The sequence below is a fragment of the Actinomadura sp. NAK00032 genome (assembly GCF_013364275.1).
In the GTDB taxonomy this organism is placed as follows: Bacteria; Actinomycetota; Actinomycetes; order Streptosporangiales; family Streptosporangiaceae; genus Spirillospora.
The window spans coordinates 3,668,965-3,784,307 of the sequence record NZ_CP054932.1 but is presented as its reverse complement, the minus strand read 5'-3'; the positions used below and the strand labels follow the sequence as shown (position 1 = coordinate 3,784,307).

The following is a 115,343-nucleotide window of genomic DNA, read 5'->3' as shown; positions in this document are numbered from 1 at the left end:
CGCCACGACCTGTGACGGCCCGTCCGAGCCGGCCGCCGGCGCCCCGGCACGGCCACCCGAGGATCGAGCGCCGAGCGTGCGAGCCCCGGCCGTGCCCGGCTCCCGGCCGCCCCGCCCTCCGCCCCGTCGCACCCATGGCGGCGGCCCGGACACAACGATCGGCGAGACTACTGAGCGGGCCGGACGGGTCGATCGGACGATCCCGGCGGACGGGTGCGAGAAAAGATCTGTGTCGGTGGCATAGCCGTGGGGCCTTCGCGGGTCTGAGGGGGTGACACCACAGAGGAGGCCCGTTGAACCGAGAGGCCCGCGAGAGCTTCGCCGCGTTCGTGGCGGCACGGTCCGGCAGCCTCATCCGGACGGCGTACGTGCTGGCCGGGGACCAGCACGCCGCTGAGGACCTGCTGCAGAACGCGCTGGCCAAGACGGCCGCGCGATGGGGCCGCGTGCGCGACAACCCGGAGGGCTACGTCCGCCGCGCCATGTACAACGAGCAGGTCAACCGGTGGCGCCGGCGGCGCCGCGAGTCGGTCGTCGCGGAGCCGCCGGAGCTGCCGTCCGCGAGCCCGGACGTCGACCTGCGGCTGGCGCTGGAACGCGCGCTGCTGGCGCTGCCGCCGCGCAAGCGGGCCGTGCTCGTCCTGCGCTACTACGAGGACCTGCCCGAACGCGAGGTCGCCGCGATCATGGGCTGCTCGGTCGGCACCGTCCGCAGCCAGACCCACCGCGCCGTCGCCCGGCTCCGGGAACTCGCTCCCGACCTGGCCGCCCATCTCACCCCCACCGGGAGCCGACCATGACCGACCAGATGCTCAAGGACGCCCTCACCGCGCTCGCCGACCGCGCCGAGCCCGCCGACGACCTCACCGACCGCCTCACCGACCGCGCCCTCCGCACCGCCGCCCGCCGCCGGATGAGGACGGCCGCCGGTGCGGCGGCGCTCGCCCTGGCGGCCGTCGTCCCCGTCGCCGTCATCGCGGGTGGCGACCGGCCCGAGTCCCGCGTCCTCGGCCCCACGGGAGGGCCGTCGCGGATCGCGGACGCGCTGCCGGACGACACCCCCGAGGAGCGGGCGATCACCCGCGCCTGCCTGCGCGGCGGACGGGTGTCGGACTTCCGGGTGCTGACGCGGCAGCGGGTGCCGGGCGGGCAGCTCGTGGAGATCGGCGGCGCCCGCGGCTACGTCCTCTGCGTGACCGGCGGGGGCGACAACACCGAACCGCCGCAGGTGCACGCCTGGCCCGGCGGGACGGACGGCGGCCTCTTCGGCTTCGACGCGCCGCTCCGCGTGGACGGCATCCGGCAGGTGCAGGCCATGAAGTGGGACGAACTGCACGCCGTGGTCGTCGGCCGCGCCAAGCCCGGCGTGACCCGCGTCGACGTGGCGTGGGACGGCGGGCGTACCGCGCGGGTCGCCGTCCACGACGGCTTCTTCATCGCCCAGACCCCGACCCGGATGATGCCGGACGACGAGGCGACCGGCCCGATGTCGGAGGGCGCGATGAGCTCGCCCACGATCCGCGTCGCGACCGTGACCGGCTACGACGGCGCGGGCAAGGCCGTCCACACGTGGCGGCCGCAGGTCCCGACGGAAGAGGCCGGCTTCGTCCCCGAGGACTGCACCGACGGCCTGACCAGCCCGCGCCCCACGCTCTGCGACTGACCGCTGGGAGGCGGCGATGCCGATCCGGCACAGGGCAGCCGAAATCACCCTCCGCTGGCACGCCGGGCTGCTGGCCGGGCGGGCGCTGACGGCCGCCGTCTACGGAGAGCACCGCCGGAGCCGCGCCCTGACCGCCCTAGCCGTCAGCCGCGGGCCCGCCGCGGTGGAACGCCTCGTCACCGTCTGGTGCAGGACGATCCTGGACGAGCACCCGCCGGGCACCGGCGTCCGCCCCGACATCGAACGGGCGCCGGCTCCGGCGCGCTGGACCGCGCGGGTGCTCGCCGCCGTCGCGGCCCGCGATCGGATCACGCTCTCCGCCCTCGTCGGCGCCGTCCCCGCCGACGAACTCGAACCCCGTCTGACGGCCCTGCTGCACCTGGCCGTCGACGCGGTCGTCGAACGCGACGAGGAGATCTGCCTCTGACGCCACCGCAGCCACCGGACGTACCGTCCCGCTGCGATGCTCGCGCTTGGCTCCCAGCCAGCCAAGATCATGACCGGCTTGGGGCCCTGGTCGCCGAGAGCCCTGAGCACAGAGCGGTGTCCGCGGCGGCTAGCCGGGGGTGTCGAGGTCTCGGACGGTCTGGGCGAAAGCCTGGAGGAGCGGGGCTCTGTTGGCGGTGCGCCAGACGAGCGCCCATCGGCAGCGCGGGGCGTCGCGGACGGGGACGTAGACCAGGTTGGGCCAGGGGTAGAAGCGGGCGGCCTCGGCCACGGTCGCGGCGACGGCCTGACCCGAACTCACCGCCGTCAGCAGGTCGTGCCAGCTCGCGATCCGCGGCCCGCGTCGGATGGGACGGCCGGCCGGGGTGTGGGAGGGGTGGAAGACCTCCTCGACGTAGGCCGGGACCGCGGACTTGGGCGAGATGAAGGTGCAGTCGCCGAAGTCCTCCAGGCGAATGGATTCGCGCCCGGCGAAGGGGTGGGTGTCGGCGACCATGAGCACGGGCGCGGACGTGTGCGTGACCGGGCCGACGGTGAGGTCGGGTTCGCGGATCGGCAGCCAGAGCAGTCCGAGGTCGATCTCGCCGGAGCGGAGCAGGGAGAGGGGATCCATCGGGTTGATGTCCCGGTGGCGGATCCGGACGGCCGGGTAACGGGTCCGGAACAGCTCCACCGCCTCCTGGATCATCCAGGCCTGCGGCCCCATGGCGCCCAGGGTCAGCGTCCCCGAGGTGCCGCGGGCGGCGGCGGACACCGCCTCGATCCCGTCCATGATCTGGCGGTAGCCGGCGCTGAGCTCCCGGTACAGGTGCTCTCCGGCGGGAGTGATGCGCACCCTGCGGCTGGTGCGGTCGAACAGCGGGGCGCCGATGCGGCGCTCCTGCTTCTTGATCGCCTGGCTGACGCGGGCCTGGGAGACGTGCAGCCGCTCGGCGGTGCGGCCGAAGTGCAGTTCCTCGGCCAGGGCCAGGAAGATCTCTATGTCGCGCAGCTCCACTCGCGCCTCGTTCCGATCCATAACAGCGGGGTTATCGATCAGTTTACGAAGTCCACGTTGATCAGGAACGGCCCCCTGACGGAGGGTGGAACCACTGCGACGCCGACCGATCTGCGAAGGACTCTCGTTGTCTCCCGACCCGACCACCGTCCACCCGCTGCCGGCCCACGACCGGGTGGTGTTCCTCAAACCGCTGGTCAGCTCGCCGGCGATCGTCGTGGGCGAGTACACGTACTACGACGATCCCGACCACGCGCCCGACTTCGAGCACCGCAACGTGCTCTACGCCTACGGACCCGAGCGGCTGATCATCGGCAGGTACTGCGCGATCGCGTCCGGGACCAGGTTCCTGATGGCCGGCGCCGAGCACCCGACGATGGGCGTGTCCACGTTCCCGTTCACCATGTTCGGCGGCCGGTGGGCCGAGCGGACCCTGGACGTCGTCACCGCCATGCCCAGCCGGGGCGACACCGTCGTCGGGAACGACGTGTGGTTCGGCTACCAGTCCGTCGTCATGCCCGGCGTGCGTATCGGCGACGGGGCCATCATCGCGGCCGGTGCGGTCGTCACGGCGGACGTACCGCCCTACACGATCGTGGGCGGCAATCCGGCGCGGGAGATCCGGCGCCGCTTCGATGGCGCCGACGTGGACCGGCTGCACCGTGCCGCCTGGTGGGACTGGCCCGCCGGCCTGGTCACCGAGCACGCCCGCACCATCATGGCCGGGACCCCGGCCGACATCGAGGGCATCGCCGTCCAGCACCGTCTCGGGGAGAGCCGTTGATCATCGAGGAGCACGTCGTAGCCGGTCGCGGCGGCGGCCCGTACGCGGTCACCACGGGCGCGGACGGCGCGTTGTGGTTCACGCTCGTCCACGGCGGCGGTATCGGCCGGCTCGTCCCCGGGGAGGAGCCCACCATCCACCGGCTCGATCCGGCGTGCGGGCCGACGATCATCACGACCGGGCCGGACGGGGCGCTGTGGTTCACCGAATACCGGGCGCACCGGATCGGCCGGATCGCCCCCGACGGCACGGTCTCGGAGTTCGCGCTGCCCGCCCCGGACTGCGGCCCGTACGGCATCGCCGCCGGGCCGGACGGGGCCTTGTGGTTCACCCAGACCGCCGCCGACCGGATCGGCCGGATCACCACCGAGGGCCGGGTCAGCGAGTTCCCGCTCCCCGCCACCGGCGCGTTCCCCTCCGCGATCACCGCCGGCGCGGACGGCGGCATGTGGTTCACCCTGAACCAGGCCAACGCGATCGGGCGGATCGGCATGGACGGAGCGATCGCCGTCCACCCCCTGCCGACCGAGGCCGCCGCGCCGGTGGGCATCGCGGCCGGACACGACGGCTGCCTGTGGTTCGTCGAGATCGCCGCCGGGCAGATCGGCCGGATGACCACCGGCGGGCGGGTGACCGAGTTCGCGCTGCCCGACCGGACCGCCCGGCCGCACGCCATCACACCCGGCCCCAACGGCGAGCAGTGGTTCACCGAGTGGGGCGGCAACCGCGTCGGCTCCATCACCGGCGACGGCGTGATCCAGGTGCACGACCTGCCCACCCCCGGCTCGGAACCCCACGGCATCACCCTCGGCCCGGACGGCGCCCTGTGGGCGGCGCTGGAAACCGGCGCCCTCGCCCGCATCACCCCCTGAGCGGTTCCCGCCCCTGAATCGCCGGATCTCACGAAAGGACCCCATGACACCGCAGCCGACCTTCGACGCGGGCGCAGAATTCGACCGGCAGGTCCACACCCTGGTCGAGCACGATTATCCGGCGATGGCCGGCATGACCCCGGAGCAGTTCCACGCCTTGGCCGCGCCCTTGCGGACGGCCGCCGTGAACGGCGGGAGCCTCGGTCACGAGCCCGATGCCGGCCGGCTTTCCTTCCTGCTGGTGGTGCAGCGCCAGGTCGTCCCGATCGAGCAGATGATGCCGCGCACCACCCTGCGCGGAAAGACCAAGCCGGGCTTCGTCGACCATTCCTTCGAACCCGGGTCCCTCGAACGCTTCGTCGCCATCAAGGAGGCCGACCTCCCCGACCGGCCGGTCTACCTGCTGTTCGGCGTCGAACGCGGTGAGGAGTTCTGCGGCGTCGTCCCCAACGACGCCATGGAGACCATCGGCGCCCGGGGGCGGACGCTGCTCACCATCGAGGAGGGCATAGCCATGACCACCCAGTTCCCGGAGGTCCTGGTCAAGAACAACTGCTACTCCCTGGGCGGCTCACGCTGCGGCGACCGCCGCGTCCCGGCGATATGGATCAGCAAGAACGCCCCCAAACTCGGCTGGTGCTGGGAAGGCAACCCCCACACCTGGCTCGGCATGGCCTCCGCCGCCCACCGCGCCGGCGATGGAGGGTGATGGGAGATGGGGGTGCGCGGCCGGGAGCCGCGAGACTCGGTTCTGGCGACGGTCGTCAGTCGCTTTCCGTTGCCTGGAGTTCTTGGGCGGGTGCGGCGTGGATCGGCGGCGGGGGGTCGGCGGGAGGTGAGTCCGGGTCTGCGGCGGCTTCGTCGACTACCTTGGCTATCCATTCCAGGAGTGGCATTCTTGCCGCCTCGGCCGCCTGCGTCCATAAATCTCGGCGGCCGGCGTCGAGGTTCACGACGACCTTGGTCGGGGGTTTTCTGCGCAGTTCTCCCGACAGTTCGCGTACGCGCCTGAGTTCCGCGCGGAGGCGGCGCGTCGACCATTTCTCCTTTTCCGCGCGCGCGAGCCACCTGTCCTGTTCGACGCTCGGGAGCGCGGCGGTCTCCGCGTGGTGCTGCAGGCTCAGCGCGTCCCGCCGGCGCCAGGCCGGGAAGCGGCGCGCCACCCAGGCGTAGTTGCGCAGCGTCTGGTAGTCGAGGGCCGTCTCCGCCAGGACGACGCGGTAGCGGTCCGGGAAGCGGTTCTCGCCGTATACGAGCCAGTCGCCGAGCCACCAGGCGGACGAGTCGGTGATCATTTTGAGGTTGCGGCCGATGTGCAGCCAGGATTCGAAGGTCACCCCGGACGGGATGTACAGTTCGGCCCGCCTGGCCTGGACGCCGGCGTCGGCTCCGAGGCCCGCTTGGACCGACCACCGCCCCTTGCCGCGGGGTGCCGCCGACGGGGCTCGGCGCGGCATGGGCGCCCCGCCCCCCGGATGCGTCCGGCCACCGGACGGCAGATCGTTCTGCGCCGCGTTCGCCATGGTCCCCTCCTCGCGGGGATCGCTTGTCGAAGATGCACCGGAACGGGCGCCGGGGCGCGTCGCCCCGGCGGGATGCGAACCCGCGTTTTCGCGCGTTTGAGGTCGGCGACCCCGCCGCCATATCGGCGGGCCGGGCCGGCAAGATGCGTTACAACTGGGCCTACAAATGCGGTTTCGTCCGGCGCCGGTGCGCAGTGCGGAAAACCTGACGCGCGATCGTCACCCCGGGGCGCCGCCGCCGTCCGCATTTGTCCCTCGATCGATGCACCTGATCATCATGCAATAGCAAACGCCGCATATACCATTGATTATTTCATGTGTTCCGCGTGAAAGATTCATGCCCGCGGGCGGCCTGCCGGGAGGGGGCCGCGGGCACCGATTGTCACACAGCGCCAGCGATTCGTCACGCCCGCCGAACGTCTAGCAACCTAGGTTGACAACCGCCGGATAAGCAACCTAGGTTGCTCGCATGACGGGAACCAAGGTGCCCGCCTCGCCGGACCCGGATGAGCGCCAGGACCCGGGCGAGCAGCTCGCGGCCGTGGTCGCCATGCGCAGGCTGGCCGACCGGATCGAGGACGCGGCGGTCGAGCGGGCCATGCGGGCCGGGTGGAGCTGGTCCGAGGTGGCCGAGGCGCTCGGCGTGACGCGCCAGGCCGTGCACAAGAAGCACGCCAAGCGGCTGATCGCCGCGGGTGTGCGGCTGCGAAGGAGAACGTGATGCCGCAGATCTTCGGCATGTACATGCACACGGTCATGGAGCGCGCGGCGGCCGAGGCGCAGGCGATGGGCTCGAAGGGCATCGAGGCGGAGCACCTGCTCCTCGCCGTCGCCCGCGAGCCGGAGGACACCGTCCGCGAACTGCTGGACTCGGCCGGGCTCGACTACCAGACGATCACGGACGCGCTGCAGCGCGAGTTCGAGGAGGGCCTCGGCGCGGCCGGGATCTCGGTCACCGACCGGGACGTGCTGCGGCCGCGCAAGTCGATCCGCAGGCCCTCCGACGCGAGCGAGTCCGCCAAGCTCGTGCTGGAGCGCGGGATGGCGGCGGTCGACGACAAGAAGGACCTGCGTCCAGCGCACATCCTGCTCGGGCTGCTGGAGCTCAAGGCCGGCACGGTGCCGCGCGCGCTCGCCCTCGCCGGAGTGGACCGGGACGAGCTCAGGGCGCGCACCCGGGCCGCCCTTCCCAAGGCCGACCGGTAGGCCGCCGACCCCCACCTGAAAGGGGAGCCGATGAGACCGAACGGGGACATCGTCCTCCGGGCCGATGGGCTGCGCATGCGCTACGGCACCACCGACGTGCTCGAAGGCGTCACCTTCGAGGCCCGCCGGGGCGAGGTGCTGGCCATGCTCGGGCCCAACGGGGCCGGCAAGACGACCACGATCGAGATCCTCGAAGGGTTCCGGCGGCGCTCCGCCGGCCGCGTCGAGGTGCTGGGCGCCGACCCCGCGCACGGCGACGAGGACTGGCGCGCCCGCGTCGGCATCGTCCTGCAGTCCTGGCGCGACCACGGCAGATGGCGGGTACGCGAGCTGCTGGCCCACCTCGGGACGTACTACGCCGGCCATTCCACCCCCGAGGTGCGGCGGCCGTGGAACGCCGCCGAGCTGATCGGCGTGGTCGGGCTGGGCGCGCACGCCGACAAGCAGGTGCGGATGCTGTCCGGCGGGCAGCGCCGGCGGCTGGACGTGGCGATCGGCATGGTCGGCCGCCCGGAGCTGCTGTTCCTGGACGAGCCGACCGCCGGGTTCGACCCGCAGGCCCGCCGCGAGTTCCACGAGCTGATCGCCGAGCTGTCCGCGGAGGGCGCGACCACCATCATGCTCACCACGCACGACCTGGCCGAGGCGGAGAAGCTGGCGGACCGGATCGTGATCCTCGACCGCGGCCGCATCATCGCCGACGGCACCGCCGACGAGCTGGCCGAGCAGATCGTCGGCGAGGACGAGGTGCACTGGACCCTGGACGGCCAGCGCTACGTGCGCTCCACGAAGGACTCGACCCGGTTCGTCCACGACCTGTTCAAGAAGCACGGCGACGACATCTCCGGCCTGGCGGTCCGGCCGTCGTCGCTGGAGGACACCTATCTGGCCCTGGTGCACCGGGCCGAGTCCGGCGAGGAGATCCGGGCCGCCGGCGACGAGGCGGACGCGAAGGAGCCGGTCCGATGAGCGCGAACGGCACGGCGATCAGATCGGGGTTCGCCCGCGGGATGATCGAGCTGCGGCAGGCCTTCCAGGGGGCCGAGCTGATCAACCAGCTGCTCTGGCCGGTGCTGACGCTGGTGGCGATCTTCTTCTACCGGCACCGCGAGTTCCGGGACACCGGGGTCGAGCTGGGTTCGCTCGTGCTGCCGAGCGTCCTCGGCATGTTTGTCGCGCTCGGCCTGATCGTGGTCATGCAGTACCTGACCGTGGAGCGGGAGGACGGCACGCTGCTGCGGGCCCGGGCCACCCCGCACGGCATCCGCGCCTACTTCATCGGCAAGCTGTTCATGACCTCCGGATGCGTGGTGGCCTACCTGCTGATCCTGCTGGTGCCCGGCGCGTTCATGGTGTCGGGGCTGCGGCTCGGCTCCGCCGGCGCCTGGCTCACGCTGCTCTGGGTCCTGCTGCTCGGGCTGGTGGCGACCCAGTCGATCGGCGCGGCGCTCGGCGCGCTGGTGCCGAGCCCGCGCGCCGCCGGGGCGGTCACGCTCCCGGTGCTGGCGGTGGTCTCGATCTCCGGGGTCTTCTACCCGATCACCGCGCTGCCCGGGTGGCTGCAGGGGATCGCGCAGGTGTTCCCGGTCTACTGGCTCGGCCTCGGCATGCGGTCGGCACTGCTGCCGGACGCGATGGCGCGGGTCGAGCTGGACCAGTCGTGGCGGCACCTGGAGACGGCGGGGGTGCTCGGCGCGTGGGCGGTGGCCGGCCTGCTGGTCGCCCCGCTGGTGCTGAGCCGGATGGCCCGGCGCGAATCGGGAGCGCGCGTCGCCGAGTACCGCGAAAAGGCGCTGCAACGGGTCGGATAACGAGCGATCCGATCGGCTAACCGAATATTCGACAACCGTTCGCCGCCGGGCTTCCACCCGGCGACTGAGCGGCGTTTTCCTCTTTTCCGGCCGAGACCGGAAAATGTTGAGCCACGCTATCAATTCCGGCAAGAGTTCCCGGTGTCCGCTTTCGGTCACATCATGGCTCGGCACAAGTCGCCCATGATACGAAATGAACGATAAAGCAGGCCGCAAAGCCACGCTTTATCAAGTTACCGTGCGTGCCATTACGGGGGACGAAATGGTGATGGGGACGAGAGTGGTCCGGCCGGCACCGGTGCAGTCGCCTCGCGACCGGCCCGACTGAGGGGCCGGCGGCCGTGCCCGCACGCCGGCGGGGCCGCCCGCGAGCGGGGCCGCCCCCAGCCCGCCCACGAGTACCGCCCGCGCCGGACGACGGTTCCGGCCGCACTCCGCCGAGCAGGGTCCCGGCGGTCCCGCGCGTCACGGGACCGTTCCGGCGGGCCTGCGCCGGCAGCCCGTTCCGAGCCCTCCATCCCGGGTGCCCAGCGCGGCACCGGTCGCACCCAAAGGTATGCAATGCGGGCGTTGAAGGTACTCCTCGCCGAGGACCAGGACATGATCCGCGGGGCACTGGCCGCCCTGCTGGAGACCGAGCACGACATGCGCGTCGTGGCCAGCGTGGACCGCGGCGACCTCGTCGTCCCGGCGGCGCGGGAGTGCCTTCCGGACGTGGCGGTCATCGATCTCGACATCGCCGGCGTCGACGGGCTCACCGTGGCGACGCGGCTGCAGGACACCCTGCCGTCGTGCCGCACGGTGATCCTCACCGGGATCGCCAGGCCCGGGGTGATCCGCCGCGCGCTCTCGGTGCGGGTGGCGGGCTTCCTGCTCAAGACGACGCCGCCGGAGCGGCTGCCCGAGACCGTCCGGGAGGTGGCCTCCGGCCGCCGGATCATCGACCCGCAGCTCGCGCTGAGCGCCTGGGACGTCGGGGACAACCCGCTGTCCGAACGCGAGGGGCAGGTGCTCAAGCACGTCGCGCAGGGCGCCGAGCCCAGCGAGATCGCCGCCGCCCTGCAGCTGTCCGTCGGCACCATACGCAATTATCTGACTTCGGTCGTGGTCAAACTGAACGCGCGGAACAAGGTGGACGCCGTGCGCATCGCCACCGAGGCGGGCTGGATTCCCTGAATTCTTTTCCCGCTGCCGGGCCGCGGCGCAAGCGGGCTGACCGTATGTGGACGCCGCGGTTCCCGGCCGACCGGATCACGGCATTTCATGGACGTGATCAAGCCGACCCGGAATCGGAGCCAGCCATGGCCGCCATCTCCAACGGAATCTATGCGATCAGCAGGAGCATTGATTCCGCCGACCAATTCCTCATGCTGCCCACCGGGGACGCCGCCCCGGGCCGCGGCGCCCTGCTCCGGCCGGAGACCGGGCGTCCCGGGGAGTCCCGGTGGGAGGTGCGGGCCTTCTCCCGCAGGAGCGTCGTGATCTGCAATGTGGAGCACGGGATATTCCTGGGGTTCCCGCCGGGCGACCCGGAGGCCGGCGCGCTCGTCGGCGGCTGGCCGAAGCCCCGGGAGTGGCGGCTCGAACCGGCGGGGGCGCCGTCGGAGTTCCTGATCGTCGCCTCCGGCCGCCGCTCCGGGGACCTGGCCCTCGGCCTCGACCCCGGCTCGGCCGACCCGCTCCGCACCGCGCTGACCCCGATGGCGCCGGACGAGGGGGCCGCGCCGTGGCGGTTCACCCGCGCCAGGTGAAGGACCCGCGGCTGTCCCGTCGACGGGACACCGCCGGGCACCGGCCGGCGGCTCCACCGCAGCCGCGGCCCCGCGTCCCCGAGCCGGAGAGGAGCGCCACGTGTACGTGCCGTCCGTCTATCGCGAGCCCGACGCGTCGTGGACGGTCGAGCTCGTCCGCCGCAATCCGCTCTGCCAGCTGGTGAGCGGCGGACCGGAGGCGGAGCCGCCGAACGTGACCCACGTGCCGGTCATCCTGGACCCGCGCCTGCCCGCCCCGCCGGACGACCTGGTCGGCGGCGTGCTGTGGGGCCACATGAACCGGGCGAACCCGCACTGGGCCGCGCTCCGCTCCGGTACCCCCGTCGTCGCGACGTTCACCGGCCCGCACGGCTACGTCTCGCCCACCGTGTACGGGACGACGCCCGCCGCGCCGACCTGGGACTTCACCGCCGTCCACGTGCGCGGGACGCTGCGCCGCGCGGAGTCCGCGGACGAGACGCTGGCGACCGTGCGGGCGACCGTGCGAGCCTTCGAGGGCGAGTTCGGGACGGGCTGGTCCATGGCGGACTCGGAGGGCTACTTCCGCCGCATCCTGCCGGGCGTCGGCGCGTTCCGGATCGCCGTCACCCGGGTGGACGGCATGTTCAAGCTCAGCCAGGAGCAGGAGCCGCACGTCCGCGAGCGGGTGCGCAGGGCGTTCGCCCGCGGCGCGCGCCCGGGCCACCGCGATGTCGCGGACCTCATGGGCCGGCTCGCGGAGGCGCCCGCCGCATCGGCGCCGGCGGCCGCACGGGACGAGCCCCCGGAGCCCGGTCCCCCGCCGACCGGTCCCCCGCCGACCGGTCCCCCGCGGCCCGGGACCGGCGCGCGAACCCGCACCTACCAGCCCCGCACGTACTAGGGAGGAAGGCGATGTCGGAACCGGCAACGGGATCGGCGGCCCCGCCACCCCTCGTCTGCCTCCCGTTCGCCGGGAGCGGCGCCGGGTTCTACCGGGCGTGGAGGAGCCGGCCGAGCCACGGCCTCACCGTGCTCCCGGTGCAGCTCCCCGGGCGCGAGGAGCTGTTCACCGAGGAGCCGTTCACCGACGTGGCGGAGGCCGCCGCCCGGCTCGCGGACGAGGTCGCGGCGCTCACCAAGGACGTCCCCAGGTTCGGTCTGTTCGGGCACAGCCTCGGCGCGGTGCTGTCCTACGAGATCGCGCGCGAGCTGGCGGGACGCGGCCATCCGGGGCTCGCGCACCTGTACGTCAGCGGCTCCCCCGGGCCGAACACCGGACGCGACGACCGGGCCACCGGCCTGTCCGACGACGAGTTCCTCGCCCGCGTCCAGCAGTTCGCCGGCTACCGGCACGCCGCGTTCGACGATCCGGCCCTGCGGGAGCTGCTGCTCCCCTCGCTGCGCGCGGACGTGGCGATGCACGAGAACTACAAGCCGTCCTCGGACGAGCCCATCGGCGTCCCCGTGACGTCGCTGCGCGGCGCGGACGACGCGCTCGTCACCGCGGAGCACGCGCGGCAGTGGCGGACGGTCACCAGCGCGGACTTCGCCTACCGCGAGCTGCCCGGCGGCCACATGTACCTGGCCGACGACCCGGGCGCGCTGCTGCGGGCCCTCGCGGGCGCATGAGCGGGGACGGGGCCTCGGCGCTCGCGGGCAGGACCGTGATCCTCACCGGGGCGGCGCGCGGGATCGGCCGGGAGTGCGCGGTCAGGTTCGCCCGGGAGGGGGCCGACCTTGCGCTGCTCGACATCGCCGCCGACCTGCCCGGCGTCGGCTACCCGCTCGGCAGCCGCGAGCAGCTCGACCACACCGCCGAGCTGTGCGAGCGCGAGGGCGCGGCGGTCCTGAGCGCGGCCGTCGACGTGCGCGACCCGGCGGCGGTGGGGGCGGCGGTGGACACGGCCCTCGACCGGTTCGGCACCGTGGACGTGCTGGTCAACAACGCGGGCATCGCGGCTCCCTCCGGAGCGCCGGTGCACGAGATCGCCGAGCCGGACTGGGCGCTCATGCTGGACGTCGACCTGTCCGGGGCGTGGCGGATGACCAAGGCGGTCGCGCCGGTCATGGTGGCCCGCCGGTCCGGGAGCATCGTCAACGTCGCCTCGACGGCCGGGCTGGTCGGGTACCGGGACTTCGCCGCGTACGTGACCGCCAAGCACGGCCTGGTCGGGCTGACCCGGGCGGCGGCGCTGGACTACGCGCCGCACCGGGTGCGGGTCAACGCGCTCTGCCCGGGCTCGGTGCGCGACGACCCGCTGGTCGAGGGCCGGATGCTGGCCGAGATCGCGCGGTCGCTGCGGCTGCCGGACGACGGGTACGAGGAGCTGTTCCTGCGCGACCAGCCGATGAACGCGCTGGTCGAGCCCGCCGACGTCGCCGCCGCCGCGCTGTGGCTGGCGGGCGACGACGCGGTCCGCGTCACGGGCGCGGTGCTCACCGTCGACGCCGGGTTCACCGTCCGATGAGCGCGGACACGAGGGGGCCGGACATGACGACATCCGCCCGGACGCCATGGCCGCGGCCCGCGCGGCGCGTCCTGGCCGAGCGGGGCCGTGCCTGCCACGCGCTGGCGGTGCCGGTGCCGGGGACGCTGCGCGCACACGACGTCCGGGAACGGCTGGACGAGGCGTCGCGGCGATGGCCCGGGCTCGGGCGGGTGCGGCTCTGGGAGACCGGCGTCCCGGGCCCGAGGGGCGGCGCGTCCGCGCTCGCCCGGACGCACCGGGAGGCGCTGCGTCCCCTCCACGGCGAGCCGTTCGCGCTGCGCGCCGTCCTGCTGCGCCACTCGGACGCGACCGGGACTCTCGTCCTGGTGGCGCGGCGGGACCGCGTCCCGCACCGCGCCCTGGACCGGCTCGCCGATCTGCTGCTCGGTGTCACCGACACGCTCACGCCCGTCCCGGCGGCGCCCGTGTCCGAGGCTTCGCAGCCCGCGCGCCCTGATTGGGGGCTGGGAGACCCCGCGCGTGAGGGCGTGGTGGGCGCCGTGCCGGTCGCACTGCCGCGCCCGGTGCCGCGGCGGGCGCTGCTCGGAGCCGCGGCGCTCGCCCTGGCCCGGTACTCCGGCGCGCACGCGGTCGCGTTCGCCCTGGTGGGGACGGCGGACGAGACCGGACTCGTGCGCGTGGACGACATCGACGAGGAGCACAGCGCGGCCGGCTACCTCTCGCGGATCGAGGTGGTGCCGGGCGCGGACGCGGCCGTGAGCCTCGGCGTCGTCCTGTCGCCGCCGGCCGGGGCCGGCGGCCGCGTGCGGTTCCCGTTCCAGTCGCCGCCGTTCCCCCTCACCCTCCACGTCGCCGAAGGCGAGGAGGGCGAAGCGTCGCTGTGGTTCGACGAGGGCGCGGTGGCGCGGCCGGTCGCCGCGGACTTCGGCGCGTCCGTCGCACGGCTGGCGGAGCGGCTCGCCGCCGGAACCGCCGGGCCGCTCGCGGCGATCCCGGTGCTCGGCCCGGACGAGACCGAGCGGGTGCTGCGCGCGGGCGGGGCCGGCACGCCGCCGCCCGAGCCCGTGGACGACCGGATCGACCGCCGCTTCGACGACGTGGCGCGCCGCTCCCCCGACGCCGTCGCGGTCGTGGACGGCGCGGGCGAGCTGACCTACCGGCGGCTCGGCGAGCGCGCGACCGAGGTGGCGGCCGGGCTGCGCGCCCTCGGCGCGGGCCGCGGCGACCGCGTCGGCGTCTGCCTGGACCGGGACGCCGCCCAGGTCGTCGCACTGCTCGGCGTCCTCAAGGCGGGCTGCGCGTACGTCCCGATGGACCTGCGCAACCCGCCGGACCGGCTGCGCTGGATCGCCGAGGACGCGGGGACCTCGCTGGTCATCGCCGACCCGGGGGGCTTCCCGGAGACCGCGGGCGTGCGGACGGTGCCCTTGGACGGCCTGGAGGCCGCCGCCTCGGAGGCTGCCGCCTCAGAGCCCGCCCCGTCCGCCGCACCGGACGATCCGGCGTACGTCATCTACACCTCCGGGTCGACGGGCCGCCCGAAGGGCGTGGTGGTCCCGCACCGGAACGTCCTCGCCCTGCTCGCCGCCACCGCCCCCGGCTTCGGCCTGGGCGCGGACGACGTGTGGACGCTCTTCCACTCCAGCGCGTTCGACTTCTCGGTCTGGGAGATGTGGGGGTGCCTGCTGACCGGCGGGAGGCTGGTGGTCGTCCCGTACTGGACGGCCCGCGACGGCGACGCGTTCCGCGAACTGCTCGCCGCCCGGCGCGTGACGGTGCTCAGCCAGACGCCCTCCGCGTTCGCCCAGCTGGTGCGCGCCGACGCCCGCGCCGGGGACGACCTGGACGTCCGGCTACTGGTGTTCGGCGGCGAGCCGCTGGACGTGCGGCTGCTCGCGCCGTGGTTTCGGCGGTACTCCCCCGCGCGCTGCCGTGCGGTGAACATGTTCGGCATCACCGAGACGACCGTGCACGTCACCGCGCAGACGGTCGGGCCGGCCGAGGTGGCGGCCGGGTCGCGGTCCGTCGGCCGGGCGCTGCCGGGCTGGTCGGTGTCGGTGCGGGACGCGCGCGGCCGGGTGCTGCCGCCGGGCGCGGCGGGCGAGATCTGGGTCGGCGGCGCGGGCGTCGCGGCCGGCTACCTCGGCAGGCCGGAGCTGACGGCCGGGCGGTTCGTCCGGGACGCGGCGACCGGCGCGCGGCTGTACCGCAGCGGCGACCGGGGCCGGCTCCGCCCGGACGGCCGCCTCGACCACCTGGGCCGGCTGGACGGGCAGCTCAAGATCCGCGGCCACCGGGTGGAGCCGGACGAGATCCGGTCCGTGCTCGCCGCCGATCCCGAGGTGAGCGCGGCCGTCGTCGTACTGCGCCGGCTCGGCGCCGGCGCCGGCGACACCGGCGCAGGCGACGCGTCCGGTGAACGGCTCGACGGCTACGTGGTGCTCACCGGGGACGACCCGGCCCGCCGCGCGGCGGCCGCGCGCCGGATCCTCGCCGGCGCGCGGCGCGTCCTGCCCGACTACATGGCGCCGGACACGCTCACCGCGATCCCCGAGATCCCGCTCACCGCCAACGGCAAGCCCGACCTCGGCCGGCTGCCCGAACCCGCCGCGCTCGCCCCGGAGCGGGCCGGCCCGCCACCGGGCCCGGAGCCGGGCGGCATCGCCGCCGACGTGCTCGGCATCTGGAGCCGCTGCCTGCGCGCGGACGTCACCCCGCAGGACAACTTCTTCGAACTCGGCGGCAATTCCCTCCTCGTTCTCCGGGTGCTCTCCGAGATGGCCGAAAAAGGACTGCCCAGAATCACCGCCCGGGACTTCTACACGCACTCCGGCGCCGACCGTTTCATCGGGCTCGTGGAAGCGCTGGCGGCGGCCCCGCACTTGACACCGGAAACATCCGGCCGAACCATCGAAGTCCGCTGAACCGGCAGAAATCCACTCGGAAGGAAGGGCGCGGCGATGCGCGTCGAGGAATGGGCGGTGCACCCGAAGCACATTTGGCTTCACGGGCGGCGCCCGGAGCAGCTCGTGGACTACGACGAGAGCCTCCAGATGTGGAACGTCTACGGTTATCCGGAGGCCGTGGACATTCTCACCCGGCCGAAGACCTATTCCAATGACGCGGGCCGGCTCGACCCGGTGGAACTGCCGCCCGACATCTGCGCGGGCGACTTCTCCCAGCTGGACCCGCCGGAGCACCGCAAGGTGCGCGGGCTGGTCGACTTCGCGTTCACGCCGAACCTCGTCGCCGGGCTGGAGGGCCGGGTGGACGCGCTCGTCCACGAACTGCTGGACGAGCTGTGCGGCCGGGACGCCTTCGACCTCGTCGCCGACTTCGCCACGCCGCTGCCGCTGACCGTGATCTGCGAGCTGCTCGGCGTGCCGCGCGAGGACCGCGCGATCATCCACGACTGGTCCCGCCGGATGGTGGACGACACCGACGACTTCGAGCCCCCGGAGGTCATCGCCGAGCAGACGCACGAGCTGCAGCGCGCGTTCGACATGCTGCGCGAGATGCGCGAGTACTGGGAGGGGCTCGCCGCCGAGCGGCGCCGCAGCCCGCGCGACGACCTGCTCAGCCATCTCGTCCAGGTGGAGCACGAAGGCGACCGGTTGAGCGACCTCGAGGTGTTCAACATCGCCAACCGGCTGGTGGTCAACGGCCACCACACCACGTCGATGCTGATCGGCAACACGATGCTGATCCTGGACGCGTTCCCCGAGCAGCGCGAGCGGGTCCGCGCGGACCGCTCGCTGGTCCCGCCGATGATCGAGGAGTCGCTGCGCTTCCTGTCCCCGATCTCGACGGTCGGCAAGGTCACCAACGAGGACGTGGTCGTCGCCGGGACGGCGATCCCGAAGGACCAGCTCGTGATGGTGTGGACGGGCGCGGCGAACCGGGACGAGCGCGCGTTCGACCGGCCGCACGAGTTCGACCTCACCCGGGCCCCGAACCCGCACCTCGGGTTCGGCCGCGGCATCCACTTCTGCGTCGGCCGCCGGCTCGCCCGGCTGGAGGCCAGGTCGGCGGTGAACATCCTGCTGGACCGGCTGCCCGGGCTGCGCGCCGACCCGGCTAACCCGCCCTCGTTCTTCCAGATCGCCGACGCCGGCGGGCTGGACGGCTTCCCGGTCCTCGTCAAGTGAGCGCGCCCGGCCCCCGGCGGGACGCCCAGGCGGAAGGAGCACGACCGATGACGAGCGTCGTCGAGCGGTGGAACATCCACCCCGAGCACCGCTGGCTGTACGGCGAGCGGCCCGCGTCCCCGGTCGAGTTCGACGAAGCGCAGGGACTGTGGAACGTGTACGGCCACGCCGAGTGCCGGGAGGCGCTCGGCGACCACCGGACGTTCTCGTCCCACACCGCCCGGCTGCTGCCGGTCGGCGTCGAGGAGTCGCTCCTGGAGGGCGACCTGTCGCAGCTGGACCCGCCGAAGCACCTGAAGTACCGCAGGCTGCTGACGCCGGCGTTCTCGCCGAAGCTGATCGGCGCGATGGAGCCGCGGATCGCCGCGATCACCGCCGGGCTGCTGGACGCGGTGGACGGCAAGCCCGAGATCGAGATGGTCGCCGACCTGGCCTACCCGCTGCCGGTGATCGTCATCGCGGAGCTGCTCGGCGTCCCGGCGAGCGACCGCGAGCTGTTCCGGGAGTGGGCCGACAACGTGATCGAGAGCTTCAGCGGGTTCTCCTCCCTGGACGAGGAGCACGGCGCGGAGGACATCGCGGCGGGCACCGAGCGGCTGCAGCCGCTGCTGGCCTACCTGTCCGAGCATCTCGCCGAGCGCCGCCGCCGTCCGCGCGAGGACCTGCTCACCCATCTCGCCACCGCCGAGGTGGACGGCGAGCGGCTGACCGGGAACGAGGCGGTCAACATCGCCAACATCATGCTGATCACGGGGCACATCACCACGTCGATGGTGCTCGGCAACACGGTGCTGTGCCTGGACCACCATCCCGAGCAGGCGGCCCGGGTGCGGGCCGACCAGTCGCTCGTGCCGGGGGCGATCGAGGAGGCGCTGCGGCTGCTGTCGCCCGCCACGGTGCTGACCCGGGCGACCAACGTGGACGCCGACCTCAACGGGCACCGCGTCCCCAAGGACCAGCTCGCCTTCCTGTGGCTGGGCGCCGCCAACCGGGACCCGCGCGCGTTCCCCGACCCGGACCGGTTCGACCCGGGACGGGACCCGAACCCGCACTTCGGGTTCGGCTGGGGCATCCACTTCTGCATCGGCGCGGGCCTGGCGCGGCTGGAGGGCAGGATCGCGCTGAACGCCCTGCTCGACCGGTTCCCGGAGCTGCGCACCGACCCGGACGACCCGCCCGCCTTCTTCGGGACGCCCGACATGATCGGCGTCAACCGGCTGCCCCTGCACACCGCCTGACGAGGGACCCTCCATGGACACGGCGACGGAACAGGCACTCCCGCGGATGCTCGCCGGATACCTCCCGGCGCGGATCCTGCACGCGGCGGCCGAGCTGGGCGTCGCGGACGCGATCGGCGACGGACCGGCGGACGCCGCCGAGGTCGCCAGGCGCACCGGCACCGACCCGGACGCGCTCCGGCGGCTGCTGCGCGCCCTGGCGGGGCTGGGCCTGACCGAGCAGCTCGACGCCGACCGGTTCGCCCTCACCGCGCTCGGCCGGGGCCTGCGGTCCGGCGCGGACGGCTCGTTCCGCGACGACGTGCTGCTGTCGGTCACGGCGGAGCTGTGGCAGGCGTGGGGCGCGCTCGGCCGGGTGATCCGGACGGGCGAGCCGTGGCGGGACGCCGGCACCGGGCTGACCGCCCGCGAGTCGGCGCTGCGCGACCCGGTGCTGGCGCCGAAGTACCGGGCGGCGCAGGCCCGGGCGACGGCGGAGTTCGCCGCCGGGCTCGTCCGGGTCTGCGACTTCACCCGGTTCGCCACCATCGCCGACCTCGGCGGCGACGACGGCGCGCTGCTGGCCGCGGTGCTCACGGCCGCGCCCGGCGCGCGCGGGCTGCTGGCCGACCTCCCGGTCGCGCTCGACGGCGCGCGGGCGGCCCTGGAGTCGGCCGGTGTCGCCGACCGCTGCGAGGTCGTCGCGGCCGACCGCGCGGAGTCGGTCCCGCCCGGCGCGGACGCCTACCTGCTCAACCACCTGGTCCGCGACCTCGCCGACGGCGCGGCCGTCGCGCTGCTCGGACGCTGCCGCGCGGCGATGGGGCCGGGCGCCCGGCTGCTGGTGCTGGAGACGGTGCTGCCGGCCGTCCTCGGCCCCGCGGACTCCGTCACCTACGGGCTCACCGACCTCAACAACCTCGTCTACACCGGCGGCCGGGAGCGCACCGCCGCGGAGTACCGGGGGCTGCTGGAGGCGGCGGGATTCGCGCACGTCTCAACGGCCGTGGTGCCCGCCGCCGAGGGGCTGCCCGACTACAACGCCATCGAGGCCGAGCCCGCCCGCTGACCCGGGCGGAGGGAGGGCGCATGGAGTACCTCATCCTGGGTCCCGTCGAGGTGCGGGACGGCGACACCGCGGCGCCGCTGGACGGCGCGAAGCCGCGCACCGTGCTCGCGGCCCTGCTGCTCGCGGGCGGCAGGCTGCTGTCGGACTCGGAGCTGAGCGCGCTGCTGTGGGGCGCGCGGCCGCCCGCCACGATGAACGCGCAGATCTACAACCACGTGTCCCGGCTGCGCAAGACGGTGGGGCCCGCGGTCAGCATCGTCCGCCGGTCGCCGGGCTACCAGATGCGGATCGGCGACGCCCGGTTCGACCTGCGCGAGTTCGAGCGGCTGGCGGCGAGCGGCCAGACGGCGCTGCGGGCCGGCCGGTACGCCGAGGCGGGCGAGCTGATCCGGCAGGCGCTCGCGCTGTGGCGCGGGCCGGCGCTCGCCGACGTCTCCGAGCACCTGGCCGCCGCCGAGGGCCCGCGCCTGGAGGAGGCGCGGATCGCGGCGCTGGAGAGCCTGGTCGAGGCGGACCTCGCGCTCGGCCGGCACGCTCAGGTGCTGCCCGAGCTGACCCGCCTCGTCGCGCGCCACCCGCTGCGCGAGCGCTTCCAGGCGCAGCTCATGACCACCCTGTACCGGTGCGACCGGCAGGCCGAGGCGCTCGCGGTGTTCGAGCGCAGCCGGCGGATGCTCGCCGAGGAGCTCGGCATCGAACCCGGGCGGCTGCTGCGCGAGGTGCAGCGCGCCGTGCTCACCGGAGACCCGGCGCTGCTCATGACGGCCTGAACCGCGCACCGGTCAGGCGCCTGGCCGGGCTCGGGGCCAGGAACCGTACCTGCGCAGGCCGTACAGCAGCGGCCCGCGGTCGTCGTACCCGGTCACCGCGTACACCTCGCCGAACACGACGACGTGGTCGCCCGCGGGCACCGGGGAGCGGACCGCGCAGTCGGCGACGGCGTGCGCGGCGGCCGGCAGGTGCGGCCCGGCGGCGCCGGCCCGCCACGCGACCCGGTCGAACCGGTCCGGGGCACCGGAGGCGAACAGCTCCGCGGTGCGCCGCGCGTCCGCGTGCAGCAGGTTCACCGCGAACGCGCCCCGCACCAGGACGGCCGCGAGCGTCGGGCTCCCCTCGCGCAGGCAGGCGAGCAGGGTCGGCGGGGCGAGCGACACGCTGCACAGCGACGAGCAGGTCATCCCGCGCGCCCGGCCGTCCGGGCCGAGCGCGGTCACCACCGCGACGCCGGTCGGGAAGCCGCGCATCATCGCGCGGAAATCCTCGTCCACCACCCGCCCGCCGCGCGGGACGCGGGTGCCGGCGTCGATCGAGTCGGTCATGCGCCAAGCCTTTCCGAGGAAGCTATCGGGCGGCTATTCAGAGGCCATGCGAATTCCATTTCCGACCGCGGCGGCGATCATGGAAAACATATAGCCGGACATGACACGGTGACGGCACGGAGCATCCGGGCCCCTTTTCCTCCACGGACCGAGAGAGAGTGCGATGGACGACAACCGAATTCGCAGGATCGTCGTGCTGGGCGGCGGCACCGCCGGCTGGATGGCGGGCTCCTATCTCGCCAAGGCGCTCGGCCCGAGAACGGACGTCACCGTCCTGGAGGCGCCCGCCGTCCCGAAGATCGGGGTGGGCGAGGCCACCATCCCCAATCTGCACAAGGTGTTCTTCGACTTCCTCGGCATCGCCGAGGAGGAGTGGATGCGCGAGTGCAACGCGAGCTTCAAGATGGGCGTCCGGTTCGTCAACTGGCGGACGCCCGGCGGCGCCGAGCCCGCGGCGCGCACCCGGCCGGACGGCCGCCCGGACCGCTTCGACCACCTGTTCGGCATCCTGCCGAACCACGAGAACCTCCCGCTGTCGCACTACTGGACCTACCTGCGGCTGACCGGCGCCACCGACGAGCCGTTCGACCACGCGTGCTACGCCCAGCCGCCCGTCATCGACCGCAAGCTCGCACCGCGGTTCCGCGACGGGAGCAGATGGGCGAGCTACGCGTGGCACTTCGACGCGAACCTCGTCGCGGACTTCCTGCGCCGCTTCGCCACCCGCAAGCAGGGCGTGACGCACATCGAGGACACGTTCACCCACGCCGACATCGACCACCGCGGCTTCGTCACCGCGATCCACACCGAGACCGGCCGCACCCTTGAGGCCGACCTGTTCGTGGACTGCTCCGGCTTCCGCAGCCTGCTGATGAACCAGGTGATGCGCGAGCCCTTCCTCGACATGAGCGACCACCTGCTCAACGACAGCGCGGTCGCCACCTCGATCCCGCACGACGACGAGGCGGACGGCGTCGAGCCGTACACCTCCTCGATCGCGATGTCGTCCGGCTGGACGTGGAAGATCCCGCTGCTCGGCCGGTTCGGCACGGGCTATGTGTACTCCAGCCGGTTCCAGACCCGCGACGAGGCCACCGAGGAGTTCTGCCGGATGTGGGGGCTCGACCCGGAGACCCAGCCGCTGAACCAGATCCGGTTCCGGGTCGGGCGCAACCGGCGGGCGTGGGTGCGCAACTGCGTCGGCATCGGGCTGTCCTCGTGCTTCCTGGAGCCGCTGGAGTCCACCGGCATCTACTTCATCTACGCCGCGCTGTACCAGCTGGTGAAGCACTTCCCGGACAAGCGGTTCGAGCCCGTCCTGATCGACCGGTTCAACCGCGAGATAGAGCAGATGTTCGACGACACCCGGGACTTCATCCAGGCGCACTTCGGCTTCGCGCCGCGCGACGACACCCCGTTCTGGCGGGCGTGCAAGGAGCTGGAGCTCGCGCCCCGGTTCCAGGAGAAGGTCGCCATGTACAAGGCGGGGCTCGCGGTGGAGATGCCGGTGACCGACGAGTCGACCTACTACGGCAACTTCGAGGCCGAGTTCCGCAACTTCTGGAGCAACGCCAACTACTACTGCGTGTTCGCCGGGCTCGGGCTCCTGCCCGACCATCCGCTGCCCGCGCTGGCCATGCGGCCGGAGACCGTCGACTCGTCGCGGGCCATCTTCGCCGACGTCAAGCGCCGGCAGGCCGAGCTGATCGGCGGCCTGCCGTCCACCTACGAGTACCTGCGCCTGCTCCACCACGGCGAATAGGCCGCACGGCATGACCGCGGCCGAGACGGCCGGACGCGCCGGGCACCTGCTCGCGGTGCTCGGCGCGGTGCTCCTCATCGCCATGGCGGGCCGGCTCGCGGCCCGCGCGGCGCGGCAGCCGGAGGTGATCGGCGAGCTGACCGCCGGGCTGCTCGCCGGTCCCGCCGCGCTGCGGCTGCTCGGCCCGCACGACTTCGCCCGGCTGGTGCCCGCGCACGTGCTGGCCGACCTCAAGCTGACCGCCGAGGTCGGGCTGGTGCTGTTCCTCGCCGGCCTGACGCACGAGCTGCGCGTCGGGGGACCCCGCCCGGACCGCCGCGCGGTCGGCTGGGTCGTGCTCGGCGGGCTGCTGCCCGCGCAGGCGGCCGGCGTGCTGCTGGCCGTGTGGGTGCTGGCGGACGCGGACCCGCCGGTGCGCGGGACCGCGCCGGCGAGCGCGCTCGTGCTGATGCTCGCGGTGACGCTGTCGGTCACCGCGGTGCCGGTGCTCGCCCGCGTCCTCACCGACCGGGGCATGGCCGGCACCGAGGCCGGGCGGCTGTCGCTCACCGCCGCGATCGTCATCGACGCGGTGTCCTGGCCGCTGCTCGCGGTGGCGATCGGGCTCGGGCACGGGTCGCCGGACCGGTTCCTGCGGGCCATGGCCGCGCTGTGCTGCGGCGCCGCGGCGGCCGTGCTGCTCCGCCTGGTGCTGCGCACCCGCGGCCCGGAGGCGCTGTGCCGCCGCGCGCCCTGGCTCGCCGCCGCGCTGATCAGCGCGGTGGCCGCGGCCCTCGCGTTCGCGATGGAGCGGCTCGGCATGACCGCGATCGTCGGCGCGGCCCTCGCCGGGCTGGCCGTCCCCGCGACCGGGCGGTGGGGCGCGGCGCTCGGCACCGTCACCGCGATCGGCCGGGTGCTGGTCCCGGTGTTCTTCGTGGTGAGCGGGCTCGGCGTCCTGACGCGGGGATTCGGCGCGGTCTCCCCCGCCCTGGTCCTGTCGGCCGTGCTGCTCGGTGTCGCGGGCAAGACGCTGGGCGGCTACCTCGGGGCCCGGCTCGGCGCCCGCACGCGCTGGGACGCCCTCCGGGTCGGCGCTCTGCTGAACACCCGCGGGCTGACCGAGCTGATCGTGCTGCAGGCCGGCTACGCCGCCGGGATCCTGACCACGCCGCTGTTCGTCGCCCTGGTGGTCATGGCACTCGTGACGACCGCCATGACCGGGCCGTCGCTGGCGCTGGCCGACCGCGCCGAGATGCGCCGCCGCCCGGCGGCCGGGCCCCGTCCCGCCCGCTCCCGGGCGGCGCCCTGACCGCCGGCGCCGGCCGTCAGCCGGACGTGCGGACGGGCAGGGACGTGACGCCCGTCGTGTCCGGGGCGAGCATGAAGGCGGGCGGCTTGTCCGGGTCGGTGCGCAGCACCGGGAACCGGTCGAAGAGCCGGTTCAGCGCGATCCGGCCCTCCATCCGCGCCAGCGCGGCGCCCAGGCAGAAGTGGACGCCCCGGCCGAAGCCGAGCTGCGGGTTCGGCGAGCGGGCGGGGTCGAACGCCATCGGATCGGGGAACACCCGCGCGTCCCGGTTCGCCGCGCCGAACCACACCAGCACCATCTTCCCCGGGCCGAGCCGCCTGCCGCCGAGCTCCGTCTCGGCGGCGGTGGCCCGGTAGGTCGCGGCGACCGGGCTGAGGTAGCGCAGCGACTCCTCGACCAGCCCGGGCACGAGCGACCGGTCGGCGCGCACCCGCGCCATCTGGTCGGGGAAGTGGTCCAGGCACAGCACCGTGTTGCCGATCAGCATCGTGGTCGACAGGTAGCCGGCGATGAGCAGCATCTTGGCGAAGTTGACGATGTGGTTGTCGGTGAGGCGCCGCCCGTTCAGCTCCGCCCCGATCAGCCCGCCGAGCAGGTCGTCGCGCGGCGCGCGGCGGCACTCGGCGGTGTGCTCGCGCAGGTAGTCCAGCATCAGCCGCATGTGGTCCATGGCCGCGCCGAAGGTGGCCTCCTGGTCCTCGGCGCTGTCGGCGAGCGACAGGTCGCCCATCTCCTCCACCATGCCGGTCATCCACCGCTCGAACAGGTGCCGGTCGGCGGCCGGGATGCCGAGCAGCTCGGTGACGACGGTCACCGGCAGCGGGTAGGCGAGCGCGCTCATCAGGTCGAACCCGTCCTCGTCCGCGACCGTGTCGAGCAGCTCGCGGGCGAGGGCGTCGATCCGCGGCTCCAGGTCGGCCACGACCTTCGGCGTGAAGGCGCGCGCGGCGAGCCGGCGCAGCGCCCCGTGGTCCGGCGGGTCGGTCTGGAGCAGGTCGCCCTCGGTGTAGGACTCCCCGGCGCCCATCGGCACCAGCTTGATCGTCTCGGACGAGAACGCGGCCGGGTTCGCCAGCGCCTCGAGCACCTCCGCGTGCCCGTGGACGTGCCAGGCGTCCATCTCCTCGTCGAACCGCACCGGCTCCTCGATCGGGCGCCCGTACAGCCAGAACTGGTCCGGGTGGATGCCCCACCGCTCCGCGAGCGAGGTCATCGGGCCGGCTCCCCCTCGGCGGCCCCGGAGGCGGCCCCGGAGGCGGCGCTGTCGGCCGCCATGGCCTCGCGCAGGCTGCGCGGGCGCATGTCGGTCCAGTGCTCCTCGACGTACCGCAGGCAGGAGGCGCGGTCGCCGCCCCCGAACACGGTGCGCCAGCCCTGCGGCACCGGCGCGAAGGTCGGCCACAGCGAATGCTGGTCCTCGTCGTTCACCAGGACGTAGAACTCGCCGTCCTCGGCGTCGAACGGATTGGTGCTCATGCGCGGACTCCGTTTCCTCTCTCGGCGGCCAGCCCGGCCACGATCGACCGGGTGATCTCGCCGCTGCGGGTGGCCAGGTTCGACAGCAGCGACGACGACAGCCCGTGGGTGTGCTCGGTCCCGCCCTGCAGGTAGATCCCGCAGCGCAGGCCGGGAGCGGTGGCGATGCGCCAGTCGCGGCCCACCCGGATCCGGCCGTCGGCCTCGTGCAGGCAGTGCGCGTCCAGCTCCCCCAGGACGTCGGCGGGGTCCATCGGGTCGTATCCGGTCGCGCAGACCAGCACGTCCACGTCGAGGTCGCGGGAGTCCTCGCGGGCGGTGGAGTACACCGTGACGCGGGTGTCGTTCACCACCGACTTCACGCCCGCGACCCGCGACAGCGGGAGGAAGTTCAGCCGTCCCGTCCCGGCGAGCCCGTCGTCGTAGGCGCGCCGGTACAGGTCGCGGATGACCTCGTCGTCCACCACCGAGTAGTTGGTGTTCTTGTGGTACTCCCAGAACGCGTCCTGCGCCCGCCGGGACCCGTGGTAGTAGTCGTCGATCGCCTCCGGGTCGAAGACCTGGTTCGCGAACGGCGTGCTGTCGGCGATCGAGTACCCGTAGGACGGGACGATCGCGTGGATCACCGCGTCCGGGAGGGTGTCGTACAGGAACCGGACGATCTCCGCCGCGCTCTGCCCCGCGCCCGCCACCGCGACGCGGCGCAGCCGGGCCGGGTCGCGGTCCCGGAACCGGCCGAGGAACTGCGAGCTGTGCCACACCGACTCGTCCGGCTCCACCCCGGCGGGCATCCGGGGCACCAGGCCGGTGGAGACGACCAGGTTGCGGGCCGCGACCGCGCGGACGCCGCCCGGCGCGCCCGGGTCGCGGACGTCCGCCAGCAGCCGGTCGGCCGGGCCGCGCGTCCCGGGCGGGATCCGCACGGCCGTCACCTCCGCGCCGTAGTGGACGCGCGGGCGCAGCTTCGCCTCCGCCCATTCGAGGTAGTCGTGGAACTCGCGGCGGGTCGGGAAGAAGTCCCCGTTGTTGACGAACCGCGGCAGCCGCCCGGACTCGTGGAGGTAGGACACGAACCCGTACGGGGAGGCCGGGTTGCGGAAGGTGACCAGGTCCTTCAGGAAGGAGACCTGCATCTTCGCCGACGGCACCAGCATGCCCCGGTGCCAGCCGAGCGACGCCTGCCGCTCGAAGAACGCGGCCGTGACCGGCTCGGGGCACTCGTCCAGCGCGATCGCCAGCGACAGGTTCGCGGGGCCGAACCCGACGCCGACGACGTCGTAGGTCCCCGTTGCCGGTTCGTCCACCGCTCGGTGTCCCTTCGTGTGGGCCATGGCCGTCACGCCCCGCCGAGGCGGCGGCCGAGGATCCGGCAGATCTCCGCGGCGGGGCCGGGCAGGTAGAGCTCCTCGTGCGCGCCGTCCACCGCGTGCTCCTCGACGGCCCCGGCGATGTGCGGCCGCCACCGGTCGGCGGTCGCGGCCTCCGTTCCGCCCGCGGTGATCAGGAGCGCGTCGCCGTGGAAGACCGGCGAGGCGAACCCGGTCATCAGCCGCCCGTGGTTGACGATCACTTCCGTGGCGTGCGCGACGAAGCCGTCCGCCGCGCCGGGATCGGCCAGCGCGACCAGGTGCTCGGCGAAGTGGTCGCGGACGGCGTCCGCGGTGGGCGGGCCCAGCGCGACCAGCTCGCCGGCCGGGGCGCTGTCCAGCAGCGCGAGCAGCGCCACCTCGTGGCCGCGGCCGCGCAGCTCCGCCGCCACCGCGTGCGCGAGGGTGCCGCCGACCGAGAGCCCGAGCAGATGGAACGGCCCCTCGGGCTGGACGGCGAGGATCTCGCCGGCGTAGTCGGCCACCATCTCCCGGATGGAGCCGGGCAGCCGGTCCGAGCCGTCCATGCCCTTCGCCTGGATCCCGTAGACCGGGCGGTTCTCGGGGAGGCGCCGGGCGAACCCCAGGTAGGGCCAGCACAGCCCGCCGCCGGGATGGATCCACCACAGCGGCTCGCGGTCGCCGCCCGCGCGCAGCGGCAGGACGGGCCCGAACGGGTCGGCGGCGTCCGGGGGCTCCGCGCCGCTCTCCAGGGCGGCGGCCAGGTCGCCGACCGTCGGGGCGCGCAGCACCGTCCGGACGGGCACGTCCAGGCCGAGCACGACCCGGACGCGGCCGGCGAACCGGGCGGCCAGCAGGGAGTGCCCGCCGAGGGCGTGGAACCCGTCGTCCAGGCCGACCCGCTCCACGCCGAGGGTCTCGGCGAGCAGGCCGCACAGGATGCGCTCGCGCGGAGTCCGCGGCTCGCGGCCCGGCGCGGCCGGCGCGCGGCCGGGCTCCGGCAGCGCGCTCCGGTCGGGCTTGGCGTTCGGGGTCAGCGGGATCTCGTCCAGGACGGCGAGCGCCGACGGGACCATGTACTCCGGCAGCCGTTCGCGCAGGTGCGCGCGCAGCACGGCGGTGAGGTCGTCGCCGCCGCCCGCCGGGGTCGGCACGACGTACCCGGCGAGCCGCCGGTCGCCGCCGTGCTCGCGCACGGCCGCGACGGCCCGCTCCACCCGGGGGTGCTCCAGCAGCGCGGTCTCCACTTCGCCCGGCTCGATCCGCAGGCCGCGGATCTTGACCTGGTCGTCGGCCCGGCCGCGGAACACCAGGTCGCCGTCCGGCCCGCGCAGGACGAGGTCGCCGGTGCGGTACATCCGCTCGCCGGGCCGGCCGAACGGGCAGGCCGGGAAGCGGTCCGCGGTGAGGCCGGGCCGCCCGGCGTAGCCGCGCGCCACGCCGGGACCGGCCACGTACAGCTCGCCGACGACGCCGTCCGGGACGGGGCGCAGCGCGCCGTCCAGCACGAACACCCGGGTCCCGGGGATCGGCCGGCCGATCGGCGGGACGCCCTCGCCGCCGGTGAGCGGCGCGCTCATCACGGTCGCCGCCGTCGTCTCGGTCTGCCCGTAGATGTTGACCATGCGGCGGCCGGGGGCCCAGGCGGCGACGAGCTCCGGCGGGATCGGCTCGCCGCCGGTCGCGAGCGACTCCACCGCCGCCATCGATCCGGGCGGCATCAGCCCGAGCACGCCGAGCGGGAACATCATGTGGGTGACCCGGTTCGCCGCGATGGTGGCGGCGAGCGCCGGGCCCGCGGTGAGGTCCGCCTCGTCCGCGACGACGAGCGTCGCCCCGGACAGCAGGGTCGTGAGGATCTCGCACAGCGACACGTCGAACGTCGGCCGCACGAGCTGGAGCATCCGGCTCGCCGGGGTGACGGCGAGCCGCTCGGCGTGCGCGGCGACGAGCGAGGCGACGCCGCGGTGCGACACCGCGACGCCCTTCGGCCGCCCCGTCGACCCGGAGGTGTAGAAGAGGTACGCCAGGCCGTCCGGACGGCTCGGGACCGCCGCGGCGATGCCGGGCCGCTCGGTGAACGGCTCGTCCACGCGCAGCGCCGGGACGGGCGCCGCCGCCAGCGCCCCGGCCGTGTCCGCGTCGACGACCGCGAGCCGCGCGCCGGAGTCCGCCAGCAGGTAGGCGATCCGGCCGGCCGGGTCGGCGGCGTCGACCGGCAGGTAGGCGCCGCCCGCCCGGGCGATCGCCAGCAGCGCGGCGACCAGGTCGGGCGAGCGGCGCAGCGCGACCGCGACCACCGACTCGGGCCGGACGCCGCGCCGGACCAGCTCTCCGGCGAGCCGGTCGACGCGGGCGTCCAGGTCCTTGTAGGTCAGCTCGGCGGAGCCGGCGGCGACGGCCACGGCGTCCGGTGTCGCCGAGACCTGCGCGGCGAACAGCTCCGCGATGGTCGCGGCGGGCGCCGGCTCCGGCTCCAGCTCCGGCTCCGCCGCCGGCACCGGTCGCGGCGCGTCGATCGAACCGGCGGGAGCGTCCGGGTCGGCCGCGATCGCGCGCAGCACGCGCGCCAGCCGGCCGGCGATGGCGGCGGCGGTGCCGCGGTCGAAGGCCGCCTCCAGATACTCGACGACGACCCGCAGCTCGGGGCCGGCGGCCGCGGCCACGCCCAGCGGGTAGTGGGTGCCGTTCGGCGAGGAGACGCCGGTGACGGCGAGGCCGCCCTCCTCCGCTTCCGCCTCGTCCAGCGGGAACGACTCGAACACCGCGACGGTGTCGAACAGGGCCGGCAGCCCGGTCGCCCGCTGGATGTCGGCCAGCGCGTGGTGATGGTGGTCGAGCAGGGCGTTCTGCCGCTCCTGCACGCCGGTCAGCACCGAGCGGAGCGTGTCCCACGGCGTGAACCCGACCCGCACCGGCAGCGTGTTGATGAACAGCCCGACCGCCGACTCGACGCCCGGCACGGCGGGCGGGCGGCCCGACACCGTCGTGCCGAACACGACGTCCTGGCGCCCGGTCAGCCCGGCCAGCGCGATGCCCCACGCGGCGTGCACCAGCGTGCTCGGCGTGACGCCCAGCTCCGCCGCCGTCCGGGGCAGGTCGCGGGCGAGGCCGTCCGGCAGCGGGACCTCGATCCGGTGGGCGGCGCCGAGATCGGCGTCGGCGGGCAGGTCCGGCGCGAGCAGCGTCGGCTCCTCGACGCCCGCCAGCCCGTCCGCCCAGGAGCGGGCGGACGCCGCCGGGTCGCGGCGGGCGAGCCAGGCGAGGAAGTCGCGGTACGCGGGCGCCGGCGGCAGCGCGCAGGGCCCCGACCGGTAGAGGGCCAGCAGCTCGCGGGTGAGCAGCGGCACCGACCAGCCGTCGAACAGGACGTGGTGGGACGTGAGCACCAGCACCGCCGATTCGGGGCCGGTGAGCACCGACGACATCCGCAGCAGCGGCGGGGTCGCGGGATCGAAGTGCGCGTCCCGGTCCGCGGCCAGGAACGCGCGGAGCGCCGCGTCGCGGTCGGGTCCGGGCAGGTCGCGGAGGTCGAGTTCGCGCCACGGCAGCTCGACGCCGTCCACCACGAGCTGGACCGGGTCGCCGGCCGCGCGGCCGGGGAACGCGGTGCGCAGGTTCGGGTGCCGGTCGAGCAGTGCCTGGCCCGCCGCGCGGAGCCGGGCCTGGTCCACCCGCCCGGACAGCTCGTACACGAGCTGCACGTGGTACGGGTCGTGGCCGGTCCCGGCCTGCTCCGACTGGTAGAGCAGGCCGGCCTGCAGCGGCGTCAGCGGCCAGACGTCGGCGAGCCCCGGGTGGCGCTTCTCCCAGCCGTCGATCTCGTCCTGCCGCACCGCCACCAGCGGCAGGTCCGGCGGGGTGAGGCCGCCCGCGCCGGGCCGGGCGGCGTGCCGGGCCAGCTCCGCGAGGGCGGCGCGCCACGCGGCGGCCAGCTCCGCCGCCTCGGCGCCGGACAGCACTCCGGACGGGAAGCCGAACCGGGCGCGCAGCCGCGGGCCGTCCGCGGACTCGGTGACGAAGGCGTTCACCTCCAGCGCGGCGGCCACCGGCAGGTCCGGGTCGAACCGGACGGTCAGCTCGTCCGCGCCCGGCGCCCGCGTCCAGCCGAGGCCGCGCAGCGCCTCCGGCATGTCCGCCGCGCCGAACCGGCCCAGGTAGTTGAAGGTGATCTGGCCGGACGGCAGCGCCGCCAGCTCCGCGCCCGCCGCCTCGTCCAGGTGCCGGAGCAGGCCGTAGCCGATGCCCTTGTCCGGGAGCGCGCGGCGCCGGGTCTTGACGGATATCAGGACGCTCGCGACGGCCGCGTCGCCGGCGGCGTCGCCGGCCGCACGCAGCGCCGCCTCGGGCAGGTCCACCCTGACCGGGTACAGGCTGGTGAACCAGCCGACGGTCCGGGACAGGTCCGCGCCGGGCAGCACGGACTCCTCGCGGCCGTGGCCCTCCAGCCGCAGCAGCACCGACGGCTCGGCGACGCCGCGCGCCCGCCGCCACCGGCCGACCGCCAGCGCGAGCCCGGCGATCAGGGCGTCGTCGGCGCCGCAGCGGAAGGCGGCCGGGAGCGCGCCGAGCAGCACGCCGGTCGGCTCCGCGGGCAGCTCCACCTCCAGCGTCTCGACCGTGGACTGGACGTCCACGCGCGGGTCCGGCGCCCGCGCCCCGAGCAGCGGGTCGGGGCCGGCCGCGATCGCCCGCCACAGCGGCAGCTCCGCGGCGCGCTCGCGGGCGGCGCCGGGGAGGGCGCGGGCCCAGCGCCGGAACGACGTCCCGGCGGCGGGCAGGTCCGGCGCGCGGCCGTCGCGGACTCGTTCCCAGGCCGCCGCGAGGTCGGGCAGCAGGATCCGCCAGGACACGCCGTCCACCACCAGGTGGTGCAGGGCGATGATCAGCAGCCCGGGATCGAGCCAGACGAACCGCGCCATCACCCCGGCGGACGGGTCGAGCAGCCCGACCGCGGCGTCCAGCTCGGCCTGCGGGTCGGCCTGGTCGCGGGCGACGCGGACGAGCAGCGCGCGGACGTCCACCGCGCCCGGCGGCTCGACGCGCAGGCCGCCGTCCGCGAGCCGGGAGCGCAGCATGCCGTGCCGGTCCACGACCGCGCCGAGCGTCGCGGCGAGGCCGTCCTCGTCGATGCCGTCCGGCAGGTCCAGCATGGTCGCCATCGCGAACCGGCCGGCGCGCGCGTGCGCCGGCAGGAACCGGGCGATCGGCGGGAGCGGCAGCGCGCCGACGCCGTCCTCGTCCGGCGCCGGCCCCGCCGGGGCGGTGGCGGCGCGCTCGCCGGCCCTGGCGGCGAGCGCGGCGACCGTGCGCAGCTCGAACATCTCGCGCGGGGTGATCTCGACGCCCGCGGCCTTGGCCCGCGACACCACCTGGATCGAGCGGATGCTGTCCCCGCCCACCAGGAAGTAGTCGTCGTCGACGCCGACCCGGTCCAGCCCGAGGACGTCCGCGATCACTCCGGCGAGCGTCTCCTCGGCCGGTGTGCGCGGGGCCAGGTAGGCCGTCCTCGCCGCGGCCCCGCTGCCGGGCCGCCCGGCCGCCCGCTCCGGCGCCCCCAGCACGCCGAGCCTGGCGTGCGGGTCGGACACGGCGCGACGCAGCGTCCGGACGAACCGGTCCGCGAGGTCCTCGGCCGTGGCCCGGTCGAACAGGTCGGTCCGGTACTCGACGTTGCCGACCACGCCGCGGCCCGGGACGTCGGCCATGATCAGCGACAGGTCGAGCTTCGCGGTGCCGGTCGGGACGGTGTCCAGCCGCGCCCGCAGCCCGCTCGGCCACAAGTCGCCGTCGCCGACGTTCTGCCAGGCGAACATGACCTGGAACAGCGGGTGGTAGGCGGTGGAGCGCTCGGGGTTCAGCAGCTCCACCAGCCGCTCGAACGGGGCGTCCTGGTTGTCGTAGGCCGCGAGGGCGCGGCGGCGCACCTCGTCCAGCACCTCGGCGAAGGTCGGGTTCGCGGGGATCCGGACGCGCAGCACCCACGTGTTGACGAAGAACCCGACGAGGTCGGTCAGCGCCTCCTCGGTGCGCCCGGCGATCGGCGACCCGATCGTGATGTCGTCGCCGCAGCCCAGCTCGCGCAGCAGCACCGTGAACGCGGCCTGCATCACCATCGACGTCGTCGCGCCGCGCGCCCCGGCGAGCCGCTCGACGGCGGCCATCAGCTCGGCCGCGAGCGTGAACTCGACCAGGTCGCCGCCGTGCCCGGCCGCCTTCGGGCGCGGGCGGTCGGTGGGCAGCGCGAGCGGCTGCGGCACGCCCGCCAGCTCCTCCCGCCAGTAGCCGGCCTGGGCGGCGAGCGCCGCGGCCGGATCGTGCTCGTCGCCGAGCAGCTCGCGCTGCCAGAGGGTGTAGTCGGCGTACTGCACCGCGAGCTCCGGCCAGTCCGGGGCCTCGCGCCGCCGCCGGGCGGCGTAGGCGGTGCTGAAGTCGCGCATCAGCGGGCCGACCGACTCGCCGTCCCCGGCGATGTGGTGGATCAGCAGGAGCAGCACGTGCTCCTGCGCGCCGGTCCGGAACAGCCTCGCCCACACCGGCGGCTCGGCGGCGAGGTCGAGCAGGTGCACCGCCGCCTCCGCCACCGCTGCGTCCAGGCCGGACGGCTCCACGTCCACGAGCGGGACGTCGAGCCGCACCTCGCCCGCGGGCAGGATCCGCTGGTACGGGACGGCGTTCTCGTCCTCCCCGACCAGCGTGCGCAGGCTCTCGTGCCGCGCCACCACGTCGTGCAGCGCGGCGCGCAGCGCCGGCACGTCCAGCGCGCCGGACAGCCGCAGCACCAGCGGCACGTTGTAGGTCGCGGACGGCCCGTCGAACCGGTGCGCGAACCAGAGGCGGTGCTGGGCGGCCGACAGCGGGACCCGCTCGGGACGCGGCTCGGCGCGCCGCAGCGGCGGCCGCTCCGACGGCCCGGTGGGCAGCCGCCGCACCAGCTCGGCGACCGTCGGCGCGTCGAAGACCACGCGGATCGGCACGTCCACGCCGAGCGCGGTGCGGATCCGGCCGACCAGCCGGGTGGCGAGCAGCGAGTGGCCGCCGAGCGCGGCGAAGTCGTCGTCGATGCCGACGCGCTCCACGCCGAGCACGTCGGCGAACAGCCGGCAGAGCAGCTCCTCGCGCGGTGTGCGCGGGCCGCGTCCGGTGCCCGCGTCCGGCTCGGGCGCGGGCAGCGCGGCCCGGTCGAGCTTGCCGCTGGCGGTCAGCGGCAGCCGGTCCACCGGCACGAACGCGGACGGGACCATGAAGCCGGGCAGCCGGGCGGCCGCGTGCTCGCGCAGGTCGTCCGCGAGGCTCCTGGCGTTGAACCAGCGCTGCCCGTCCGGGACGGCTTCGAGCGCCGGTTCGCCCGCGGCCTCCGGGCGGACGGCGTGGACGGAGTACATGCCCGTCCCGGCCAGGTCGTCCGACGCGGTCACGCCGGTGCGGAAGCCGTGGCCGCGCAGCATCGCGACCACGACCTCGAGCCGGCCGTCGATGTCGTGGACCTCGGCGACGACCTGCCTGATGATCGGCCAGTGCTCGGCGTCGACGCCGCGCAGCACGTCCAGTTCGCTCTTCTCCGCGTCCACCTTCAGCAGGTCGATCACGGGCAGCGCGTGCTCGCGGATCAGCTCGGACAGGGTGCGCAGCTCGACCTCGACGCGCTCGCCGCGCAGCCGCTCGGTGAGCAGCTCGGCGCGCGCGGCGCCGTCGAGCCCGGCCAGCTCCGGGTCGTTGCCGATGACCTGTTCCAGCATGTGGCGCTCCTCGCGTTCGTCGGCGAAGCGCCCGGACAGGATCGACAGGTCCGGGTAGTAGGTGAACTCGGCCCGGCCGGGCTCGGCGGCGAGGCCGCACGCGGTGACGGCGGCGTCGATGCCGTGCAGCTCGGCGTTCAGCGCGAACATCCGGGCCAGCTCGGGGATCGGCTCGACGGCGAGGATCCGGCAGTCCGGCCGCCGCTCGGCGACGAACAGCGAGAACATCCCGACGTGGCCGCCGACGTCCACCACGCGGGCGCCCGCGGGCAGGGTCACGCCCGCCCGCAGGTACTCGTTCCGGACGAAGATCTCGTCGTAGAGGAACGTGGTGTTCGACCGGTTGCGCGCGCACACGAGCCTGCCGTCCGGGAGTTCGTGCAGCTCGCGGCCGTCCAGGCGGCCCTCGCGGCGCATCCGGGCGAGGGTCGCCACCGCCCGCGCGGCGCCGTCCTCGGGGACGACGTAGGCGACCAGGCGCGGACCGCCCGCGGCGTCGCGGGCGACGACCGCGGACCGGGCGGCGCCCGGATGGTCCGCGAGCACGCCCTCGATCTCGCCGGGCTCCACCCGCTGGCCGCGGATCTTGAGCTGCTGGTCGTCGCGGCCGAGGTACTCCAGTTCGCCGCGGTGGTCCCAGCGGACCACGTCCCCGGTGCGGTACATCCGGTCGCCGGGCGCGCCGAACGGGTCGGCCGTGAACCGCTCGGCGGTCGGCCCGGGCCGGTGGACGTAGCCGCGCGCGAGCTGGGGCCCGGCGAGGTACAGCTCGCCCGCGACGCCCGGCGGGACGGGCGCGAGCCGGTCGTCCAGCACGTAGGTCCGGGTGTTCCACACGGGCCCGCCGATGGTGACCGGACCGTCCGCGCCGGGCGGGCAGTGCGCGGCGGTGACGTCCACGGCGGCCTCGGTCGGGCCGTAGAGGTTGTTCAGCCGGGCGCGCAGGACCCGGTGGTACCGGTCGCGCAGGTGCGGTGCCAGGGCCTCGCCGCTGCACACCACCTCGCGCAGGGTCGTGCAGCCGCGCGCCGCCGGGTCCTGGAGGAAGTCCTGCAGCATGGACGGCACGAAGTGGGCCATCGTCACGCCGGCCCGCTGGATCGCCGAGGCCAGGTAGGCGGGGTCGCGGTGGCCGTCGGGGCGGGCGACCACCAGCGTCGCGCCGGACACCAGCGGCAGGAACAGCTCCCAGACCGAGACGTCGAAGCCGAGCGGCGTCTTCTGCAGGATCCGGTCGGCGGCGGTGACGGCGTAGTGGTCGCGCATCCACAGCAGCCGGTTCACGATCGCCGAGTGCGGGACGGCCACGCCTTTGGGGCGGCCGGTCGAGCCGGAGGTGTAGATCACGTACGCCGGGTTCGCGGGCGACGGCGGGACGACCGTCCCGGGGTCGCCGGGGTCGCCGGGGCCGCCGGGCTCGTCGACGGCGATGCGGGCGGCGCCGTCCGGCACGGGCGCGCCCTCGGCGGCGACGGTGACCAGCGGGCGGGCGTCCTCGTACAGGAACGCGATCCGGCCGGCCGGGTGCTCCGGATCGACCGGCAGGTACGCCGCGCCCGCCTTGAGGACGGCGAGCAGCGCCACGACCGTCTCCGCCGAGCGCGGCACCATCACCGCGACCACGGATTCCGGCCCCGCGCCGCGCGCCGCCAGCCGCGCGGCGAGCCGGTCGGCGCGGGCGTCGAGGTCGGCGTAGCTCAGCTCGGCGCCCTCGAACAGCACGGCGGCCGCGTCCGGCGTGCGGGCGGCCTGCCCGGCGACCAGCGCGGCGAGCGTCGTGGCCGGGACGGGCCGCGCGGTGTCGTTCCACCGCTCGACCACCAGCTCCCGCTCGGCCGGGTCGAGCACGTCGATCCGGCCGAGCGGCAGGTCCGGGTCCTCGGCGAACTGCTGCAGGACGCGGCGGAACCGGTCCGCGATCCCGGTCACGGCCTCCGGCTGGAACACGTGCCGCTGGTACTGCAGGACGATCTTCAGCTGCGGGTCGGCGTCCGCGACCACCGCGAGCGGGTAGTGCGAGCCGCCGTACGGGGTGAGGCCGGTGACGGCCAGCTCGGTGCCCGCGTTGGCCTCGCTCAGCCCGACGTGGTCGATCGGGTACGACTCGAACACCACGAACGTGTCGAACAGCCGCGGCAGCCCGGTGGCGTGCTGGATGTCGCCGAGCGAGCGGTGCTGGTGGTCCAGCAGCGCGGCCTGGTCGTCCTGCACGCGGGTGAGCAGTGCGGCGAAGGTCTCGGCGGGCGCGCAGCGGACCCGGACGGGCAGGGTGTTGATGAACAGGCCCACCATGCCGTCCACGTCCGGGATCGCGGGCGGGCGGCCCGAGACGGTCGCGCCGAACGTGACGTCCCGGCGCCCGGTCAGGCGGCCGAGCAGCACCGCCCAGGAGCCCTGGACGAGCGTGTTCAGCGTGACGCCGAGCTCGGCGGTGCGCCGCGACAGGGCGCGGACCAGGTCCGGCGGCAGCGGCACGTCCACCTGCCCGACGTCGGCGGCGTTGACGGCGGACGCGGCGGGCGCGAGCAGGGTCGGCTCGTCGACGCCGTCGAGGGCGTCCGCCCAGGCCCGCGCGGCGGCCGCGCCGTCCTGCCGGTCGCGCCACTCCAGGAACTCGCGGTAGCCGCGGACGCGGGGCAGCGCCGAGGCGTCGCCCCCGGTGCCGTAGAGCCGCAGCAGGTCGCGCAGCAGCAGCGGCACCGACCAGCCGTCGAACAGCACGTGGTGGGCGGTGAAGACCAGCTCGGCGCGGCCGGGCCCGAGGGTCGCGAGCGACAGCCGCAGCAGCGGCGGGGCGGCGAGGGCGAAGTAGGCGGCCCGGTCCTGCTCCAGGAAGCGGGCCAGCTCCGCGTCCGGGTCCGCGGCGCCGGTGAGGTCCAGGTGCCGCCAGGGCAGCTCGACGCGCCGCGGCACGACCTGCACGTGGTCGCCCTCGCCGGTCGGGACGAACGCGGCGCGCAGGTTCGGATGCCGGTCGAGCAGCGCCTGGCCGGCCGCGCGCAGCCGGTCCGGGTCGGCCGCCCCGGACAGGTGCAGGACGAGCTGGACGTGGTACGGGTCGAAGTCGTCCCCGGCGAGCATCGCGTGGAACAGCAGCCCGGACTGGAGCGGGGTGAGCGGCCAGATGTCGGTGAGGCCGCCGTAGCGCCGCTCCCACTCCTCGATCTGGTCCTGCGTGGTGCCCGCCAGCGGCACGTCCGAGGGCGTCAGGCCGCCCGCGCCCGGCCCGGCGGCGTGCCGGGCGATGCCTTCGAGCGCGGCACGCCACAGGTCCGCCAGCTCGCGCACGTCGGCCTCGTCGAGCACCCCCTCCGGGAAGCTGAACCGCGCGGCCAGCCGCGGGCCCTCGGCGGTGTCGGTGACCAGGCAGTTGACGTCCAGCGACGACAGCGCGGGCAGGTCGGGGTCGGGCGCGGCGATCAGCTCGTCGGCGCCCGGGGCGCGGGTGAAGCCGAGGCCGCGCAGGTGCTCGGGGGTGTCGGAGGCGGCGAAGCGCCCCACGTAGTTGAAGGCGATCTGGCCGCTCGGCAGGTCCGCCAGCTCGGCCGCGGTCTCCGCGTTGAGGTACCGCAGCATGCCGTAGCCGATGCCCTTGTCGGGGATGCGGAGCAGCTGCTCCTTGACGGCCTTCACGGCGCGGCCCGCCGCGGCGCCGCCGGCGAAGGCGTCGTCGAGGTCGGCCCCGGCGGTGTCCAGGCGGACCGGGTACATGCTGGTGAACCAGCCGACCGTGCGGGACAGGTCCGCGCCGGGCACGGCGTCCTCCTCGCGGCCGTGGCCCTCCAGCCGGACCAGCAGCGACGGCTCGTCCACCCCGCGGGCCCGCCGCATCCGCGCGACCGCCAGCGCGAGCGCGGCCAGCAGGCCGTCGGCCGCGCCGCCGTGGAACGCCTCGGGCACGGCGGTCAGCACCGCCTCGGTGACCGGCGCGGGCACCCGCACCCAGTGGTGCCGGACGGTGGACGCGACGTCCACCGCCGGGTCGCGGCGGCGCTTCCCGAGCAGCGGGTCCGGGCCGTCCGCGATCGAGCGCCACAGCGGCATCTCGGCGGCGCGCCCGGCCGCCTCCGCGGCGAGCGCGTGCGCCCACCGCCGCAGCGACGTGCCGGTCTCCGGCAGTTCCGGGGTGCGGCCGTCGCGGACCTGCTCCCACGCCGACGCCAGGTCCGGGAGCAGGATGCGCCAGGACACGCCGTCCACGACCAGGTGGTGCAGGACGATCAGCAGCCGCCCGGGGCCGTCGGCGCGGTCGAACCAGACGAACTGCGCCATCGTCCCGGCGGCCGGGTCGAGCCGCCCGGTGGCGGCGTCCAGCTCGGCGGGGGCGGTCTCGTCCCAGTCGTCCTTCCACGGGACGCGGCGCAGCAGCGCCCCGGCGGGCACCGAGCCGGGCGGGGCGACGCGCAGGCCCTCGGGCACGAGCGTGGACCGCAGCGCGTCGTGCCGGTCCAGGACGGCGGCCAGCACGGCGAGCAGCCCGGGCTGGTCGATGCCGTCCGGCAGGTCCACGACCGCCGACATGGAGAACCGGTCGACGCCGCCGCCCAGCTCCATCAGGAAGCGGCCGATCGGCAGCAGCGGCGTGAGGCCGACGCCGCCGCCGGCCAGCTCGGCCAGGGCGCGCTCCTCCCCCGTCCCGGCGGCCGCGAGCTCGGCCAGCCGGGCGACGGTGCGGCCCTGGAACACCTGACGCGGGGTCAGCTCGATCCCGTGCGCCCGCGCCCGCGTCACGACCTGGATCGACCGGATGCTGTCGCCGCCGCGGGAGAAGAAGTCGTCGTCCACGCCGACCCGGTCCAGGCCCAGCACCTCGGCGTACACCCCGGCGAGGACCTCCTCCCCGGGCGTGCGCGGGGCGCGGTACGCGCCGCCGGTGAACGCGGGGGCGGGCAGCGCCGCCCGGTCCAGCTTGCCGGTCGGGGTGAGCGGCAGCCGGTCCAGCACGACGAACACGGACGGGACCATGAACTCCGGGAGCCGCTCGGTGACGAAGCCGCGCAGCTCGGCGGCCGACACCCCGGCGGTCAGGTCGACGTTGTCGTGCCGCCCGCCGCCCGCGCCGCCGGGCCGCCCGGCCGGGACGACGTAGCCGACCAGGTGCCGGCCGGCCGGCAGGTCGTGCGTCGCCACCACGGCCTGCGCGACGCCGGGGTGCGCGGTCAGCACGGCCTCGACCTCGCCCGCCTCGATCCGGAACCCGCGGACCTTGAGCTGCGCGTCGTCGCGTCCGGCGTACTCCAGCCGGCCGCCGGCGGTCCACCGCGCGAGGTCGCCGGTGCGGTACATGCGCTGCCCGGGCGGCCCGAACGGGTCGGCGACGAACCGCTCGGCGGTCATCGCGGCGCGGCCGTGGTAGCCGCGGCCGACCTCGCCGCCGACGTACAGCTCGCCGACGACGCCCGGCGGGACGGGCGCGAGCCCCGGCCCGAGCACGTGGGCGCGCATGTTGGCGAGCGGCGTCCCGATCGGCGTGCCCGCCGCCGCGTCCTCCGGGAGCGGGCCGTCGACGACGTGGGCGGTGGCGTAGAAGCTCTCGCTCTGCCCGTAGGCGTTGACGACCCGGACGCCCGGGAACGCCTCGCGGACACGGCGCACCAGCCACGCGGGCAGCGCCTCGCCCGCGAAGACCAGCCCGTCCATCGCGGTGCGCGGGTCGAGCCGGTCGACCAGCCCGGCGAACACCGACGGCACGGTGCTGACCACGCCGCCCCGCCAGCCGTCCCGCTCGCCCAGTTCGAGCACGTCGCGGACGACCTCGACGGTGCCGCCCGCGGCGAGCGTCGTGACGATCTCGAACACCGACACGTCGAAGCCGACCGAGGTCCCGGCGAGCATCCGCGTGCCCGGCCGGAGCCCGACCGTCTCGGCGAGACTGGTCACGCCGTTCACCACGCCCCGGTGCGTGATCGCGACGCCCTTCGGGACGCCGGTGGAGCCGGAGGTGTAGAGCACGTAGGCGACGTTGTGCGGCCGCGGCGGGACGGGCGCGTCCCCCGGCTCGCCGGCCGCCGGGCCTTCGAGGTCGAGATCGTCCAGGTGCAGCGTGGGCACGCCGGCGTGCGGCAGGGTGCCGGCGGTCTCCCGGTCGGTCAGCAGGAACAGGGGCCGCGCCTCGGTGAGCATGTGCTCCAGCCGCGTGCTCGGGTAGCGCGGATCGATGGGCACGTAGCCGGCGCCGGACTTCAGGATCGCCAGCAGCGCGACCACCAGGTCGGCGGACCTCGGCAGGGCGAGGCCGACGAGCGTCTCCGGGCGGGCGCCCCGCCGGGCCAGCTCCCGCGCCAGCCGGTCCGCGCGCTCGCCGACCTGCCGGTAGGTCAGCTCCCGGCCCGCCGAGACGACGGCCACGGCGTCCGGCGTCGCGGCGGCCCGCCGCTCGAACAGGCCGGGGACGGTCGCCTCGGGCGCCGGCGCGGTGGTGTCGTTCCAGCGGGCCAGCAGGTCGCGCTCGTCGGCGGCGAGCACGTCCACCGCGCCGGCCGGCGCGGTGGGGTCGGCGGTGATCCGGCGTAGCACCCGCACCAGCCGCTCCCCCATCCGCTCGGCGGTGCCGCGGTCGAACAGGTCGGTCGCGTACTCCAGGCGGCAGCGCAGGCCGCGGCCGTCCGGGTCGGCGGTGAAGTTGAACTCCAGGTCGAACTTCGCGGTGCCGGTCCCCACGGCCTCCAGCGTCGCGGTCGCGGCGGGGACGTCGAGTGCGACGCGGGAGTCAGTCTGCCAGCTGAACATCACCTGGAACAGCGGGTGGTGGGCGGTGGAGCGCTCGGGGTTCACCGCCTCGACGACCCGCTCGAACGGCGCGTCCTGGTTGTCGTAGGCGCCGAGGGCCCGCTCGCGGACCCGGTCCAGCAGCACCTCCAGCGGCGTGTCGCCGGACAGGCCGACCCGCAGCACCCAGGTGTTGACGAAGAACCCGACCAGGTCGGCCAGCTCCTCCTCGGTGCGGCCCGCGACGGTCGCGCCGATCGTGACGTCCTCGCCCGCGCCCAGGTGGGAGAGCAGCACGGCGAGCGCGGCCTGCGCCACCATGGCCGTGCTCATGCCCCGGGCCCTGGCCAGTTCCTCGACGGCGGCGGCGAGGCCGGCGTCGATCTCGACGTGCACGACGTCGCCCCGGTGGCTCGCCCGCGCGGGACGCGGCCGGTCGGCCGGCAGCCGCAGCCGCTCGGGGGCCCCGGCGAGCTCGTCCTTCCAGTAGCGGAGCTGGGTGGCGAGCCGGCTGTCCGGGTCGTCCTCGTCGCCGAGCATTTCGCGCTGCCACAGCGTGTAGTCGCGGTACTGGACGGGCAGCTCGGGCCAGTCCGGGGCGCGGCCGCCGTGCCGGGCGGTGTAGGCGGCCGCGAGGTCGCGGGCCAGCGGCACGGCGGACTCCCCGTCCACGGCCACGTGGTGGATCACCAGGACGAGCACGTGCTCCCCCGGCCCGGTCCGCAGCACGCGGGCGTGCACCGGGACGTCGGCGGACAGGTCGAACCGGTGCGCCGCGGCCTCGGCCACCGCCGCGTCCACGGCGGCGGCGCCCGTCTCCACCACCGCGACGGGCAGGTCGAGCGCGTCCGGCGGGACGACCCGCTGCTCCGGCGAGCCGGCCGCGTCCTCGGCGAACACCGTGCGCAGGCTCTCGTGCCGGACGACGACGTCGCGCAGCGCGGCGCGCAGGGCGTCGACGTCGAGGTCGCCGCGGAACCGCACCAGGAAGGGCACGTTGTAGACCGCCGACGGGCCGTCCAGCCGGTCGATGAACCACAGCCGGCGCTGGGCGAAGGAGATGGGGGTCACTGCGTCTGCGCTCCTCGCTGACTCGTTTCGCGCGCGCCGGGGCGGCGGCGGCCCGCGACGGTGTCCGCCACGATGTCCGCCACGCCCGCCACGGTCGGGTTCTCGTAGAGCTCCTGCGTCGTCAGGCGGACCGCGAGCCGCTCGTCCAGCAGCGCGAGCAGCCGGGTGGCGCGCAGGGAGTTGCCGCCGAGCTCGAAGAAGGAGTCGTCGCGGCCGACGGCCGGGCGGTCGAGCGCGGCCGACCAGAGCGCGGCGATCCGGCGCTCCAGGTCGGTGCCGGGCGGCGCGGACACCCGCCGCGCGCGGCCTGGCGCGGCGTCGAGCAGCAGCACGGCCGCGTCGACGCGGCCGTCGGCGTCCCTCGGCACCCGAGGCACCGCGACCACCCGGACCGGCACCGGGCATGCGGCGGCGTGCGGCGCCACGGCCGCGCGCACCTCGTCCGCCGCCGCCTCGCCCGTGTAGGCGACCAGCAGCTCGCCGGCGCGCACCGCGTCCGGGGCCAGCTCCTCGACGATCCCGGGGTTGGCCAGGTCGAGGCCGAGCAGCAGGTAGTGGTGCGGCGCGGCGAGGGCCGCCAGGAACAGCCGCAGGCCCTCGTCCGGGCCGAGCGGGCGGAAGCCCCGCCGCCGCGCCGGCTCCGCCGGCCGGCCGCGGTTCACCCCGGCGCCGGTCCACATGCTCCACGCCAGGCACCGCACGCGGCGGCCCCTCGCGTGGTGCCAGTGGTCGGCGAACCCGGCGAGGAACCCGCTGGCCGCCGCGTACGCGCCGAACGAGTGCCCGCCGAACTCGCCGTTGACCGAGCCGAACAGGACCAGCGCCGCGTCCGGCCGCCGGTCGAGCAGCCGCGCCACGGCGAGCGTCCCCGCGACCTTCGCGCGGAACTGCGCGGTGAACGTGCCAGCGGTCTCGTTGGCGAGCGTGTGCCGGTCGAGCCGGTCCCACTGCCCGGTCGGGTCGGCGGCGGCGAGGTGCAGGACACCGTCGAGCGGGGCGCCCCAGTCCGCCTCGGCCGCGGCCACGGCGGACTCCAGGGCCGCCGCGTCGGCGACGTCGAGCCGCCGGTACCGGACGTCGCCGAGCGCGCGCAGCCCGGCGAGCCGTCCGGCCTTCTCGCGGTCGGCGTCCGCGCCGCCGACCGGCGAGCGGCCGGCGAGCAGCAGCCGGACGCCGTACGCCGCCACCAGGTGGCCCGCCAGGTCGTGCGCGATCCCGCCGAGCCCGCCGGTGACCAGGTAGCGCCCGCCCGGCACGACCGGCGGCTCCCCCGGGCCGGGCTCCTCGGGGACGGGGCTCAGCCGCGGCGCCCACCGGCGCCCGGCGCGCGCGGCGACCACCGCGCCGTCCCGGTCCCGGCCGGTCCGCTCGGCGCGCAGCGCGTCCGGCCACCGGTCCGGGTCGGCCGGCAGGTCGAGCTGCCGGACGCGCAGCGCGGGCACCTCCGCGGCGGCGGTGCGGACGAGCGCGGGGAGCGCGCAGACACCGAGGTCCACGGCGTCTCCGTCGCGGGCGTGCACCGCGCCGCGGGTCAGCACCAGCACCGGCGGGCGGCCGGACTCACCGCCCGCGAGCGCGCCGATCAGCGCGGTGAGTTCGGCGGCGGCCGCCGCCAGCCGCTCCTCGACGCCGCCTTCCAGGGAGAGCGGCAGCGCGAACACGATCGAGCCGGGCGGTCCGTGCTCGGCCGTCACCGCCTCCAGCAGGCGCCGCACCTGCGCGCGGTCGTCCGCGCGGACGCGGTACCGCCCGGGGCCGTCCGCTGCGAACGCGTCGCCCCGGTGCACGGCGAGCAGCGGCCCGTCGACGCGCAGCCGCCGGAGGTCGTCCGCGGCGGCGAAGACCAGCCGGGCGCCGGATCCGGCGTCCGGCGCGTCCGCGTCCGCGTCCGCCGGCAGGAGTGTCCACTGCCGCCGGACGAGCCCGCTGCCCGCCGGTTCCCCGGCGGTGCCGATCACCCGGTCCGCGAACGCGCCGGCGCGCAGCCGGTCGGCGAGCGCGGACCGCTGGATCTTGCCGCTGCCGGTCTTCGGGAACTCCGCCGCCGTGACCGGCACGAGCAGGTCGGGGGCGAGCCCGGCCTCGCGGCCGAGCACCGCCCGCACGTCGGCGGCGATCCGGGCGAGGTCGGCCGCGGCCCACCGCTCCGGCACGAAGAAGACCGCCAGCCGGTCCGAGCCGGCGCCCGGCTCGCGCAGCCCGGCGGCGGCGACGAAGGTGACCCGCACCCCGTCCACCCGCGCGACGACGCTCTCGATCTCGTGCGCGAGGTGGTTGACGCCGCGCACGATGATCTGGTCCTTCCTGCGCCCGGCGATGACGACCTCGCCGTCCCGGACGAACGCCAGGTCGCCGGTGCGGTACCAGCCGTCCGCGGCGTACGAGTCCCGGTCGGCCTCGGCGTTCGCGTGGTAGCCGGCCATCATCGTGTCGCCGGTGATGCGCAGCTCCCCGACGCGCCCTTCGGGCAGCACGCCGCCGTCGTCGTCCACCACCCGCAGCCGGACGCCGGGGATCGGCGCGCCCACGGTGGACAGCACGGTCCCGTGCTCGCCGCCCGGGTCCAGGTAGCGGATGTCCCCGCCGAGGGTGGCGGGGTCGACCGCGACGGTGCCCGCCGCCCGGTCGTCCCGGCTCTGCCGCGTGTAGGTGACGCCGGAGCAGGTCTCCGACATCCCCCAGCAGGGGACCATCGCGTCCGGCCGCAGCCCGTGCGGGGCGAGCAGCTCCAGGAAGCGGTGGCTGGTCGCGGCGACCACCGGCTCGCCCGCGTTGACCATCTCCCGGACGCACGACAGGTCGAGGGAGCGGCCGCGCAGCTCCCCGGCCAGCTCGTTGACCATCGCGTACGCGAAGTTCGGCGCCCAGGTGTTCGTCACCCGGTGGGCGTCCATCCACTCCAGCCAGAGCAGCGGGTCGGCGAGGAAGTGCTCGGTGCGGGCGTTGACGTGGCGGCAGCGGGCGAAGACGTCCCGCACGTTGTACATGGCGACCGTGACGTGGTCGAACGGCATCCAGATCAGGCTCACGTCGTCCTCGGTCAGGCCGCAGTGCGCGGCGACGGCGAGGGACCGCGCCGCGACGCTCGCGTTGGTGTGCCGCACGCACTTCGGCACCCCGGTGCTGCCCGACGTGAGCAGGTTCAGGACGGGGTCGTCCGGCGCCGCGGGGAACCAGTCGCGGTCGGGCGGGTGCGCGAGGAGGTCGTCGGCGGTGAGGATGCGCACGTCCGGCTCGTCCCACAGCTCGCGGACGTCCGCGAGGGCGCCGGCGGTCGCGGTGTCGGTGACGAGGACGGGCCGTCCGAGCAGCTTCCACGCGTTGCGCAGCTTGCGGTTCGGCTCGTTCGGCCGCTGGTAGGTCGGGGCGACGGCGACCGGTGTGGGCAGGAACCCGCCGAGCACGCAGCCCCAGAAGGCGGTGATGTAGGCGCGGTTGTCGGCGAACGCGAACAGCGCCGCGTCGCCCGGACGCAGGCCCGCCGCGCGCAGGCCGGCGAGGACGCGCTCCGCCTCGCGCAGCAGCTCGGGATAGGACTGCCAGTCGTCCTCGCGGCCCTGCCGGATGTAGACCGTGCCCTTGCCGGGGGCGAGGCGCGCCGCCTCCCGCAGCGCCTCCTGGAGGGTGCGGGGCGCGCCGTCCGGGACGGCCGGCGGGCCGCCGTCCAGGTCGGCGGGCGGCCGGTCGGGGACGGGGGCCGCGGCCCGGGCGGGCGGCGCGGGTGGCGCCGGCGCGGCCGGCGCGGCCGGTCGGACGCCCCGGCGGACGACGGCGGCCGCGTCGGCGACGCCGGGGACCGCGCGGGCCGCCGCGGCGATGCCGTCCAGCGCCGCCGGGCCGATCGGTTCGGGTGCGGTCATGGCGTCCTCCCGTCGCTGCCGAGGGCCGGCGTGGCCTCGCCGAGGAACGCGACCAGCTCTTCGGCCGCGTCGAGGAAGTAGAAGTGGCCGCCCGCGTGGAACCGGGTGGCGAACGCCCCGGTCGTGCGGTCCCGCCAGGCGGCGAGGGTGTGCCGGGGCGCGCGCGGGTCGGACGTCCCGGCGAGCACGGTGATCGGGCAGTCCAGCGGCGCGCCCGCGGTCAGGGTGTGCCGTTCCCACAGGGCGAAGTCGGCGCGCAGCAGCGGCAGCAGCTCGTCCATCACGGCCGGGTCGGCGGCGATCTCCGGCTCCACCCCGCCGAGCCGGACGATCTCCGCGCGGAACGCGTCCTCCGGCAGGTCGTGGATCGGCGGCACGCCGCCGGTGCCGGGCGCGGGCTGGGCGGACAGGAACAGGTGGCCGGGCCCGGGCAGGCCGCGGTCGCGCAGCGCCAGCGCCAGCTCGTAGGCGAGCGCCGCGCCGCAGGAGTGCCCGAAGAACGCGTGCGGGCCGGCGAGCACCGGCCGCAGCGCGTGGACGAGCACGTTGACCAGCGGCGCGACTTCGGTGAACGGCGCTTCGGCGATGCGGTTCTGGCGGCCCGGGAGCTGCACCGCGACCAGGTCGACGCCGGGCGGCAGCAGCGCCGCCCATCCGGAGTAGGAGGCGGCCCCGCCGCCCGCGTGCGGGAAGCAGACCAGGCGCCGGGTGTGCCCCGGCCGCCGCGCCCGCCACACGTACGGGCTCTCCGGCAGCAGTTCGCCGAGCCCGGTGGTCATCGGGCACCGTCCCGCGCGCCGCCGCCCGTCCTCCGGCGGAGCCGGGGCGGCCCGGCGCCCGCCGCCGCGACCTCGGCCCAGCGGGCGGACAGCTCGGCGACCGTCGGGTACTGGAAGACCGACCGGATCGACACCTGCGCGCCCAGCTCGGCCCGGATCCGGCCGAGCAGGCGGGTCGCGCGCAGCGAGTTGCCGCCGCAGGCGAAGAAGTCGTCGTCGATGCCGATCCGGTCGCGTTCGAGGACGTCGGCGAACAGCCGGGCCAGCGCCTTCTCCCGGTCGTCGCGCGGCTCGCGGCGGGCGGCGGCGCCGATCTGCGGCAGCCGGCCGCGGTCCAGGCGTCCGCGCGCGGTCAGCGGCAGCTCGTCCAGTTCGGCCAGCGCGGCCGGGACGAGCCGGGCGGGCAGCCGCGCGGCGACGAGGTCGCGGAGCGCGCCGGTGCGGAGCGCGTGGCCGGGCTCCGCGACGACGTATCCGGCGAGGCCGCCCTCCCCCGCGACGACGGCCGCGCGCGCCACCTCCGGGCGCGACAGCAGGACGGTCTCGACCGCCCGCTCCGTCGTCCGCGCGTCCGCGCCGCCGAGGTGCTCCCAGGCGTCGTCACCGAGGCGCCGGACGCTCGTCCCGGTGCGGAACATGCGCGCGCCCGGCGGGCCGAACGGATCGGCGACGAACAGCTGGGCGGTGAGCGACGGGCGGCCGAGGAAGCCGCGCCCGACGTCCCCGGACGCGTACACCTCCCCCGCCGCGCCGGTCCCGGTCCGGGTGAGGGCCGGGCCGAGCACGCGCGCCGAGGCGGGCACGGCCGGCGCCGCGCGCGGGACGCCGTCGCGCACCTCGACGGTCCGGCCCGCACAGAGCGCGAGCAGGAGCTCCCGGGCCTCGGTGTCCGGGCCCACCGCGAGCGGGCCGTCCGGTGGCGACTGCGGGACTGCGGCGGCCAGGGCGCCGTGCGTGAGCGCCAGCGCGCGCGGCCGGGCCGCCTCGTCCGGCCGGTAGCTCAGGTGGGCCAGGTTCTCCGGACGCGGACGCGGACGCGGACCGGCCGCCGCGCCCCGCCCTGGGCCCGGTTCGCCCATCCGGATCTCGGGCAGGTCGGTGAACGGCGAGGCGTCCCCATCGGTGACGATCGCGGCCGGCGCGGCGTCGGCGCGGACGGCGTCGGTCCATCCGGGCGGGTCGGCGGGGTCGAGCGGCAGCGCGCAGCCGCCCGCCCGCAGGACGCCGAGCAGCGCCGCGACCCGCTCGGCGGCGCCGGAGCACCACACCGCGACCACGGACTCCGGCTCCACTCCGTGCGCGCGGCAGGCGTCCGCGACCTCGTCCGCGCGCGCGTCCAGCTCGCGCAGGGTGGTCCGGACCCCGTCCGCGACGAGCACGGCGCCGGACCCGGCGGCCCGCCGCGCGGCGAGTTCCGGCAGCGGGGCGGCTCCGGCCGTCTCCGGCTCGGTCTCCGCCGCCATGTCGAGCGCGGCGACCCGGGCCGCCGGATCGGCGGCGAAGGCGCGCAGGACCCGGGCGAGGCCCGCCGCGAGGCGGGCCGCGGTCGCGCGGTCGACCATCCCGTGCCGGTGCTGGATCCGGAGCCGGAGCCGGTCGTCCAGGTCGGCGAAGACCGTGAGCGGGTAGTGCGAGACGCCGACCGGCCGGTAACCGGTGACGGCGAGGCCCGCCGCCGCGCCCGCCGCCGCGATCCCGGCGCCGTCGGACGGGAAGGACTGGAACGCGACGAGCGTGTCGAACAGGACCCGCGCCCCGGCCGCGTCGTGCACGTCGGACAGCGCGGCGTGCTCGTGCTCGACCAGCTCCGTCCGCTCCGCGCGCAGCCCGGCGACGACGTCCGCGAGCGTCCGCCAGGGCGCGCACCGCACCCGCACCGGCACGGTGTTGAGGAACAGCCCGACCATGGCCTCCACGCCGGCCAGCGCGGGCGGGCGGCCCGCCACCGCGGCGCCGAACACCACGTCGGTCCGGCCGGTGTGCCCGGCGAGCACGATCGCCCAGGCCGCCTGCACCAGGTGGTTGACGGTGGCGCCGAGCCCGCCGGCGCGGCGGACGAGCGCCGCCGCCTCGGCGTCGGTCAGCGGTACGGCCAGCTCACCGAACCCGGGCGGCTCCTGCGCGGCGGCCCCGTCCGCGACGAGCGTGGGCTCGGCGCCGTCGAGCGCGTCGGCGTGGGCCCGCGCCGACGCCGCCAGGTCCTGCCGGTGCAGCCAGGCCAGGAAGTCCCGGAACGGGCGCCGCTCCGGAAGCGGGGAGTCCCCGCCGTAGAGCCTCAGCAGGTCGCGCACGAGAAGCGGCTCGGACCAGCCGTCGAACAGGGCGTGGTGCGCGCTGATCACCAGCTCGGTCCGCGTCTCGCCGATCCGGGCGAGGGTCATCCGCAGCAGCGGCGGGCGCGCCGGGTCGAACGGCGCGGACCGGTCGCCGGCCAGGAACCGGTCGAACGCCGCGCCGTCGGGCAGCCGGATCTCGCGCCACGGCAGGACGGCCCCGTCGACCACCAGCTGCACCCGGTCGCCGGCGGCGGTCGGCGCGAACGCGACCCGCAGCGCGGCGGTCCGGTCGAGCAGGGCCTGCCCGGCGGCGCGCAGCCGCGCCACGTCCACCGCGCCGCCGAGGCCGACCAGGAGCTGGACCTGGTAGGCGTCCGCCGTCCCGGGACCGGCCGCGAGCATCGTGTGGTGCAGCATCCCGGACTGCAGCGGGGTCAGCGGCCACACGTCGGCCAGCCCCGGATACCGCGCCGCCCAGGCGTCCAGCTCGTCCTGCGCCACCGTCGCCAGCGGGACGTCGGACGGCGTCAGCCCGCCCGCGCCGGGCTCGCCCGCGTGCGCGGCCACCGCTTCCAGCGCGGCGCACCACGAGCCGGCCAGCGCGCGCAGCTCCGCCGGAGGCAGCACCCCGCGCGGCGCGGCGAACGTCGCGGTCAGCCGGGGGCCGTCCGGGCCGTCGGTGACGGTCGCGTTGACGTCCAGCTCGCAGGGTGCGGCCATCGCCGGGTTGTGGCCGGCGTCGAGGGTGGCGAGCTCCTCCAGTTCGGCCAGGTCGCCGGTCAGCGTCCAGCCGAGGCCGCGCAGGTCCTCCGGCATGTCGGCGGCGCCGAACCGGCCCAGGTAGTTGAAGCCGATCTGGCCGAGCGGATGGGGGCGCAGCGCCGCGGCGGTCTCCTCGTTCAGGTAGCGCAGCAGCCCGTACCCGACGCCCTTGCCGGGGACGGCGCGCAGCTGCTCCTTGACGGCCCGGACGGCCGCGCCCGCCGCCGGGCCGCCCGCGAACGCCTCGTCCACGTCGATCCCGGCGAGGTCGAGCCGCACCGGGAAGACGGTGGTGAACCAGCCGGCCGTGCGGGACAGGTCCGCGCCCGGGACGGCGTCCTCCTCCCGCCCGTGCCCCTCCAGCCGCAGCAGCGTCGACGGCTCGGCCTCGCCCCGGGCCCGCCGCCGGCGCGCGACGGCGAGCGCGAGGCAGGCGAGCAGCCCGTCGTTGACGCCGCCGCGGAAGACCGCGGGCACCGTGGTCAGCAGCGCCTCGGTGACGCGGGGCGGCAGCGACACCCGCACGTTCTCCACGGTGCCCATCACGTCCACGGCCGGGTCGAGGCGGCGCCGGCCGAGCAGCGGGTCGGGGCCGTCCACCACGGAGCGCCACCAGGGCAGCTCGGCGACCCGTTCCGGGGAGGCCGCCGCCTCGGCCATCGCGTGCGCCCAGCGCCGCGCGGACGTCCCGGCGGGCGGCAGCGCGGGGGCCAGGCCCGCCCTGATCCGCCGCCACGCGGACGCCAGGTCGGGGATCACGATCCGCCACGTCACGCCGTCCACGGCGAGGTGGTGCAGGGTGATCAGCAGGCGGCCGGGCCCGGCCGGCGGGTCGAACCAGACGAACTGCGACACCACGCCCGCCTCGGGGCTCATCCGGCCGGCCGCGGCCTCCAGTTCGGCGACGAGCGCGCGGTGCCAGGCGCCGTCGTCCCAGGCGGCCCCGAACGGGACCCGGCGGACCATCCCGTCCACGTCGACGCCGCCGGGCGGGTCCACGACCAGGCCGTCGGCGACGAGCCGGGCGCGCAGCAGGTCGTGCCGCTCCACGACGGCGGCCAGCGTCGCGACCAGTCCCGGCCGGTCGATGCCGGGCGGCAACTCCAGCACGATCGCCTGCATCAGCCGGTCGAACCCGGGCCCCAGCTCCTTGATCCACAGCGCCACGGGGAGCAGCGGCATCCAGCCCGCCCCGCCGCCCGGCAGCTCGGCGAGCCGGACGGTGTCGCCGGGCGCGGCGGCGGACTCGGCGGCGGACGCGGCCAGCGCGGCGACGGTCCGCTTCTCGAACACCGCCCGCGGGCCGAGTGCCAGGCCGCGGGCGCGGGCGCGGGTCACCACCTGGATCGCCTGGATGCTGTCGCCGCCCAGGGCAAGGAAGTCGTCGTCGATCCCGACCCGCGCGCGGCCCAGCACCTCGGCGAACACCTCCGCCAGCGCGGTCTCGGCCGCGTCGCGCGGCGCGCGGTGGGCCCCGGCCGCGCCGGGCGCGGGGGCCGGGAGCGCCGCCCGGTCGAGCTTGCCGTTCGCGGTCAGCGGCAGCCGGTCCAGCGCCACCAGGGCCGGCGGGACCATGAACTCCGGCAGCCGGCGCGCCGCGAACCGGGTCAGCGCGGCCGGGTCGGCGGCCGCGCCGTCCGCGGCGACGACGTAGCCGACCAGCGTCCGGTGCGCGCCGTCCTCGCGGACGGTCACCGCCGCCTGCGCCACGTCCGGATGGTCGAGCAGGACGGACTCGATCTCGCCCAGCTCGATGCGGAAGCCCCGGATCTTCACCTGGTCGTCGGCGCGGCCCTGGTACACCAGCTCGCCGTCCGCGTTCTCGACGACGATGTCGCCCGTCCGGTACATCCGCTCGCCGGGCGGGCCGAACGGGCAGGCCGTGAACCTCCCCGAGGTCTGCCCGGCGCGGCCGAGGTAGCCGCGGGCCAGCTGGCCGCCCGCCAGGTACAGCTCGCCGGCCGTCCCCGGCGGCGTCGCGCGGAGCCGGTCGTCCAGGACGTGCGCGCGCAGCGCGTCGAACGGCCGCCCGATCGGGACCTCGGCCTCGGGGTCCCCGGCCGGGCCCACCACGTGGCCGGTCGCGAACACGGTCGTCTCCGTCGGCCCGTAGCCGTTGACGAAGACGGTGTCCGGGCAGGCCGCGACCGCCCGGTGCACGAACGGCGGCGACACCCGCTCGCCGCCGACCCATACCTCCCGGAATCCGCTGAGGCAGGACACGTCCTCCTCGACCAGCAGGTTGAACACCGAGCTGATCAGCAGGGTCGCCGTGACGCCGTGCTCGGCGACCACCTTCGCCAGGGCGTCGGGCGTCAGCTCGGCGACCGGGCTGACCACGACCCTGCCGCCGTTCAGCAGCGGCACCCAGAGCTGGTAGACGGACGCGTCGAACGCGAGCGGCGAGTGCAGCAGGACGCCGTCCCGGGCGTACCCGCTCCACCGCCGGTCCGTGGCGAAGCGCAGCAGGTCGCGGTGTGTCGCCCCGATGCCCTTGGGCACCCCGCTCGACCCGGAGGTGTAGATGATGTAGGCCAGCCGGTCCGGGTGCCGGACGGGCGGCGGGACGCGCGGCCCGGGCGTACCGGCCAGTTCCCCGAGAGTGAGGCGCGGGCAGCCGCCCGGGAGGTCCGCGCCGGTCTCCGCCGCGGCGAGCAGCAGCACCGGCGCGGTGTCGCGGAGCATGACCGCGACCCGGTCGGCCGGATAGCCGGGGTCGATCGGCAGGTAGGCCGCGCCCGCCTTCAGGACGCCGAGCAGCGCCGCGACCAGCTCCGCGGACGGCGGCAGCACGACCGCGACGACCGACTCGGCACCGACCCCGCGTCCCGCCAGCGCGCACGCGATCCGGTCCGACCGGGCGTCGAGGTCCCGGTAGCTCAGCGCGACGTCGCCGCAGACCACCGCGACCGCGTCCGGCGTCGCCGCCGCCACCCGCGCGAACAGGTCCGGCACCGTGCCGTCCGCCGGCTCCCGCATGTCCATCACCCCACCGCGAGAAATGCACAGAGAATGAGCCGCGCGGAAGCGGCGGCTCAGCTTATGGAAAGGCCGGCCATGCACCATTGGCCAGGCCGGGAAGCACCTTTGCCCACTGTCCTGGGGGGACGCCCTCCAGGTCAAGGGGACGATCAGCCCATCGCCTCTTTGATCTGGGGATTCTCTGTCCCGTCGACAGGACATCGAGGCAGCGGGATCGCTCCGGATCGACCCCCGCGCGATAAATTGGCGGGACCGGGAGAAAGGGCGGACCATGGCCGCGGACAACAATCGCGACTGGCGCGTCGACGTCGACGCGGACCGCTGTATAGGAGCGGGAATGTGCACGGCCCTCGCGGCCGCGCGCTTCCGCATCAGCGGCAACCGGTCGCAACCCGTGGACGCGCTCATCGGCGAGGACGACGCGGTGCTCGACGCGAGCGAGAGCTGCCCGGTGGAGGCGATCACCGTGCGCGACGCCTCGACCGGCGAGCTCCTCGCCCCGGTCGAGGGCGAAGGCCGGCCGCTACCGCGCTGACCGGCCCCGCCTCGCTCGGCCCCGCCTCGCTCAGCTCCGCGCGGGCGCGTCGAGCACGGACCCGGCCGTCCGCGCGACGAGCCCGGTCAGCTCCGCCGCGTGGTCGTGCAGGAAGAAGTGCCCGCCCGGGTACAGGTGGAGGCCCCGGAAGTCCGCGGCCTCGGTCCGCCAGACCTCCATCAGCGCCGGCGGGATCACCCCGTCCCCGGCGCCGCCCATCGCGACCAGCGGCGCGGCGATCCGCGGCCCCGGCTCGCGGACGTGGCTGCGGCACAGCTCGAAGTCGGCGCGCAGCACCGGGAGCGCGGCGCGCAGCAGCGTGTCGTCCAGCAGCTCGTCCGGTACGCCGCCGAGGCCGCGTATCGCGGCGGCGAAGTCCGCGTCGGAGGCGGCCGGGTCCGGCATGGCCTCGTGCGGGGCCCCGTCCGGCGTCCAGGCCGCCACCGCGAGCAGCCGGGGCCCCGCCGCGCCCGTCCTCGCCAGCTCCCTCGTCATCCGGTAGGCGAGCAGTGCGCCCATGCTGTGCCCGAAGAACGCGTAATCGCCGGTGAGGCCGTCGGACAGGCCGTCCAGCAGCGCCGCGACGGCGCGGCCCGCGTCGGTCGGCGCCGGTTCGCGATGCCGGCCCTGGCGGCCGGGCAGCCGCACGGCGCGCGCCTCGATCCAGCCGGGCAGCAGCGCCGCCCAGTCCCGGAACATCGACGGGCCGCCGCCCGCGCACGGCAGGCAGTAGAGCCGCAGCCGCGCGTCCGGGCGCGGCTCGAACGTCAGATACCACGGATGTGCCCGCGCCATTGCCGGACGCGCCTCCTCCCGGTCGCCCGGTGGCCGTTCAGACCAGCGAGTTGCCGATGATCTCCTTCATGATCTCGGTGGTGCCGCCGTAGATGCTCTGCACCCGGGTGTCCACGAACGCCCGCGCCACCGCGAACTCGCGGACGAACCCGTAGCCGCCGTGCAGCTGCAGGCAGCGGCTCACCACCGTCTGGCACAGCTCGCTGTTCCACCACTTGACCATGGCGGCGTCCTCCGCGCCGAGCCGTCCCTCGTTGTGCGCGAGGATCGCCCGGTCGCAGTGGCTGCGGGCCACCGCGAGGGCGGTGGCGAGCTCGGCGAGCAGGTGCCGGTTGACCTGGTGGTGCCCGACCGGCGCCCCGAACACCGAGCGCCGCCCCGCGTACTCCAGCGTCTCCTCGAAGATCTGCTCCGCGGCGGCCAGCGCGGACACCCCGATCCACAGCCGCTCCTGGACCAGGTTGCGCAGCAGGTAGCCGAACGCGCGCCCGGGCCGGCCGACCAGGTTCTCCGCCGGCACCGGCACCTCGTCGAAGGACAGCTCGGCCGTGTCCAGCGCGCGCATCCCGATCTTGTCGATCTTGCGGCCGCGGGCGAACCCGGGCCGGTCCGGCTCCACCGCGAACAGGCTCGCCGAGGCGCCCCGGGAGGGGCGCCCGGCGGCCGGGCCGCCCGCGGTGCGGGCGAGCACCAGGTACAGGTCGGCGCTGTGCCCGTTCGAGACGAAGGTCTTGCCGCCGGTCAGCACCCAGTGGCCGTCCCGCCGCGCCGCCGTGGTGCGCATCGCGCCGACGTCGCTGCCCGCGTCCGGCTCGGTGATGGCGATGGCCGTCACGCAGGCGCCGGAGCAGAAGCCGGGCAGCCAGCGGCCCTTCTGCTCGCCGGTGGTCAGCGTCCGCAGGTACGGTCCGACGATCTCGTTGTGCAGCGGCAGGCAGGGCGCGTAGGTCCCGGCGCGGGCCAGCTCCTCCGCCAGGACGGCCTGGAACCGGTAGTCGCCGTTGCCGCCGCCGCCGTACTCCTCGGGCATGTCGATGCCGAGCAGCCCGGCGGCCCCGGCCTCCCGCCACACCGCGCGGTCGGCCATGCCGCGCTCCTCCCAGGCGGCGTAGTGCGGGGCGATCTGCTTGGCGATGAAGGCCCGCACCAGGTTCCGGAAGTCCCGGTGCTCGTCGTCGAGGATCTCCTCGCGCATCGGTTCACCCCGCGGGCGCGGCGGTCGGCGCGGCGGGCCGGACGGCCCGCCACTCGGGCAGGACGTCCCGCATCCGGTTCATCATCGCCTGGCAGTACGCGGCGTTGTGCTCCAGGCCGCGGTGCCGCGGGTAGGGCATCTTGCGGCGGCCGCGGTGGTCGATGACGACCGTGACCCGGTCGCCGTCCGGGACGCCGGTGACGCCGGCCGCCTCCGCCGCCGCGCGCGGCACCTCGGCGGTGATGTCGAACCGCCCGCGGCGGACGACCGCGACCTCGTCGAGCGGGACGTCCGGCAGCGCGACCGGCTCGCGGTAGACGTAGGGCCGGGCCAGCAGGTCGAGCTCGAAGAGGGCGCGCAGCAGCGGGTCGTCCCGCCAGCGCGGCAGGGTGCGGACGAACTCCAGGAGCAGGCGGTCCACCTCGGCGCGGTGCGAGTGCATCACCATGTGCAGCACCTTGCCGACGTTGTTGATGTCGTAGTTGTCGAGCGTGGCGACCGAGTCGGCCAGGAAGCGGCACGGCTCGCGGTCGGCGTGCTCGCGGAACCAGCGGGCGACCTCCTCCAGCAGCGACTCCTGGTCGAGGACCCCTGCGGCCTCCAGGTGGCGGGCGGTGTGGAACGCCGCGCGCGCGTTGTAGGCGACGACGACGGCGTAGTAGAACCAGACGCCCCGCTCGTAGCCGGCGCGGTCCACCCATCTGGTGCCGACCACGACGTCCGCCTCGGAGGTGTCGTCGTCCACCCGGACGGTCTCGATGCCGAGGGCGTCCGCCTGCCGCTCCATCGGCGTGTTGGGCAGCAGCAGCTGCGGATAGGTGACGATCACGTCCGCGCCCATCCGGCACAGCCGCCCGATGCCCTGCCGGAACGAGTCGAGCGTCTCTCCGGGCAGCGGCCAGATCAGCTCGGTGTAGGAGCTGATGCTCTTCTCGTGCAGGGTGTCCTGCAGCTCGATGTAGGTGGCCTCGCGGATGTTCGAGCGGTCGACCATGGCCAGCGCGTCCGGGCTGACCGTCTGGAGCGACACCGGCTGGCTGGTCAGCATGCCCCCGGCCACCAGGATCTCGGTGATCTCGGTGACCCGGTCCGGGCGGTTCTTCGCGGCCTGCAAGTTGACCATGAGCGGGTACCCGTTGCGCTCCTTGCAGGCCACCAGGTGCCGGGTCAGCTCGACGTCGCGGGGCAGCGCGCCCCAGTTGGCGTCGGCGAGGAAGATGCTCTCCACGCCGTGCTCGCTGAGCCAGGTCAGGTCGTCCTTCACGCGGTCCAGGTCCCAGCGGTGCACCTTGTCGTTGGTCGCCGCTCCCCAGTAGCAGTAGGTGCAGCGGAACGGGCAGCCCCGGTTGGTCTCGACGACGGCGAACGTGTAGTCTGCGCCGTCGAAGATCCCGGCGGCGAACGGGGAGGGGATGTCGTCCAGCTCCCTGATCCGGTCCGGGCGCCGGGTGCGGACGAGCTCGCCGTCCCGCCAGAAGCTGATGCCCGGCACCCGGGCGAGGTCGGGCTCCGGCGCGGCCAGCTCCCGCAGGTAGGCGGCGAACACCGTCTCGCCCTCGGCGTCGGCGACCGCCACGTTCTCCGCCACCGGGTCGACGTACGCGGCGATGCGGTTCATCACCTGCGGCCCGCCGAGGATGAACCGGGCGTCCGGGCGGGCCGCGCGCAGCGCGGCGAGGACGGCGCTCATCCGGCGCATGTTCCACAGGTAGCAGCTCAGCGCGTAGACGTCGCAGTCCAGCGCGACCAGCTCGGCAACCAGGTCGCCGGCGGGATGCGCGACCGACCGGGAGTGGGTGGTGAAGGCGTACGCCCCGGCGATCTCCGGGTCGCGCAGCGCGTACGCCCGCAGGTAGCCGGACACGAGCGGCAGCGTGTGCGGGTAGAGCGGCACCTCGACGAGGGCGACGGTCCTGGGCATCGCGCGGTCACACCCCCGGCCGGACGGTGCCGGGCTCCCCGGCGGGTTCGCCGGATCGCCCGTCCAGGGCCGCGGCGAGTTCGCCGAGCACGTCGGTCTCGAACAGGTCCTCCGCGACCAGCCGCACCCCCCGCCGCCGCGCCTCCGCCGCCGCGCGCATCGCGAGCAGCGAGTCGCCGCCGAGGTCGAAGAAGCCGTCGTCGCGGCCGACCTCCGGGACGCCCAGCACCTTGGCCCACACCTCGGCGAGCACCCGCTCGGTGTCCGACCGGTAGGCCAGGTCCCGGCCGGTCTCCCGCTCGGCGGGCCGCGCCGGCTCGCGGGCGGCCAGCGCGGCGCGGTCGGTCTTGCCGTGCGGGGTGAGGGGCAGGGAGTCCAGCCGGACGATCGCGGCCGGGACCATGTAGTGCGGCAGCCGCTCCGCCAGCCGTTCCGTGATCTCCCCGGCGTCCGGCGGGACGGCGCCGCGCGCGGCCGTCCAGTAGCCGACGAGGCGGCGCGCGTCCGGGTCGCGCCGCCCGGGCGGCTCGTGGACGACGGCGGCGGCCCCGGCCACGCCCGGCACCGCCAGCATCGCCGTCTCGATCTCGCCCGGCTCGATGCGGAAGCCGCGCAGCTTGATCTGCGCGTCCGTGCGGCCGAGGAACTCCAGCGCGCCGTCCGGGCGGCGGCGCACGAGGTCGCCGGTCGCGTACACGCGGGAGCCGGGCGCGGCCCCGGCGCGGAAGCGCTCGGCGGTGAGCGCCGGCCGGTTGAGGTAGCCGCGCGCGACCGCGGCCCCCTCGATGTGGAGTTCGCCCGGCGCGCCGTCCGGGACGGAGCGGCGGCGCTCGTCGAGGACGTGGCCGGTCAGCCCGGGCAGCGGCCGCCCGATCGGCGGCGAGGCGTCGCGCGGGGCGTCCGCCGGGATCTCGCCGCACGTCGCGAGCATCGTGGTCTCGGTGGGCCCGTACACGTGGTGCAGCGCGAACGGCGGGTGGACGCGGGGCGGCGCGGGCAGCTTCTCGCCGCCGAGCAGCATCGCCCGGAACGCGCCGCCGGGCCCGGGCCAGTGGGCGTCGAGGAGCTGCACGGCGAGCGCGGTGGTGAAGAACCCGACCGTGACGCGCTCGCGGACCAGCCAGTCCACCAGGTCCTGCGGGGAGCCCGGCAGCCGCCGGCCGGCGAGGCACAGCGTCGCGCCGCCGCCGAGGCAGGGCCACACCTCCAGCGCCCATCCGTCGAAGGACGGCCTGGCGAGCTGCGGCATCCGGTCGCCGGGCGCGATCCCGAACTCGCGGACGTACCAGGAGACCAGGCCGGCGACGCCGCCGTGCTCCACCAGCACGCCCTTCGGCACTCCGGTGGACCCCGAGGTGAAGGTCACGTAGCACAGGTCTCCCGGCCGCACGTCCGGGTCCGCGGGCGGCGCTCCGCCGCCGGCCGCCAGGTCCTCCACGATCAGGACCTCGGCCCCGGACGCGGGCACCTCGCCCGCCAGCGCCCGGCTGGTCAGCACCACGGGCGCCGCGCAGTCGGCGAGGATCACCTTCGCCCGGTCGGCCGGGTCGTCCACGTCCATGCCGACGTAGGCGCCCCCGGCGGACAGCACCCCGAGGGCGGCGACGACCAGCTCGGGGGACGCCTCCATCCACAGCGGCACGAGCGTGTCGCGGCCCACGCCGGAGCGGCGCAGCCGGGCGGCGAGGCGCCCCGCCGCGGCCACCAGCTCGCCGTAGCCGAGGACCCGGCCGCCGCTGCGCACGGCGGGCAGGTCCGGACGCTCGCGCGCCCAGCGCTCGATGCGGCCGAGCAGCGTCCCGGCCGGCGTGGCACTCCCGGTTTCTGCACGCATGAGAAAGCCTCACGCTTCCGTGATCGGTGAACTGGATTCCCGGCGCGGAGCCGCGGCACCGGAACCTGGAACGCGAATGTCCCGGCGCCGCCCGAACCATCGTGCAATGACGATTACCCCAGCGGGGTGCGATTTTCCACTATTGACTCCGGTCCGCGCACCGGCTCAGGCTGAGCCGATTCTCAAACCGGAGGCGTAATGATCATTTTCGATGAGCGGGACGTGCGTTCCCTGTATCCGATGAAGGAATCGATCGAGTCGATGCGTGCGGCGCTGCGGTCGTTCAGCGCCGGTGCCGTCATTCAACCCCAGCGACTCATGCTGCGCACCCCCGAAGGCGACGCCTACGCGGTGATGCCGTCCTATGTCGGCCCTTCCGCGGACGCGCCCGACGCGGGTTTCGGGATCAAGGTGATCGCCGTCAAACCGGGGAATCCGGCGCGCGGGCTGCCGGTGAACGCGGGGCTCGTCATGGTCTTCGACGCCGGCACCGGCCGGCCGGCGGCGCTGCTCGACGGCGCCGCGGTGACCGCGATCCGCACGGCGGCGGCGTCCGCGGCGGCGACCGACCTGCTCGCCCGCCCGGACGCGGGCGTCCTCGCGATCCTCGGCGCGGGCGTGCAGGCGCGCAGCCACCTGGCGGCGATGGCCGAGGTCCGGACGCTGCGCGAGGCGCGGGTCTGGTCCCGCACCCCGGCGCGGGCGGCCGCGTTCGCCGCGGCGGCCGGCGAGCTGCCGTTCCCGGTCACCGCGGCGGCGTCGCCGGCCGCGGCCGCCGACGGCGCGGACCTCGTCTGCACGGTGACCGGCAGCGTCACTCCGCTGCTGGACGCCCCGCACATCGCGCCCGGCGCGCACGTCAACGCGGTCGGCTCGTCGTTCCCCGACAAGCGGGAGCTGACGGCGGACCTCGTCGCGCGGTGCGCGGTGTTCGTCGACGGCAGGCGGGCCGCGCTGGCCGAGGCCGGCGAGATCGTGATCCCGGTGGCGGCGGGCCGGTTCGGCCCCGAGGTGATCCGCGCCGAGATCGGCGAGCTGCTGCTCGGCCGCGCCGCGGGGCGCCGCGACCCCGGCGAGATCACCCTGTTCAAGTCGCTCGGCATCGCCGTCGAGGACGCGGTGGCCGGGCTGCACATCGCGCGCCGGGCCCGCGAGCTCGGCCGGGGCCGCGACGTCCCGTTCGGCTGAGCGGCCGCGTGTCCCGTCGCCGGGACAGCCCGGCCGGCGCGCGCTTGCGCGCCGATAGGGCATCTGTAAGCCTCGGCCTTCGACGGTGCCGAGCCATTCCCCTGAAAAGACCGAACTGTCGCCACGGACGGAGTGCCCAATGCGGATCGCCCTGATCAACATGCCGTTCGCGGACTATGACCGGCCGTCCGTCGCGCTGAGCCAGCTCGCCGCGCACACGGCCCGGGAGTTCGGTGCCGCGGTGCAGATCGACATCCGGTACGTGAACATCGACTTCGCGCTGCTCTTCGGCGCGGGCGAATACAAGCTGTTCGCGAACGAGTACGACCATCTGACCACCGGCATCGGCGAATGGCTGTTCCGCAGCCTGGCATTCCCCGATTTCCCGGACAACGCGGGCCGGTACTTCCAGCGCTACTTCGCCGGCGACCGGTCGGCCGAGTTCCGCGCCAAGCTGCTGCGGATCAGGAGCCGGCTCGCCGCGTTCTGCGCGCGGACGATCGAGGAGTACCGGCTGGCCGAGGCCGACATCGTCGGGTTCACCTCGATGTTCTCGCAGAACCTGCCGAACATCGCGATGGCCCGGCTGATCAAGGAGCGCGCCCCGGAAGTGATCACGGTCATGGGCGGGGCGAACTGCGAGTCGCCCATGGGCACGGTGCTGGCGGAGCACGTCACGTCCCTCGACTACGTCTTCTCCGGGCCCGCCCTGCACACCTTCCCCCAGTTCGTGAAGTGCGTCCTGGAAGGCGAGCCGGAGCGCGCCGACGCCATCCCCGGCGTGATCTCCCGGCGGAACGCCGCGCAGCCGAGGTTCGGCGGCGCGATCGGCCGGGACCGCGACATCGACGACTACGTCCGGCCCGAGTACGAGAGCTTCGTCGACAAGTTCACGGCGGCGCAGGACGAGCTGCGCCGGGGCGCCGGCAAGGCCGAGCCGACCCTGTACTTCGAGACGTCCCGCGGCTGCTGGTGGGGCGAGCGGTCGCACTGCACGTTCTGCGGCCTGAACGGGATGGGCATGGGGTACCGCGCGATGGCGCCCGAGAAGGCGGTGGAGCAGTTCCGCTGGCTGTTCTCGTTCGCGCCCTGGTGCACGACCTTCGCCGGGACCGACAACATCATGCCGCGCAACTACGTCCGGGACGTCTTCCCGCGGCTGGACCCGCCCCCGGGCGCCGAACTGTTCTACGAGGTGAAGGTGCCGGTCGCCGACCGCGACTTCCGGACGATGGCGCAGGCCGGGGTGACCGTGGTGCAGCCGGGCATCGAGGCGCTGGCGACCTCGACGCTGAAGCTCATGGCGAAGGGCACCACGTCCTTCCTCAACCTGCAGTTCCTGCAGAAGTGCCTGAAGTACGGCGTCGAACCGATCTGGAACCTGCTGCTCGGATTCCCCGGCGAGGAGGAGGGGGTCTACCGCAAGTACGCGGACGAGATGCCCAAGCTGGTGCACCTCCCGCCGCCGGACGGCGCGTTCCTCGTCCGGTTCGACCGCTACAGTCCGTACTTCACCAAGCGGGAGGAGTACGGGCTCGACCTGCACCCGCTGGACTTCTACCGGCTCTGCTACCCGGCCGTCCCGGAGGACAGGCTGTTCGAGCTGGCGTACTTCTTCGTCGACGAGAACCTCGCGCCCTACCAGGTCCAGTCGGTCGAATGGCTGGCGGAACTGCAGCGGCTGTCCACCGCCTGGCAGGACTCCTGGAAGAACGGCGAACGGCCGCGGCTCGCCCTGCTCGCCGGCGGCGCCGGGTCCCCGGGCGTGCTCGACACCAGGTTCGGCGACCGCCGCTGGATCCCGGTCGAGCCGGACGAGGAGGACATGCTGCGCCGGCTGGCCTCCCCGAAGCGTCCCGAGAAGTTCGCCGCCGAGCTGGACGTCCCGGTCGAGCGGGTACGGGCCGCGCTGGCGCGGTTCACCGAGCACGGCCTGCTGTTCGAGGAGTCGGGCGGCTACATCAGCCTGGTCGCGGTGGACGCCGAGGACGAGCCCGAACCAGAACCGCCCGCCGGCGCCCCGCACCGCGTGCTGCTGGACCTGACACCCGTCCCGTCCCGCCCGGCGTCCTGAACGGCGCTTCCCGGCGGCTCGCCCGAGTCCCTCGTCAGGCGAGCCGGCCCTCGTCGATCGAGGTCAGGCGCTCGGCGGCGCCGGGGGCCGTCTCGCCGATGCGGGTCAGGAGGCCGAGCAGCAGGGTGCGGAGGGCCTCGAAGTCCTCGGGACTGGTCAGGTCGGCCCAGCGCCGTTCGATCCGGTCCCCCGCGCCGGCCGCCGCCGGCTGGACCGCCCTGCCCCGGTCGGTGAGCACGATCAGCCGGGACCGGCCGTCACTGGGGTTGGGGCGCCGTTCCAGGTAGCCGGACCGCTCGAGCTGGTCGACCGACTGCGCCATGGTCTGCTTGCGCACGCCCGCGCGAAGGGCCAGGTCGCGGACGGTGATGCCCTCCGGCGGGACGAACGGGAACACCTTGGCGTCCCCGGACCGGATGTCGCCGAAGCCCGCCTCCGCCAGAGCCGCCTCGATGCCGACGGTGTACTCGCGGTGGAGCAGGCGCAGGAGCAGCGACAGCCTCGATCGCCGCAACGAGGGGTCTTCCCGCATATTGACAGGCTCCTGTCTACTTTTTATGTTGGTCAGGTACCTGTCTAGTATGTCACCGCTCCGGGGAGAACTCCATGCCCACCACACCCGCCCTGGATTCGACGATCTTCTACCGGGAGGTCGGCCGAGGGCCCGCCCCGATGGTCTTCCTGCACGGAAACCCCACGTCGTCGTACCTCTGGCGGCACGTCCTGCCCGTCGTCGGATCCGCCGGGCGGTGCCTGGCGCCCGACCTGATCGGCATGGGCGAGTCCGGCAAGCCCGATATCGCCTACTCCTTCGACGACCACGCGCGGTACCTCGACGCCTGGTTCGACGCCCTCGGACTCGACCGGGTCGTCCTGGTCGGGCATGACTGGGGCGGCGCGCTCGCCTTCGACTGGGCCGCCCGCCACCCCGGACGGGTGCGCGGCATCGCGTTCACCGAGACGATCGTGAAGCCGATGTCGTGGGAGGAGTTCCCCGCCGGTGCCCGCCCGCTGTTCGAAGCGATGCGGACGCCCGGGGCCGGCGAGGCGATGGTGCTGGAGGAGAACGCCTTCATCGAGCAGGCGCTGCCGCGCACCGTCCCCGGGCTGAGCGAGGAGGACCTCGCCGTCTACGGCCGCCCCTACCCCACCCGCCGCAGCAGGGTGCCGCTGCTCCAATGGCCGCGGTCGATGCCGCTGGACGGCGAGCCCGCCGACGTCGTCGCCAGAGTCGAGGCCTACGGCCGGTGGCTGGCCGGCAGCGCGGACGTGCCCAAACTCCTGATCGCCTTCGCACCCGGCGAGAGCACGATGATGAGCACCCGGATCATCGACTGGTGCGCCGCGCACATGTCCGCTCTGGAGATCGAGACGCACGGGGCGGCCGGCCACCACACCCCCGAGGAGCAGCCCGCGGCCATCGCCTCCTCGCTCGTCGCCTGGCTGGACGGGCACGGCCTGCTCTCCGGCGAGGAGGGACGAGCGTGATGCGCGCGATCCGGCAGCACGCGTTCGGCGGCCCGGAGGAACTCCGGCTGGAGGAGGTGCCCGACCCGCGTCCGCCCGCGGGCCAGGTGCGGATCCGGGTCGAGTCGGCGGGCGTCCACCTGCTGGACACCGTCATCCGCCAGGGGGCGGGCGGGCCGCGGGTCTCGCCCCGCCTGCCCGCGACACCCGGCCGCGAGGTCGCCGGCACGATCGACGAGGTCGGCGCCGGCGCCGACACCGCTCTCCTCGGCCGGCGCGTCGTCGCCGACCTCGGCCCGGCCGGCGGCGGATACGCCGACCTGGCGCTGGCACCCGCGGCGGCCGTGCACGTCCTGCCGGACGACGCCGACGCCGACCGCGCCGTGGCCATGGTCGGCACCGGCCGGACCACCATGGCGATCCTCGAACTCGCCACGCCGGCCGCCGGGGACGTCGTCCTGGTCACCGCAGCCGCCGGCGGGATCGGGACCCTGCTGGTGCAGGCGTGCCACGCCGCCGGAGCAACGGTCGTCGGCGTCGCCGGCGGCCCCGCCAAGACCGTGCTCGCCCGCCGGATCGGCGCCGGCCACGCCATCGACTACACCCGCCCCGACTGGTCCGACCGGGTACGCCGGGCGCTGGAGGGCAGGCCGGTGACGCTCGCCCTCGACGGGGTCGGCGGCCGGATCGGCCGAGGCGCCCTGGAGCTGCTCGGCGTCGCCGGCCGCCTGGTGATGTTCGGCTCGTCCTCGGGCTCCCTGACCGAACTGTCGGCCGCCGACCTGTTCAGCCGGGGGATCAGCGCCGCCTCCGCCGTCGGCGCACGCATCCTCCAACGCCCCGGCGGCACCCGGACGCTGGAACGCGATGCCCTTCAAGCGCTCCACGACGAACGCCTCGTCCCCGTGATCGGCCAGAGATTCGCCCTCGCGGACGCGGCCGCCGCCCACACCGCCCTGCAATCGCGCGCGACCACGGGAAAAACGGTCCTGCGCCCGTGACGCCCGCACCCGCGCGATGGTGCTGTCACGTTTCGAGGGGCCGGCGGTGTCTTCATGTCGACCAGCCACAACCCACATTCACAGGAGAACGTCATGGCGCTGCGCGTACCGAAGGCCGAGCTTCCCGCCGAGGTCGAGGAGAGCATGATCAAGCAACTCGGTGCCGTTCCCGAGAACGTCGAAGTGCTGTGGCACAGCCCCGCGGTCGCGCTCGACAACCTGGAGTTCGGCGCCAAGGCCGGAGCGTGGAACGCGGCCGACAAGAGCCTCAAGTCGTTCGCGCACATGGCCGTCGCGGCGCAGATCGGCTGCAGTTGGTGCCTCGACGTCGGCTACTTCCAGGCGCGGAACGACGATCTGGACCTGACCAAGGCGAGCCAGGTGCCGCGCTGGCGGACCTCGGAAGTGTTCACCCCGCTGGAGCGGGACGTGATGGAGTACGCCGAGGCCATGTCGGACACGCCGCCGACCGTCACCGACGAGCAGTACGCCGGTCTGCTGGAGCGGCTCGGGCCGGCGGCGATGGTCGAGCTCACCGTGCACATCGCCTATGTCAACCTGGCCACCAGGGCCAATGTGGCGAACGGGGTCGCCTCGCAGGGCTTCTCGGACGCCTGCGAGATCCCGCTGGCCGAGGTCCCGGACAAGCCCGGTGCGGCGTCGCCGGCATGACCCGTGACGCGGCCGCCGAGGATCCGTTCGTCGCCCACCGCAGCCTGCTGTTCACCGTCGCCTACCAGATGCTCGGGTCGGCGGCCGACGCGGAGGACGTGCTGCAGGATTCGTGGCTGCGGTGGGCCCGGGTCGACCGCGCGCGAGTGAGCGACCCCCGCGCCTACCTCGTCCGGGTCGTCACCCGGCAGTCCCTCAACCAGCTGCGCACGCTGTCGCGCAGGCGCGAGGACTACGTCGGCGAGTGGCTGCCGGAACCGCTGCTCACCAGCCCCGACGTCGCCGAGGACGGCGCCCTCGCGGACAGCGTCTCGATCGCGGTGCTGACCGTCCTGGAGACGCTCGCCCCGGTGGAGCGCGCGGTGTTCGTGCTCCGCGAGGTGTTCGAACTGCCCTACGGCGAGATCGCCGTGACCGTGGACAAGTCGGCGCCCGCGGTGCGGCAGATCGCCCGGCGGGCCCGCGAGCGGGTGGCGGCTCGGCGGCCCCGGGTGCGGGTGAGCCGGTCGGAGCAGCGAGCCGTGGTGGAGCGGTTCCTGGCCGCGGTGCGAACCGGGGAGATGGCGGAGCTGATCGAGGTCCTGGCGCCGGACGTGGTCCTGATCACCGACGGCGGCGGGCTCGCCCCCGCGGCGCGGGCCCCGATCCACGGGGCGCGACTCGTCGCGGAGTCGCTCGCGCGCCCGGGCCGGACGGTGTCGGCCGTCTGGCTCAACGGCGCGCCGGGCGGCCGGATCGAGGCCGGCGGCGGGGTGGCGGCGGTGAGCCTGGTGGTCGAGGGCGGGCGGGTCACCCGGATCCACGCGGTGGCGAACCCGCGGAAGCTGACGCGTCTGGACGAACCGACCGACCTCGCCAGATAGGCCCTCGCCGCTGTGCGACGTCCCCGCGGCGGAGAACCCGGCCGATCGGCCGGGTGCTCCGCCGGGCGCGTGCGGACGAGGCGGGCCTCAGGCCGGGAAGGAGGCGAGGTCGCGGTCCCAGTGGCGGTGTGCGGCGACCGCTTCGATGAACTGCCGGGCGAACGCGTCGCCGGCGCTCGCGTCGACGACGCCCTGGCGTCCGGGCAGGGCGGCGGCCTCCAGCAGTGGTTCCGCGCCGGGCAGCACGCCGACCGCCTTGCAGTGCTTGAACGCCTCGCGGACGAACTGGACGGCGTATCCGTCGGCGACGAGTTCCTGCCCGCCGGCCGCCAGGACGGCGTCGTAGAGCACCGAGGACGCGGCGCTCAGCTGCTTGTCGACCTCCAGCGTCGCCGCGGTGCCCTCGTGCGGGGCGGTGATGTCGCAGATGGCCCCCTGGTCGCGCAGCGCCTGCAGTACCGGCTGGAGCGTCCCGGCGTCGGTCTGGTCGCCGACCAGGACGGCGATCTTGCGGGTGGCGATCGATCTCGGCTGGTCGTTCATGCTGAGGGCCGGTGACGACTTGCCGTGGTTCGTCACGGTCTGGCTCGGCGGCGTGATGCCGAGGCCCTGGGCCACCTGAGTGGCGAGGTCGCCGTCCACGTTGGCGAGCCGCTCGACGACCTTCTCCTTGATGTAGCGGCGCTCCACGTGGCCGAGTTCGAACAGCAGGGCGTTGACGATGTGCGTCTTCTCCCAGTCGGCCATGCTGTTCCAGAACAGCGTCGCCTGGCTGTAGTGGTCCTCGAAGCTCGGGCTGCGGCGGCGGATCTTCTCGCCGGACACCCGCTCCTGGTAGTGCCGGAACACCCCGTCCAGCTTCCCGGTGTCGGCGGCGGTCGCCGGGCAGCCGCCGCCGATGGAGTTCTTGGCGTAGGCGGTGTCGCTGTCGTGGATCATGTGCTGGTGGTAGCCGTCCCGCTGGTCGTTGTGCACGGGCGCGATCGGCCGGTTGATGGGGATCTGCTGGTGGTTGGGCCCGCCGAGGCGGATGAGCTGGGTGTCGAGGTAGGAGAAGTTGCGGGCCTGCAGCAGCGGGTCGTTGGTGAAGTCGATGCCGGCCACGATGTTGGCGGTGCAGAACGCGACCTGCTCGGTCTCGGCGAAGAAGTTCCGCGGGTTCCGGTTGAGGACCATCCTGCCGATCGGCCGCAGTGGCACCTCCTCCTCCGGGATGATCTTGGTGGAGTCGAGCAGGTCGAAGTCGAACTTGTGCTCGTCCTCCTCGGCCACGAGCTGGACGCACAGTTCGAACTCGGGGTGGTCGCCGGCCTCGATGGTGTCCCACAGGTCGCGGCGGTTGAAGTCGGGGTCGTTGCCCTGGACGCGCAGGACCTCGTCCCACACCAGCGAGTAGGTGCCGAGCTTCGGCCGCCAGTGGAACTTGACGAACGTGCCCTTGCCCTGGGCGTTGACGAACCGGAAGGTGTGCACCCCGAAGCCCTGCATCATCCGGTAGCTGCGCGGGATCGCCCGGTCCGACATCAGCCACATGATGAAGTGCATCGTCTCGGGCTGCATCTGCACGAAGTCCCACAGGGTGTCGTGCGCCGACTGGGCCTGCGGGATCTGGTTGCGCGGCTCCGGCTTCACCGCGTGCACGAAGTCGAGGAACTTGATGCCGTCCTGGATGGGGAACACCGGGAAGTTGTTGGCGACCAGGTCGTAGTTGCCCTGCCGCGTGTAGAACTTGGTCGCGAAGCCGCGGACGTCCCGGACGGTGTCGGCCGACCCGCGCTCGCCGGCGACGGTGGAGAACCGCACGAACGTCGGCGTGACCAGGGACGGGTCGCACAGGAAGTCGGCGCAGGTGATGTCCTCCAGGGACTCGTACACCTGGAACTCCCCGTACGCGCCGGACCCGCGCGCGTGCACCACCCGCTCCGGGATCCGCTCGTGGTCGAACCGGGTGATCTTCTCGCGGAAGTGGAAGTCCTCCAGCAGTGTCGGACCGCGCTCACCCACCGTGAGCGAGTTGTCGGTGTCCTCGACCGGGACGCCCTGGTCGGTGGTGTAGCGAGTGCCCTCCGGGTTGACCCGGTAGTGCTCGAGTTGCCGCTGCTTGTCGTTGTCGGCGCCTGCCATCGGGTCCTCCCTGGTGCGTGAGTCGCGCTGCCCGAGCCGACTACCCGCCCTCGGGTGCACTAACCGAACACAGGCACTTCTTGACTGAGAGTAATCACAAGAAGGTGTCGGGAGTCCGGACGGCGATCATGGCGATGTCGTCGGTCCCGGTGACGGGCAGGACGTCCAGGAGGGTGTCGCACAGCTGCTCCAGGGGCCGGCGCGCGAGCGTGCGGGCGCGGCGGCGGAGCCGGTCCAGGCCGCTGTCCAGGTGCTCGCCGGGATGCTCCACCAGGCCGTCGGTGTACAGCAGCAGGGTGGAGCCGGGCGGGAGCGGTTCGGTCGCGCTGTGGTAGGTCTCGAAGGGCAGGCCCAGCAGCGGGTTGGCCGCCTCCTGGAGGAAGCGGGCGCCGCCGGCGGAGGTGACCAGGAGCGGTGGCGGGTGCCCGGCCACGGCGTAGTTGAGCCGCCACCGGCCGGGTTCGGGTTCTTCGACGCGGGCCAGGACGCAGGTGGCCGTCGCGTCGGGCGCCACCGTTTCCATGGCGTTGTTCAGGCGGCGCAGGACCTCGCCGGGCGGGGCGAGGAGGTCGGCGGTCAGCACGCGCAGCATGTTGCGGAGCCGGCTCATGTCGACGGCGGCGGCCAGGTCGTGGCCCGCCACGTCGCCGATGGCCACCGCGGTCGCGCCGTCGGGCAGGACGAACGAGTCGTACCAGTCGCCGCCCACCTCGGCCGCCGCGGGGCTGGCCATGTACCGGGCGACGATGCGCAGGTCGCCGTGCTCGGGAGGCTCGGCGAGCAGGCCGTGCTGCAGGGCCAGGGCGACCTGCTGGGTCCGGTGGAACCGGACGGCCGCGCTCAGCGCGTCGTGGGTGTGCTCGAAGATCTGCTGCATGAGGGCGACGTCCTGCGGGCTCATCGGGTCGCGGTCGCCGCGCCTCGCGGCGGTGACCATCGCCGCCACGGCCCCGTCGACGACGACCGGCATCAGCACGACGCTGGTCGCGCCGGACTCGGTCAGCCAGGCGGTGGTGCTCCTCGGCAGCAGGTCGGCCGGCGGCCGGCCCGGCGGGAAGGTGCGCTGCAGCGGGCGGCGCCGCTCCAGCGCGCGGGCGAACCCGCTGTCGGGGGTGAACCGCTCCTCACCGGTGGGCGGCTGCCGCCGCAGCCCGCTGCTCGCGGCGGTGGCGATGCGGCGCACGGTGATCGGAGCGCCCGCCGGGCGGTCGCCGAGGTCGGGGAGCAGGTGCACGCCGCACCCGTCGGCGAGCGCCGGGACCAGCACCCCGACGAGGGCGGCGAACATGTCGCTCAGCGCGGTGTGCTCGGCCGCGGCCGCGGCGGCGCTGTCGAGCAGGTCGCGGCGCTGCCGCTCGCACCACTCCTGCTCCACGTCGAAGCAGGTGCCGATCCATTCGACCACCGCGCCGTCCTCGACGACCGGCGCGGACCGCACCTCGAAGTGCCGGTACTCGCCCCGCTGCGTGCGGACCCGGTAGACGTGGTGCCACGGGCGGACCTGGCGGCGCGTCTCGTCCCACGACCGCGTCGTGGGCTCGCGGTCGTCGGGGTGCAGCGCCTGCTTCCAGCCGTCGCCGAGGAAGTCCTCCCGGCTCTGCCCCGTGATCTGCTCCCAGCCGCCGCTGGACTCGGTCACGCCGCCGTCCGCGTCGGTCACCCAGACGACCTGCGCGTTCATCCACACCAGGCTCTCCAGCCGGCGCCGCGACCGCCGCTGCTCCTCGATCGCCCGGTCCGCCCGCGCGACCGCGGCGACCTGCTCGGTGACGTCGACCGCGACCACCAGCACCCCTGGCCGCTCGTGGGTGAACCGCGAGAGGCTGAAGGAGAAGTACCGCTCCGCCGCCTCGGCGCCCGCGCCGGCCGGTCTGACCGGCGCCTCGACCAGGGTCGCCGGTTCCCCGGTGGCCAGCACGCGGTCGAACAGCTCGCCGTAGTCCTGCTTGGCCGCGGCGCCGAACGCCTCCCCGATCGGCTCGCCGAGCGGACGGTCGCCGACGAACGCCCGGTAGGCGAGGTTGGTGTACACCAGGCGGTGCTCCGGCCCGATCGTCAGCGCGACCGCGACCGGCGCCGGATCGAAGGCCTCCAGCGCAAGCCACCCCATGCCGTGTCCGCCCGCGCCTCCCATGCCCCAGTCCCCCCAGACGTCCGGTCTTCACCGCTCCCGCGCTCGCGTTCCTCCCTATCTCCCCCGCCACTCCGAGGGAACGCACGAGGTCCACCGCGCGTTCTGCCCGCGCCACCACCGCGCCGGACCGAACGCCTCACTGGAACCGACCGCCCCGATATGAAGGATGCCGCTCGGGCGGTATGGGCCGAGCTCGCCGGTTTTCGGACGGGTTCCGGACCGTACCCTGGCGGTGGCAGGGCGCTGAGGCAAAGGAGCCGATGATGAACGATCCGGTGGCGACGGCCACGCACTCCGGGGTGCTGGAGGAGGTCGAGCGGCGGGTGCTGTGGCTGTCGACGGCCATCGTGCACCACGCCAACCGGGTCCGGCCCAACACCTCCGGGCTGAAGGTGGGCGGCCATCAGGCGTCGTCGGCGTCGATCGCGTCGATCATGACGGCGCTGTGGTTCGGCCGCCTCGGGCCAGACGACCGGGTCTCGGTCAAGCCGCACGCCTCCCCCGTGCTGCACGCGATCAACTACCTGCTCGGCGAGCTGGACGAGCGGTACCTGACGTCCCTGCGCGAGTTCGGCGGGCTGCAGAGCTACCCGAGCCGGACCAAGGACCCCGACCCCGTCGACTACTCCACCGGCTCGGTGGGCATCGGGGCGACCGCGCCGATCTGGGGCGCGGTCGCCCGCCGGTACGCCGACCGGGAGGCCGGCGGGACGCCCGCCGGCCGGCAGTACTCGCTGGTCGGCGACGCCGAGCTGGACGAGGGCGCGGTCTGGGAGGCGATCCTGGACCCGGGCGTCGCCGAACTCGGCGAGATCGTGTGGATCGTCGACCTCAACCGGCAGTCCCTGGACCGGGTCGTCCCGTACCTGGCCGCGCACCGGCTGAAGGGCATGTTCGGCGCCGCCGGCTGGCAGGTGCTGACGCTGAAGTACGGCCGGCTGCTGACCGAGCTGTTCGGCCGCCCCGGCGGCGACGAGTTGCGGGCCCGCATCGACGCGATGCCCAACCCGGAGTACCAGCGGCTGCTGCGCTGCGACGCCGCCGAGCTCCGCGACCGGCTCCCGGCCGGCGGCGAGGGCATCGCCCGGCTCGTCGCGACGCTGGACGACGCCACGCTCCTGGCGGCCCTGCGCAACCTGGGCGGCCACGACCTCGGCAGCCTGTCCGACGCGTTCGACGCGATCGACGACACCAGGCCGACCGTGATCTTCGCGTACACGGTCAAGGGGCACGGCCTGCCCAGCGAGGGGCATCCGCAGAACCACTCCTCGCTCCTGACCGCCGATGAGATCACCGGGCTCGCGGCCCGGTCGGGCGTCGACCCGGAGGCGCCGTGGGCGCGTTTCGAGGAAGGCTCGGCGGCGGCGCGGCTGTGCGCCGAGACCGCGGCCCGGCTGCGCCGGGCGCCCGCCGCGCCGCAGGCCCCGCCGCCGCTGCCGACCGACATCGGCCGGACCCCCAAGGGCACCGCGACCACCCAGGCCGCCCTGGGCAGGCTCCTGCTGGACCTCACCCGGGAGGCGCCCGACGCCGCGGCGCGGATCGTCACCGTGAGCCCGGACGTCAGCTCCAGCACCAACCTCGGCGGCTGGGTGAACAAGGTCGGCGTCTGGTCGACCTCCGAGCGCCGCGACTGGTTCGCCGACGACGGCGAGACGATCCTGCACTGGCGCGAGGGGCCGGCGGGCCAGCACATCGAGCTGGGCATCGCCGAGACCAACCTGGTCGGGCTGCTCGGCGAACTCGGCGCCACCTGGAGCCGCTGGAACCGCCCCCTGCTGCCGATCGGCGTGCTGTACGACCCGTTCGTCGGCCGCGCCCTCGAACCCTGGTCGTTCGGCATCTACGCCGGTGGCCAGTCGATCCTGATCGGCACCCCGTCCGGGGTCACGCTGGCCCCCGAGGGCGGCGCGCACCAGTCGGTCATCACCCCCTCGATCGGGGTCGAGCAGCCGGGGTGCCTCGCCTACGAGCCCGCGTTCGTCCTCGACACCGAGTGGGCGCTGCTGGCGAGCATGGCCCGCCTCGGCCGTCCGGATGGCGGCTCGGCCTACCTGCGGCTGTCGACCCGCCCGGTGGACCAGACGCTCGCCGCGGTGCCGGCCGACCCGGCGGCCCGGGAGCGCCGCCGCAGGCAGGTGATCGCCGGCGCCTACCCGCTGCGCCGCTCCGCCCGTCCCGCCGTCACCGTGGCGGCGATGGGCGCACTGGTCCCCGAGGCGCTCGCCGCCGCCGACCGCCTGGAGCAGGCCGGCGTCGGCACCGACGTCGTCTGCGTGACCAGCCCCGGCCTGCTCTTCCAGGCCGTCCGCTCCCGCCAGGGGCACGACGACGGGCCGAACTGGATCCTGGACCAGGCGTTCCCGGCCGCCCGCGCCACGCCGCTGGTCACCGTCCTGGACGGCCATCCCCACACGCTGGCCTTCCTCGCCGGGGTCAACAACGTCCCCTGCGCCACCCTCGGCGTCACCGGATTCGGGCAGTCCGGCTCGATCGACGACGTCTACCGCCACCACGGCATCGACACCGACTCGATCGTCCGGGCCGCCCTGGACCTGCACACCGAATAACGGGCAGCAGCGCATCCAGGACGCTTCGCGAGGTGGCCCGCATCCGGTTTCCCGTCGCCCTCCGGATCGGGCCGCCCTCGCGTCCGGTGACCGCTCGGCGGTCCCCGGCAGCGCCGCGAGTCTGCACGAGCCGCACGACGTCGCCGCGGAAGCGATCGTCATCGCGGGTCGCCGCCCTGCGCAGCCACCGCTTTCGACGAAGGGGCCCGCGTGCCGTGTCGTGGGGAACCGGTCAGTTGCAGGCGATCGCGCCGGTGCTGCGCTTGTAGTACGTGTTGTTGTACCTCACCATGCCCTGCGCCCAGATGCACTCGTTGGGGGCGTAGGTGTACACCGGTCCGGCGTAGTACTTGTAGGTGCTGCCCCAGCCGTCGTCATCCTCCCCGCCGCCGCGCCACTTGCCGATCAGCACCCAGGCGCCCTGGAGCTTGCCGTAGGTGAAGCCGCCCGACCGCGCGATCGCGCAGTTCTTGCGCGTCGTCGGGCTGTAGTAGACGTCGAGGTAGCCGTAGGCGGTGCCGCTGCCGTTGGAGTTGGGGGTGATGTGGTACGAGTGGAGCAGGTTGTAGCCGGAGCCGCACGCGCTCGCGGCGGCGGCGGGGGCGGCGGACACCGCGGAGAGGACACCGGTGGCGACGACGCCTCCGACGAGGGCGGCACCTACCGCGGAGCGCGGCTTCATCATCATCCCCTAACGTAAATGATCTTTGGGAACCGTAGCCCAGATCGACGACGTCCGGTAGACCGATGTGTCGGCGCGGAACCGCGACCGGACGGCGCAGGTGCGTCGAGACGGCTCAGAGCGTGAGGCAGGGGTCATGGACGAGTTCGACGTCGTTGTGGTGGGAGCCGGGCCGACCGGGGAGAACCTGGCCGAACGGGCGCACGCCGGCGGGCTGAGCGTGGCGATCGTCGAGAGCGAGCTGGTCGGCGGGGAGTGCTCGTACTGGGCGTGCATGCCCAGCAAGGCACTGCTGCGTCCGGCCGCCGCGCTGGCGGACGCCCGGCGACTGCCCGGCGCCCGCGAGGCGGCCGGCGGGCCCCTGGAGCCGGCGGCCGTCCTCGCCCGCCGGGACGAGTTCGCCTCCCACTGGAAGGACGACGGGCAGGTCGGCTGGCTGGAGGGGGCCGGGCTCGTGCTGGTGCGCGGCCGCGGGCGGCTGGACGGGGTCAAGCGCGTCGCCGTGGACACCCCGGACGGCGGGCGGCGGGTGCTGACGGCCCGGCACGCCGTCGCGGTGTGCACGGGCACCCGCGCGGCGCTGCCCGATCTGGCGGGCCTGGCCCAGGCCCGCCCCTGGACCAGCCGCGAGGCGACCTCGGCGGCGCGGGTGCCGGCGCGGCTCGCCGTGGTCGGCGGCGGCGTGGTGGCGTGCGAGATGGCCGCGGCCTGGCGGGCGCTCGGCAGCGAAGTGGTGCAGCTGGTGCGCGGCTCACGGCTGCTGGCGCGGATGGAGCCGTTCGCGGGGGAACTGGTGGCCGAGGGGCTGCGCGCGGCCGGGGTCGATGTGCGCTTCGGCGCGTCCGTCACCGGTGTCCGCCGCGACGGGCCGGTGACCCTCACCTTGGACGGCGGCGAGACGGTCACGGCGGAGGAGGTCCTGTTCGCCACCGGACGGACGCCGGCCACGGCCGGCCTCGGCCTGGAGACGGTCGGGCTGGCCGGCGGCCGCCCGATCGAGGTCGACTCCACCGGGCTGGCGGCCGGGGTCCCCGGCGAGTGGCTCTACGCGGCCGGGGACGTCAACGGACGGGCGCTGCTGACCCACCAGGGCAAGTACCAGGGCCGGATCTTCGGTGCCGTGATCGCCGACCGCGCCGCCGGGCGGACGCTCGACACCGCCGAGTGGGGACGCAGCGTGGCGACCGCGGACGAGCGGGCGGTGCCGCAGGTCGTCTTCACCGATCCCGAGGCGGCGGCCGTCGGGCTCACCCTGGAGGAGGCGACCCGCGCGGGACACCGGGTGCGGGCGGTCGACTACGCCATCGGCGACGTGGCCGGCGCCGCCCTGTACGCCGACGGCTACCGGGGACGCGCCCGCGCGGTGGTCGACCTGGACCGCGAGATCCTCCTCGGCGTCACCTTCGTCGGCGCGGGCGTGGCCGAACTCCTCCACTCGGCCACCATCGCCGTCACCGCCGAGGTCCCCCTCTCCCGCCTCTGGCACGCCGTCCCCGCCTACCCCACGATCAGCGAGATCTGGCTCCGCCTTCTGGAGACGTACCGCGGCTGAAGGCCACGTGTACAACGGGTCACTCCTCGCTCTCGCGCGGTACCGGGCGCGGAGCGGGAGTGCGCCCTGTCGGCGTCGCGGGCGATGGGCGGTGTGACGGTGCCGTACCGGCGCCGAGTGCCGCCGCCAGGGCGGCGACGATGGCCAGCACCAGGAACATGCGGGGGTAGCCGCCGAGTCCGGCGGCGATGGCGGCTCCGGCGAAGGGCGCCACGGCCGTGGCGGTGGTGATGGGAGCGGCGAGGATGCCCGACAGGGCGCCGTAGGACGCGGTGCCCCAGCGGTCGGAGACGGCGGTCGCCTGGAGCAGGGTGGCGATGCCGCGGGTCGTGCCGGCGAGGAAGGCGGCTGCGATGAGCAGTGTCACGGGTCCGGGGATGGCGGCGAGGGTCGCGGTGGTGGCGGCCGACAGCGCGAGGATCCAGACGGTCCGTGCGCGGACGCTGGTGCGCCGGACCAGGCCGCCGTAGCCGAGGCGTCCGGTGACCTGGCCGATCCCGCCGAGGCCGAGCGCCCAGGCGGCGGTGCCGCTGGAGGCACCGCGGGAGGTGAGCAGCGGGATGAGGTTGATCATCACCGCGTACATCGCGAACGCCGACAGGGTGAGCGCGGCGGCCAGCAGGAGGAACGGCCTGCTGCGCACGGTGGCCGGCGCCCCGGCCCCGGTCCGGTCGTTCGGGCGGCTTGGCTTGTCCGGTTCGGCCTGGGGTGGCGGGGGCCAGGGCCGGCGCAGGGCGAGCAGGTGCAGCGGGACGGTCACGACCGCCAGTACCACGGCCAGCGCCAGGTAGGCGCCGCGCCAGGTCAGGTGGGCCGACAGCGTGTCGGTGAGCGGCGCGAACACCGTGCTGGCCAGGCCCGCGACCAGCGTGAGGGTGGTCAGGGCGCCGAGGTGGTGCGGCGCGTGGTAGCGGGTGAGGGCGGCGAAGGCGGGCTGGTACAGCACGGCGGACATCGCGGCGCCGGCCAGCAGCCAGGCTCCGGTGAACGCCCACAGGGTGGGTGCGGTGGCCACGGCCAGGACGGCGAGCACGGCGAGCGCCGAGCCGCCGGTCATCAGGACGCGGGGGCCGTGCCGGTCCAGCGCACGGCCGACCGGGACGCCGGCCAGCGCGGCAACGATGAGCGAGGCGGAGAAGGCGGCCGTGATGGCCGCGGTGGACCAGCCGGTGTCGCGGGTGATGTCCTGTACGAGGACGGGGAAGGCGTAGTAGAGCACACCCCAGCTGGTGATCTCGGTCACGCAGAGGGCGACCAGCGGGACACGGGACACCGCGCCGGGGGTGCCACGGCTCATCAGGTCGTCGCCCCGTCAGGCATCACTGTGTTCGGCCTCGCCGGAGTGGCCGTGCACGCGCCCGGTCGCGAAACCCAGTCCGGCGGGTGCGCCGATACCGATGCTGACCGGCTCGGGGGCCGTGGGGCCGCAGCATGACCCGCCACCAGGCACGGACTGGCCGGCGCTCTGGTTGGCGGCGCCCGGCAGCAGGTCGTCGGTGACCAGGCTGGTGGAGCACACGCCGGTCTCGGGGAGGTCGAGGTGGACGGTGTCGGCGGCTTCGCGGTCGCCGGCGAGCGCGGCGGCGATGGAGCGGACCTGCTCGTACCCGGTGGCCATCAGGAAGGTGGGGGCGCGGCCGTAGCTCTTCATCCCGGCCAGGTAGAAGCCGGGCTCGGGGTGGGCGAGGTCGCGTTCCCCGTGCGGCGGGACGGTCCCGCAGCTGTGGAAGTTGGGGTCGATCAGCGGGGCGAGCCTGACCGGTGCCTCGGTGGCGGGGTCGAGTTCGACCCGCACTTCGCGCAGCATGTCCAGGTCGGGCCGGAACCCCGTCGCGGCGACCACGATGTCGGCCGCCAGGACGCGCGGGCCGTCCGGGGTCTGGCCGTTGACCTGGACGGCTGCGGCTTCATCGTCCGTTGTGGCGACGCCGGTGATGGTGAAGCCGCGGACCAGGTCGATCTCGCCGTTGTTCACGGCGGCCTTCAGGCGGGTGCCGAGCGCGCCGCGCGCGGGGAGGCCGTCTGCGTCGCCGCCGCCGTAGAGCCGGGCGACCGACGCGCCGCGCACGGCCCAGGTGACGCGGGTGCCGGGCTCGTTCTTGGCGAGTTCGGCCAGGGCGAGGAGGGTGTTGGCGGCCGAGTGCCCCATCCCGATTACCAGGGTGCGGCGGCCCGCGAAGCGGGACCGGTCGCGGCCCAGCACGTCCGGCAGCGGGCCGGTGATGTGGGCGGCTGCCTGGTCCTCGCCGGGCGCGGGCAGGCCGGAGTGGCCCAGCGGGTTGCCGCGGCCCCAGGTGCCGGACGCGTCGATGACCGCGCGGGCGGCGATGTCGTCCACGGCTCCGTCCGGGCCCACGGCGCGGACCAGCAGTGGACGCTCCTCGCGGCCGACGGTGCGGGTCACGTCCACGCCCTGGCGGGTCACGGCCACCACGCGGGTGCCGGTGCGGATCCGTCCGGCCAGCGCGGGAACCTTGGCGAGCGGCGCCAGGTAGTCGCGGACGAGCTCGGCGCCGGTCGGCAGCGCCTCGGGGTCGGGCAGCCGCCACCCGGTCGGTTCCAGAAGCCGCCGCGCGGCGGCGTCGGTGTCGTACCGCCACGGCGAGAACAGCCGGACGTGTCCCCACTCCGAGATCGCCGCGCCCACCTCTCCCCCGGCCTCGATCACGAGGAAGTCCTGATCGCGCTCGGCCAGGTGGGCGGCGGCGGCCAGCCCGACCGGTCCGGCGCCGATCACCACGACCGGCAGCCCGTCGAGCGGCCCCTGCTCGACGCAGCCGCAGCCGGCAGCGGTCTTGGCCTGCTGGACGGTGGCACCGGGGTCCACGGCCTGTTCGGCGTCGGTGCAGCACGCGCTGACACCGCAGCAGCTGCTTGCGCTGGCGGGCGCGTCCGGGGAGGCTGCCGGCTCCGGTCGTCCGGTCTCGTCGTTCACGCTGACTCCTTTGTCGGTTCGGTCATGGGTGTCGGGCGCCGAGGCGGGTGGTCAGAAGCGGGCGCGGTAGACGGCGGTCGTCACCCGACTCCTTGTTTAGATGCTTGTCTAAGCAGGCGCCAGTTTGCATCACTGGATAGATGGATGTCAAATTAGATGCATGTCTAAGATGCTGGAGCTTGAGGACGTGACCGACCCTGTTTGCTGCGCGCCATTGAGCGGTCCGGCGTTGAGCGATGCGGAGGCCGCCGAGCTGGCCAGGGTGTTCAAGGCGCTGTCCGACCCGGTGCGGTTGCGCCTGCTGAACATGATCGCCTCGGTGGACGGGGGCGAGGCGTGCGTGTGCGACCTGACGGGCGCGTTCGACCTCACCGCGCCGACGATCTCCCACCACCTGAAGGTGCTGCGCCAGACCGGGCTGATCGAGGGCGAGCGGCGCGGCACGTGGGTGTACTACCGGGTGGTGCCGGACAGACTGACCCGCCTGTCGGGCCTGTTCGCCCTGCCGGCCCTGGTCCCGGCCTGATTCCCACGCCGTCCCGCTCCGGGGCGGTCATCAAGTCGATGTCAGCGCGCCGCTGGGGGTGCGGGTCTGCTTGCGCAGCCGGGTGAGGACGTGCCGGGCGTCGGCGGCGACTCCGCGCAGGGTGGCCGAGGCGAACGAGCGCTGCCATTCCAGCCCCACGAATCCCAGGCCCGGATGGGTGGCCGAGACACCGCCGCGGTGGCGGGGCCGCCCGTCGCCGTCGAGCGCGCCCAGCGCGGCGAGATACTCCACGCCCGGCCGGAACCCGGTGGCCAGCAGCACCACGTCGACGTGCTCGCGGGTCCCGTCGCTCCAGAGGACCTGGTCCGCCTCCAGGCGGGTGAACATCGGGCGGCGGTCGGGGTGGCCGGTGGCGATGGCATCGCGGTAGGTGCCGGTGTCGAACACCGGGGTGCCCTTGCCGCCGGTCAGCAGCGGGCGCGCCCACCCTGCGGCGTCCAGCCCGGTGCGCTGCAACCAGATGTGCATGTCGACGCCCAGCACGCGCTGGGCCATGAAGCGGAGCGGGTGCCGGGTCGCCAGCGTGACGTCGGCGACGGCGGCCAACTCGATCGCGATCTGCACGGCCGAGTTCCCGCCTCCCACGACCACGACGCGCCGGCCGGTGAACGGTCCGGGACGGCGGTAGTCGGACGAGTGCAGCACCGTGCCGGGGAAGCCGTCCAGTCCCGGCAGGTCCGGGCGGTGGGGGCGGGCGAATCCGCCCGTCGCGGCGATCACCAGCGGCGCGGCGAAGACGTCGCCGCCCGCCGTGACGATCTCGAACCCGGCTCGTGCGCCATCCCCTGCAACCATGACCTCAGTGACCCGGTGACCGGTGCGGATGTCGGCGTCCAGATGGGCGGCGTAGTCGGTCAGGTAGGCCACGACCTCGTCCCGCGAGGGGTAGCCGTCCGGATCGCCGGGGAACTCCGCTCCGGGCAGGGCGCTGCGCCGGGCCGGGGAGAAGAGGGTGAGGCTGTCGTAGTAGTGCGGCCAGGACCCGGCCGTCTGGCCGGCCGCCTCCAGGACGATGGGCGCCAAGCCCAGGGACCGGGCGATGCGGGCGGTGGCCAGACCGGCCTGGCCGCCGCCGATGATGACCAACGATGCGGTGGTGGGCATGAGCGCGAACATATCAACATTTCATAAAATAATGAAGTGTTGATATGCGGCATAGGGTGGAGGGCACAGCGTCGGGAGGAGTCGGCAGCGATGGTCGAGCGGACGGCCGGGGCACCGGGCGGATGCGGGGCGGCGCCGGCCGCTCAGCTCGGTGCCGGAGCACGCGAGTTCCTCAAGGCACTGGCCAGCGAGCAGCGGCAGCAGATGCTCGAACTCTTCGCCGGCGGTATCGAACTCACCGTCGGCACGGTCGCCGAGCGGCTCGGGGTCGGCCAGTCCAACGCCTCCCAGCAACTCGCGCTGCTGCGCCGAGGCGGCCTCCTCACCTCGCGCAGGGACGGCAAGCAGGTCTTCTACCGCATCGACTCCGCCGCGGTCGACCGGTCACTCGCCGAACTCCGCGACTACCTGCGCACCTGCTGCCCACCCGGCGGCTGACCCCGTACTGGGCGCCCGGCTCCGGCCCGTCACCTCTTCGAGGACAGCTCGCCGACCAGGCCCTCGACGCGCCGGCGGATCTCGTCGCGGATCGGGCGGACGGCGTCGACGCCCTGCCCCGCGGGGTCGTCGAGGGTCCAGTCCAGGTAGCGCTTGCCGGGGAAGACCGGGCAGGTGTCACCGCATCCCATGGTGATGACCACATCGGAACCTTGGACGGCGCCGACGGTGAGGACCTTGGGGACCTCGGCGGAGATGTCGATGCCCTCCTCCGCCATCGCCTCGACCACCGCCGGGTTGACCTGGTCGGCGGGCGCGGACCCGGCGGAGCGCACCTCGATCCGGTCACCCGCCAGGTGGGTGAGGTAGGCGGCGGCCATCTGGGAGCGCCCCGCGTTGTGCACGCAGACGAACAGGACACTGGGCTTGGCAGAGCGAGCCGGAACGGACATCACTGTTCCTTCACCGTTGGATGCCGGGACGGTCGCCGGCGGCGAGCACGCCGTTGCCACCGCCCGTCGACGGGAACCGGTTCCGCAGCCACAGCGACACGTACACCAGCCCGACCAGGACCGGGACCTCGATCAGCGGCCCGACCACGCCCGACAGGGCCTGCCCGGAGGTGACGCCGAAGGTGCCGATGGCGACGGCGATGGCCAGTTCGAAGTTGTTGCCGGCGGCGGTGAAGGCGAGCGTCGCCGTGCGCGGGTAGGGCAGCCGGACGGCGCGGCCGAGGGCGAAGGACCCGCCCCACATGAGCGCGAAGTAGGCCAGCAGCGGCAGCGCGATACGGGCGACGTCGCCGGGCCGGCCGGTGATGGCGTCGCCTTGCAGGGCGAACAGGATGACGATGGTGAACAGCAGCCCGTACAGCGCGACGGGGCCGATCCGGGGCAGGAACCGCTCCTCGTACCAGGCGCGGCCGCGGGCGCCCTCCCCCAGGCGGCGGGTCAGGTAGCCGGCCGCCAGCGGGATGCCCAGGAACACCAGCACGTTCACCACGATCTTGCCGACGGAGAAGTCGACTTCGTCGGTCGCCAGGCCCAGCCAACCGGGCAGGACCTGCAGGTAGAACCAGCCGAGCGCGCCGAACGCGACGACCTGGAAGACGGAGTTGAGCGCGACCAGGACGGCGGCGGCCTCGCGGTCGCCGCAGGCCAGGTCGTTCCAGATGATGACCATCGCGATGCACCGGGCCAGCCCGACGATGATCAGGCCGGTGCGGTACTCGGGCAGGTCCGGCAGGAGGATCCAGGCCAGCGCGAACATCACCGCCGGGCCGATCACCCAGTTCAGCAGCAGCGAGGCCGCCATGAGGCGGCGGTCGCCGGTGACGGTGTCGAGCCGGTCGTAGCGGACCTTGGCCAGCACCGGGTACATCATCACCAGCAGGCCGAGCGCGATCGGCAGCGAGATCCCGCCGGCCTCGACCCGGGCCAGCGCGTCGTCCAGTCCGGGAACGGCGCGTCCCAGCCCGAGGCCGAGCACCATCGCCGCGATGATCCACACCGGCAGGAACCGGTCGAGGGTCGACAGCCCGGCGACAACCCCGGCCTCCTGCGGGCGCGTGGCGGCGCCGGTGTCCTGCGTGCTGGTCACGTGCACGGCCTCTTCCGCTGGTGAGCCTGGGCCTCGCGGGCGGCGGCTGCCAACTCGCCGAGTTCGGAAGCCAGGTGCTCCAGCGCCTCGGGGCGCAGCCGGTAGTAGGTGAACCGTCCGCAGGGCTCGGTGTCCACGAGCCCGGCTTGGCGCAGCGCCCGCAGGTGGTTGGAGATATTGGTCTGCTTGGCGCCGGTCTCCTCAACGAGGTGGCAGTTGCACAACGCCTCGACGGCCAGCAGCGACACGATCTGAGCACGCAGCGGGTCGGCCAGCAGCCTCAACACATCAGCCTGAACTGACATCATGCCTGAATGATACAAAAAGGGAGGGGCTGATCTGCGGGGAGCTGCACGTCACCGTCCTGGACGCCCGCCGGCTGACCGGTGTGAGCCGGACGGGGACACGTGGCGCGTCATCAAGGCGCCTACCAGGACGGCCGCCTCACCGACGACGCCACCATCCCGATGTTCGAATGGCACCCCACTCGGGCCTGAGCCGCGGCACCGCGGCGGCCGGCGCGGGAGCGGGCGATGGGCGCCGCCGGACGGGGGCGGTGCGGCGGGCGGGGCGCCAGGTGGCGACGAGGGCGGCGGCGAGCAGGAGCTCGGCGATGTCTCCGCCGTAGTACATGATCTCCGCGCCGCCGCGGACTTCGGCGATGGGGGCGTCCACGTCGGTGAGGAACCCGCCGTACATCAGCTGGGCGATGACGGCGTGCAGGGCGATGGCCGCGCCGAGGACGAGCAGCCGAGCGTTGACCCGGGGCCGTGAAGGCGCGGGATCGGGCCCGGCGATGACCCAGGCGAACAGGAACCCCGAGAGCACGAAGTGCGCGTGCATCAGCCAGTGCAGGGCCGGACGGGTGGTCGTGGCGTCGTACAGCGGGGTGAAGTACAGCACGGCCAGGCTGCCGGTACTGAGCGTCAGCGCGACGATGGGATGAGCCAAGAACGCCATCGGCCTGCTGCGCAGTGCGCCGGTCAGCTCCCGGGCCCGGTCGGTGGGCAGTGCGCGCAGGAGCACGGTGAGCGGAGCGCCCAGGACCAGGGCCAGCGGCGCGTACATTCCCAGCAGCATGTGCTGGAGCATGTGGCCGCGGAAGTCCTCATGCGCCAGTGGCGCGATCGGCGGTAGCAGCGCCACCGCCAACAGGGCGCATCCGGTCAGGAACATCGCCGTGCGCCACCGGTCCCGAGGACGGGCCCTGCCGGATCCGCGGTGCGCCAGCAGCAGGTAGGCGACCGCTAGGGCGGCCACGCCCGCCACGGCGAGGACGGTACCCCATCCCCCGCCGTCGTGGGCCGGCCCCGGGGGATGGTGCATCAAGCGCTCCACGGCCGGAAGGAGGCATCGGGCTCAGGGTCGAACGGGGTTCCGGTGCGCTGCACGAGCCATCCGGCGGCCACCAGCACGGCGCCCAGGAGAAGGAAGCCGACGTCCCACCAGATCTGGTGCGGGCCGCCGCGCACGTGGTGGATGCCGAGGATCTGGTGGTCGACGACGCCTTCGACGACGTTGAACAGCCCCCAGCCGACCAGCACCCATCCCCACAGCACCTGGGAGGTCCACACCCGGCGGCGCCGATGGGTGACCCGGGAGTACAAGATGGACAGCCCGGCCAGCACTGCCAGCCAGCACAGCACATGGAACAGGCCGTCCCACACCGTGTTCATCTCCAGCCCGGAGACCGTGTGCGGGTCGTAGTACTTCACCCCGATCCGGGCGGTGTCGGTGCTGCTGAGCATGTGGTGCCACTGCAGGAGCTGGTGCAGCAGGATCCCGTCGACGAAGCCGCCGAGGCCGATCCCCAGCGCGATACCGGGCAACTGCAGACTGGCCGGCCTGGCGTCGGCGCCGGCCCGGCCGGTGGCAGCGGTCATGGTTCATCCCTCCCAGGCGGCTGCTACCCGGCACCGATCTGGGTATTCGCTGGAGGATCCGCGGCGGTCGCGCACCGGCCGTCAGCCGGGCGTCTTCGCCGCCCGCGCCACCGGGCGCCGCCGGAGCCGCGCGCGTTGGTCACGACCAGTGCGGTGAGGATGAGCATCCCGCCGAGGACGATCCGCGCGTCGAGGCGCTCACCGAAGACGCTCAGGCCGATGACGGCCGCCCACACCGGCTCCAGGACCATGGTGATCGAGACCGTCGATGCCGGGAGGTGGGCTTGGGCCCAGGTCTGCCCGAGCAGTGCGATGCCTCCGGCGACGATCGCCAGGTAGAGGAAGGCCGGGACGTCGCGGGTCGCCGGCGGCTGCACCCCGTCGACGGACGCGACGGCGAGGAAGGCGAGTCCCATGGTCCCCAGTTGCACGACGGCGAGCGCGTAGGCGGTCCGCGCCTGCGACCAGCGTCCGAGGGCGAGGATGTGGACCGCGTACAGCAAGGCCGCGAAGAGCGTGAGCATCTCGCCCCAGCCGAGGGAGAACCCCCGCAGGGACATGGCCGCGACGCCTCCCGTGGCGAGGAGCGTCGCGGCGCTCACCCGGACGGACGGCGGCTTGCGCGCGAACACGCAGGCCAGTAGCGGCGTGAACACCACGTACATGGACACCACGAAGGCCGACACGGTCGGCGCGGTGTGCTGGAGCCCCACGAACTGGAGGTACTGGCCCGAGAAGTACGCGAGCCCGAGCCCGGCGCCCACGCCGGCCACGCGCCATCCCGCGCGCAGGACCGCCGCCGGGCGCACGAGCCCGACGACGAGCGCGGCCGTGAGGAACCGGAGCGCCAGGAAGTCCGGGACCGGCAGCCGGGTGAGCAGGTCCTTGGAGACGGGGAAGGTCGAGCCCCACACCGCGGTGACGGCCACGAGCACACCGGCCGCGAGCGCCAGGCGGGCGTCACGCCGGGCGGACACGGGCGGTCACAGCTGCAGCGCCTTGGTCTCCAGGAACTCCTCGATCCCCCAGCGGCCCAGTTCGCGGCCGTTCCCGGAGCGCCCGTAGCCGCCGAAGGGCGCGGCCGGGTTGAAGGCGCCGCCGTTGACGTCGACCTGGCCGGTGCGCAGGCGGCGGGCGACGGCGACCGCCGCGTCCCGGTCCGGCCCCCACACGGCGCCGGCCAGCCCGTAGGGCGTGCCGTTGGCGAGCGCGACCGCCTCCTCGACGCCGTCATAGGGCTGGACGGTCAGGACGGGCCCGAACACCTCCTCCTGGACGATCTCCGCGTCGGCCGCGACATCGGTGACGACGGTCGGGCGCACGTAGTGGCCGCGCGGCAGTCCCGCCGGGCGCTCCGCTCCCCCGGTGACGATCCGTGCGCCGGCGGCCCCGGCCCGCTCGACGAAGCCCGTGACGGTCCGCCGCTGCGGCGCCGACGCGACCGGCCCGAGGTCGGTCTCGGAGCGGGCCGGATCGCCCACGATCAGCGCGTCGGCGTGCGCGGCGGCGAGGCGCAGCGCCGGTTCGAGGTCCGCGCGCGGTACGAGGAGCCGGGTCCAGGCCGTGCAGGTCTGCCCGGAGTTGAGCATGGCCGCGTCGACGGACGCGCGCACGGCCGTTTCGAGGTCGGCCCCGGGGAGGACGACGCTCGCGGACTTGCCGCCCAGTTCGAGGCTGACGCGCTTGATCCCCGCGGCGGCGACGGCCGCGACGCGGGCGCCGACCCGGGTGGAGCCGGTGAAGGAGATCGCGTCCACGTCCGGGTGGCCCGCGAGGGCCTCCCCGACGACCCGCCCCGGCCCGGGGACCAGGTTGAAGACGCCCGGCGGGACGCCCGCCTCGTCGATCGCGTCGGTGAGCAGGTACGCCGACAGCGGCGTCAGCTCGGCCGGTTTGAGCACGACGGCGGCGCCGGCGGCGAGGGCACCGCCGATCTTGGCGAGGACCTGGTAGAAGGGGTAGTTCCACGGGGTGACGCAGGCGGCCACGCCGATGCCCTCGCGCAGGACGAGCGAGTTCCCGACGCGCTCCTCCCAGGCGAGGTCCCCGGCGGCGTCGAGGTAGGCGCGCAGGACGTCCAGCCCCGTGTCGATGTGCGCCTCCCGGGCCACGCGGAGGGGCGCGCCGAGTTCGGCGACGGTCGTCTCCACGAGCAGGTCGCGCCGGTGTTCGAGGGCGGTGTGGACGCGTCCGAGCACGGCCAGCCGCTCGTGCGGCGGCATGGCCGACCACGACGGGAAGGCCGCCGCCGCGGCGGACACGGCGGCCGCGGCGTCCTCGGCTCCGGCGTCGGCGGCGGTCCCGGTCACCGCTTCGGTCGCCGGGTTCTCGACCTCGATGGTCCGGCCGTGCGCCGTCGCGCGCCACCGGCCGCCGACGTACACCGCCGACCGGTCCCATTCGGGACGGCGGCCGGCCCGCCGGGCGCTCACGCGCGTGCCGAGGAGTCGGAGTAGACGGCCTTGCCGAGCCACTGGCCGCCGTCCACGGACAGGACGTCGCCGGTGATGTAGGCGGCGCGCCGGGGGTCGAGCAGGAACGCCGCCGACTCGGCCACCTCCTCCGGCGTGGTGAACCGGTTCGCGGGGACGCTGCCGAGCACGCGGCGGCGGTCCTCCTCGGTGGGCCACAGCGCGGCGCCGGCGCCCTCGGTCTCGGTGGGGCCCGGGGAGATGCAGTTGACCCGCACTCCGCGTCCGCCCCACTCGGAGGCGAGGGTGCGCGTCATCGCGAGGACGCCGCCCTTCGCCGCCGCGCTGTGGACGGTCCCGGGATGCCCGTGCCAGGCGTAGCTGGCGATGACGTTCAGGATCGCGCCCCGGCCCGCGGCGAGCATGTGGCGGCCCGCGGCGCGGGTGCCGTAGAACGTGCCGTTGAGGACGATGTCGACCACGGCGCGCCAGCCCCCGGGCGAGAGGTCCTCGGCCGGGCACACGAAGTTGCCCGCCGCGTTGTTCACCATCGCGTCGATGCGGCCGTGCTCGGCCGCGACGCCGTCGATCGCGGCCGTGAGCGCGTCGGCGTCGCGCACGTCGCAGGTCACGACCGCGGCCTCGGCGCCGAGGCCCTCGGCGATGCGGGCGGTCTCCGCCAGCGGCTCGGCCCGCCGGCCGATGACGACGACGGTCCCGCCCCCGGCGGCGTAGCGGACGGCGATGGCGCGCCCGATGCCCGAACCGCCGCCCGTGACGACGGCGACCTGCCCGGCGAACTCGGCGAGCGGTGACTTCTCGATCATGGTTTCCCTCACTGGTCGGTGGGCGGGGGCGGGGCCGGCGCGGCGGCGAGGACGAGGGCGTCGACGGCGATCGCGCCCTCGGGCCCGGCGCGCAGCGGGTTGACCTCGCATTCGGCGACGCGGGGGTCGTCCGCGATGAGCCGGGACACGGCCGCGACGCTCTCGGCGACCGCGTCGAGGTCGGCGGCCGGGCGGCCGCGGAACCCGGTGAGCAGGGGCAGCCCGGCGAGCGACGCGACGAGGCGGCGGGCCTCGGCCGCGCCGACGGGCGCGAGCGCGAGCGCGACGTCCCGGTACACCTCGGCCTGGACCCCGCCGATCCCGACGAGGACGACGGGTCCGAAGGCGTCGTCCCGGCGGGCGCCGACGATGAGTTCGACGACGTCGGCGCGGGCGTCCATCTCCTCCAGGACGTAGTCGCCCTCTCCCAGCCGGGCGGCCATGTCGGTGAGGGCGGCGCGCGCGGCGTCCGGGTCCGGCAGGCCGACCGCCACGCCGCCGACCTCCGTCTTGTGCTCCAGCCAGCCGGCCTTGAGGACGAAGGGCCCCGGCATGCTCCGCGCCGCCGCGGCGGCGTCCTGCGGGGTCCGGACCGCGACCGCGCGGGGGTAGCGCAGGCCCGCGCCGGCGAGGAGGTCGCGGCCCGCGAGGTAGGGCAGCGCCTCGCCGGCCTCGCCGGACGGCGCGGCGGGCGCGGCGCGCCGCGCGGCGTCCCCCGGCGGTCCGGAGCGGCCGAGTTCGACCGCGAGCCCGAGCGACCGCGCCACCGCGTCGATGGTGAACAGCGCGGGGACGGAGCGGGCGCGCAGCTCCCGCACCGCCTCCGAGTCGCGGCTCATGCTGTGCGCGAGCACCGGGCGGCCGTGCTCGGCGGCCGACAGCCCGAGCGACGCGGCCACCTCCAGCTCCCGCTCGACGAGCGTCGGGGTGTCGGCGCCGTAGCAGCCGAAGTACCCCGACAGGACGACCGCGTCCACCTCGCCGCTGCGCAGGAGCACGTCGACGACGCGGGCGTAGGTGTCGAGGTCCTGCTCGCCCGCGCCGGCGAGGTCGACGGGGTTGGCCGCCCCGGCGCCCTCGGGGAGCAGGGCGGCGACGGCGTCCCGCGTCCCGTCCGAGAGCGGCGCCACACTGAGGCGGTTGCGGGCCATCACGTCCGCGGCGATCGCGCCCTGGCCGCCGCTGTCGCTGACGATCGCGACGCGGTCCCCGGCGGGCAGCGGGCCGCCGGCCAGCAGGTGCGCGAGGTCGATCGCCTGCGCGGGGGTCTCCACGAGGACGGCTCCGGCCGCCCGGCAGGCCGCCGCGACGACGTCGGTCGAGGCGGTCAGCGCGCCGGTGTGCGACCGGGCCGCGGCCCGGCTCGCGTCGCTGGCGCCCACCGTGAGGACGATGACCCGCTTGCCCGCGGCGCGGAGCCGGGCCATGACGTCCACGAGGTCGCGTCCCGCGCCGAAGCTCTCCAGGTAGAGGACGACGGTCCGGGTCGCCTCGTGCGCCACGAGGTCGGCGAGCAGGTCGGCGGCGGTGACGTCGACCTGGTTGCCGACCGAGACGAACCGGGAGACGCCGAGGCCCGCGTGGGCCGCGAGCCCGGCGATCTCCAGGCCGAGCTGCCCGGACTGCGACACGATCGCGATGCCGCCCGGGACGAACGTGCCCCAGGCGAGCTCCAGCTCGGCATCCGCGTCGTACAGGCCGAGGCAGTTCGGCCCGACGATCCGGGCGCCGGCCCGGCGGATCCGGTCGGCGAGCCGGCGCTCCAGGCCGGGCTCGCCGTTGGCGAGGTCGATGTGGGCGGTGATCCCGAGGAACCCCTTGACGCCCAGGGCGAGCGCCTCGTCCACGACGGCGGGGATCGTCCGCGCCGGGGTGGTCAGGACGACCAGCTCCGGCACGGACGGCAGCTCGCCGAGCGACCGGGCCGACCGGACGCCCTCGATGGCGGCGCCCCTGGCGTTGACGAGGTGGACGTCGCGCCGGTGGGCGCCGCGCAGGGCGCCGCGGGCGATCCAGTGGCCCCACTTGGCGGGGTCGGGCGAGGCGCCGACGACGGCGACGGACTTCGGGTCGGAGAAGACCGACAGGGAGCCGCTCATCGCCCGGCCACGGCACGCGAGATGATGAGGCGCTGGATGTCGGAGGTGCCCTCCTCCAACTCCTCCAGCTTGGCGTCCCGCAGCCACTTCTCGACCATGAACTCCCGCGAGTAGCCCCAGCCGCCGTGCGTCATCAGCCCGGCGTCGGCCACCCACGTCGCGTTCTCCGACGCGGTCAGCTTCGCGACCGCCGAGGCCGCGGTGACCGGCGCGCCGGCGTCGTACAGCCGCGCCGCCCGCATGGTGACGAGGTGGGAGACGTCGGTCCGCGCGGCCATGTCGGCGAGGCGGAACGCGACGGCCTGGTGCTCGATGATCGGCTTGCCGAACTGGACCCGCTCCCGCGCGTACCGGACGGCGTCCTCCAGGACCGCGCGGGCCAGGCCCGTCGCGGCCGCGCCGATGAGGATCCGCGACGCGTCGAAGGTGTGCATGAGCCCGTAGAAGCCCTTGCCCTCCTCGCCGAGCCGGTTCTCGGCCGGGACGCGGACGTCCTCCAGGAAGACCTCCGCGTTCAGGGTGCCGCGCTGGCCGTACTTGCGCATGGGCGCGCCGACCGTGAGGCCCGCGCGGTCGCGCTCGACGACGAACGCGGTCACCCCGCGCGAGCGCAGGGCCGGGTCGACGGTGGCGAACACGACGAAGTACTGCGACAGGGGGGCGTTCGAGATCCACGTCTTGGACCCGTTGAGGACGTAGTGGTCGCCGTCGCGGACCGCGCGCGTCTGCAGCGCGGCGGCGTCGGACCCCACGCCGGGCTCGGTGACGGCGACGCTGGTCACCGGCGGCGTGGCGCCGGTGAGCGGGGTGATCCACTTGCGCTTCTGCTCGGCGCTGCCGAGGGACAGGATCGGGTCGGCGAAGAACGAGCCGGAGGTGAGGAAGTTGGCGATGCCGATGTCGCCGTGGCACAGCTCCTGCTGGACGAGGCACTGGGTCACGAGGTCGGTCACGCCGCCGCCCCCGTACTCGGCGGGCAGCATGTAGGCCGCGAGCCCGATCTCGGCGGCCTTGGCCCACAGGTCCATGGGGGCCTCGGTGTCCGCCTCGTCGACGGCGCGCGAGCGGGGGCGGATCTCGTTGCGGGCGAAGTCGCGGGCGAGCGTGACGAACTCGCGCTGTTCGTCGCTCAGCTCGATCCCGTCGGTGAGGTCGTAGGACATGGAGGGGCTCCCGATGAAAATTAACTGACCCGTCAGTTATGTTTGTGTGATCGTGGGGCAGGGCGCAACAGGCTGTCAAGGGGGTGCGCACGGCCGGGCCGTGCGGGGGGCCTCCGGGCGGCGGGCGTCCGGAGGCGGGCGGGGCCCGCTCAGCCGATGGCGGCCTGGGCGGGCTCGGCGGACATCGTCGCGAGCAGGTGGTCGCAGACGCTCCGCATCCGCTCGATCGTCATGTGCCGGGACCCGGCGAGGGCCTGGATCGCGAGGCCGTCGATCATGCTGACCAGCGCGTTGGCGAGCAGCACGCGGTCCCCCTGGACGATCAGCCCCTCGGTCTGCCCGGCACGGATGATCTCGGCGATCACGCTGCGCCACTCGCCGTAGATCCGCTCGTTGAGCTCGCGCAGGTCGGGGTCGTGCAGCGCCTCGACCCAGGTCTCGGCCCAGACGCGCCAGGCGGCCGCGGTCTCCTCGTCGTGCGGGAGGTAGGAGTCGACGAACGCGCGCAGCCGCTCCCTGGCGTTGGGATGGCGGTCCAGGATCTGCTTGCGGCGCTCCAGCGAACGGGTGAAGTTGTACTCGAACGCGGCGTGCACGAGGTCGCGCTTCGTCTCGAAGTAGTAGTGGACGGAGCCGGTACTGAGTTTGGCGCGCCTGGCCACGTCGGTCACGCGCAGCGCCTTGTACCCCCGCTCGCTGACGACCTCGCAGGCCGCCCGCAGGATCTGGTCGCGGCGCTCCGCTACGACGCTCGGTCGTGGCATCCGTTCTCACCTCGTGTGCTGTGGATGGTCAGGTTGTCAGACGGCCGTGGCTCAGTCCAGCGCCGCTCGCGGCCGCCCGCCCGGCCCTCTCGGACGCCCCTCCAGGACGGCGGAGACGGGCCGGCCGCGGGCATGCCACTCGACGACGTTCCGGGCCTGTTCGAGAACGTAGTCAAGGGTGCTGGCCGCCGACAGGTACGCGGCGTGCGGCGTGACGAGCACCCGGGGATGGCGGACGAGCGGGTCGTCCGGCTCGGGCGGCTCCCGCGGCAGCACGTCGAGGGCGGCGCCCGACAGGCGGCCCTCGTCCAGGCACCGCAGCAGCGCGCCGTGGTCGACCAGGCCCGCGCGCGACACGTTCACGAGCGCCGCGCCGTCGCGCATCAGGCCGAGCCGCCGGGCGTCCAGCAGGCCGCGGGTGGCGGCGGTCAGGGGCAGGTGCAGGCTGACGACGTCGCTGCACGCCAGCAACGCGTCGAGCGCCAGCGGCTCGACGCCGTCCACGGCGGCGGCGACGGGGTCGTGCCCGACGACGCGGCCGGCGAGCGGGCGGACGAAGCCGGCGTAGCGGCGGCCGATCCGCCCGAGGCCGACGACGCCGACGGTCGTCTCCGAGAGCCGCCGCAGGCCGTGCCGCGTCGCGTCCCACACCCCAGCGCGGACGTCGCGGTCCAGCCGGGGCAGCCCGCGCAGGAGGGCGAGCGTCATGGCGAGCGCGTGGGACGCGACCTCCTCGGTCGCGGCTCCCGGAACGTTGGCGACCCAGACACCGCGCTCGCGGCAGGCGTCGAGGTCGACCATGTCGTAGCCGACCGACTGCGTCGCGACCATGCCCACGCCGGGAAGCGCGTCCAGGAGCGGTCGGCCGACCTCGGCGTAGCCGAGCAGCAGCGCGTCCGCGTCCGCGGCGGCGGCGACGATGTCCTCGGGCGCGGGCGTGCGGGCGAACCGGACCGCGAAGCCGGCACGCTCCAGCAGCTCGACGCCGGGGCCCGGGTCCGTGTCGACCACGTCGGTGTAGACGGCGACGGGCTTCGTCATGCCATCCCCTCCGCCGCGCGGCTCTCCTCGCGGACGTGGATGAGCGTGGGCCGGTCGGCGTCCAGGGCGGCCTTGATCTCGCCCGTCAGCTCGGCGGCGTCGCCGACCCGGACGCCGCGGCAGCCCAGCGAGCGGGCGAGCGCGGGGAAGTCGGGCCGGCCGAGGGCCACGGCGTGGACCGGCTCGTCCCGGTCCGCCATCTCGTTGCGGATCTCGCCGTAGCCGCCGTTGTCGACGACGACGACGGGCAGCGCGATCCCGAGCTCGGCCGCACCGGCCAGCTCGGCGACGGTGAACATCGTGCCGCCGTCGCCCTGGAGGACGAGCACGGCGGTGTCCGGGTGGGCGGTCTTGGCGCCGATGCCCGCGGGGAGGCCGAAGCCGAGCGTGCCGCCCCCGGTCGGGTAGAGGAAGGCGCCCGGCCGGTAGAGGGGCAGGTTCGACAGCGCGCCGTAGTAGCAGGCCATCGCGCTGTCGGACGCCACGATCGCGTCGCGGGGCAGCGCCTCCGCGATCGCGGACACGATCCGCAGCCAGGGCGCGCCCTCGTCGCGCGCGGCCGCCCGGTGCAGGCCGCGCCACCGCGCCGCCCGCTTCGCCCCGTACGCCGGAACGTCCGCCGGAACGTCCGCCGGTTCCGGGACGTCGAGCCGCTCCAGCAGGGCACGGAGCGCGAGCGCGGCGTCCCCCACGAGGGAGACCGCCGGGATCACGTTGGTGACGATCTGCGCCGGGTCGATGTCGACGCGCAGCACCTTGCCGGACAGGTCGGGCAGCCCGATCCACCAGTCGGACGGGGCGAACTCGGTGCCCACCGCGATGACGAGGTCGCTGTCGTCCATCAGCTCCAGGACGCACGGGTGCTGGAGCCCGGCGCCGACGAAGAGCGGGTGGTCCTCCGGGACGATGCCCTTGCCGTTGGCGGTGGACACGATCGGGGCGCCGGCCGCCTCCGCCAGGGAGACCGCCTCGCCGGCGGCCCGCGCCGCTCCCCCGCCGACGACGAGCACCGGCCGCCGCGCGGCGGCGCACGCCGCCGCACCCGCCTCGACCGCCTCCGCCGCGGGAGTGCGCGCCGCGGCCGGGACGGGACCGGGCACGGTGACGTCCGCCCGCTCTTCGAGCAGGTCGAGCGGGATCTCCAGATGGACCGGGCGGGGGCGTCCCGAGGACAGGTCGGTCCACGCCTGGGCCACGGCGAGCGGGATCTCCTCGACGCTCGTCACCCGGTGGCTCCGGCCGAGCACGGCCGCCATGGCGGCGCTCTGGTCCCTGATCTCGTGGAGGAGGCCGTTGCCCCGGCCCGGGTGGCGCAGCGGCATCCCGGGCGACACGAACAGGACCGGCACCGAGTCCGAGTAGGCCTGCGCGGCGGCCGCCGCCGCGTTGAGGATCGCCGGGCCGGTCGTGGTCAGGCAGACGCCCGGCCGTCCGGACGACCGCGCGTACCCGTCCGCGGCGTAGCCCGCGCCCTGCTCGTGGCGCGGCGAGACGTGCCGGATCCCGTGCCGCGCCATGGCGGCGTAGACCGTGAGGTTGTGCGTCCCGGGGATCCCGAAGACCGTGTCCGCGCCGTGCGCGGCCAGCGCGGCGACGAGTGCCTCGCCGCCCGTCATGCTCGCCATGCTGCTCACTCCTTCCGGATCAGTCGAGGACACAGGCGTCACGGACGTCCCAGTAGGCGTTCACCCGCGCTCCGGGGGCCACCCCGTCCGGGGTCCGGGGGACCTCGGTGCTCGCGACCAGCCGCCGCCCGGCGTCCGTGCGCAGCTGGACGGTGCGGCTGCTGCCGAGGTAGATGCAGTCCTCCACGATCGCCTCGACACGGTCCATCGTGTCAGGGACGGGGGCGTCCGCGAGGGCGATGCCGAGACGTTCCGGCCGGACCATCAGCGACGCGCCGCCCTCGTCCGCGGGCCCGTCGAGCCGGTAGCTCCGGCCGCTGTCCTCGTCGACGAAGCTCCCGCCCCGGACGGTGCCGGTGAAGACGTTCGAGGCCCCGACGAACTCGGCGCTGTAGCGGCTGTTCGGCTCGGCGTAGAGCTGCTCGGGCGTGCCGAGCTGGACGATGCGCCCGTCGCGCAGCAGGGCGATGCGGTCGGACATGGTCAGCGCCTCGTCCTGGTCGTGCGTGACGAAGACGAAGGTGATGCCCATCTCCTTGTGGAGCCGCCGGATCTCCAGCTGGAGCTGCTCGCGGAGCAGCTTGTCGAGGGCGCCGAGGGGCTCGTCCATGAGCAGGACGCGGGGCCGGAAGACGATGGCCCGCGCGAGGGCGACGCGCTGCTGCTGGCCGCCCGACAGCTCGGCCGGGCGCCGTCCGCCGAGGTGGCCGAGCTCGACCAGGTCGAGGGTCTCGGCCACCCGCCGCCGGATCTCCGCCTTGGCGGTCTTCTGCCGCTTGAGGGGGAACGCGACGTTGTCGGCGACCGACATGTGCGGGAAGAGCGCGTAGTGCTGGAACACCATCCCGAAGCCGCGCCTGTGCGGCGGCAGGGAGGTGATGTCGCGGCCGTCCACCTCGACGGTCCCGGCCGTGGGGCGGGTGAAGCCGGCGACGATGTTCAGCAGCGTCGACTTGCCGGAGCCGGACGCGCCGAGCAGGGTCAGGAACTCGCCGGCGCGGACGTCGAGGTCGACGGACTCCAGCACGGTGTTGTCGCCGTACTCCTTGCTCACTGCGCCGATGGAGATCGGGGCGCCGGTCGACGCCGGGGCCGGCGTCGTCTCTAGGGCTGCGGTCATGTCATGCACCTGTGTTCGTTGCGGGGCGTGCCGTGCGGCGGCGGGCGACCTGCCGGACCAGCCGGGTCAGGCCGAGGACGGTGAAGGAGCCGAAGATGACGACCAGCACCAGCGTCGAGAGGGCCGCGACGGTGGGATCGATCTGGACCCGGATGCCCGACCACATCTGGACCGGGAGCGTCGTCAGCTCCGGGCCGGACAGGAAGATCGCGGTGACGACCTCGTCCCAGCTGATGAAGAAGGCGAACAGCCCGCCGGCGAGGACGCTCGGGAGGATGAGCGGGAGGGTCACCTTGAAGAACGTCGTGACCGGTCCCGCGCCGAGGCTCATCGCGGCCATCTCCAGGCGCCGGTCGACCGAGACCAGCCCCGCCACGACGTTGATCACGACGTAGGGGACGGCCAGGCAGGTGTGGACCAGGACGAAGCCGAGCGTCGTCTGGGTGAGCCCGAGTTCCAGGAAGGCGATGTAGGCCGCCAGGCCGACGATGACGTAGGGGACGATCAGCGGCGCCAGCAGCACCGCCATGATCGTGTTGCGGAACGGGAGGCTGCCGCGCACCAGGGCGAGGGCCGCGAGGACGCCGAGGACGACCGCGCAGACCGACGACAGCAGCGCGACGTTGAGGCTCGCCAGGGCCGAGTCGAGCCAGACCGGGTCGTCCAGGATGTTGCGGAACCACCGCAGCGACGTCTCGCCGGGCGGGAAGGACAGGAACGAGCTGTCCGAGAAGGACATCGGGACGACGATGAGGACCGGCAGGACGAGGTAGACGCCGACGACGACGGCGAGGGTCACGAGTCCGGCACGGGTGAGGATCTTTGTCATGGCTGCCGCATCAGGTGTTTCTGGAGGTCGACGAACCGTCCGGCCACCACGAGCAGGAGGAGGGTGGTGAGCAGGAGCAGGGTCGCGAGGGCCGCGGCGAAGCCGAAGCGGAGCACGGTGCTGACCTGCTGCACGATCAGCTCGCCGATCATGGTGTTCTTCGGGCCGCCGAGCAGCGCCGGAGTGATGTAGTACCCGAGCGCCTGGACGAACGTGAGCAGCACCGCCGCCGCGACCCCGGGCGCGCTGAGCGGCACGAAGATCCGCCAGAACGCGCCGGCCGGGCGGTCGCCGAGCGACTCCGCCGCCTGCAGCAGGCGCCGGTCGATGCCCTGCATGGTCGCGTAGATGGGCAGGACCGCGAAGGGCAGCGCGACCTGCACCATGCCGAAGACGACGCCGGTGAGCGTGCGGATCAGCGGGACCGGCTGGTCGACCAGGTCGAGCGACTGGAGCGTCGAGTTGAAGGCGCCGGTGTCCCGCAGGAACAGGACGAGCGCGAAGCTGCGCACCAGGATGCTCGTCCAGAACGGGACGAGGACCAGCCCCATCATGACCATTCGCCAGCCCGGCCCCACGAGCGTCATGAGGTAGGCGTAGGGGTAGGCGAGCGCGAGCGTCACCACCGTGACGATCGCCGCGATCAGGAACGTGTTGCCGAGGACGCGCGGGTAGACGGCGTTCGCGAAGACGTCGCGGTAGTTCTGGAGGCCGACGCTCGGGTCCGTCAGGCTGCGGGACAGCATGAAGACGAGCGGCACCACGAACACCAGGACCAGGAAGACCAGCAGCGGCAGGACCAGGACGCCCCAGCCGTCGAAGCGCGTCCAGCCGGGCGGCCGCAGCGGGCGGGGCCGTCCCCGCACCCTGCCCGCCGAGGAGTCAGCGGTGGCCGACGTCACTTGGCGATCCACGCGTTCAGGCGCTCGGTCACACCGTCGTAGTTCTTGGCCCAGTAGGCGTAGTCCACGAGGCCGGCGGAGCTCTCCGCGTTGGCCGGGAAGCCCGGCAGCTCCTTGCGGATGTTCTCCGGCACCAGCTCGAGCGCCTTCTCACTGGCCGGACCGTAGATCGACGCCTCGGCGTCCGCGGCCTGCGCCTTGGGGTTGTCGAGGAACCAGCGCATCCACTCGAAGGCGAGGTCCTTGTTCGGGTAGCCCTTCGGCACCACGATCTGGTCGTAGGAGACGAGGTTCTGCCGCCACTCGTTCGCGACCTTCTCCCCCGCCTGCTGAGCCTGGAAGATCCGGCCGCTCCACGCCTGGACGAGCGGCGCCTCACCGCTGGCCAGCATCTGCGTCATCTGGTCGCCGGTGTCGAAGAAGACGATGTCCTTCTTGATCGATTCGAGCTTCCGGAAGGCCCGGTCGATGTCGAGCGGGTACAGCCGGTCGGGCTTGACGCCGTCCGCGAGGAGCGCGGCCTCGAACATGCCGCCGGTCGCGTACTTCCAGAAGCCCCGCTTGCCGGGGAAGCGCCGCGTGTCGAAGAACTCGGCCCACGTCGTCGGGTGCGCGCCCGAGAAGGTCTTGGAGTTGTAGGCGATCGTGAAGGAGTACTGGAGGATCGGGATGGCGCACGGGCCGAGCTGGCTCTCGGCGACCCCCGTCGCCTTGGCCTTGTCGAGGATGTCCTGGGGCAGCTTCTCCAGCAGCCCGCCCTCGCAGGCGGTGTTCGCGAAGTTGGGCTCCACCTCGGTCGGCCCCGAGGTGACCTTGCCCGCCTCCACCTGCGCCTTGATCTTGGCGTAGTCGGTGGGCGAGTCCTGCTTGATCGTGACGCCCTTGGTCTTGGCCCACGGGGTGAAGTAGGAGTCGACGTGCGCCTTCTGGGCGGCCCCGCCCCACATGGTCACCGTGAGCGAGGAATCGGAGGCGCCCGAGCCGCCGCCGCAGGCGCTCAGCGCGACGGCCAAGCCCGCCGCCGAGGCGATGGCGAGCAACCTGGTGGTCTTCATCGACCCTCCCGTTCCGGGGGTTGTTTGACTGATGCGTCAGTTAATGTCGTACACCGTGACGTGCGCCACGCTCGGTGTCAAGAGGTCGCCGCGAACCCATCACGGCCGCTGATGCGTGCCCGGGGGCGCCGCCGGCCCGCCGGAGGCGTCGTATGGGTGCTCGCAGACCGCGCATAGCGGCCGTGCTCGGAGTACCGCTCGGGGGCGGCCGTCCCGGCCCTCCCTGGCCGGGGCTCATGGGCGCTGGAGAATCCGGCGAGCCGGGCGACCGGCTACGAGCCGGTGATCAGGCGAATACGCCTCCGCCGGGAGTTCCGGCTACGGAACTCCCGGCGGAGGCGCACTCGCGGTATTCGGAGGGGTGGCGCGTTTAGAGAAGGCGTTTGATCTCGCCGTAGGCGCGGTAGAAGCCGCCGCGTCCGGAAATGCGGACGCCTTCGACGGCGTAACGGGCGCCGGGCTGGCGGATCTCCTTGGGGAACTGCACGTTCCAGTCCTGCTCGTAGCCTTCGCTGATGACCCGTACGCGCTGCCGGGGGCCGTCGAGATAGCACTCCAGAATGACGGCGTCACCGGGTTGGGAGGTGGTTTCGAGCACCACCACCGGCTCGGCGGCCGGCAGCGAAGCGGCGACCTTCACGTCAACGGGTCGGGGGACCGACCCCTGCTGCGCCGCGTGGATGGCCGCCTCGGAGGCGTCGATGCAGACGAGCGAACCGTCGGTGGTGACGATGTAGACCCGGTCGTCCAAGAACTGCATCGAGTAGGCCGATCCGTGCCCCGTGCCGAGTTTCCACAGGCGGGTGCCGTCCTCGTCGAAGCAGTAAATGGAGGAGTGGTTGTCGCCGGCGAACACATGGCGCCCGCCGGGCGAGGTCGCGCAGGCGAAGACGGCGGCGTCACAGCGGTACACCGCTTCGACGGCACCGTTCTTCTTGGCCAGCCGGTAGACGTCGTGATTGCCGGTCGCGGCGTACACCGAACGGCTCTCCTGCCAGCCGAACAGGACGTTTCCGCCGACCGTCGTCTGCCAGACCGGCTTGCCGTCGGCGGCCGAATAGCAGGCCACACCGCGTGAATGGCCGTGGAAGACGGTGTTGCTCTCGGCGTCGCACCGCACCATCCAGGCCGAGTCGCCGGCGACATCGCGCGACCACTGGTACTCGTCCTCGTGGTCGACGGTGGTGACGCGGCCGTTGCGGTCGGATACCCCGAGAATCGCGTCGTCGATGTCCAGCCAGTAGATGTCGACGTTGGCTGAGATTTCGTAGGCCACGTGCGGAACCTTGCCGCTGAGGTCGTACACCCGGCCGTCGTCGCAGCCGGCGTAGATCCAGAAATCGTCGGCGACGATGCACTTCACCCCGTTGGGCAACCGGTAGCGGCCGGTCACCGTGCCGTCGGTGGTGACGGTGTACACGTCGCCGTTCTGATTGCCGACCCAGCACCGTTCCCGGTCGACGAAAATGCCGAATGCGGCGGCGCCGGTGGCCAGCCGCCACAGCACCGGCGCCTGGCGCGCGGTCGACCTGGTGCTGACCATGGTGCGCCTGCTGATCGGGCGGGCCTGCCGTACGCCCCGCACCGCCGGCGCGTACCCTTTTCGCCTCTTCTCCGCGATCTTCTTGGCGGCCGCCGCTTCGGCCTTGGCCTCGGTCGCGAAATCGGACACCTTCGTCTGGCCGGAGGCGCCGATCCTGCCATAGGTAATGGTGACTCGGGTGCCGGAGCGGACCACTTCGTAGAACTTGTGAGCGGTGGCGTTGTCTTCGGACAACTCAAGATACGTGCGGTGCTCCGCCATTCCAGCCTCTCGATCACCTGAAGGTGCGAACCCGTTGTTCCGGACGTCGCCGACACTACAGATCACGTCCGACAGATTCGCGAACAGACGGCTGCCGCCATTGTGATCAGTGCGGCGGCGGCCGCCCAGCCGGCGGGGGTGGCGAGTACGGCGTGGCGTATCGAGGACGGCGCTTCCTGGGTCAGCACGAACGCGGCCATGACCAGGACGAACCAGCCGAATGCCTGGCGGAGCCGTTGCGGGTCGATGCGTCCGGCCAGGCGGGAGCCGGCGATGCTGCCGAGGACCGCGGCGCCCGTCACCGCGAGGGTCAGCGACCAGTCGATGTGGACGCCGGCGAGGTATCCGGCCAGCCCGGCGAACGACTTCATCGCGATGACCAGCAGCGACGTGCCGACCGCGACGGGCATGGACAGGCCGCCGAGCAGGACGAGCGCGGGGACGACGAGGAAGCCGCCGCCCGCCCCGACCAGTCCGGTGACCAGCCCGACGGTCGCCCCCTCGGCCAGGATGCGCAAGAGGGGGCGGTCCGCGTGACCGCCCGCGGGGGCGGGGCGGTCGCGGAGCATCGCGACCGCGGTCACGGCCATCATCAGCGCGAACGCCGCCAGCAGCACCCCCGCCGGGATGACGGCCGCCAGCCGTCCGCCCGCGTAGGCGCCCGCCATGCCCGCGCCACCGAACAGCAGGCCGGTGCGCCAGCGGACGCGGCGGGCGCGGGCGTGCGGCAGGACGGCCGCCAGCGATGTCGCTCCCACCACGAACAGCGACATCGCGATCGCCTGCTTCGCGTCGACGCCGGCCACGTAGACCAGGATCGGGACGGTGAGGATGGATCCCCCGCCGCCGAGCAGGCCGAGGGCGGCGCCGACGGCGAGCGCCGCGACCAGCGTCAACGCGAGCGTCATCACGGCCGCCGGTCCCGCAGGAGGGCGACCGTGCTCCGGGCATCGCAGGCCGGTGCCCGGTTGAAGGGCAGCTTGGCCAGCAGCATGCCCATCATGCAGGTGTTGGTGAGGGCGGCGACCGTCAGGCCCGCGCCGATCGCGGCGGCCAGCCACTCCAGTCCCGGCAGGAGGAGGCCGCCCACGACGCCGATCAGGACCAGGACGCCGGCGACCAGGCGCACCTGCCGTTCGAGGTCCCAGCGGGACCGGTTCCGGTTGAGCGGAGCGCCCGCCGCCTCCCAGGCGACGATCCCGCCGTCCAGGATGTGCACGGCGGGCATGCCGGCCTCGGCCAGCGCCCGCTCGGCCTGGGCGGCGCGGCCGCCGGTCCGGCAGATCAGCACGACCTCTTCCGTGGCGCCGCTCAGTTCGGCGCTGTGCTCTCGGAGCGTGTCGAGCGGGACGTTGTAGGAGCCGGGGATGTGCGCCGCGGCGAACTCGGCGGGCGTGCGCACGTCCAGCAGGCGCGGCGCGTCCGGGGCGGCGATGAGGCCGCGCAGGGACACGGCGTCGATATGGGCGGCAGAGCGGGGCATGGCGGGTTTCCTTCGTCGTAGGGGGCCGGTGGCCCGGGAGCGGTGATCGTCAGGCGGCGGCGATGAGCGGCAGGCCGGCGCGGGCGCTCGCGGCGTACTCGTCGTCGATGGCGACCACGCGCCGTCCGGCGGCGGCCAGCAGCGAGGCGGCGATGGCGGCGCGGTAGCCGCCCGCGCAGTGCACCCACACCTCGCCGCCCGGCACCTCGTCCAGGCGCCGCGGCAGGTCCTGCAGCGGGAGGTGGACGGCGCCGTCGATGTGCGACTCGTCCCACTCCAGGGCGCGGCGCACGTCCAGCACCACGACCGGGCGGTGGTGCCGGACGGCCGCCAGCTCCTCGAACGACGCCCTCGGGAAGGAGGCGAGGTCCTCCGCGCCGGCCCAGTGCCCGGGGCCGCCGGTGGCGGACGCGGCCGGGCGGTCGATCCCGATCCGGACCAGTTCGCGCTGGGCCGCCGCCACGTCCTCCGGCGTCTCGCCCAGCAGCGTCAGCGGCGTGCCCCACGGGACGAGCCAGCCGAGGTAGGTCGCGAGACCGCCGTCCAGCCCGAAGTTGAGCGTTCCGGCCATGTGCCCGGCCGCGAACGCCGTCCGGGTCCGCAGGTCGACGACCCACTCCCCCGCCTCGATGCGGCGGCGCAGCTCGGCGGCGTCCGCGCGGCGCGGCTGCGACAGGTCGGGTGCCTGCGGCCCGGCGGTGTTGGCCGGCTCCATGTGGGCGTAGTAGGCCGGCCAGGCGTCCAGCCCGGCCAGCAGGCCCTCCACGTACTGCCTCTCGCCCAGGGTGAGCGCGGGGTTGGTGCGCTTCTCCCGCCCGATCGTCGACGCCTCGCCCTGCGACTGGGTGGCCGAGCAGAAGCTGCCGAAACCGTGGGTGGGGAAGATCTCGGCGTCGTCGGGAAGCTCGCGCGCCAGCCGCCGCGCCGAGCCGTACTGGGCGGTCGCCAGGTCGAGGGTGTGGGACGGCCCGAGCAGGTCCGGCCGTCCGGTGGACCCGTACAGCAGCGACCCGCCGGTGAACACCGCGGGCGCCCGGCCCTCGGCCTCCAGGACGTAGGCCAGGTGCGTGTAGGTGTGGCCCGGAGTCGCCAGGGCCCGCACGCGCATCCGCGTGCCGACCTCGATCACGTCGCCGTCGGCGACCGCGTCGTGCTCGAAGGCCACGGAGTCGGCGGCGTTCAGGTGGTAGGCGGCACCCGTCGCCCGGGCGAGCGCCAGACCGCCGGTCACGTAGTCGTTGTGGACGTGGGTCTCGAAGACGTCCACGACCGCGACCCGCCGGGCCTCGGCCAGCGCGAGCACCCGGTCGATGTCGCGCTGCGGGTCGATCACGAGCGCCACCTCGCCGTCGGTGACGAAGTAGCTGCGGTCCCCCAGCGTGGGGGTGTCGATCGGAACGATCTCGATCACTGGCCTGCCTCTCTCTCCGCTGCGAGACATACCCCTAGGGGTATCTGTCCAGGCACGTTAGCCGAAGGACAGAGAAAGGCGCAAATACCCCCTGGGGTATACGTGAGCGCGAACGGGTGAGGATCCCGCCTTGCGGCGTATACCCTGGTGGGTATAAGGAGGCCAACGTGAGATTCGAGGCGGACTCGCTGGCCGACGTCCTCGTGCGCCTGCGGCGCGCGCAGGGGCAGCTCGGCGGCGTCATCCAGATGATCGAGAACGAGCGGGACTGCAAGGACGTGATCGCCCAGCTGGCGGCGGTCTCCCGGGCGCTGGACCGCGCCGGGTTCAAGATCATCGCGACCGGCCTGGAGAAGTGCGTCCAGGAGGGCGCCGACCCCGAGCAGGCCGCGGTGGACCGCGCCCAGCTGGAGAAGCTCTTCATGAGCCTCGCCTGACCGGGGCCTTCGCCGCGGCCGGGCGAGCAGCCTGTGGTCGTGTCACCAGTTGATCGAGGCCGCCACCGGCAGATGGTCGCTGCCGGTGGACGGCAGTGACCACGCGCTCCGCGGCGTCACGCCGCTGACCAGGATCTGGTCGATCCGGACCAGCGGGAACCGCGCCGGCCAGGTGAAGCCGAAGCCGTCCCCGGCCACGTCCTGGGCCGAGCGCATCCGCGACGTGATGGCGTCGAACGCGCGGTCGTCCATGGTGCCGTTCATATCGCCGAGCAGCACGACCCGCTCGTTCTTCTCCGAGGCGAGGGCCTCGCCGAGCGCCTGCACGCCTCTGTCCCGGTGGGTCGTCCAGAAGCCCGCCCTGGGATTCACCCGTACGGACCCCAGGTGGACCACGTACACCGCCAGCGGCCCGTGGTCCGTGGTGACCGTGGTGCGGAACGCCCGGTTGTAGGTCATCGTGACTTCGGTCGGCTTGGTCTCCCCCAGCGGCCCGTAGTCCATCTTGATGTCGACCGGCCGGGTGTCCGACAGGGGCAGCCTGCTCCACAGCCCGACCGTGCCCCGCACTGTGTGGTACGGGTACGCCTTCGCCAGTTCGCGCTCGTACGTCCCCTTGGCCTGGGAGGTCAGTTCCTGCAGCGCCAGGACGTCCGCACCGGAGGCGGCCAGGTCGCGGGCGGCGCCGGCCGGGTCGGGGTTGCCCGCGCCGACGTTGTGGCTCGCCACGGTGAGGTCGCCGCCAGGATGGGACCTGTCGCCGAGCAGCCCGCCGAAGAGGTGCAGCCACACGGCGACCGGCAGCAGCAGCGCGACCGACGCGGTGGCGGAGCGGCGCCAGAGCGCGGCGACGAGCAGCACCGGTACGAACAGGCCGACCCACGGGAGGACGGTGTCCACCAGGCTCCCGAGGTGCAGGGCGCGGTTCGGGATCTGCGCGTGCAGCAGCATGAACAGGGCGAGGAGCAGGGCCAGCGCCGCCGGGATCAGGCCGCGCTTCCACGGTCCCGACCGGGAGCCGGCGCGGACCGCGCGGCGGACGGCCTCGCGCCAGGCACCAGAACCGGTGCCGGTGCCGCCGGTGTCCGGGCCGCCGGTGCCGCCCTGGCCGGTCTCCGCCGTCTCAGGCGTCTCCGCCGTCTCCACCTGCGTCATCGTCTGGCCTCGCTCATCGCCGGTCACTGGCGGGTTCCGATGCATGCCGCCAGTCAAGGCGGTGCGGTGTTGCCGGCGCGTATGCGGTTTTACATACGCCGACGATATGCGGCTGTTCGTAGCATCGAGTGCATGCGCGTGCTGATCGTCGAGGACGAGCCCTACATGGCGGAGGCGATCCGCGACGGCCTGCGCTTGGAGGCGATCGCGGCCGACATCGCGGGGGACGGCGACACCGCGCTGGAGCTGCTGACCGTCAACGCCTACGACATCGCCGTCCTCGACCGCGACATCCCCGGGCCGTCCGGCGACGAGATCGCCGAGCGCATCGTCGCGTCCGGGACCGGCATGCCGATCATGATGCTCACCGCGGCCGACCGCCTCGACGACAAGGCCACCGGGTTCGGGCTCGGCGCCGACGACTACCTCACGAAGCCGTTCGAGCTGCGCGAGCTGGTGCTCAGGCTCCGGGCCCTGGACCGCAGGCGGGCCCACAGCCGGCCCCCTGTCCGGGAGATCGCGGGCCTGCGCCTGGACCCGTTCCGCAGGGAGGTCTACCGGGACGGCCGCTACGTCGCGCTGACCAGGAAGCAGTTCGCGGTGCTCGAAGTCCTCATCGCCGCCGAGGGCGGTGTCGTCAGCGCCGAGGAGCTGCTGGAACGCGCGTGGGACGAGAACGCCGACCCGTTCACCAACGCCGTCCGCATCACCGTCTCGGCGCTGCGCAAACGGCTCGGCGAACCCTGGGCCATCGCCACCGTGCCGGGCGTCGGCTATCGCATCTCCACCGGGCCGGAGGCCGGACGCGAGGGCGGCGGGCGCTGATGGGCGGGAGGCCGGCGTCAGGTCAGCGGACGGAGCGCACGGTCAGTCTCCGGATGAGGTGCACGTCGGTGAGCGGTCCCGTCGAGGCGGCGAAGCCGAACTTGACGGTGCTCGGGACGGGCTCGGGTGCGGGAAAACTCAGCACCCGCTGGAAGCCCTCGCCGTCCCGGAAGTCGATGTCGACCGTCACCTCCGGTTCGGGCCCGGGCGGCACCACGACGCGGACGATCCGTTTCACGGGTTCCAGCAGGGCTTCGGCCCGCGTCGGCGTGACGCGGGCGGGCATCCCGCTCAGCGTGCCGTGGAGCCGGCCCGGAAGCGCGGACGGCCACGGGCCGGCGTTCTCCTTCTCGCCCGCCGTGGCAGCGAGCACGCAGTACCCCTCGGTGCCGTTCCCCGGACCGCGCGCGGTCACGATGTTGGGCCCGGGAGGGGGCGCCTGGAACCTCGTCCCGGCCGGGGAACGCCGCGAGCAGCCGTTCCCGCGCGCTTCGCCGTCGCCGAAGTAGTCGCCCAGCACGTCGAGCCCGATTCCGAGGTATCCGCCTTCGACACCGGGAACGATCTGGCCGCCGGGGCTGCCGTCCGGCAGTTTCTGGGCATAGCCGAGACTTCCCCCGAAAGCGCCGGGCGTGGTGAGCCTTTTGGCGCCGTCAGTGAGGAAGAAGGAGATTCCGTCCGCCGGAATTCGCGTGGTATTCCCGTACTGCCACTGCTCGAAGGTCACCTCCACGCCGTCGTCCGCCGGAATCGGCGAATCGAACAGCACCGCGCCGGTCTCCTCGACATGGGCGTCGGTGAGCTGGAGGTAGCCGTGCGGCGCCGCGTCGACCGGCGGAACGGGGCCGGCCGGATCCGGGTGGCATCCGCCGAGCGGGTGGTTCGAGGCCTCCGCCACGTGGCCGCCGCGCCGCGCGCCGGTCAGGCAGGCGGCCCCGTACCCGATGAAGCGCGAGTCGGCGGCGGCGCCGGTGAACGACTCCCCGACCAGGACCGACCTCGGACGCTGGGGGGCCGCCTGGGCGGGACCGGCCGACACGGCGGCCGCGGCGACGCCGGTCAGCGCGACGGCACGAAGCATCCCACGTCTCATACTCGGCACTTCCGTCTCGAATTCGAAGTGATCTCCCCTGCCGGTCTCATATGACCACGGACGCACGGCGGGCTCCAGCAATTGCCGTGTCCGCAGCGGCATTCACACCAATTCATTACGGAAAGGCGCGGCATCCCATCACGTGGTCACGCCGCCGCCATGGCCGGGCATTCAGTGGCGGCGCGGCTCACGTCCGCTCGCGCTGACCAGGCACTGGAGCGCCGGTCCGCGCGTCCCGCGGAGCCGCTTCGCACAGGAGCGGTACAGGGCGGCCAAGTCGGCGTCCGACAGCTGCGCCACCAGCGTCTCCGGGCGCTGCCCGGCCAGGGCCGCCGCGCGCGTCAGCATGAGCGCCAGGTCGGTGATCGCGGCGTCCTCCACGGCGTCCTTCGCGGCGTCCTCCACGGCGTCCTTCGCGGGCGGGCGCACCTCGGTGTAGATCACGGCGTGGCCCCTTCCACGGCAGGCGTCTCCCAGTCGAGGAGGCGCATGGCCTTGCGGGCGACGGGCGGAACGCCGTGCATCCGCAGGCGCCTTCCCTGGCGGGCCAGGGCCTGCTCGGCCCGCCGCAGGAGCAGCAGGCCGCCGACGTCGATGAAGGCGAGGCGTCCCAGGTCCACGTGCAGGTCCGAGGTGCCCGGAGCGGTCATGGCGCGCAAGGCGGCACTCAGCAGGTCCCGGTTGGACAGGTCGGCCTCGCCCTCCAGACGAAGCAGCAGGGGGCTGCGGACGGTGACGACCCGCAGCAGTCCGTCCCGGGCCTCGGTCACGCCCGGACGCGGACCGGGCAGGCGCGGTGTCCCGTGGGGAACGGGCTGTTCGAGCGAAGGCGGAGAAGTGGGCAGCTCTGCGTATGGAGTCATGCGCACAGCCTGCTCGCCGCACCGGGAGATCGCGCCTGGGGATGTCCCTGGCCGATACCCAGGCCCTCCCGGGCGCACGCAGGGCACCAGTGCATCGACCAGGGTCTTCCCCGGCGCGGTCCGAGCCCTTGCGGGACAAGCCTTGAGGCACGTCTTGAAGGAGCCCGCATGACCACCTCACTCCACGAGCTCGGACTCACCGGGCCGCTGCTCACCGACCTCGATCTGGACGGCGGCCAGGTCCGGGGGCTGCTGTCGCTCGCCGCCGGGCTGAAGGACGGAGGGACCGGCGGGCCGGCGGCGGCGGGACCGCTGCGGGGCAAGGACATCGCCCTGGTGCTCGACCGGCCCGCCCTCCGCGCCCGCCGCGCGGTCGAGACGGCCGCCGCGGAGCTGGGCGCCCGCACCACGGTCTTGTCCGCGGCGGACGCCCGCAAGCCGCCCGCCGCCACGGCCAGGGCGCTGAGCAGGGACTTCGACGGCATCGCCTACGCCGGCACCGACCACGCCGCCCTCGTCCGGCTCGCGCGGGCGGCGACCGTGCCGGTCTGGAACCTCGGGACCGACTCCTGGCGCCCCGTCCAGGCCGTCGCCGACATCCTCACCATGCGGGAGCTGGACGGCGGCGACCTCGCCGACATCGCCTACTGCTTCACCGGCGACGGCCGCGCCCCCATCGCCGCGTCCCTGCTCACCACCGGCGCGAGCCTCGGCATGGACGTGCGGATCGCGGCCCCCGCCCACATGCGCCCGCCCGCCGGCGTCCTCAGCCGCGTCCACGACCTCGCGCGCCGCAGCGGCGCCCGCGTCCTCATCACCAAGGACGCCCGCGACGCCGTCGCCGGGGCGGGCTTCGTCCACACCGCCGCGTGGGTCACGACCGACCTGCCGTTCCACAGCCTGCTCGCCCGCGTGCAGGCGCTCGTCCCCTACCGCGTCACCGGCCAGCTCCTGCGGGCCACCGGCCGGCCGGACGCGCGGTTCATGCACGGCCTGCCGGCGGTCCACGACGCCGAGTCCGCGATCGGCCGGCGCCTCTACCGGCAGTTCGGGCTCACCGGCGCCGAGGTCACCGAGGGGGTCTACAGATCGGCGCAGTCCGCCGTCGCCCAGCAGGCCGCCAACCGCGTGCCGGCGGTCAAGGCGCTGCTGCTCAGCGCCTTCGAGCCGCTCCGGTGAACGTCTGAAGGCTCCTCCCGCGCCCGGTTCCGGGCGGCGATCCAAAAAAGTTCGGCGCCGTGTCGATCCGCCGGACCGCCGTTCGACCTCTGGGTGACGGTCCCCCTCCAGGGACCGGGACCGGACGCGATCAAGGAGCATTCGATGGGTTTCATCAAGTCCAGCCTCTTCATCTCGCTCGACGGTGTGATCGAGGCGCCGGAGACCTGGCACTTCCCCTACTTCGACGACCAGATGGGCGCCGTGGTCGGCGAGCTGATGAACGAGGCCGAGGCGACCCTCCTCGGCCGGACGACCTACGAGGGGTTCGCCTCCTACTGGCCCGGCGCCGACCCCGCGGACCCGATGACCAAGGCCATGAACAGCGCCCGCAAGTACGTCGTGTCCAACACGCTGACCGAGGCGACCTGGGAGAACTCCTCGCTGATCAACGGCGACGTCGCGGCGGAGCTCACCGCGCTCAAGGCCGGCACCCGGCTCGGCACGACGGGCAGCGCCGCCCTGGTGCGCTGGATGCTCCGGCAGGGCCTGGTCGACGAGCTGCACCTGCTCCTGCACCCGATCGTCGTCGGGCACGGCGACAAGCTCTTCACCGACGGCGAGACCGTGCCCCTGAAGCTGGTGTCCTCCACCACCTTCGAGGGCACCGGCGTGGTGCACCTCGTCTACGCCGGCGCCGACTCCCCCAAGGACTGACCCGGCAGGCCCCGTCGTCAGGGCTGGACGGCGTCGATCAGGTTCCAGTTCAGTGCCGTGGCGGCGGGGACGGGCGTTCCCGTCAGGGCCATGTAGAGGGTGCGCCAGCGGCCGATGCGGCGCGGGATGCTCACCGTCCCGCCGGCACCGGGGATGAGGCCCATCGACACCTCGGGCAGCCGGAAGGTCGTGTCCGGGTGGGCGGTGATCCGGCCGGCGAAGGCGGGGAGCTCTATGCCCGCGCCGACGCAGGGGCCGTGCAGGCGGGCCTCGACGCGGTCGGCCAGGCGGTGGACGAGGCGGCCCGCGCCTCCCCGGGTGCGCACGAGGTGGGCGGTCGCCAGGTCGGGGGCGCTGCCGAACTCGGCCAGGTCACCGCCGGAGCAGAACGCGGGGCCCGCGCCCCGCAGGGTCACGCGGGTGATCTCGTCGTCGGCCGCGGCGACGGTGAGGGCGTCCACCAGGGCGTCGCGCAGTTGCCGGCCGAAGGCGTTGCGGCGCTCCGGGCGGTTGAGGGTGATCGACAGGTGGCCGGCGTCGCGCGTCACCAGGACGGGCTCGCCGGTGTCGGGCGGGAGCGGGCGCGGGCCGCGGGCCGACAGCCACCGCGCGAACTCCGGCCCGCCGAGGAGCGTGGAGTAGGCATAGGACTCGACGTCCAGCGCCGCGCCGGCCGCCATGCCCTCCGTGGTGCGCAGGACGTCCCGCAGGATCAGGGACGCGTGCGGGTTGCGGGCGGCGGCGTCGTGCAGCGCGTCCGGCCGCGCCGCCGGATCGTCGACGGTCTCCCGGCCGCCGGCGCCGAGGGTGAGGTCCAGCGCGCGGACGAGTCCGGGATCTCCGGTACCGAGGCCGACGAGGATGCGGTCGCAGGCCCGCGCCCGCCGGGCCGCCCGCGCGGCGGTCGCGGGATCGGCGGGGGCCAGGTCCACGGTGACGAGGGGGTCGCGGACGGAGCCGTCGGGGGCGAGCAGCGGCAGGTCGGCAGCGCCGGCGGCGAGGTCGGCGACGGAGATGCGCACGGGCCCGGAGTGTATCGTCAGGCCATGCCGCCGGGTGGGGACGCGTCGTGGCCGATGAGCGGGCCGGAGGCTTCGGCGGGCTGGGCGTCGTCCGGGGTGGTGCCGCTGTGCGGCGCGGCGGGCGGGCCGCCTCTCGTGCCGCCCGGGAACGCGGCGGCGGTGGCCGCCCGGCTGGGCGAGCGTTTCGGGGTGGACGGAGCGCGGCTGCTGTCCGAGCGCGCCGCCTTCACCGGGCACCGGCGGCGGGGCCGCACGTCTCCGGGCGGCGCCTGCCGGCTGCTCCCGACGGCGGACGGGTGGGCCGCCGTGTCCTGCGCGCGGCCCGACGATCCCGCGCTCCTCGGCGCCCTCGCTGAGGCCCGCGTGGACGGTGATCCGTGGCCGGTGCTCGTTCCCTGGCTGCGGGCGCACACCGGCGCGGAGCTGGCCGAACGCGCCGGGCTGCTGGGGGTCGCCGCCGGGCCCGTCGCCGGGTGGCCGGCGCGCGTCCCGGCGCCGGGGGCGCCCCGGTCGGTGGAGGGCGCGCTGGTGGTCGACTTCAGCGCGCTGTGGGCGGGCCCGCTGTGCGCGCACCTGCTCGGTTCGGCCGGCGCCCGCGTCGTCAAGGTCGAGACACCGGCCCGCCCGGACGGTGCGCGCCGGGGCCACTCCGGCTTCTACGACCTGCTGCACGCCGGGCACCGCTCGGTGGTGCTCGACCCGGCGGAGCCCGCCGGGCGCCGGGCGCTGGAAGCGCTCGTGGACGCGGCCGACATCGTCATCGAGGCGTCCCGGCCCCGTGCGCTCGCCCGGTTCGGCCTCGACGCCGAGGCCGCGGTCGCCGCCGGGACCACCTGGGTGTCGATCACGGCGTACGGGCGGGCGCACGACCGGATCGGCTTCGGCGACGACGTGGCCGCCGCCGCCGGCCTCGTCTGCCGGGACCGGGACATGGCCCCGCTGTTCTGCGGCGACGCCATCGCCGACCCTCTCACCGGGTTGGCCGCCGCCGCGCTCGCCGCCGGCGCGCCGCCCGGCGGCGGCGGTGTCCTGTGGGACGTCGCCATGGCCGGCGTGGTCGCCGCGACCCTTCCGGGCGGGGATCCGGTGGCGAGCGCGGAGGCCGTCCAGCGCGGTGGTTCGTGGTTCGTGGAGGGCGTGCCGGTCGCCGAGCCGGCACGGCGCGAACCGCCGGGTACGGCCCCCGCGATGGGGCGGGACACCGCCGAGGTGCTGGCCGGCCTCGGCGTCCCCGTCCCGTGAGCGGGCTGCTGCTGCGCGGCGCCGAGACCGGCGGGCGGGAGCGCGCCGACGTCCGTGTGTCCGGCGGCCGGATCACCGAGATGGGCGGCGCGCTGGCGCGGCGGCCGGGCGAGCAAGTCCTGGAGTGCGGCGGCGGTGCGCTGCTCCCCGGCCTGTGCGACCACCACCTGCATCTGCACGCGCTGGCGGCGCGGCGGCGCTCGGTCCTGTGCGGGCCGCCCGAGGTGACCGGGCCGGACCGGCTCGCGGCGGTGCTGCGGGACGCGGTGCCGGACGAGCACGGGTGGGTGCGCGGCGTCGGCTACGCCGAGAGCGTCGCCGGGGACCTGGACGCCGCCGTCCTCGACGCGTTGCGGCCGGACGGCCCGGTGCGGGTCCAGCACCGCAGCGGGGCGCTGTGGATCCTCAACTCGGCGGCCGTGCGCGCGGCCAGCCTCGGCTCCGCCGATCATCCCGGCATCGAGCGGGACGCGGCGGGACGTCCCACCGGGCGGCTCTGGCGTGCGGACGGCTGGCTGCGCACGCGCCTTCCGGCCGCCCGTCCGGTGGATCTGGGCGCGGTGGGACGGGAGCTGGCACGGCTCGGCCTGACCGCCGTCACCGACGCGACGCCCGACCTCGGCACGGAGGCGGTCGCCTCGATCGAGGCCGCCGTGTCCGACGGGTCGCTCCCCCAGCGCGTCCACCTCCTGGGGCTGCCGCCGGACGCCCGGACGGGCCCGCACCCGCGCCTCAGCACCGGCCCCTACAAGATCGTCCTGGCGGATTCGGGACTGCCGCCGCTCGATGACCTGGTCGAGAGGATCAGGCTCGTGCACGGGCACGGCCGCCCCGTCGCCGTGCACTGCGTCACCCGCGAGGCGCTGCTGCTCCTGCTCGCCGCCTTCGAGGACGCCGGCACCCTGGACGGCGACCGCGTCGAGCACGCGGCGCTCGTGCCGGCGGAGACCGTCGCGGAGCTGGCGCGGCGCGGGCTGCGGGTCGTCACGCAGCCGGGGTTCCTCGCCGACCGCGGGGACGACTACCTGCGCGGCGTCCCGGCCGGGGACGTGCCCGACCTGTACCGGTGCCGGAGCCTGCTCGCCGCCGGGGTGCCGGTCGCGCTGTCCAGCGACGCGCCCTACGGGCCGCTCGACCCCTGGGCCGTGATGGCCGCCGCCGCCGAACGCACCGCCCGCTCGGGCGCGGTCGTCGGCCGCGACGAGACCGTTCCGGCGAAGGCGGCGCTGCGCTCCCTCCTCACCGGGCCGGACGACCCCGGCGGGCCTCCCCGGCGGGTGTCCGTCGGAGAGGCCGCCGACCTGGTGCTGCTGCACGTCCCGCTCAAGGAGGCGCTGCGCCGGCTGTCGGCCGGCGTTGTCCGGGCGACCATCGCGGGCGGCCGCCTCGCCGGGGAGTGACCGGCTCAGCCGGCCGGGGCCTTCGCCTCCCTCTCCGGGCGCCGCGCCGCGAGGAGCAGCCCGACGCCGGCGGCCAGGCCCGCGACCAGGGCCAGCGCCCCCCACAGCGGGCCGGCCAGATCGACGTCCAGCAGCGCGTCCGCGGAGTAGCCGCCCGGGCCCAGCACCGCCAGGCCCACGGCGACCATCGCGACGAGGACGGTGTACTCGCAGCCGCCCTTGAAGACGAAGTAGCCCTTGCCGCGGTGGTCGGTCAGGGCCGCGACGGTCATCAGGCCGACGAACGCCGCGGCCGCCGGGCCGGCCAGGAACCCGAGCGTCATCAGGAGCCCGGCGCCGAGCTCGGTCCCGGCCGCCAGCCGCGCGTGCAGCCACGCCGGCCGGAGGCCGAGGCCGGCGAACCAGCGGGTGGTCCCCGCGAGCCCGCCCGGCCCGAAGACCTTGTTCCAGCCGTGCACCATCAGCATCGGCCCGAGCGCCAGCCGGACGATCAGCGCGCCGAGGTCTACCTCCATGCCCTGTTCCTCTTCGCCGTCCGGCCCCTAGTTCTCATCGGCGACCACTCCCAGGTAGGTGCCGTAGACCTCGGCGGGCCCGGCGGCGAGGTCGGCGGTGCCGAGCAGCACCGACCGCGCGGTGGGCCGCTCCCCCGGCGGGACGACGTCGAACCGGACGTCGATCGGCCGGGACGTCGCCGGGTCGGTGATCTCCACCCGGACGACGACCGCGCCGCCGTCCGTCTCGACGCCGGTCACGCGGTGCCGGGACGTCAGCTGCTGTGTCGAGTGGTCGCCGGGCAGCCGCAGCCGGATGGGCGCGCACAGCTCACCCGGTCGCGGCGGCACGCACAGGCTCTTGCCCATCGCGCGTCCCTAGACGTTCTCGCCGAGCTTCTCGGCGCGCCCGGAGATGTCGGCGTCCCCGGTGACCTTCGCCGGGTGCGCGTGGGCGAAGCTCGTCATCCGCGCCCAGGCGTCCAGGTCGCGCTGGCTCGCCTCGCGCCCGACGTGCGTGACGACGTCGACGTCCGTCGCCTGCGAGCGCAGGTGCCCGGCGCGGGCGTTCTCCTTCGGGATGTGCCGGAACGGGTCGAAGGAGTAGGCCGCCATCGCGTTCTCGTGGGTGATCTTGTCGATGACCGCGTCGTCGAGGTGGCCGAGGGTCTCCATGACGTCCTCGGGCGCGAACGGCCAGTTGCTGTCGGAGTGCGGGTAGTCCGACTCCCAGCAGACCATGTCGGTGTTGAGCCAGTCGAGGACCTTCGGGCCGACCTTGTCGGCGATGAAGCACGTGTGGATGTGCCTGTTGAACACGTCGGACGGGCCGTCGTAGCCGCGCGGGAACGTCGCCTTCGTCCAGCCCGAGTGCCGGTTCTGCACGTGCTCGGCCCGCCAGAGGAAGTACGGGATCCAGCCGATGTCGCCCTCGGTCAGCGAGAACCGCAGCTCGGGGAAGTCTCCCCAGAACTCGGCCCAGACCAGTTCGAGCAGCGTGTAGGCGCTCATGATGGACGACCCGGTCATGGCCACGCTCGCGGGCGCGTCGCTGGAGAACATCGGCGCGCGCGAGGACGACCCGATGTGCGTGCACAGCACGGTCTTGCACTCGCTGGCCGCCTCGAACAGCGGATACCAGTACCTGGTGTGGATGCTGGGCATCTTCAGCGCCTCGGGGTTCTCCGAGAACGTCACCGCGTGGCATCCCTTGGCGGCGAGCCGGCGGATCTCCTTGGCGGCCTCGTCGACGTCGAACAGCGGGAGGATCCCGCACGGGATGAACCGGCCGGGGTAGGCGCCGCACCACTCGTCGACGTGCCAGTCGTTGTACGCCTTGATCATGACGAGGTTGGTCTCGCGGTCCGGGCCCTGGTTCAGGACCTGGCCGGAGAAGCCCGTCCAGTTCGGGAAGTTCAGCCCGGCGAGCTGCCCGCCGGCGTTCATGTCGCGGACGCGCTCGTCGACGTTGAAGCAGCCGGGACGCATCTCGTCGTAGCTGCTGGCGTCGATGTTGTACATCTCCCGGGGCTTGCCGGCGACCGCGTTGAGCCCCATGTTGCGGCCCCGGAGGTCGCCGTAGTACCACTGCTGCACGCCGTCCGGTTCGAGGACGACGCGCGGCATCCGGTCCCGGTACTTCTGCGGGACGTGGGCCTCGAACATGTCGGCGGGCTCGGCGATGTGGTCGTCGACGCTGATGAGGATCAAGTCGTCCTTGTGCATGGGGGAACCCTTCGCTCGGTCTTCCGGGGTCAGGCGGGGACGAAGTAGGGGAGCCAGAGGTCGCTTCCGGCGCGCCGGAACGACACCTGGACGGGCAGGTCGGCGCGCAGGTCCTCGGGTGCGGCGTCGATGACGTTGGTCAGCATCTGGTAGCCCTCGCCGAGGGTGACGATCGCGGCGGCGTAGGGCGCTTCGAACGCGGGCGTGACCGGCCGGTGGACGACCGTCCAGCTGTAGAGGGTCCCGCGTCCGGCGCTGGCCTCCCAGACCTGCTCGCGGGCCAGGCACCCGC

At 74.5% G+C, this 115,343-nt stretch carries 91 protein-coding genes (2 of these 91 only partly in view); 40 read left to right on the top strand and 51 right to left on the bottom strand.

All coding sequences use genetic code 11. The features are described from left to right. From HUT06_RS17660 to HUT06_RS17645, 4 genes are all read left to right on the top strand, one after another. Nucleotides 1-15 carry the 3' portion of a haloalkane dehalogenase gene (locus tag HUT06_RS17660; protein ID WP_176196744.1) on the top strand. 840 nt of this gene lie to the left of the window's left edge, so the window shows 15 of its 855 coding nt (coding positions 841-855); its start codon lies beyond the left edge, outside the window; it ends in the stop codon at nt 13-15. A gap of 278 nt (nt 16-293) precedes the next feature. Next, nucleotides 294-800 (top strand): SigE family RNA polymerase sigma factor, encoded by a 507-nt coding sequence (locus HUT06_RS17655; RefSeq protein ID WP_176196743.1) that lies wholly within the window; start codon nt 294-296, stop codon nt 798-800. Continuing rightward, nucleotides 797-1,663 (top strand): hypothetical protein, encoded by an 867-nt coding sequence (locus HUT06_RS17650; protein ID WP_176196742.1) that lies wholly within the window; start codon nt 797-799, stop codon nt 1,661-1,663. Before HUT06_RS17655 ends, HUT06_RS17650 begins: the two co-directional genes overlap by 4 nt. A gap of 16 nt (nt 1,664-1,679) precedes the next feature. After that, nucleotides 1,680-2,090 (top strand): hypothetical protein, encoded by a 411-nt coding sequence (locus HUT06_RS17645; protein ID WP_176196741.1) that lies wholly within the window; start codon nt 1,680-1,682, stop codon nt 2,088-2,090. Between the two features lie 129 nt (nt 2,091-2,219). On the opposite strand, the gene HUT06_RS17640 is transcribed toward HUT06_RS17645, so the two are convergent. Next, on the bottom strand, nt 2,220-3,128 hold the full coding sequence (locus HUT06_RS17640; protein WP_254715236.1) for a LysR family transcriptional regulator: 909 nt from the start codon (nt 3,126-3,128) through the stop codon (nt 2,220-2,222). A gap of 106 nt (nt 3,129-3,234) precedes the next feature. Here HUT06_RS17640 and HUT06_RS17635 point away from each other — a divergent pair, with 106 nt between their 5' ends. From HUT06_RS17635 to HUT06_RS17625, 3 genes are read left to right on the top strand one after another with little or no spacing between them, the layout of a single operon-like run. Next, nucleotides 3,235-3,891 carry a CatB-related O-acetyltransferase gene (locus HUT06_RS17635; RefSeq protein WP_176196740.1) on the top strand — a complete coding sequence of 219 codons (657 nt, stop codon included), beginning with the start codon at nt 3,235-3,237 and terminating at the stop codon, nt 3,889-3,891. Beyond that, a complete protein-coding gene (locus HUT06_RS17630) occupies nt 3,888-4,763 on the top strand; it encodes a virginiamycin B lyase (protein WP_176196739.1) in 876 nt (291 codons plus the stop codon). The genes HUT06_RS17635 and HUT06_RS17630 overlap by 4 nt, the downstream gene beginning before the upstream one ends. Before the next feature lie 43 nt (nt 4,764-4,806). Next, complete coding sequence (locus tag HUT06_RS17625; RefSeq protein WP_176196738.1) at nt 4,807-5,472, top strand: DUF5701 family protein; 666 nt, start codon at nt 4,807-4,809, stop codon at nt 5,470-5,472. Nucleotides 5,473-5,527: 55 nt separating this feature from the next. Here HUT06_RS17625 and HUT06_RS17620 read toward each other — a convergent pair whose 3' ends face one another. Then, the gene (locus HUT06_RS17620; RefSeq protein WP_217711330.1) at nt 5,528-6,286 is read right to left on the bottom strand and encodes an LmbU family transcriptional regulator; all 759 of its coding nucleotides are present in this window, start codon (nt 6,284-6,286) and stop codon (nt 5,528-5,530) included. A gap of 469 nt (nt 6,287-6,755) precedes the next feature. On the opposite strand from HUT06_RS17620, the gene HUT06_RS17615 reads away from it, so the two are divergent. The 14 genes from HUT06_RS17615 (at nt 6,756) to HUT06_RS17550 (ending at nt 20,690) form a co-directional block, all read left to right on the top strand. Next, nucleotides 6,756-7,007, top strand: a complete 252-nt coding sequence (locus HUT06_RS17615) for a sigma-70 family RNA polymerase sigma factor (protein WP_176196737.1) — start codon at nt 6,756-6,758, stop codon at nt 7,005-7,007. Continuing rightward, nucleotides 7,007-7,492, top strand: coding sequence for a Clp protease N-terminal domain-containing protein (locus HUT06_RS17610; RefSeq protein ID WP_217711329.1), 486 nt, complete (start codon nt 7,007-7,009; stop codon nt 7,490-7,492). Before HUT06_RS17615 ends, HUT06_RS17610 begins: the two co-directional genes overlap by 1 nt. A 30-nt stretch (nt 7,493-7,522) precedes the next feature. Next, a complete protein-coding gene (locus HUT06_RS17605) occupies nt 7,523-8,461 on the top strand; it encodes an ABC transporter ATP-binding protein (protein ID WP_176196736.1) in 939 nt (312 codons plus the stop codon). Beyond that, complete coding sequence (locus HUT06_RS17600; RefSeq protein WP_176196735.1) at nt 8,458-9,303, top strand: ABC transporter permease; 846 nt, start codon at nt 8,458-8,460, stop codon at nt 9,301-9,303. The genes HUT06_RS17605 and HUT06_RS17600 overlap by 4 nt, the downstream gene beginning before the upstream one ends. 561 nt (nt 9,304-9,864) lie before the next feature. Then, nucleotides 9,865-10,479, top strand: coding sequence for a DNA-binding response regulator (locus HUT06_RS17595; protein ID WP_176196734.1), 615 nt, complete (start codon nt 9,865-9,867; stop codon nt 10,477-10,479). A gap of 125 nt (nt 10,480-10,604) precedes the next feature. Further along, nucleotides 10,605-11,054 carry a hypothetical protein gene (locus tag HUT06_RS17590; protein ID WP_176196733.1) on the top strand — a complete coding sequence of 150 codons (450 nt, stop codon included), beginning with the start codon at nt 10,605-10,607 and terminating at the stop codon, nt 11,052-11,054. A 100-nt stretch (nt 11,055-11,154) separates the two neighbouring features. Continuing rightward, nucleotides 11,155-11,937: an FMN-binding negative transcriptional regulator gene (locus tag HUT06_RS17585; protein ID WP_176196732.1), complete on the top strand. Its 783-nt coding sequence runs from the start codon at nt 11,155-11,157 to the stop codon at nt 11,935-11,937. Between the two features lie 11 nt (nt 11,938-11,948). Beyond that, on the top strand, nt 11,949-12,665 hold the full coding sequence (locus HUT06_RS17580) for a thioesterase II family protein (protein ID WP_176196731.1): 717 nt from the start codon (nt 11,949-11,951) through the stop codon (nt 12,663-12,665). Further along, a complete protein-coding gene (locus tag HUT06_RS17575; RefSeq protein WP_176196730.1) occupies nt 12,662-13,504 on the top strand; it encodes an SDR family oxidoreductase in 843 nt (280 codons plus the stop codon). Before HUT06_RS17580 ends, HUT06_RS17575 begins: the two co-directional genes overlap by 4 nt. A gap of 23 nt (nt 13,505-13,527) precedes the next feature. Continuing rightward, nucleotides 13,528-16,410, top strand: a complete 2,883-nt coding sequence (locus HUT06_RS17570) for a non-ribosomal peptide synthetase (protein ID WP_176196729.1) — start codon at nt 13,528-13,530, stop codon at nt 16,408-16,410. A 36-nt stretch (nt 16,411-16,446) separates the two neighbouring features. After that, nucleotides 16,447-17,634 (top strand): cytochrome P450, encoded by a 1,188-nt coding sequence (locus tag HUT06_RS17565; protein WP_176196728.1) that lies wholly within the window; start codon nt 16,447-16,449, stop codon nt 17,632-17,634. A 47-nt stretch (nt 17,635-17,681) separates the two neighbouring features. Continuing rightward, complete coding sequence (locus tag HUT06_RS17560) at nt 17,682-18,872, top strand: cytochrome P450 (RefSeq protein WP_176196727.1); 1,191 nt, start codon at nt 17,682-17,684, stop codon at nt 18,870-18,872. Between the two features lie 13 nt (nt 18,873-18,885). Further along, entirely contained in the window at nt 18,886-19,920 is a 1,035-nt protein-coding gene (locus HUT06_RS17555; RefSeq protein ID WP_176196726.1) for a methyltransferase, read from the top strand. A 20-nt stretch (nt 19,921-19,940) separates the two neighbouring features. Then, nucleotides 19,941-20,690, top strand: coding sequence for an AfsR/SARP family transcriptional regulator (locus HUT06_RS17550; RefSeq protein WP_176196725.1), 750 nt, complete (start codon nt 19,941-19,943; stop codon nt 20,688-20,690). Nucleotides 20,691-20,702: 12 nt separating this feature from the next. Here the strand turns inward: HUT06_RS17550 and HUT06_RS17545 are convergent, their stop codons facing one another. Beyond that, nucleotides 20,703-21,239: a flavin reductase family protein gene (locus HUT06_RS17545; protein WP_176196724.1), complete on the bottom strand. Its 537-nt coding sequence runs from the start codon at nt 21,237-21,239 to the stop codon at nt 20,703-20,705. A 163-nt stretch (nt 21,240-21,402) separates the two neighbouring features. On the opposite strand from HUT06_RS17545, the gene HUT06_RS17540 reads away from it, so the two are divergent. Beyond that, nucleotides 21,403-23,001, top strand: a complete 1,599-nt coding sequence (locus HUT06_RS17540) for a tryptophan halogenase family protein (RefSeq protein ID WP_176196723.1) — start codon at nt 21,403-21,405, stop codon at nt 22,999-23,001. Between the two features lie 10 nt (nt 23,002-23,011). Continuing rightward, the gene (locus tag HUT06_RS17535) at nt 23,012-24,292 is read left to right on the top strand and encodes a cation:proton antiporter (protein ID WP_176196722.1); all 1,281 of its coding nucleotides are present in this window, start codon (nt 23,012-23,014) and stop codon (nt 24,290-24,292) included. A 16-nt stretch (nt 24,293-24,308) separates the two neighbouring features. Here the strand turns inward: HUT06_RS17535 and HUT06_RS17530 are convergent, their stop codons facing one another. Genes HUT06_RS17530 through HUT06_RS17495 form a run of 7 tightly spaced genes read right to left on the bottom strand, consistent with a single transcriptional unit; the run spans nt 24,309 to nt 53,270 of the window. Then, nucleotides 24,309-25,505 carry a cytochrome P450 gene (locus tag HUT06_RS17530; RefSeq protein ID WP_176196721.1) on the bottom strand — a complete coding sequence of 399 codons (1,197 nt, stop codon included), beginning with the start codon at nt 25,503-25,505 and terminating at the stop codon, nt 24,309-24,311. Further along, the gene (locus tag HUT06_RS17525) at nt 25,502-25,768 is read right to left on the bottom strand and encodes an MbtH family protein (protein WP_176196720.1); all 267 of its coding nucleotides are present in this window, start codon (nt 25,766-25,768) and stop codon (nt 25,502-25,504) included. Before HUT06_RS17525 ends, HUT06_RS17530 begins: the two co-directional genes overlap by 4 nt. Then, entirely contained in the window at nt 25,765-27,072 is a 1,308-nt protein-coding gene (locus HUT06_RS17520) for a lysine N(6)-hydroxylase/L-ornithine N(5)-oxygenase family protein (protein ID WP_254715235.1), read from the bottom strand. Before HUT06_RS17520 ends, HUT06_RS17525 begins: the two co-directional genes overlap by 4 nt. Before the next feature lie 32 nt (nt 27,073-27,104). Continuing rightward, nucleotides 27,105-42,614 carry a non-ribosomal peptide synthetase gene (locus tag HUT06_RS43835; protein WP_217711328.1) on the bottom strand — a complete coding sequence of 5,170 codons (15,510 nt, stop codon included), beginning with the start codon at nt 42,612-42,614 and terminating at the stop codon, nt 27,105-27,107. Then, nucleotides 42,611-46,474, bottom strand: a complete 3,864-nt coding sequence (locus HUT06_RS17505; protein WP_176196718.1) for an SDR family NAD(P)-dependent oxidoreductase — start codon at nt 46,472-46,474, stop codon at nt 42,611-42,613. Before HUT06_RS17505 ends, HUT06_RS43835 begins: the two co-directional genes overlap by 4 nt. After that, nucleotides 46,471-47,253, bottom strand: coding sequence for a thioesterase II family protein (locus tag HUT06_RS17500; RefSeq protein ID WP_176196717.1), 783 nt, complete (start codon nt 47,251-47,253; stop codon nt 46,471-46,473). The genes HUT06_RS17505 and HUT06_RS17500 overlap by 4 nt, the downstream gene beginning before the upstream one ends. Then, entirely contained in the window at nt 47,250-53,270 is a 6,021-nt protein-coding gene (locus HUT06_RS17495; RefSeq protein WP_176196716.1) for a non-ribosomal peptide synthetase, read from the bottom strand. The genes HUT06_RS17500 and HUT06_RS17495 overlap by 4 nt, the downstream gene beginning before the upstream one ends. A 274-nt stretch (nt 53,271-53,544) precedes the next feature. On the opposite strand from HUT06_RS17495, the gene HUT06_RS17490 reads away from it, so the two are divergent. Then, nucleotides 53,545-53,808, top strand: a complete 264-nt coding sequence (locus tag HUT06_RS17490; RefSeq protein ID WP_176196715.1) for a ferredoxin — start codon at nt 53,545-53,547, stop codon at nt 53,806-53,808. A gap of 30 nt (nt 53,809-53,838) precedes the next feature. On the opposite strand, the gene HUT06_RS17485 is transcribed toward HUT06_RS17490, so the two are convergent. Genes HUT06_RS17485 through HUT06_RS17470 form a run of 4 tightly spaced genes read right to left on the bottom strand, consistent with a single transcriptional unit; the run spans nt 53,839 to nt 59,553 of the window. Next, nucleotides 53,839-54,603, bottom strand: coding sequence for a thioesterase II family protein (locus HUT06_RS17485; protein WP_176196714.1), 765 nt, complete (start codon nt 54,601-54,603; stop codon nt 53,839-53,841). 37 nt (nt 54,604-54,640) lie between these two features. Then, complete coding sequence (locus HUT06_RS17480; RefSeq protein ID WP_176196713.1) at nt 54,641-55,798, bottom strand: acyl-CoA dehydrogenase family protein; 1,158 nt, start codon at nt 55,796-55,798, stop codon at nt 54,641-54,643. Between the two features lie 4 nt (nt 55,799-55,802). Beyond that, nucleotides 55,803-57,719, bottom strand: coding sequence for a radical SAM protein (locus tag HUT06_RS17475; RefSeq protein ID WP_176196712.1), 1,917 nt, complete (start codon nt 57,717-57,719; stop codon nt 55,803-55,805). A 7-nt stretch (nt 57,720-57,726) separates the two neighbouring features. Next, nucleotides 57,727-59,553 carry a non-ribosomal peptide synthetase gene (locus HUT06_RS17470; protein ID WP_176196711.1) on the bottom strand — a complete coding sequence of 609 codons (1,827 nt, stop codon included), beginning with the start codon at nt 59,551-59,553 and terminating at the stop codon, nt 57,727-57,729. Nucleotides 59,554-59,751: 198 nt separating this feature from the next. Between HUT06_RS17470 and HUT06_RS17465 the strand changes: the two genes are divergently transcribed. Next, nucleotides 59,752-60,741 (top strand): ornithine cyclodeaminase family protein, encoded by a 990-nt coding sequence (locus tag HUT06_RS17465; protein ID WP_176196710.1) that lies wholly within the window; start codon nt 59,752-59,754, stop codon nt 60,739-60,741. A 139-nt stretch (nt 60,742-60,880) separates the two neighbouring features. Further along, nucleotides 60,881-62,815, top strand: coding sequence for a RiPP maturation radical SAM C-methyltransferase (locus tag HUT06_RS17460; RefSeq protein WP_176196709.1), 1,935 nt, complete (start codon nt 60,881-60,883; stop codon nt 62,813-62,815). A gap of 34 nt (nt 62,816-62,849) precedes the next feature. Here HUT06_RS17460 and HUT06_RS17455 read toward each other — a convergent pair whose 3' ends face one another. Next, a complete protein-coding gene (locus tag HUT06_RS17455; RefSeq protein WP_176196708.1) occupies nt 62,850-63,329 on the bottom strand; it encodes a MarR family winged helix-turn-helix transcriptional regulator in 480 nt (159 codons plus the stop codon). A gap of 92 nt (nt 63,330-63,421) precedes the next feature. Between HUT06_RS17455 and HUT06_RS17450 the strand changes: the two genes are divergently transcribed. The 4 genes from HUT06_RS17450 to sigJ all read left to right on the top strand — a co-directional run bounded on the left by HUT06_RS17450 (nt 63,422) and on the right by sigJ (nt 66,818). Further along, entirely contained in the window at nt 63,422-64,303 is an 882-nt protein-coding gene (locus tag HUT06_RS17450) for a haloalkane dehalogenase (RefSeq protein WP_176196707.1), read from the top strand. Beyond that, on the top strand, nt 64,303-65,283 hold the full coding sequence (locus HUT06_RS17445; RefSeq protein ID WP_176201430.1) for a zinc-binding dehydrogenase: 981 nt from the start codon (nt 64,303-64,305) through the stop codon (nt 65,281-65,283). The genes HUT06_RS17450 and HUT06_RS17445 overlap by 1 nt, the downstream gene beginning before the upstream one ends. A gap of 93 nt (nt 65,284-65,376) precedes the next feature. Continuing rightward, nucleotides 65,377-65,955 (top strand): carboxymuconolactone decarboxylase family protein, encoded by a 579-nt coding sequence (locus HUT06_RS17440; RefSeq protein WP_176196706.1) that lies wholly within the window; start codon nt 65,377-65,379, stop codon nt 65,953-65,955. Next, nucleotides 65,952-66,818, top strand: coding sequence for an RNA polymerase sigma factor SigJ (gene sigJ / locus HUT06_RS17435; RefSeq protein WP_176196705.1), 867 nt, complete (start codon nt 65,952-65,954; stop codon nt 66,816-66,818). Before HUT06_RS17440 ends, sigJ begins: the two co-directional genes overlap by 4 nt. Nucleotides 66,819-66,905: 87 nt before the next feature. Here the strand turns inward: sigJ and HUT06_RS17430 are convergent, their stop codons facing one another. Together HUT06_RS17430 and HUT06_RS17425 are read right to left on the bottom strand one after the other, a co-directional pair. Beyond that, complete coding sequence (locus HUT06_RS17430; RefSeq protein WP_176196704.1) at nt 66,906-68,942, bottom strand: catalase; 2,037 nt, start codon at nt 68,940-68,942, stop codon at nt 66,906-66,908. A gap of 94 nt (nt 68,943-69,036) precedes the next feature. Then, complete coding sequence (locus tag HUT06_RS17425; protein WP_254715234.1) at nt 69,037-71,052, bottom strand: SpoIIE family protein phosphatase; 2,016 nt, start codon at nt 71,050-71,052, stop codon at nt 69,037-69,039. A gap of 284 nt (nt 71,053-71,336) precedes the next feature. Here HUT06_RS17425 and HUT06_RS17420 point away from each other — a divergent pair, with 284 nt between their 5' ends. Then, nucleotides 71,337-73,646 (top strand): pyruvate dehydrogenase, encoded by a 2,310-nt coding sequence (locus HUT06_RS17420; protein ID WP_217711325.1) that lies wholly within the window; start codon nt 71,337-71,339, stop codon nt 73,644-73,646. A gap of 232 nt (nt 73,647-73,878) precedes the next feature. On the opposite strand, the gene HUT06_RS17415 is transcribed toward HUT06_RS17420, so the two are convergent. Then, the gene (locus HUT06_RS17415) at nt 73,879-74,334 is read right to left on the bottom strand and encodes a hypothetical protein (protein ID WP_176196701.1); all 456 of its coding nucleotides are present in this window, start codon (nt 74,332-74,334) and stop codon (nt 73,879-73,881) included. A 130-nt stretch (nt 74,335-74,464) separates the two neighbouring features. Between HUT06_RS17415 and HUT06_RS17410 the strand changes: the two genes are divergently transcribed. Continuing rightward, a complete protein-coding gene (locus HUT06_RS17410) occupies nt 74,465-75,880 on the top strand; it encodes an NAD(P)/FAD-dependent oxidoreductase (RefSeq protein WP_176196700.1) in 1,416 nt (471 codons plus the stop codon). A gap of 19 nt (nt 75,881-75,899) precedes the next feature. Here the strand turns inward: HUT06_RS17410 and HUT06_RS17405 are convergent, their stop codons facing one another. Next, nucleotides 75,900-77,177, bottom strand: a complete 1,278-nt coding sequence (locus HUT06_RS17405) for an MFS transporter (RefSeq protein ID WP_176196699.1) — start codon at nt 77,175-77,177, stop codon at nt 75,900-75,902. A 15-nt stretch (nt 77,178-77,192) separates the two neighbouring features. Further along, on the bottom strand, nt 77,193-78,815 hold the full coding sequence (locus HUT06_RS17400; RefSeq protein WP_254715233.1) for an FAD-dependent oxidoreductase: 1,623 nt from the start codon (nt 78,813-78,815) through the stop codon (nt 77,193-77,195). A 169-nt stretch (nt 78,816-78,984) separates the two neighbouring features. Here HUT06_RS17400 and HUT06_RS17395 point away from each other — a divergent pair, with 169 nt between their 5' ends. Further along, complete coding sequence (locus tag HUT06_RS17395) at nt 78,985-79,341, top strand: metalloregulator ArsR/SmtB family transcription factor (RefSeq protein ID WP_217711764.1); 357 nt, start codon at nt 78,985-78,987, stop codon at nt 79,339-79,341. 30 nt (nt 79,342-79,371) lie between these two features. Here the strand turns inward: HUT06_RS17395 and HUT06_RS17390 are convergent, their stop codons facing one another. After that, nucleotides 79,372-80,466: an NAD(P)/FAD-dependent oxidoreductase gene (locus HUT06_RS17390; RefSeq protein WP_176196697.1), complete on the bottom strand. Its 1,095-nt coding sequence runs from the start codon at nt 80,464-80,466 to the stop codon at nt 79,372-79,374. 90 nt (nt 80,467-80,556) lie between these two features. On the opposite strand from HUT06_RS17390, the gene HUT06_RS17385 reads away from it, so the two are divergent. Continuing rightward, a complete protein-coding gene (locus HUT06_RS17385; RefSeq protein WP_176196696.1) occupies nt 80,557-80,904 on the top strand; it encodes a helix-turn-helix transcriptional regulator in 348 nt (115 codons plus the stop codon). Between the two features lie 29 nt (nt 80,905-80,933). On the opposite strand, the gene HUT06_RS17380 is transcribed toward HUT06_RS17385, so the two are convergent. The 21 genes from HUT06_RS17380 to HUT06_RS17280 form a co-directional block, all read right to left on the bottom strand. Beyond that, nucleotides 80,934-81,356 carry an arsenate reductase ArsC gene (locus tag HUT06_RS17380; protein WP_176196695.1) on the bottom strand — a complete coding sequence of 141 codons (423 nt, stop codon included), beginning with the start codon at nt 81,354-81,356 and terminating at the stop codon, nt 80,934-80,936. A 10-nt stretch (nt 81,357-81,366) separates the two neighbouring features. Next, nucleotides 81,367-82,440, bottom strand: a complete 1,074-nt coding sequence (gene arsB / locus HUT06_RS17375; RefSeq protein WP_302931883.1) for an ACR3 family arsenite efflux transporter — start codon at nt 82,438-82,440, stop codon at nt 81,367-81,369. Between the two features lie 59 nt (nt 82,441-82,499). Next, entirely contained in the window at nt 82,500-82,811 is a 312-nt protein-coding gene (locus tag HUT06_RS17370; protein ID WP_176196693.1) for a helix-turn-helix transcriptional regulator, read from the bottom strand. A 136-nt stretch (nt 82,812-82,947) separates the two neighbouring features. Beyond that, on the bottom strand, nt 82,948-83,829 hold the full coding sequence (locus HUT06_RS17365) for a cytochrome c oxidase assembly protein (protein WP_176196692.1): 882 nt from the start codon (nt 83,827-83,829) through the stop codon (nt 82,948-82,950). Continuing rightward, nucleotides 83,829-84,386 (bottom strand): DUF2243 domain-containing protein, encoded by a 558-nt coding sequence (locus HUT06_RS17360; protein ID WP_176196691.1) that lies wholly within the window; start codon nt 84,384-84,386, stop codon nt 83,829-83,831. The genes HUT06_RS17365 and HUT06_RS17360 overlap by 1 nt, the downstream gene beginning before the upstream one ends. Before the next feature lie 23 nt (nt 84,387-84,409). Further along, nucleotides 84,410-85,363 carry a DMT family transporter gene (locus HUT06_RS17355; protein WP_176196690.1) on the bottom strand — a complete coding sequence of 318 codons (954 nt, stop codon included), beginning with the start codon at nt 85,361-85,363 and terminating at the stop codon, nt 84,410-84,412. Nucleotides 85,364-85,369: 6 nt separating this feature from the next. Then, complete coding sequence (locus HUT06_RS17350; RefSeq protein WP_176196689.1) at nt 85,370-86,818, bottom strand: aldehyde dehydrogenase family protein; 1,449 nt, start codon at nt 86,816-86,818, stop codon at nt 85,370-85,372. Next, nucleotides 86,815-87,624 (bottom strand): SDR family oxidoreductase, encoded by an 810-nt coding sequence (locus HUT06_RS17345; protein WP_176196688.1) that lies wholly within the window; start codon nt 87,622-87,624, stop codon nt 86,815-86,817. Before HUT06_RS17345 ends, HUT06_RS17350 begins: the two co-directional genes overlap by 4 nt. An 8-nt stretch (nt 87,625-87,632) precedes the next feature. Next, nucleotides 87,633-89,723 carry an acetate--CoA ligase family protein gene (locus HUT06_RS17340; protein WP_176196687.1) on the bottom strand — a complete coding sequence of 697 codons (2,091 nt, stop codon included), beginning with the start codon at nt 89,721-89,723 and terminating at the stop codon, nt 87,633-87,635. After that, nucleotides 89,720-90,886 carry an acyl-CoA dehydrogenase family protein gene (locus HUT06_RS17335; protein WP_176196686.1) on the bottom strand — a complete coding sequence of 389 codons (1,167 nt, stop codon included), beginning with the start codon at nt 90,884-90,886 and terminating at the stop codon, nt 89,720-89,722. Before HUT06_RS17335 ends, HUT06_RS17340 begins: the two co-directional genes overlap by 4 nt. A gap of 149 nt (nt 90,887-91,035) precedes the next feature. Then, nucleotides 91,036-91,650: a TetR/AcrR family transcriptional regulator gene (locus HUT06_RS17330; RefSeq protein ID WP_176196685.1), complete on the bottom strand. Its 615-nt coding sequence runs from the start codon at nt 91,648-91,650 to the stop codon at nt 91,036-91,038. A gap of 51 nt (nt 91,651-91,701) precedes the next feature. Continuing rightward, a complete protein-coding gene (locus HUT06_RS17325) occupies nt 91,702-92,691 on the bottom strand; it encodes a C-terminal binding protein (RefSeq protein WP_176196684.1) in 990 nt (329 codons plus the stop codon). Next, nucleotides 92,688-94,316: a 5-guanidino-2-oxopentanoate decarboxylase gene (locus HUT06_RS17320; RefSeq protein WP_176196683.1), complete on the bottom strand. Its 1,629-nt coding sequence runs from the start codon at nt 94,314-94,316 to the stop codon at nt 92,688-92,690. The genes HUT06_RS17325 and HUT06_RS17320 overlap by 4 nt, the downstream gene beginning before the upstream one ends. A 19-nt stretch (nt 94,317-94,335) precedes the next feature. Continuing rightward, complete coding sequence (locus HUT06_RS17315) at nt 94,336-95,436, bottom strand: ABC transporter ATP-binding protein (RefSeq protein ID WP_176196682.1); 1,101 nt, start codon at nt 95,434-95,436, stop codon at nt 94,336-94,338. A gap of 1 nt (nt 95,437) precedes the next feature. Then, complete coding sequence (locus HUT06_RS17310; protein ID WP_176196681.1) at nt 95,438-96,265, bottom strand: ABC transporter permease; 828 nt, start codon at nt 96,263-96,265, stop codon at nt 95,438-95,440. After that, nucleotides 96,262-97,167 carry an ABC transporter permease gene (locus HUT06_RS17305; RefSeq protein ID WP_176196680.1) on the bottom strand — a complete coding sequence of 302 codons (906 nt, stop codon included), beginning with the start codon at nt 97,165-97,167 and terminating at the stop codon, nt 96,262-96,264. The genes HUT06_RS17310 and HUT06_RS17305 overlap by 4 nt, the downstream gene beginning before the upstream one ends. Next, nucleotides 97,164-98,222, bottom strand: a complete 1,059-nt coding sequence (locus HUT06_RS17300) for an ABC transporter substrate-binding protein (RefSeq protein ID WP_176196679.1) — start codon at nt 98,220-98,222, stop codon at nt 97,164-97,166. The genes HUT06_RS17305 and HUT06_RS17300 overlap by 4 nt, the downstream gene beginning before the upstream one ends. A gap of 370 nt (nt 98,223-98,592) precedes the next feature. Then, nucleotides 98,593-100,026 carry a WGR domain-containing protein gene (locus HUT06_RS17295; protein ID WP_176196678.1) on the bottom strand — a complete coding sequence of 478 codons (1,434 nt, stop codon included), beginning with the start codon at nt 100,024-100,026 and terminating at the stop codon, nt 98,593-98,595. A 62-nt stretch (nt 100,027-100,088) separates the two neighbouring features. Next, entirely contained in the window at nt 100,089-100,934 is an 846-nt protein-coding gene (locus HUT06_RS17290) for a sulfite exporter TauE/SafE family protein (protein ID WP_176196677.1), read from the bottom strand. Continuing rightward, nucleotides 100,934-101,509 carry a rhodanese-like domain-containing protein gene (locus HUT06_RS17285; RefSeq protein WP_176196676.1) on the bottom strand — a complete coding sequence of 192 codons (576 nt, stop codon included), beginning with the start codon at nt 101,507-101,509 and terminating at the stop codon, nt 100,934-100,936. Before HUT06_RS17285 ends, HUT06_RS17290 begins: the two co-directional genes overlap by 1 nt. A 49-nt stretch (nt 101,510-101,558) precedes the next feature. Continuing rightward, nucleotides 101,559-102,920, bottom strand: a complete 1,362-nt coding sequence (locus HUT06_RS17280) for an MBL fold metallo-hydrolase (protein ID WP_176196675.1) — start codon at nt 102,918-102,920, stop codon at nt 101,559-101,561. 167 nt (nt 102,921-103,087) lie between these two features. On the opposite strand from HUT06_RS17280, the gene HUT06_RS17275 reads away from it, so the two are divergent. After that, a complete protein-coding gene (locus HUT06_RS17275) occupies nt 103,088-103,357 on the top strand; it encodes a metal-sensitive transcriptional regulator (protein ID WP_138633853.1) in 270 nt (89 codons plus the stop codon). A 42-nt stretch (nt 103,358-103,399) separates the two neighbouring features. Here HUT06_RS17275 and HUT06_RS17270 read toward each other — a convergent pair whose 3' ends face one another. Next, the gene (locus HUT06_RS17270) at nt 103,400-104,512 is read right to left on the bottom strand and encodes an endonuclease/exonuclease/phosphatase family protein (RefSeq protein ID WP_176196674.1); all 1,113 of its coding nucleotides are present in this window, start codon (nt 104,510-104,512) and stop codon (nt 103,400-103,402) included. A gap of 132 nt (nt 104,513-104,644) precedes the next feature. On the opposite strand from HUT06_RS17270, the gene HUT06_RS17265 reads away from it, so the two are divergent. After that, nucleotides 104,645-105,337, top strand: coding sequence for a response regulator transcription factor (locus HUT06_RS17265; protein WP_176196673.1), 693 nt, complete (start codon nt 104,645-104,647; stop codon nt 105,335-105,337). 22 nt (nt 105,338-105,359) lie between these two features. Here HUT06_RS17265 and HUT06_RS17260 read toward each other — a convergent pair whose 3' ends face one another. The 3 genes from HUT06_RS17260 to HUT06_RS17250 all read right to left on the bottom strand — a co-directional run bounded on the left by HUT06_RS17260 (nt 105,360) and on the right by HUT06_RS17250 (nt 107,200). After that, nucleotides 105,360-106,418 carry a hypothetical protein gene (locus HUT06_RS17260; RefSeq protein ID WP_176196672.1) on the bottom strand — a complete coding sequence of 353 codons (1,059 nt, stop codon included), beginning with the start codon at nt 106,416-106,418 and terminating at the stop codon, nt 105,360-105,362. A 183-nt stretch (nt 106,419-106,601) separates the two neighbouring features. Beyond that, entirely contained in the window at nt 106,602-106,874 is a 273-nt protein-coding gene (locus tag HUT06_RS17255) for a hypothetical protein (RefSeq protein WP_176196671.1), read from the bottom strand. Further along, entirely contained in the window at nt 106,871-107,200 is a 330-nt protein-coding gene (locus HUT06_RS17250) for an STAS domain-containing protein (protein WP_176196670.1), read from the bottom strand. Before HUT06_RS17250 ends, HUT06_RS17255 begins: the two co-directional genes overlap by 4 nt. 261 nt (nt 107,201-107,461) lie before the next feature. Here HUT06_RS17250 and HUT06_RS17245 point away from each other — a divergent pair, with 261 nt between their 5' ends. Continuing rightward, on the top strand, nt 107,462-108,472 hold the full coding sequence (locus HUT06_RS17245; RefSeq protein ID WP_176196669.1) for an ornithine carbamoyltransferase subunit F: 1,011 nt from the start codon (nt 107,462-107,464) through the stop codon (nt 108,470-108,472). Between the two features lie 144 nt (nt 108,473-108,616). Further along, nucleotides 108,617-109,168: a dihydrofolate reductase family protein gene (locus tag HUT06_RS17240; RefSeq protein WP_176196668.1), complete on the top strand. Its 552-nt coding sequence runs from the start codon at nt 108,617-108,619 to the stop codon at nt 109,166-109,168. A 17-nt stretch (nt 109,169-109,185) separates the two neighbouring features. Here HUT06_RS17240 and HUT06_RS17235 read toward each other — a convergent pair whose 3' ends face one another. After that, the gene (locus tag HUT06_RS17235) at nt 109,186-110,190 is read right to left on the bottom strand and encodes an enoyl-CoA hydratase/isomerase family protein (protein ID WP_217711323.1); all 1,005 of its coding nucleotides are present in this window, start codon (nt 110,188-110,190) and stop codon (nt 109,186-109,188) included. A gap of 24 nt (nt 110,191-110,214) precedes the next feature. On the opposite strand from HUT06_RS17235, the gene HUT06_RS17230 reads away from it, so the two are divergent. Continuing rightward, nucleotides 110,215-111,432 (top strand): CoA transferase, encoded by a 1,218-nt coding sequence (locus HUT06_RS17230; RefSeq protein ID WP_217711322.1) that lies wholly within the window; start codon nt 110,215-110,217, stop codon nt 111,430-111,432. Next, nucleotides 111,429-112,832: an amidohydrolase family protein gene (locus HUT06_RS17225; protein ID WP_217711321.1), complete on the top strand. Its 1,404-nt coding sequence runs from the start codon at nt 111,429-111,431 to the stop codon at nt 112,830-112,832. Before HUT06_RS17230 ends, HUT06_RS17225 begins: the two co-directional genes overlap by 4 nt. A 5-nt stretch (nt 112,833-112,837) precedes the next feature. Here the strand turns inward: HUT06_RS17225 and HUT06_RS17220 are convergent, their stop codons facing one another. The 4 genes in view from HUT06_RS17220 to HUT06_RS17205 are tightly spaced (at most 29 nt apart) and all read right to left on the bottom strand, a layout consistent with a single transcriptional unit that may run on beyond the window. Then, entirely contained in the window at nt 112,838-113,347 is a 510-nt protein-coding gene (locus HUT06_RS17220) for a DoxX family protein (protein WP_176196667.1), read from the bottom strand. A 27-nt stretch (nt 113,348-113,374) separates the two neighbouring features. After that, the gene (locus tag HUT06_RS17215) at nt 113,375-113,695 is read right to left on the bottom strand and encodes a hypothetical protein (protein ID WP_176196666.1); all 321 of its coding nucleotides are present in this window, start codon (nt 113,693-113,695) and stop codon (nt 113,375-113,377) included. A 9-nt stretch (nt 113,696-113,704) separates the two neighbouring features. Next, nucleotides 113,705-115,051, bottom strand: coding sequence for an amidohydrolase family protein (locus HUT06_RS17210; protein ID WP_176196665.1), 1,347 nt, complete (start codon nt 115,049-115,051; stop codon nt 113,705-113,707). A 29-nt stretch (nt 115,052-115,080) separates the two neighbouring features. Next, nucleotides 115,081-115,343, bottom strand: partial view of a Zn-ribbon domain-containing OB-fold protein gene (locus HUT06_RS17205; protein WP_176196664.1) — the 3' portion only. 157 nt of this gene lie beyond the right edge of the window; only the last 263 of its 420 coding nucleotides appear in the window; the start codon falls outside the window, past its right edge; its stop codon occupies nt 115,081-115,083.

Coding starts and splice junctions, on each gene's coding strand:
- HUT06_RS17440 (WP_176196706.1), top strand. CDS start 65,377: ATGGCGCTGCGCGTACCGAAGGCCGAGCTTCCCGCCGAGGTCGAGGAG.
- HUT06_RS17495 (WP_176196716.1), bottom strand. CDS start 53,270: ATGCGGGAGCCGGCGGACGGCACGGTGCCGGACCTGTTCGCGCGGGTG.
- HUT06_RS17210 (WP_176196665.1), bottom strand. CDS start 115,051: ATGCACAAGGACGACTTGATCCTCATCAGCGTCGACGACCACATCGCC.
- HUT06_RS17500 (WP_176196717.1), bottom strand. CDS start 47,253: ATGACCACCGGGCTCGGCGAACTGCTGCCGGAGAGCCCGTACGTGTGG.
- HUT06_RS17395 (WP_217711764.1), top strand. CDS start 78,985: ATGCTGGAGCTTGAGGACGTGACCGACCCTGTTTGCTGCGCGCCATTG.
- HUT06_RS17270 (WP_176196674.1), bottom strand. CDS start 104,512: ATGACGCAGGTGGAGACGGCGGAGACGCCTGAGACGGCGGAGACCGGC.
- HUT06_RS17370 (WP_176196693.1), bottom strand. CDS start 82,811: ATGATGTCAGTTCAGGCTGATGTGTTGAGGCTGCTGGCCGACCCGCTG.
- HUT06_RS17625 (WP_176196738.1), top strand. CDS start 4,807: ATGACACCGCAGCCGACCTTCGACGCGGGCGCAGAATTCGACCGGCAG.
- HUT06_RS17245 (WP_176196669.1), top strand. CDS start 107,462: ATGACCACCTCACTCCACGAGCTCGGACTCACCGGGCCGCTGCTCACC.
- HUT06_RS17605 (WP_176196736.1), top strand. CDS start 7,523: ATGAGACCGAACGGGGACATCGTCCTCCGGGCCGATGGGCTGCGCATG.
- HUT06_RS17460 (WP_176196709.1), top strand. CDS start 60,881: ATGCGGATCGCCCTGATCAACATGCCGTTCGCGGACTATGACCGGCCG.
- HUT06_RS17450 (WP_176196707.1), top strand. CDS start 63,422: ATGCCCACCACACCCGCCCTGGATTCGACGATCTTCTACCGGGAGGTC.
- HUT06_RS17410 (WP_176196700.1), top strand. CDS start 74,465: ATGGACGAGTTCGACGTCGTTGTGGTGGGAGCCGGGCCGACCGGGGAG.
- HUT06_RS17465 (WP_176196710.1), top strand. CDS start 59,752: ATGATCATTTTCGATGAGCGGGACGTGCGTTCCCTGTATCCGATGAAG.
- HUT06_RS17650 (WP_176196742.1), top strand. CDS start 797: ATGACCGACCAGATGCTCAAGGACGCCCTCACCGCGCTCGCCGACCGC.
- HUT06_RS17550 (WP_176196725.1), top strand. CDS start 19,941: ATGGAGTACCTCATCCTGGGTCCCGTCGAGGTGCGGGACGGCGACACC.
- HUT06_RS17575 (WP_176196730.1), top strand. CDS start 12,662: ATGAGCGGGGACGGGGCCTCGGCGCTCGCGGGCAGGACCGTGATCCTC.
- HUT06_RS17415 (WP_176196701.1), bottom strand. CDS start 74,334: ATGATGATGAAGCCGCGCTCCGCGGTAGGTGCCGCCCTCGTCGGAGGC.
- HUT06_RS17565 (WP_176196728.1), top strand. CDS start 16,447: ATGCGCGTCGAGGAATGGGCGGTGCACCCGAAGCACATTTGGCTTCAC.
- HUT06_RS17480 (WP_176196713.1), bottom strand. CDS start 55,798: ATGCGCGAGGAGATCCTCGACGACGAGCACCGGGACTTCCGGAACCTG.
- HUT06_RS17230 (WP_217711322.1), top strand. CDS start 110,215: ATGCCGCCGGGTGGGGACGCGTCGTGGCCGATGAGCGGGCCGGAGGCT.
- HUT06_RS17600 (WP_176196735.1), top strand. CDS start 8,458: ATGAGCGCGAACGGCACGGCGATCAGATCGGGGTTCGCCCGCGGGATG.
- HUT06_RS17570 (WP_176196729.1), top strand. CDS start 13,528: ATGACGACATCCGCCCGGACGCCATGGCCGCGGCCCGCGCGGCGCGTC.
- HUT06_RS17215 (WP_176196666.1), bottom strand. CDS start 113,695: ATGGGCAAGAGCCTGTGCGTGCCGCCGCGACCGGGTGAGCTGTGCGCG.
- HUT06_RS17265 (WP_176196673.1), top strand. CDS start 104,645: ATGCGCGTGCTGATCGTCGAGGACGAGCCCTACATGGCGGAGGCGATC.
- HUT06_RS17315 (WP_176196682.1), bottom strand. CDS start 95,436: ATGACCGCAGCCCTAGAGACGACGCCGGCCCCGGCGTCGACCGGCGCC.
- HUT06_RS17560 (WP_176196727.1), top strand. CDS start 17,682: ATGACGAGCGTCGTCGAGCGGTGGAACATCCACCCCGAGCACCGCTGG.
- HUT06_RS17485 (WP_176196714.1), bottom strand. CDS start 54,603: ATGGCGCGGGCACATCCGTGGTATCTGACGTTCGAGCCGCGCCCGGAC.
- HUT06_RS17295 (WP_176196678.1), bottom strand. CDS start 100,026: ATGGCGGAGCACCGCACGTATCTTGAGTTGTCCGAAGACAACGCCACC.
- HUT06_RS17365 (WP_176196692.1), bottom strand. CDS start 83,829: ATGCACCATCCCCCGGGGCCGGCCCACGACGGCGGGGGATGGGGTACC.
- HUT06_RS17360 (WP_176196691.1), bottom strand. CDS start 84,386: ATGACCGCTGCCACCGGCCGGGCCGGCGCCGACGCCAGGCCGGCCAGT.
- HUT06_RS17285 (WP_176196676.1), bottom strand. CDS start 101,509: ATGCCCCGCTCTGCCGCCCATATCGACGCCGTGTCCCTGCGCGGCCTC.
- HUT06_RS17445 (WP_176201430.1), top strand. CDS start 64,303: ATGCGCGCGATCCGGCAGCACGCGTTCGGCGGCCCGGAGGAACTCCGG.
- HUT06_RS17595 (WP_176196734.1), top strand. CDS start 9,865: ATGCGGGCGTTGAAGGTACTCCTCGCCGAGGACCAGGACATGATCCGC.
- HUT06_RS17525 (WP_176196720.1), bottom strand. CDS start 25,768: ATGAGCACCAATCCGTTCGACGCCGAGGACGGCGAGTTCTACGTCCTG.
- HUT06_RS17430 (WP_176196704.1), bottom strand. CDS start 68,942: ATGGCAGGCGCCGACAACGACAAGCAGCGGCAACTCGAGCACTACCGG.
- HUT06_RS17555 (WP_176196726.1), top strand. CDS start 18,886: ATGGACACGGCGACGGAACAGGCACTCCCGCGGATGCTCGCCGGATAC.
- HUT06_RS17470 (WP_176196711.1), bottom strand. CDS start 59,553: ATGCGTGCAGAAACCGGGAGTGCCACGCCGGCCGGGACGCTGCTCGGC.
- HUT06_RS17425 (WP_254715234.1), bottom strand. CDS start 71,052: ATGGGGTGGCTTGCGCTGGAGGCCTTCGATCCGGCGCCGGTCGCGGTC.
- HUT06_RS17535 (WP_176196722.1), top strand. CDS start 23,012: ATGACCGCGGCCGAGACGGCCGGACGCGCCGGGCACCTGCTCGCGGTG.
- HUT06_RS17325 (WP_176196684.1), bottom strand. CDS start 92,691: ATGACGAAGCCCGTCGCCGTCTACACCGACGTGGTCGACACGGACCCG.
- HUT06_RS17290 (WP_176196677.1), bottom strand. CDS start 100,934: ATGACGCTCGCGTTGACGCTGGTCGCGGCGCTCGCCGTCGGCGCCGCC.
- HUT06_RS17310 (WP_176196681.1), bottom strand. CDS start 96,265: ATGACAAAGATCCTCACCCGTGCCGGACTCGTGACCCTCGCCGTCGTC.
- HUT06_RS17545 (WP_176196724.1), bottom strand. CDS start 21,239: ATGACCGACTCGATCGACGCCGGCACCCGCGTCCCGCGCGGCGGGCGG.
- HUT06_RS17340 (WP_176196687.1), bottom strand. CDS start 89,723: ATGAGCGGCTCCCTGTCGGTCTTCTCCGACCCGAAGTCCGTCGCCGTC.
- HUT06_RS17420 (WP_217711325.1), top strand. CDS start 71,337: ATGATGAACGATCCGGTGGCGACGGCCACGCACTCCGGGGTGCTGGAG.
- sigJ (WP_176196705.1), top strand. CDS start 65,952: ATGACCCGTGACGCGGCCGCCGAGGATCCGTTCGTCGCCCACCGCAGC.
- HUT06_RS17640 (WP_254715236.1), bottom strand. CDS start 3,128: ATGGATCGGAACGAGGCGCGAGTGGAGCTGCGCGACATAGAGATCTTC.
- HUT06_RS17405 (WP_176196699.1), bottom strand. CDS start 77,177: ATGAGCCGTGGCACCCCCGGCGCGGTGTCCCGTGTCCCGCTGGTCGCC.
- HUT06_RS17490 (WP_176196715.1), top strand. CDS start 53,545: ATGGCCGCGGACAACAATCGCGACTGGCGCGTCGACGTCGACGCGGAC.
- HUT06_RS17300 (WP_176196679.1), bottom strand. CDS start 98,222: ATGAAGACCACCAGGTTGCTCGCCATCGCCTCGGCGGCGGGCTTGGCC.
- HUT06_RS17380 (WP_176196695.1), bottom strand. CDS start 81,356: ATGTCCGTTCCGGCTCGCTCTGCCAAGCCCAGTGTCCTGTTCGTCTGC.
- HUT06_RS17385 (WP_176196696.1), top strand. CDS start 80,557: ATGGTCGAGCGGACGGCCGGGGCACCGGGCGGATGCGGGGCGGCGCCG.
- HUT06_RS17335 (WP_176196686.1), bottom strand. CDS start 90,886: ATGTCCTACGACCTCACCGACGGGATCGAGCTGAGCGACGAACAGCGC.
- HUT06_RS17580 (WP_176196731.1), top strand. CDS start 11,949: ATGTCGGAACCGGCAACGGGATCGGCGGCCCCGCCACCCCTCGTCTGC.
- HUT06_RS17590 (WP_176196733.1), top strand. CDS start 10,605: ATGGCCGCCATCTCCAACGGAATCTATGCGATCAGCAGGAGCATTGAT.
- HUT06_RS17610 (WP_217711329.1), top strand. CDS start 7,007: ATGCCGCAGATCTTCGGCATGTACATGCACACGGTCATGGAGCGCGCG.
- HUT06_RS17320 (WP_176196683.1), bottom strand. CDS start 94,316: ATGGCGAGCATGACGGGCGGCGAGGCACTCGTCGCCGCGCTGGCCGCG.
- HUT06_RS17620 (WP_217711330.1), bottom strand. CDS start 6,286: ATGGCGAACGCGGCGCAGAACGATCTGCCGTCCGGTGGCCGGACGCAT.
- HUT06_RS17530 (WP_176196721.1), bottom strand. CDS start 25,505: ATGACCTCGCTCGCGGAGCGGTGGGGCATCCACCCGGACCAGTTCTGG.
- HUT06_RS17390 (WP_176196697.1), bottom strand. CDS start 80,466: ATGCCCACCACCGCATCGTTGGTCATCATCGGCGGCGGCCAGGCCGGT.
- HUT06_RS17645 (WP_176196741.1), top strand. CDS start 1,680: ATGCCGATCCGGCACAGGGCAGCCGAAATCACCCTCCGCTGGCACGCC.
- HUT06_RS17505 (WP_176196718.1), bottom strand. CDS start 46,474: ATGACCGCACCCGAACCGATCGGCCCGGCGGCGCTGGACGGCATCGCC.
- HUT06_RS17345 (WP_176196688.1), bottom strand. CDS start 87,624: ATGATCGAGAAGTCACCGCTCGCCGAGTTCGCCGGGCAGGTCGCCGTC.
- HUT06_RS17260 (WP_176196672.1), bottom strand. CDS start 106,418: ATGCTTCGTGCCGTCGCGCTGACCGGCGTCGCCGCGGCCGCCGTGTCG.
- HUT06_RS17240 (WP_176196668.1), top strand. CDS start 108,617: ATGGGTTTCATCAAGTCCAGCCTCTTCATCTCGCTCGACGGTGTGATC.
- HUT06_RS17540 (WP_176196723.1), top strand. CDS start 21,403: ATGGACGACAACCGAATTCGCAGGATCGTCGTGCTGGGCGGCGGCACC.
- HUT06_RS17330 (WP_176196685.1), bottom strand. CDS start 91,650: ATGCCACGACCGAGCGTCGTAGCGGAGCGCCGCGACCAGATCCTGCGG.
- HUT06_RS17615 (WP_176196737.1), top strand. CDS start 6,756: ATGACGGGAACCAAGGTGCCCGCCTCGCCGGACCCGGATGAGCGCCAG.
- HUT06_RS17220 (WP_176196667.1), bottom strand. CDS start 113,347: ATGGAGGTAGACCTCGGCGCGCTGATCGTCCGGCTGGCGCTCGGGCCG.
- HUT06_RS17475 (WP_176196712.1), bottom strand. CDS start 57,719: ATGCCCAGGACCGTCGCCCTCGTCGAGGTGCCGCTCTACCCGCACACG.